We start from the raw sequence: 114,007 nt of genomic DNA, 5'->3' as shown, positions 1-114,007 counted from the left end.
TGCTCATCCGGGCATGGCGTGCATTCGCCAGCGCATCAGGACAGCGCGATCAATCGGCGTGAAATCAGTCACTTAGGCGGTGGTTTCTGACATCGTCTCCGATCTCGATTTCAAAGAACGCCGGTCGCTGCAATTCACTTGACCTTAACCAAGAACACCTAGAGAACATTCGAAAGGTTTGCGGTTTGTTCCGCGACGACTTGCGAGGCCGTCATGCTCACCCGCAAGCAGCACGAGCTGCTGATGTTCATCCACGAACGGATCAAGGAGACCGGCGTCTCCCCCTCTTTCGACGAGATGAAGGAGGCCCTGGACCTGGCGTCGAAGTCGGGCATCCACCGGCTGATCACGGCCCTGGAAGAGCGCGGCTTCATCCGTCGCCTGGCTCACCGGGCCCGGGCGCTGGAGGTGGTGAAGCTGCCGCAGCAGGCCACCACGGCCGCCCCGCCCAAGGGCCGCGGCGCGTTCCGCCCGCAGGTGCTTGAGGGCGGCGGTCCGGCCCCGTCGGCTCCTGCCCCGCTCGCGCCCCTGCCCGACACCAGCCGCGAGCTGCCGATCCTGGGCCGCATCGCCGCCGGCACGCCGATCGACGCCATCCAGCATGAACGCGACCGCCTGCCGGTGCCCGAGACCATGCTGGGCGGCGGCGAGCACTACGTCCTCGAGGTGCAGGGCGACTCGATGATCGAGGCCGGCATCCTCGACGGCGACTATGTGATCATCCGCAAGGGCGACACAGCCAACAGCGGCGAGATCGTCGTTGCTCTGGTCGGGGAGGAAGCCACCCTCAAGCGCCTGCGCAAGAAGGGCGGCTCGATCGCCCTGGAAGCGGCCAACCCCAAGTACGAGACCCGGATCTTCGGTCCCGACCAGGTCGAGGTGCAGGGCAAGCTGGTGGGCCTGATCCGCCGCTATCACTGACGGCGGCCGTCACCAGGCAAGACGCGCGAGGCGCGGGTGTCGAAAGGCGCTCGCGCCTTGCTTGCGTCTGGAGCGCCCCTTAAGGCTCGATGCATTGTTGCTCTGGGGAATAGCCATGATGCTCCTGCTGCTGGCCACGCAGGCCGCCGCCGTCGCGCCGCCGACAGGCGAACCGGTTCTGACGCTCGCCGAGGTCGGGCTGCACAGGGGCCGCTGGCCCTTCACCGGCTACTATCCCGACCGCGCCGTACGCGGCGGCGTCTCGGCGCAGACGACCGCCCTCTGCCGCGTGGCCGCCGCCGGCGCCCTGGCCGATTGTCGCATCGAGGCGGTGGAAGCCGTCGACTACGGCTTTGACCAGGCGACACTGAAGCTGCTGGCGGGCGCGAGCACCGACGCTGTCACCCGGGGCGGCGCGCCCACCGAGGGTCGCCAATTGCGCGTGTCGCTCAGCTTCAAGGTCACCCGTAGCGGCGCGACGCGGGTCACGGCCCGCTGAACGCATATTTGTCTGAGTTAATCGAAGCTGCTACTTCAGGCTCAAGGCCGTGCGGCGCGTCGTGCAAGACGCGCCGCGCCATCGGTCGATCGGAGGAGCACCCATGTCCTACGCGCCCATTGCGTCTCTCAGCGCAGCCCTCTGCCTTGCGCTCGGCCTCGGCGCCGCCGCCCAGCCGATCACCCAGCGGTTCAGCGCAGATCCCTCGCCGCACGTGTTCGGCGACACGGTCTATGTCTACGCCACGGACGACGCCTCGAACTCGGGCAAGTACTGGGACTCGACGTCCTGGCGGCTCTACAGCTCCAAGGACCTGAAGACCTGGAGCGACGACGGGGCGTTCCTGGACGTGACGGTGTTCAAGTGGGCCAGGCCCGACGCCAAGGCCTGGGCGCCGGGCGCGGTCGAGCGCGGCGGCCAGTATTACTTCTACGCACCCGTCGGCGGCGACAAGATCGGCGTGGCCGTGGCCGATCGGCCCCAGGGCCCGTTCAAGGACGCCATCGGCGCGCCGCTGGTCGACAAGGCCCGCGACGCCAATGCCGGCGACGAGCCGATCGACCCGCAGGTGCTGATCGACGACGACGGCCAGGCCTACATGCTGTTCGGCACCCGGGTTCCCAAGATCGTGCGGCTGGGCGCCGACATGGCCTCGCTGGCCGGCCCGATCGAGAACCTCGTGGTCACCGGCTATCCGGCCGACGATCCGAAGAAGAAGTACGGCGAGGCGCCGTTCCTGCATAAGCGGGACGGCCTCTACTATTTCAGCTTCTCGACCGGCTGGCCGGGCCAGATCGTCTATGCGACGGCGAAGTCGCCGATGGGTCCCTATGCCTATCGCGGCGTGATCCTCGACTACCTGCCGATCTCGACCAACCACCAGGCCATCATCGAGCGCGACGGCCGGTGGTGGTTCTTCTATCACGACAAGCTGCTGCCCGGCGGCGGCGACCATCGGCGCTCGATCACGCTGGCGCCGCTGAGCTACGGCGACGACGGCGCGATCCTGCCGATCAAGCGGCCGTAGGGCCCTTCGACAAGCTCAGGGTGAGGACCATTCACAGACCTGGCTCTTGGAAAAACCTCATCCTGAGCCCGTCGAAGGACGAGGTTTTCGTCTCAGATCCTGAACGTCGGTCGCGCCTAGACCAGAAGCTCCCTGGCCGCCGCCTCGAAGCCGGCCCAGGCGGCCGCGGCCAGCGCCGCCCCCGTGCTGGCCCGGCGCACGCCCAGGCCCGGCAGGTCGGCCACCTTCATGTCGGGTCCCCACAGCAGCACGTTGACCGGCTTTGGGGCGACGGCCGCGACGATGGCGGCGATGTCGTCGTACCGGGTCACGCCCGGGGCGTAGAGACAGTCGGCGCCGGCTTCCGAATAGGCCACGAGGCGCTCGATGGTGGGCGCCAGGTCGTCGCGGCCGATCAGGAAGCCCTCGGTGCGGCCCACAAGCATGACGTCCTGGCCCGAGGCGTCGATGGCCGCCCGGGCGGCGGCCAGGCGCTCGACGGCGATATCCAGGGCGTAGAGGTCCGCGCCCACGCGGTCCTCGATGGAAATGCCCGCCACCCCGGTCTCGACCGCGCGGGCGACATTGGCGGCCACGCCCTCGGCGGTCTCGGCGAAGCCGGCCTCGAAGTCGGCGTTGACCGGCAGGTCGGTGGCGGCGACCAGCAGGCGCAGGTGCTCGATCACCTCGTCGGCGCTGACCTCACCGTCGGCGCGTCCCCAGGACCAGGCCATGCCGGCGCTGGTCGAGGCCAGGGCCTTGAAGCCGAGCTTTTGCAGGCGATGGGCGCCGCCGGCGTCCCACGGATTGGGCAGCACGAAGAAGCCGTCCTGGTGCAGGGCGCGGAAGGCCGCGCGGCGGGCGGCGAAGGTGGCGTTCGTCATCGGTCCTGGCTCTCCAAACGAGTCGTCGCCGCCAGATAGCCGCGGCGGCGCGGCATCATCCGCCCGGTTCTTGCGCAATCGTGTCAGCAGTCGTGGTCCAGGGCCGCCGGCCGCGCCCCGGCGTGGTCCAGACGATCCACCAGCCGTCGCGCTTGCGCCAGAGTTCGGCCGCGCCGCCGGCGGCGAAATCCTCGCCCGCCAGCACGACAGCGTCATGACAGGCGGCCGGCAGGGTCGCGGGCCTCGGGCCGCGCAGGATCACGACCTCGGCGCCGACGCAGAGTTGCTCAAGGGCCTCGGCGGCCGGGGCGCGGCGGGTCCAGGACAGGCTGGCGGCGACGGGAGCCCCCTGCCCCGGCCGGCATGAGGTGCGGTCGCAGGCGAAACCGCCGCCGTCGACGGGGGTCAGGCCGCGTCGGCGGGCCCAGAGCTCGGCGCCGAAGCGGCGCGCGTCGGGGCGTAGCAGCACCGCATCCTCGCCGCGGCGGGCGACGGCCGTGGCGCCGTCGGCGGCGATCCAGAGGTCGGGCGCGGCGGGACGCGGCCACAGGGCCACGGCCAGGAACAGCGGAACACCCAGCCAGCGCAGGCGGCCCTTCCACAGGCACAGCAGCATGACGCCGAGGAACGACAGCACCAGGGTGAAGCCCGGGGCGCTGGCCACGGTCTGCTGGGCGCCGTGGGCGCTGGCGAACCAGCGGGCGACGGCGGTCATGGCCTCGATGCCCCAACCGGCCACGGCCAGGAACGGTCCGCCAAGGCCCAGGGGCTCCAGCGCCGCGCCGACCGCCAGGAACGGCATGATCACGAACGACGACAGCGGCGAGACCACCAGGTTGGCCGGCAGCCCCCAGATGGCCACGCGGTTGAAGTGCTGCATGGCGAACGGCCCCGTCGCCAGGCCCGCCACGAAGCTGGCGCCGACGCTGATCGCCAGCCAGGCCAGGGCGGATTGGCTGAAGCGGATCGGCCAGGGCACCTGGATCTCGCGCGGCTGGCGGGGCCAGGCCTCGGCCAGGGCCACCAGGGCGGCGGTGGCGGCGAATGACATCTGGAACCCCGCCGCGCCCGCCTGCTCGGGCTGGGCCACGAGGATGATCAGCGCCGCCAGGGCCAGGCCGTGCAGGCTGACGGCCTGGCGGTCGGCGAGGATGGCCAGGAACGCCACGCCCGCCGTGATCGCCGCGCGCAGGGCGGGCGGCGGCGCGCCGGAGACGATGAGATAGGCGCCGACGGCCGCGAGACCCGCCAGGGCGGCGATCTTCTTGCCCGGAAAGCGCAGGGCCGCCCACGGCCAGGCGGCGATCAACAGCCGCACGGCCGCGAACACGAAGCCGCCGACGATGGCCATGTGCAGGCCCGATATGGAGAGGATGTGGGCCAGGCCCGAGGCGCGCATGGCCTCGGTCTGCTCAGGACTGACCCAGGCCTCGTGGCCGGTGACCATGGCCGCGGCGATGCCGCCGCTCTCGGGTCCCAGCCTTTCGACGATCCGCGAGGCCAGGCTCCAGCGCATGGCGTTGATGGCCATGGAGAGGCGCAGGCGCCAGGGCGGCGCGTCGAGCGCGGCCTCCTCGATCTCGCCGACCGTGAAGCCGACGCCGCCTATGCCGTTGAACCAGGCGTCGCGGGCGAAGTCGTGGGATCCGGGCGCGGCCGGCGGCGGCGGGGCCGACAGCATGGCCCGCAGGCGCAAGCTCGATCCCGGCGGCGGCGCCTCGGCGCCTTCGGGCAGGCTCACGCGGATGCGAGTCGGGGTGGCGGCCGGCGAAAGCCGCGAGATCGAAACGGGCGCGATCAGCAGGCGCGGCCCGGCCGCCCCCGGCGAAACCACGTCGACGACGAATCCATCGACCACCCGAACGCCCCGCTCGACGGGCATGACCGGCGCGGCGACGCGGTCGCAGCGAACCTTGCCGGCCAGCGCGCCAGCGGCGGCGAAGGCCATCAGGGTCAGCGGCACGGCCAGGCCGCTCCAGCGCGTCCAGCCCCGGCTCCAGACCGCCAGGACGCCCAGCGCCAGGGACACGAGGGCCAGCAGCGACCAACTGGGCTCGGCCTTCAGCTGCAGATAGGCGGCCGCGCCGAGGGCGAAGGCCACCGGGCTCCACAACATCCATCGGGCGGCGTTGAGCCGCGTCTCGTCGATCAGTTGTGTGACAAAGGTTGCGGGACTAGGACACCTTCGAACGGCCGTGCTAAGACGCGCCGCCCAACGGCCGGCGCGTGCGTCGCGCGCCGTCGGGCCTCCCGCCGCCCCCGCGGCCTCCAGACCGTCAGCTTCGAAGCCTATGTCCAGTTCCTCCCCCGCCCCCAGCGGCGTCGTCACCCGCTTCGCCCCGTCGCCGACCGGCTTCCTGCATATCGGCGGCGCCCGTACGGCGCTGTTCAACTGGTTATATGCACGCCATACGGGAGGGAAGTTCCTTATTCGCGTCGAGGACACCGACCGCGAGCGCTCGACCGACGCCGCGGTGGCCGCGATCTTCGAGGGCCTGGACTGGCTGGGCCTGAAGTCGGACGAGGAGCCGATCTTCCAGTTCAGCCGCGCCGACCGTCACCGCGAAGTGGTGCAGGAGCTGCTGGCCAAGGGCCGCGCCTATCGCTGCTGGATGACCGTGGAAGAGCTGGAAGCCGCCCGCGAGAAGGCCCGCGCCGAAGGCCGCGCCATCCGCTCGCCGTGGCGCGACGCCCCGCCGCCGGCCGATCCGTCCGCGCCGCACGTCATCCGCTTCAAGGGCCCGCTGGACGGCGAGACCCTGGTCGACGACATGGTCAAGGGCCCGGTGACCTTCCGCAACATCGAGCTCGACGACCTTGTCCTTCTGCGCAACGACGGGGCGCCGACCTACAACCTCGCCGTGGTGGTCGACGACCACGACATGGGCGTGACCCACGTGATCCGCGGCGACGACCACCTGAACAACGCCGCCCGCCAGAGCCTGATCTACAAGGCGATGGAATGGGACGTGCCGGCCTTCGCCCACATCCCGCTGATTCACGGGCCGGACGGCGCCAAGCTCTCCAAGCGCCACGGAGCGCAGGCCGTCGGCGAGTTCGCCGACATGGGCTACATCCCCGAGGGCCTGCGCAACTACCTGGCGCGCCTGGGCTGGGGCCATGGCGACGACGAGGTGTTCAACGACGAGCAGGCGATCAGCTGGTTCGACGTCAAGGACGTCGTGAAGGCCCCTGCCCGCCTGGACTGGGCCAAGCTGAACTTCATCAACAGCCAGCACCTGCGCCAGGCCGACGACGCGCGCCTGACCGCGCTGACGCTAAAGGCCCTGACCGCCGCCGGGACCGACCTGCCGGCCGACGCCGAGGCGCGCATCGCCTCGACCGTTCCGCAAGTCAAGGAAGGCGCCAAGACCATCCTGGAGTTGGGCGAGCACGTGGCCTTCGCGCTGAAGGTGCGCCCGCTGACGCTCGAGGAAAAAACCGCCAAGCAGCTTTCCGAGGAAACGGTCGCGCGCCTCGCACGACTTCGTGAACATCTCGCCGCCGCCCCGGTGTGGGGCGTCGCGGAACTCGAGGCGCTGTTGAAATCGTTTGCTGAATCCGAGGCCGTGGGCTTTGGAAAGTTCGGTCCGCCGCTGCGTGGGATCCTCACCGGCGGGGCCCAGGCGCCTGACCTGAACAAGATCATGGCGGCCCTGGGACGGGACGAGTCTCTCGGTCGGCTTGACGATGCGCTGGCGTCGCGCGCATGAGGCGCTATAACGCACCCGCGAAATGCAAAACTGGACTGATCGTACCACTATTGAAAGGGTCTCTCGCATGACCGACAAAGCCACGCTGACGATCGGCGACAAGAGCTACGACCTGCCGATCCTCAAGGGCAGCACGGGTCCGGACGTTCTGGACATCCGAAAGGTCTACGGCGAAAGCGACCATTTCACCTTCGACCCGGGCTTCACCTCGACCGCCTCGTGCGAGAGCAAGATCACCTATATCGACGGTGACGCCGGCGTTTTGCTGCACCGCGGTTATCCGATCGACCAGCTCGCCGAGAAGTCGTCGTTCCTCGAAGTCTGCCACCTGCTGCTGAACGGCGAACTGCCGACGGCCGCCGAACTGGCCAAGTTCGAGAACAACATCACCTACCACACGATGCTGCACGCGCAGTTCGACCGGTTCTTCGAAGGCTTCCGTCGCGACGCCCACCCGATGGCCGTCATGACCGGCGCCGTGGGCGCTCTGTCGGCCTTCTACGCCGACAGCATGAACGTCGACGACGCCCGTGAACGCGAAATAAGCGCTCATCGCCTGATCGCGAAGATGCCGACGATCGCCGCCCGCGCCTACAAGTACACGATCGGCCAGCCGTTCGTGACGCCGCGCAACGATCTGTCGTACTCGGAAAACTTCCTGCGCATGTGCTTCTCGGTCCCGGCCGAGGACTGGAAGCCGAACCCGGTCCTGACCCGCGCCATGGACCGCATCTTCATCCTGCACGCCGACCACGAGCAGAACGCCTCGACCTCGACCGTCCGTCTGGCCGGTTCGTCGGGCGCTCACCCGTTCGCCTGCATCGCCGCCGGCATCGCCTGCCTGTGGGGCCCGTCGCACGGCGGCGCCAACCAGGAAGCCCTGGAGATGCTCGAGCAGATCGGTACGGTCGACAAGATCCCCGAGTTCATCGAGGGCGTGAAGGCGCGCAAGCACAAGCTGATGGGCTTCGGCCACCGCGTGTACAAGAACTTCGACCCGCGCGCGAAGGTCATGCAGAAGACCTGCCACGAGGTCCTCGGCCAGCTGGGCATCAACGACCCGCTGCTCGAAGTGGCCATGGAGCTGGAAAAGATCGCGCTGAGCGATCCGTTCTTCATCGAACGCAAGCTGTACCCGAACATCGACTTCTACTCGGGCATCACGCTGCGCGCGATGGGCTTCCCGACCAACATGTTCACCGTGCTGTTCGCCCTGGCCCGCACCGTTGGCTGGATCAGCCAGTGGAAGGAAATGTTCGAGGATCCCACCCGCAAGATCGGTCGCCCGCGTCAGCTCTACACGGGCTCGACCCAGCGCGACTACATCGACGTCGAAAAGCGCGGCTAAGCGCTTTTCCGGCTTCGGAAATGAAAAGGCCCCGGGAAACCGGGGCCTTTTTGTTTGTGGCTGTGGGGCCACCAAGCTCCTCCCTCGCGTAGCGGGGGAGGTGGCGCGCTGCGGATACGCAGCGTGACGGAGGGGGCGAGGGACGGAGCGCCGTGCGCGCCGCCGCCCCCTCCACCGCTTCGCGGTCCCCCTCCCCCGTTTCACGGGGGAGGAGATGTCTTTAGAACCTCAAGCCCACGATCAGGCCCGCATAGGTCTGGTCGTCGGCCATGCCGGTCTGCTTGAGGAACGTGCCCGAGGTGGTGTGGTTGAGGATCCCGGTCACGGTGACGAACGGCGAGACGGCGTAGCTGGCGAAGGCCGCCTGGCGCCAGCCGACATAGTGTGCCGTGCCTTCCAGCCCGCCGCGCAGCACCTGGCCGCCCAGGCCGTAGAGGCCGTCCTCGTCGCTCTGGCGCCACAGGCCCGCCACCTGCAGGCCGGCGGTCAGCTTGGGCGTGGGCTTGAAGGTCAGCTGCGGCTGGATCGCCACCATGTTGGTGATGCCAAAGTCGGTGCGGAGCGAGATCGGCTGCGGGAACATCTGGGCATAGGAATTCAGCTTGCCGTCGGTGCGGTCCTTGTCGCCCGAGGCGGCCTCCAGGCGCAGGCCCAGGCGCGGCGACCAGGGGGCCTTGAAGGTGTAGCCGCCCATGGCCGAGACGTACCAGGCCGAGACGTCGAGGTCGCGGTACGTCCCGTCCTGGTAGACGCCCTCCAGGTCGTAGTCCCACTGCCCGTAGCGGCCGGCCAGGCGGGCCGAATAGGAGCCGCGCCGGTCGCGGCCGCCGGCGACGCTGTCATAGACCGCGCCGCGCTTGTCGCTGTTGACGTAGAGCAGTTCCAGCTTGGGCGCCGTCGGCCCCTGCCCCAGCGTGCGCGAGGCGGTGACGCCGGCCAGGCGATAGTCGAAGTTGGTGGCGTCGTCCCACGAGGTCTTGGCCTCGCGCAGGGCGTAGCCGTAGAAGGCGCCGCCGCTCCAGCCGCTTTTGCGGTCGACCAGCACGCGGGCCATGTCGAACGAGGTGCGGCTGTTGGCGCCCTCGCGCATGTCGAACAGCCGGTAGGCGCCCAGACCCAGCTCCTGGCGGCCGACGCGCAGGCGGACCTTGGCGTCGCCGACCTCGGCGTTGGTCTCCAGGAAGGCCTGGTGCAGGTCCCAGCGGCTGACCTCGATCGGCGGCTCGCCGCTGTCGAGATCGATGCTGCGGGCGTCCTGCACGTCGACGAAGGCGCGAAGGCGCTGGCCCATGTGCAGGTCGGCCCACAGGCGGGTGCGGGTCTGGGCGTTGCCGTCCTCGTCCTGGGCGCCGCGCCCGAAGCGCTCGTTGCCGCGGTCTTCGAGGCGCAGGCGGAACTCGCCGCCAAGGCTGAGATAGCTGGTCTCGCCGACGGGGATGTATTTCAGCTTCGACCAGGGCGTGGCGCGCTTGGCCGGGTCGGCCAGATAGCTCCAGTCCTCGTCGTGATTGATCAGCTTGAAGGCGGGCGCCTTGGTCGCGGCCGGCGGCGGCACGTTGCCTGGCGACGGCGCGTTCTGGGCGGGGATCGGCACGACGCGGTCTTGAGCCTGGGTGGCGATCGGGGCGTCGGCAACGGGCGCAAGCAAGGCGGCCGCGGCCACAGTGGTCAGCAGCATGGGTTTCCTCCAGAGGGCGCGGTTGGCTCCGCGCTCTTTGGTTCTTGGTTTTAGGGGATGGGTTTACTCGGCGTCGGGCTGGGCCGACGGGACGGCGGACTTGAAGGCGTCAAGCTCGAGGCAGGCGGCCTCGATGTCGGTCAGGCGGCTCCAGCGCAGGGGAACGCCGAACCGGCGGGCGTTGCCCAGTTGCGGCACCAGCACCAGGTCGGCCAGGCCCGGCGCGTCGCCGAAGGCGAAGCGGCCCGACTGGCCGGCCAGCAGCTTGTCGACCGCGTCGAGGCCTTCCTCGATCACGCCGGCCGCCCAGCCCTGGACGGCGGTCTCGTCGAGGCCGAGCTCACGCAGGCGGGCCAGGACTTTCAGGTTCTGCACCGGGTGGATGTCGCAGGCGATGGCCTGGGCCACGGCCCGGACCTGGGCCTTGGCGAACGGATCGGCCGGCAGCAGCGGCGGCTGCGGATGGATTTCGTCGAGATATTCGACGATGGCCAGGGACTGGGTCAGCACCCGGCCGTCATCGAGGGCCAGGGCCGGCAGCAGGCCCTGCGGGTTGATCGCCAGAAAGGCCGGCGCCCGCTGCTCGCCCCGACGCAGGTGGTGGAACACCTGGTCGGCGGGCAGGCCCTTGAGGCCCAGGGCGATCCGCACGCGCCACGACGCGGTCGAACGAAAATAGCCGTGCAGGATCATGGCGGTGTCAGACTCCGGACTTCTTGCGCACGCCGCCGAGGATGAAGACGGCGAGCGAGGCGACGAGGGCGGGAACCACGGCGGTCAGGATGATCGAACCGGGGGCCCACTTGTTGGCGAGGAGCGCGCCGCCCACGAGCGGGCCGACGATGGCGCCGACGCGGCCGACGCCCAGGGCCCAGCCCACGCCGGTGGCGCGGATGGCGGTGGGATAGACCGATGCGGCCAGGGCGTTGCAGCCGATCTGGGCGCCGACGACGCCAAAGCCCGACAGCGCCGCGCCGACCAGCAGGGTCGTCAGGTGCGTGCCGCCCACGGCGATGACGGCGATGAAGGCGGCCGAAGCCGCATAGGCCGCGCCGAGCACGATATAGGGGCTGAAGCGGTCGATCAGGCGGCCCAGGGCGATGGCGCCGACCACGCCGCCAAGGTTCAGGGTGGCGGTCGACAGGATGGCCATCGACAGCGGCAGGCCAGCGCCCTTCAGCAGGGTCGGCAGCCAGTTGACCAGGAAGTACATGACCAGCAGGTTCATGAAGAACGCGACCCACAGCAGGCCCGTGACCGGCGCGCGGCCCTGGGTGAACAGCTGGGCGACAGAGAAGCCCTTGGGGGCCTCGGCCTGCTCGCTGCGCAGGTGGGCGACGAACTCGGCGGTCGAGGCCTGCGCGTCGATGCGGCGGACGATCGGGGCGATCTTGCTTTCCGGCGCGCCCTTGGCGACCAGGAAGCGCACCGACTCCGGCAGCATGACCATCAGCACCGGCACGAGCAGCAGCGGCAGCAAGCCGCCGAGCACGAACACCGAGTGCCAGCCGAACTGGTCGATCAGGCCGGTCGACAGCACCCCGCCCAGGGTCGAGCCCAGCGGGAAGCCGCAGAACATCACCGTCACCAGCGTGGCGCGCAGCCGCTCGGGGGCGTACTCGCTGGTCAGGGCGATGATGTTGGGCATGGCCGCGCCCAGGCCGATGCCCGTGAGAAAGCGGTAAGCCAGCAGCTCGTTCATCGTATCCGAGGTCGCCGTCAGCAGGGCGAACAGGCCGAAGATCACGGTCGAGATCAGGATGATGGTCTTGCGGCCGAACTTGTCGGCGGCGGGGCTGAGCAGGAAGGCGCCGACGGTCAGGCCCAGCAGGCCCACGGCGAAGATCGGGCCGAAGGCGGCCGGGGTCAGGCCCCAGTCCTCGGCGATGCGCGGGGCCACATAGGCGATGGCCTGGGTGTCGAACCCGTCGAGCATGGCGATGATGGCGCAGAGCGCGGTGACGCCGAACTGCAGCGAACCGAACTTCGCCCGGTCGACAACGGCGTTGCCCGCCGTCGCTTCAAGAGTAGCCATTGTCGTTTCCTCTAAGAGGGGGCGGCTCTGTTGGCCGCTCCCCTCGTCCCTAGTCTTGGTGTGTCGCGATCAAGCCGCGGGCGGTCCGACCGTGATGTTCAGCGGGGCCAGGCCCGCGATGGTGACGACCATCGCGTCGCCCTCGACCACGGCGCCGACGCCGGCCGGGGTGCCGGTGTAGATCAGGTCGCCCGGCTCGATGCGGTAGAGGCCCGAGAGGTAGGCGACGATGTCGGCCACCGGCCAGATCAGGTCGGCGAGGTCGGCCTGCTGCTTGGTCTGCCCGTTCACCGTCAGCTTGATCTCGCCCTTGGTCGGATCAAAGCCCTCGCCGGCCTTCTGGATGACGCCCAGCGGCGAGGACTGCTCGACGTTCTTTCCGGTATCCCAGGGGCGGCCCTGGGCGCGGGCTTCCAGCTGCAGGTCGCGGCGGGTCATGTCGAGGCCCGTGGCGTAGCCCCAGACGTGATCCAAGGCGTCTTCCACGGCGATGTCGCGACCGGTCTTGCCGATGGCGACGACCAGTTCGGCCTCGTAGTGGAAGTCCTTGGTCTTCTGCGGATAGGCGATCGTCGCGCCGTCCGGCACGACCGTCTCGGCCCAGGCGGTGAAGAAGAACGGCGGCTCGCGATCGGGATCGCGGCCCATCTCGCGGGCGTGGGCGGCGTAGTTGCGGCCGACGCAGAAGATGCGGCGGACCGGGAAGTCGTCGCCGGTGGAGGTGGCGGCCAGGACCGGCGCCAGGGGTTCGAAGATCAGGCTCACAGGTTTTCTTCCTTGTAGAGGTTCAGCTTTTCCTGGCAGGCCTTGTCGGAGTAGCCGAACAGGACGAGCTGGCTTTGGGCCTTGAAACGGACCGTCTTCCACGACGGGACGACGAGGATTTCGCGGGGGCTAAGAGCGATGGTCTCGCCCTCGACGACGGCCTGCCCCTCCCCTTCGACGACCACGAAGATCGTGCCGTCGGTCGAGCGGCGGTCGCGGGTCTCGAACCCCGCCGGCATCAGCCGCACATGCGCCGAGATGGTCGACATGATCGGCCCGCCGTTGACGGGGTTGAGGAATTCCAGGGCGTGGCCCAGGTGCGGATCGATCTCCGCGCCCTTGGCCATGGCGTCCAGCGCCGGTCGCCACTCCGCATAGGGATAGTGGAACAGCGGCTGGTGGGCCGGACGGCGGTCGGCCGTGTGCCCTTTCAACGGACGCATGTTGCGGCCGTAGCGGTTGAGGCTGTCGCCGGCTGGAACCTGCTCGGGGAACTGGTCCTCGCTGTAGCCCTCGGCAAAGCTGGCGTCGAAGTGGCGGACGGTGGGGATGTCCAGCCCGTCGAGCCAGATCATCGGCTTGGCTGTCGGGTTGCCGTGGTCGTGCCACTGGCCGCCCGGAGTGAGCACCAGGTCGAAGGGCCGCATCACGGCCTTCTCGCCGTCCACCGAGGTGTAGGCGTCCTCGCCTTCCAGCACGAAGCGCAGCGCGCATTGGGCGTGGCGGTGGGCGGGCGCGATCTCGCCCGGCAGGATCAGCTGCAGGCCGGCGTAGAGGCTCGGCGTGATGCTCGACAAACCGCCGAGCCCCGGGTTTTCCAGGATCAGCACACGCCTTTCGGCCTGCTTGGCGCTGATCAGGTCGCCGGCCCGCATCAGGTAGTCCCGGGCGCTGTCATAGGACCACTTGTGGACCTTGGCCGGCGAGTCCGGCTGGGGCAGCACCAGGGCGCTCAGTTTTTCCCAGAGCGGATAGAGGCCTTCGGGCTCCATCTGCTCGTACAGCGCATCGAGCTGGCTGCGCTGGTCGTTGCGAAGCACCGTCTCCATCAGGCGGCTCCCGGCAGGCCGACGTGCAGCAGGCCGCCTTCCAGCTTCACCGGGAAGGTGCGCACGGCCACCGAGCACGGCGCGCCGACGGCCGCGCCGGTCTTCACGTTGAACGTGCCCTGGTGCAGCGGGCATTCGATGAGCTCGCCGTCGAGGAAGCCGTCGGCGAGGCTGGCCTGGCCGTGGGTGCAGAGGTCGGCGGTGGCGTAGTACGCACCGTCGACGGCGTAGAGGGCCACCTTCAGGCCGCCGACCGTGGCGGCGGCGACGCCGAACTCTTCGAGGTCGGACGGGGGAACGGCGGGCGCCCAGGTCAGCGCCGCGTTGTCGATGACGTCGGTCATACGGGGTACACCAAGCTGTTGGGAAGCATTTCGGAGTCGAAGACCACCACGCGCTCGGCGAAGCGCAGGCGGCCCTCGTCGGCCACGATCAGGTCGTGGCAGACCGCCGAGAGGACGATCTCCGAAGGCTTGTCGATCAAGGTCTGGACGAGCAGCAGGTTGTGGCGCGTGCGCACCCCGCCGTTCTCTTCGCCCCCCAGCCCAGAAATGATCCGCGGGGCGGTCGGGAAGCGGCGGTAATAGCGCGGCGCGTACATCTGGGTGCGGGTCAGGCCCGTCACCCGGTCCTTCAGCATGCCGCGGCTTTCGGCCTGCATGGTGCTGAGGGTGTAGCCGGCCTCGAAGTTCTCGCGCGGGATCACCCGATAGAGGCAGTCCTGCATGAAGAACTCGGGCCAGTCGTGCAGGCGCACCTCGTCCAGGGTTCCATAGTAGTCGTCGTAGAGGTCGCGGATCGCATCGCGCGTGATCGCGGCCGGACGGTCGATCAGGGTCGTGCTCACAGGCCCATCACCTTTCGCCAGTAACGGTACATGCCGCGCACGGCCGTTTCGGTGACCTGGTGGTCGGTGCTCTCGATGGCCCGGCCGCCCATCTGCAGGATCATGTGCGCGTCGGGAGAGGGCGTGGCGCCCTGCTGGGTCATCTCCAGCACCTCGCCGTCGTCGGCCGAGACGAAGCCGGCCGGACCAAAGAGGTTGGCCTGGCGCGTGCGGCGCAGGCGCATCTCCGGCGTGTCGTCGGCGTAGCACCAGTGGGTCCAGTGGAAGTCGAACCCGTCCGGCCCCTTGGGCACGATCTGGCGGGTGGTCAGCGAGTTGACCTGCTGTTGCAGGATCACGCTGGGGAAGATGGTGATCATGCCCACCGTCTCCTCGCCCGGGAATTCCTGCACCACGTCCATGACGCGCGGATCCTCGAGCACCAGGTCGCCCTGGAAGTTGCGGATGTCGGCCATGGCCTCGGTCTTTTCCTGTTCGCCCTTGCGGGAGATCAGGATGCCGTGGCGGCCCTCGTCGTCGATATCGACGGCCGACTTCTGGTCGGCGCGGAACAGGCCGAAGGTGGCGAAGAACACATGCAGCAGGCCCGCGTGGTACGGGTCCTTGATGTTCTCCTGCATCTGCTTCCAGTTGGCCGGAATGTGCTGGCGGTTGTAGCCCAGCACTTCCAGCTTCCGGCCGTCGTAGACGCGCGTGTAGTGCTTCCAGAACTTCTCGCCGAGATAGTCCCGAAAGGCTGGGGTCTCTTCGGAGAAGGTGGCCCAGACGACGCCGTTGACTTCCTCGACGCGCAGCTTGGTCAGGCCGTTCTGCTTCAGGTCGAAGTCGGCCGGCATGCCGCCCTGGCGCTTGACGCCCCGGCGGAACGGCACGCCCTGCAAGTCGCCGTTCAGGGCGTACGACCATTGGTGATACGGGCAGATCAGCTCTTCTGAGTGGCCAAAGCGCGCCTGGCAGAACTTCACGCCCTTGTGGGCGCAGCGGTTCTCGACGACCGAGATCTCGTTCTCGGCGCTGCGCACCATGACGACCGGACGCTCGCCAAGAGTGGCGGTCTTCCAGTCGCCGACATTGGGGATCTCGCACTCCAGGCCGACGTACAGCCAGTGCGGGCCGTACCAGATCTTGCGCAGCTCCTCGGCGTAGATCTCGGGGTCGGAATAGACCCAGTACGGGACGGCGGCGTCCGCATCGGCGGGCCACAGGCGGCCTTCCGGGGGACGAACGGGGATGGTCATGGGCAGCTCCCAGACGGTGGTCGAAGCGGCGATCTCACGTCGCCATTGACCCTCACCCTGTCGTGGGTTTTGATCCATGTCAAATGCATTGCATATTATGCAACGCGAGAGGAAGCACACGCCATGGAACAACGCATCGTCGTAATCGGCGCCGGACATGCCGGCGGCGCGGCCGCCATCACCTTGAGGGAATTGGGTTTTTCGGGATCAATCACGCTGGTCGGCGAGGAAGCCGAGCACCCGTACGAACGGCCCAGCCTGTCCAAGGAGTACCTGTCGGGCAAGGACGCCGCGCCCGTCTATCTCGCCGAGGAATCCCGCTGGAGCGAGCTGGGCGTCGACCTGCGGCTAGGAGTCGCGGCCGCCTCGATCGACCGCGAAAGCCGCACCGTGACGCTCTCGGATGGAAGCGCCCTGCCCTATGACCAGCTGATCCTGGCCACCGGCGGCGCGCCCCGCCAGCTGCCCTTCCCCGCTCACCCGAAGATCTTCCCGCTGCGCACGACGGGCGACGCCAAGGCCATCGCGGCGGCGGCCAAGCCCGGCGGCCGCGCCGTGGTCATCGGCGGCGGGGTGATCGGACTGGAGACCGCCTCGACGCTTCAGGAACTTGGCTTGACCGCCATCGTCATCGAGGCCGGCCAGCGCCTCCTGGGCCGCAACGTGCCCGGCGACGCCGCGGACTGGCTGGCCGCCGCCCATGAGCGGGTCGGGGTCGAGATTCGCCTCGGCCGCTGCGTCGCCGCCATCGAGCCGGACGACGAGACCCTCAGCCTGCGACTCGACGACGGCGGGGTGCTGGAGGCCGACCTCGTGGTCGTGGGCATCGGCATCACGCCGCGCGCGGGCCTGGCCGAGGCCGCCGGCCTGCCGGTGGGCGCGGGCGTGCTGGTCGACGATCGCTATCGCTCGATCGGCGACGATCGCATCTACGCCATCGGAGATCTGGCCCTGCGCCGGTTCGGCGACGCGGCCGCGCCGCAGCGGATGGAGACCTGGGCCCACGCCCAGAGCTCGGCTCGCGCGGCGGCCCTGGCGATCCTGGGCCAGCCGGCCGAGCCCGAACCCGCCCCGTGGTTCTGGACCGCCCAGTGCGGCCACAACTTGCAGATCCTGGGCGACCCGGCCGCCGGCGACACGGTGGTGGCGCGGGGCGAGGCCGTGCGGCTGTACCTGCGCGACGGCGTGCTGGTGGGGGCTGCGTGCCTGGACCAGCCCCGCGACTTCGCCTCGGCCCGCCGCCTGATCGGCAAGACGCTGAAGGCGGAGCTGGCGGGGGATCCGGGGACGGACCTGCGCAAGGCGGCGGCTTAAGACGCCCCTCAAACCACCGGGCGGCGGCCGCCGATGGTGGTCGTCACCTGGTCGCAGACGGCGGCCAGGGCCTGGCGGACCTCGTCGTCGCGGTCGGGCACGAAGGCGTCGGTGGCCAGGACCGTGGCGGTGACCACGGCCTCGCCTTGCAGGTCGAAGATCGGCAGCGCCGTGGCCCGCAGGCCGGGGATCAGCGAGCCGCTGATGGCCGAATAGCCGGTCTGGCGCACCCTTTGACGCAAGGCCTCGACGTCGACCGGCGCCAGGCCGCGCTCGGCCTGCGTCTCGCGTTCGACCATGTGGCGGGTGTGGCTGTCGGGGCGGAAGGCCAGGAACACATGGCCCGTGGCCGAGCGCAGCAGCGGCAAGGACGAGCCGACCATCAGCGAGGTGGCCACCGGCGGCGAGCCCATGGCCCAGCGCACGACGATGGGGCCGCTGGGGCCAAGCGCCGCGATCTGCACTGTGCGGCCGGTCTCGCGCGAGAAGGCGGTGATGGCCTCGTCGGCCTCGCGGAAGGCGTCGACCCGCGCCAGGGCGCCCAGGCCCAGGCGCAGGGCGCCGGGGCCCAGGTCGTAGCGGCCTGTGGCGGCGTCCTGCCTGGCCATGCCCGAGGCCACCAGGCTGGCGAGATAGCGGTGGGCCTGCGAGGCCGAAAGGTCCGAGGCCTGGGCGATCACACCCAGGGCGGCGGGCCCATCCAGGGTCGCCAGCACGTCCAGCACCCGCAGGCCGATGCCGACCGACTGGATGCCTGAACGCTGCTTGGAATCCGACTCGGTCACTGGCTGGGTCCTGCGCTGGGAAGCGATTGAACCCGATGATGAAACGCCGGAGCCCCGACTCGCAAGGCGTCGGGGCTCCTTAGGTGTTCACAGATGCGAAACGCTCGCAGAAGCTACTTGGCCAGCGGGACGCGCATGGCCAGAACCTCGCGCGAACGACGGGTGATGCCGTAGAGCATGCCCTTGTCGCTTTCGTCCCAGTCGATGGCCTGGCCCTCGGCCTCCATGCCGATGGTGTCGAGATGGTCGAGCACCCCGCCGCCCATCGGCAGTTGCATGACATAGAGCTCGGGCAGGTCGTGGCCGCTGAGATAGAGGCGGCCGTCCGGGCCCCAGCCGCCGCCGGAGATGCTCATCGGCTTGATGCGCTCCAGCACGCTCGTGGGAAGCGCCCAGGCCTCCGTCCGCCGCCACTGGTCGTCGAACTTCACCAGCGTGGTGTGGCGGTGGTCGCGCGGTGGCTCGCCGCCCTTGGCGTCGTAGTTGGCGAACATCGCCCACCAGGCGCCGTCGTGGCGGTCGACCCAGGTGACCGAGCCCGTGCCCAGGCCCAGCGAGATGCTGCGCTTGTGGGCCAGGGTCATGGGATCGAAGACCTCGACCGTGCTGACCTGCGGCGTGGCGGGGAAGTTGGAGCTGGCGCAGACCAGCTCCCTGGCGATCACCGCGCACGAATTGATGTGCGGGAAGCGGGCCTTGTCGCCGGTCCACTCGCCGCGCTTCTCGCCGGTCTTCTTGTCGAAGCGGACGATGCGCCAGTTGCTGACGGAATAGACGTCGTTCGGGCCGGCGGCCGCGCCCTGGCTGGCCCCCGCGTCGTAGCGGCGGACGGTTTCGGCCTTGCGCGTCGACGTCGGAGAGGCCGCGGGAGCCTCCGCCTGCATGGCCAGGGCCGCGATGAGTTCCAGGATCATGATCGGTCTCCCTTGTCGCTATCCTAGAAGCTGACCGCCGCGCCGACCCAGTAGGTGCGGCCGTAATTGGCCCACTCCTGCAGGTAGCCGCGGCCCGGGCCGGTGACTTCCTGGCGACCGGTGTTGGAGAGGTTCTGGCCCTCGACGAACACGGTGTAGTGGTCGGCGAAGCGCCACGACAGGCTGGCGTCGAACACGTGGCGACCCTTCCAATACTGGTCGGAATTGGGGTTGGCGTCGTTGATCGTCTCCAGCTGGCCGCCGATGTAGTTGTGCGAGATCCGGGCCTCGAACGGGCCGCGCTGATAGTAGATCGACTCGTTGGTGGTGATCTCCGGCTGCTGGAACAGGCCGGTGACGCGCGGACCGGCCGAGGTCAGGAAGGTGAACTCGGTGTCCAGCCAGGTCACGTTGCCGTTGAAGCCGAAGCCGTCAAACGGCGCGGGCAGGAAGGTGAAGGCCTGCTGCACGGCGAACTCGACGCCGTTGATCTTGGCCGTCTCGGCGTTGCGTGGGGTCGACACCAGCACGGTCTCGGGGCCGCGGCCGACATCGAGCGTCTCGGTCGAGCTCAGCGTGAAGATCTCGTTCTTGATGTCCTTGCTGAACACGGCCAGCGAGACCATGCCGTCGGTCGGATAGAACTCGACCGACAGGTCCAGGCCCTTGCTCTCGCGGGCCTTCAGGCCCGGATTGCCGCGCGACAGGGTCGGTTGGCTGCCGTCGAAGTTCAGGGTCTCGGTGGCGGACAGCGAGCCGTAGTCGGGACGGCCGATGGTGTTGGTCCAGGCGGCGCGGACGATCCAGTTGTCGGCCGGCTTCCACTGCACGTGCAGGCTGGGCAGCCAGTTGTCGTAGGAGCCGTCGTTGCTGGTCGGGGTCAGGACGCCGCCGGTGTTGCGGATGGCGCTCGACGAGACCTTGGTGTGCTCGTAGCGCAGGCCGCCCAGCAGGGTGACGTCGCCGAACTGGTAGCTGGCCTGGGCGTAGCCGGCGTAGATGTCCTCGTCGACGCCGTAGTTGCCGGTGGGCGCGGTGACGGTGGTCGTGAAGCGGTCGCGGTTGGCCTTGAAGAAGGCCATCGCCTCGGCCGCGCCGATGCGCGGGTTCAGGCGATAGCGGCCGGCGATCAGCTGGTCGGGACCGGCGGTGTCAACCTCGGCCAGGGTGTAGGTGAAGCCCGTGCCGGCGCGATAGTTGATCTGGCTGCTGGTGAAGTCGCGCTTGGTCGAGCGCAGCACGCCGCCGGCCTTGGCCTTCCAGGCGCCGTCGTCGTCGAAGGCCAGGTTGAAGCGGGCCTGGCTGGTCTTCTCATCGGTCTTGGTCAGGGCGTCGCGGTGCTGCTGCAGCACGTAGTTGGCCGGGTTGCGCATCGCCGCCTCGTTGGTCGAGGTGAAGATCGGGAACAGCGGGTTCGAGGTATCGTAGGTGAAGCCGTAGTTGGCGCCCTGGGCGTCGACGGTGCGGAACTCCACCGAGTGGTTGGGCACCTCCAGGCCGGCCTGCGAATAGACGAGGTCGCCGTCCAGCTTCCACTGCGGGGCGAAGCTCCAGGCGAAGCCCGTGCGGGCCATGCCGATCTCGCGCTTGGTGATCGGCTGGTTCAGCTGGATGATGCCGCGGCCGCGGGCGAAGCTGCCGCTGGTCTGGGTCTGGTTGGCGACGTTGCCGAGCGGCTCGATGCGGTACTCGATGCGCTCCTCGTCGTCCTCCATGCGCGAGAACAGGGCCGAGGCCTCCCAGCGGAAGTCGTCGGTCGGGCGGTACTCGACCTTGCCGTTCACGCCGCTGCGCTGCTTGGTGTTGTTGTACCAGAACAGGCGCAGCTGGGTCGGCACCTGGATGCCGTTGCCGCCTGCGGCGCCCGACAGCACCGGCGCGCCGGCGGCGGTGTATTCGCGCACGCTGGGATCGGCGGCCTCGACCTGCGGGATGTCGTAGTCGAGCTGCTCGTGCGAGGCGCCGATGACCACGCCCCACTGGTCTTCCGAACCGAAGGTGCGGCCGGCGGCGAAGGCCAGCCGGTAGGACGGCTTGTCGTTGCGCACGTCGCCGTGGCGCTCGTAGCTGCCGTATGAAGCCATGCCGTTGAAGAACGGCCGGCCGGCGTCGAAGGCGCTGCGGGTGGTGACGTTGATGACGCCGCCGATGGCGTTGCCGTCGTTCTCGGGCGTCACGGTCTTGATGACTTCCAGGCGGCCGGCCATCACCGAGGGCACGATGTCCATCGGCACGGTGCGGCCGCTCTCGTCGACCGAGGCCACCAGGGCGCCGTCGATGGTGGTGCGGTTGTAGGTCGAGCGCAGGCCGCGGATGACCGGGAAGCGCGGCTCGCCCTGGTCTTCCATCACCGAAATGCCGGGGATGCGGCGCAGGGCGGCGGCGGTGTTGTGGTCGGGCAGCTTGCCGATGTCGTCGGCCGAGACGACGTCGGACACCACGAAGGCGTCGCGCTTGACGGCGATGGCGGCGCGCTGGGCCTCGCGCTGGCCGGTGACGATCACCTCCTCGACGGCGTTGGGCGCCTCGTCCTCGGCGGCGTGGGCGAGCAGCGGCGCCGACAGGGCGCTGGTGGCGAGCAGGCCGGCGATCAGGCGGCTGGCGGCGAACGGCTTGGACATGTGGACCCCTCTGGCAAACGCGAGGGGCGCTTAGGGCGACGCCGTGACAGGGGCGCTACATTTGGATGTCAGGCGGCAACACGAAAGACGACAGTGCGATGACGACGCACGCCCAGGTCGCTTGGAAACCGCTTTCCGTAAGGGTCACATGACGGCGAAAAGGCCGGCGCCCGCCTATCGCGGCCTCGGCCCATTTTTTGCCGTGACCAGATATCCCGCCAATCGAGGCGCAACCTATTCGCGCCTTCGAGGGAATAACGCTCAAGGGATGCGCGCGGGAATCGCGCCTCCGACGGTCAGCGAGGGCCGGCCAACGCCGGCCCTCGCGCCGCTTCACCAGCTGTAGCGCAGGGTCGCCGTCACCGTCCGGGCGGAACCGAAGTAGCAGCTGTTGTTGAACGGACAGGCCGAGACGTGGCGCTTGTCGAACAGGTTGGCCGCGTTCAGCGCCGCTTCCCAGCCCTTCAGCTCGGCCTTCGCCGCGCCCAGGTCGTAGCCGACCAGAGCGTCGACCAGGATGAAGCCGTTGGTGTGGAAGCGCTGGAAGGTGGTGACGTTGTTGATCACCGCATAGGTCGTCGTGCCGTCCGAGCCGCCGACATAGCGCAGGCCGCCGCCCAGGCGAAGGCCCGCCGCCGGCCCCGTGGCCCGGCCGGCGCGGCCCAGGTCATAGGAGACGAAGGTCGAGGCGCCCCACTCCGGCACGCCCAGCTGGCGGGTGCCCGTCGTGGTCGGCGTGCCGCTATTGGTGGCGGTGGCCGCCACGGCCGGCGCGCCCTGGGTGATGATCGCGTCGGTGTAGCTGAGCGCGGCCACCACGTTCAGGCCGCGCGAGACCTCGCCCCGCCCTTCCAGCTCGACGCCGCGCACGCGGACCTCGCCGATCTGGATCTGCGAGTTGGCGGGAATGCCGTTTGTCCCGCCCTGCGGGTCGGCGACCGGAACCTTGCGGCGCTCCAGCTGGTAGGCCGCCAGGGTGAACAGGGCCGAGGCGCCCTTGGGCTGGTACTTCAGGCCGCCCTCGAGCTGGCGACCGGTGACGGGCACGAAGGCCTCGCCCTGCCAGGTCGTGCCGGCCTGCGGCTCGAAGGATTCCGAATAGCTGACATAGGACGCCAGGCCCGCGCCCAGGTCATAGAGACCGCCCAGCCGCATGGTGAAGGCGTTCTGCTCCAGCGTGCTGGAGGTGTTGTTCTTCTTGTTGTCGGTGACCTGCTCGTACCAGTCGTAGCGGCCGCTGGCGATCAGTTGCAGCCGGCCGATGGTCATCTGGTCCTGGGCGTACAGGCCCTTCTGCTCGCGGCGGCTGTAGGTGTTCACATAGGCCGACGACAGGAGCTTCAGGTCGAAGCTGGGCAGGGTTCCGCCATAGGTCGGCGCGAACAGCGACAGGTTGGGGATGCTGGTCAGCGGATTGCTGGTCTGGCCGGTGTTGAACTGCTGGAAGTTCTCGCCGGTGATCTTCTGGTAGTCGAAGCCGGCCAGCACCTGGTGCTTGACCGCGCCGGTCTCGAAGCGGGCGCTGACCTGGTTGTCGAGGGTCAGGGTGTCGAAGTCCTCGTCGGCGCCGCCGCCGCCCCGGATGATCGTCGAATAGTCGGTGTTGCGGGCCGCGCCGACGCCCGTCGTGGCGAAGCCGCCCACATAGAGCTGGCGGTAGGACAGCTTGTTGTTCTGGAAGCGGGCGTTCGACCGGAAGGTCAGGTGCTCGTTGAAGTCGTGCCGGAAGAAGGCCGCCACCGACCCGGCCTTGTGGTCGTAGCGCTCATAGCCCGGGTCGCCGGTGTTGATCTCGCGCGACAGCTTGCCAAGCGGGTTGGGCAAGACCGAGCCATAGGCCGGAACGCCCGAATAGCCGCCGCCGCTGGGCGAGCGCTGGTAGGCGCCCACCAGGGTCAGGCTGGTGTCGGCCGTCGGCTCGAACGTCACCATCGGGCTGACGTGATAGCGCTCGCTGAAGGTGCCGTCGGTCATGCCGTCGCCCTTCTGCCAGCCGGCCAGGATGCGGCCCAGCCACTTGCCCTGGCTGTCGAGCGGAGCGTTGACGTCCACCGCCGCGCGGCGGGTGTCGAAGTTTCCGAGCTGGCCCTCGATGCGACCGAAGCTTCCCTCCTCCGGCAGCTTGCTGGCCAGGTTGACCAGGCCCCCGGGCGTGGAGTTGCCGTAGAGCACCGAGGCCGGGCCCTTGACGATGTCGATGTGGTCGATCCGGTTGAAGTCGATCTGCGGCGTCGAATAGGGCCCGGCGATCAGGCGCATGCCGTCAAGGAAGACGCCCGGCGCGAAGCCGCGAACGACCAGTTGGTCATAGCGGGTGACCATGCCGCCGCGCTGGTTGGGCGAGACGCCGGCCACGAAGCCCAGCGCCTGGTTGATGGACTGCACGTTGCGGCGCGAAAGCTCGTCGCCGTCGATCACGGTGATGCTCTGCGGCGTCTCGATCAGGGCGGTCTCGGTCTTGGTGCCGGCGGCCGCGCGACGCGCCTTCAGGCCGGTCACTTCGATCCGCTCGACGGTGTTGGAGTCGTTGTCGGCGTCCTCGGCCCAGGCGGTCGTCGCCCCGATTCCCTGCAATGCCGCTGCAGCTGCGACGGTCACGGCCAACCCTCGCCAGGCCCCTGCGTTGGCGTTCGCGCCACGCGCGGCTTTGGAACGGATGACCATGAAGACCCTCGTCAAGATTGTCGATAAGACTGATAATGAGTTGCAACTATCGAAACGAGTTGTTAGGCGCAAGCCAACTTTCGGAGGGTGCGTGAACAACGATCGATCAGCGAAACCGGCGGCCGCATGGCCCGGCGTGGCGCGGATGACCGCCCGCGCCTTCACCGCCCTGTTCGGCGGCTACGCGGCCGCCGCGGCCCTGGCTTCGCTGCTGGCCCGCCTGCTGCCGATCGCCCCTGCCGAGGCCTCGGCCTGGGGCATGATCCTGTCGTTCCTGGCCTTCGCGGGCCTTGGACTGTGGGCCTTCCACGAGCGGCGCCTAGCGATCGTGGCCGCCGCGGTTTGGGGCTCGGCGCTGGTCGCCGGCGCGGCGGTGGTGCTGCTGGGAGCCCGGGCGTGAACGTGCGCCCGACCTTCCCCGCCCCTGCCCCGCCCGTCCGGGCGCTGCGCCAGTCGATGGCCTGGATCCATGCGTGGCTGGGCCTGCTGGCTGGGTGGATCCTGTTCGCTATGTTCCTGACCGGCACGGCCAGCTACTTCCGGCCCGAGATCACCCAATGGATGCAGCCGGAGCTGCGCTCGGCCTCGGTGCCCGCCGAACAGGCCGCCCAGGCGGCCATCAACCACATGCGGGCGACCACGCCAGACGACCAGCAGTGGTTCATCTACCTGCCCGACGACCGCACGGCCGTGACCCGGGTGTTCGCCCGCGCCAAGCCCAATCCCGAAAAGCCGCCGGCCCGCCGCCCCGAACTGAAGCTGGACCCGGCCACCGGCCAGTCGCTGGAAGCCCGCGACACGCGCGGCGGCGAGCACTTCTATCGCTTCCACTTCCAGCTCCAGCTGCCGCATCCGTGGGGGCGCTGGCTGGCGGGCGTCTGCGCGATGTTCATGCTGGCGGCGATCATCTCGGGCGTAATCACCCACAAGCGCATCTTCGTGGACTTCTTCACCCTGCGCTGGCGCAAGGGCCAGCGCAGCTGGCTGGACGCGCACAACGCCTCGGCGGTGCTGGCCCTGCCCTTCCACGCCATGATCACCTACACCGGCCTGATCACGCTGGTGGCGATGTACATGCCCTGGCCGGTGAAGGCCAATTTCGACAAGCCCGACGCCTTCACGGCCGCCGCCTACGGCGCCCCGGCCGAGGCCAAGGCCAAGGGAACGCCCGCGCCGCTGCTGCCGGTCGGCCCGATGATCGAGGCGGCCGGACGGACCTGGAGCGGCGACGCCCCGCGCACGGTGGTCATCCGCAATCCGGGCGACGCGGCCTCGACCGTCACCCTGCTGCGCGCCACCGGCGGTCGACTGAACGCGCGGCCGGACTCGATCACCTTCTCCGGCGCGACGGGCCAGGAGCTGTCGCGCTCGCCCTCGCCCGGTCCGGCGATCGCCACGGCCGGCGTCATGCTGGGCCTGCACCTGGGCCATTTCGCCGGCCCCGCCCTGCGCTGGATCTATTTCTTCCTGGGCCTGACCGGCGCGGCCATGGTCGGGACGGGCCTCGTCCTGTGGGTGGTCAAGCGTCGCAAGCCGAACGCCGCGCCGTTCTTCGGGCTGAAGCTGGTGGAGCGGCTGAACATCGGCGCCATCGCCTGCCTGCCCAGCGGCATGGCCGCCTACCTGCTGGCCAATCGCCTGATCCCCGCCGGCCTGCCCGGCCGCGCGGAGCTGGAGGTCAAGGCGATGTTCTGGACCTGGTTCGGCCTGGCCGCGGTGTCGCTGCTGCGCCCGGCCAAGCGGGCCTGGACCGAGACCCTGGGCCTGGCGACGCTGGCCTTCGCCGCCCTGCCCGTGGTCAACGCGGTGACCACCGATCGCGGACTGATCGCCAGCCTGCGGACCGGCGACTGGTTGTTCGCCGGTTTCGACCTGGCCATGCTGGCCATCGCGGCCCTGTGCGGCCTGGCCGCCTTCAAGGCCTCGCGCAAGCCGCAGCCGCCCAAGCGGAAGGCGTCCGTCCGCGCGCCCGCGACGGCCAGCCCCAGGCCGGCGCCGGTCAAGGAGAGCGTCGATGCCCTATGAGAGCGGCCTGGTCAGCTTCGCGGCGTTCACCTGCCTGGCCCTGGCCATGAAGAAGCACCGGTCGGGGCTGGAACCGCTGGTCCTGCCGTCGGAACGGGTGCTGCGCGTCCTGGGATGGTGCCTGCTGGCGCTGTCGGCCGCCGTGGCCGTCTTCCGGCTGGGACCGGCGCTGGGCGTCACGGTCTGGATCGGCCAGATGTGCGTGGCCGCCGCCCTGCTGGTGCTGCTGCTGTCGTGGCGGCCGAAGGCGGCGACGGCCCTGGCGGGCGTCGGCCTGATCTGCGCGCCGTTCCTCGCCTTTCTCTGACCGGCGGATCAGAACCTTCGCCGGACGGCGACCTCGACCGTGCGGGGTTCGCCATAGATCATCGAGGTGGCTGTCACCGCCGGCGTGATCGCGCCGCCGCCGGCCGCGTAGACTTCGTCGAAGAGGTTGCGCACGGCCAGCGTCAGGATCAGGTCGTCGCGGCGGGGCGGCTGGACGGTCAGGCCCGCGCCGGCGACCCCGAACGCCTTCTGCATGCCGTTGCTGTCGTGCGCCCGCTCGACATAGCGCACCGGCCCGCTCTGGAAGAGGTCGCCCCACAAGGTCCAGCGCCCCAGGCGATCATGGTCGACCAGCCGCCAGTCGGCCGTCAGGCGCGCCGTGTAGGGCGGTGAATAGGAAAACCGCAGCGAGTCCGGATCGGTCGGCGTCAGGCCCGCCAGCAGGACCGGCACGGTCAGGGCGGTGAACCGCGCCTGCGTCAGTGTCGCCGAGGCCGACAGCGTCAGGCGCTGCGTCCACTGGCCGCGCCAGCCCAGCTCCAGGCCGCTGATCGTGGCCGAGCCGGCGTTGATGATCAGGTTGGGCGGGTCGTTGGCGGCGATCCCGTCGCCATCGAAGTTCTCAGCCGGAAACAGGGCCCGCTGGATGTCGCGCGACCAGCCCCGGAACAGGGCCGCGTCGACGCGATGGCGCCAGTCGCCCGCGCCGCCGGCCCATTTGAGGCCAAGCTCGATGTCGGTCAGGCTTTCGGGCGCATAGACCTGATAGGCCTCCAGCAACGGCCCGAAGTTCGGCGCGTTGACGCCGCCTGCGCGATAGCCCCGACGGGTGACGGCGTAGAGGGTCAGGTTTCGCTCTCCGCGCCAGGTCAGGCCCAGGGTCCAGGTCGGGGCCGAGGACTGGGCGCGGCCGGCCTCGCCGCAGGCGGCCTCGGAGATGTCGACGGCCGGCGCGGCCACCCGCACCTGGCAGGCGCTGGAGACGTCGCGGGTGTAGCGCAGGCCGGCCTCCAGCTCGAAGCCCGCCCCCAGGCGCCGCGTGGCGTCGAGGAAGCCGGCCAGGCTCTCGCCACGCCGGTACTGGAACTCGACGCGGGCCGGGTTGGAGGGCGTGACCACGCTGGCCCACAGGGTGCGCTGCACGCCGACGGGCGCGGTCGACATGTAGAACAGGCCCGCCTGCCAGGCGCCGTCCCGGCCCGTTCCACTGGCCCGCACCTCCTGGGTGAACTGGCCAAGGTCGATGTGGCGGACGATCTGGTTGAGCGGCAGCGGGGAGCCGTCGCTGTCGAGGGCGCTGTCGAGCACGCTGCGTCGGTAGGCCGTGACCGAGCGCAGGTTCAGCCCTCCCTCGCGCCAGTCCAGCCGCAGGGTCGCCCCATCGTTGCGGCGGTCCGAGCGCGGGGGCAGATCGATGTCGGTGGCGCGGGTCCCGCGCGCCCTCTGCCGGGAGAGAGCGATGTCGATGTCGCAGCCGACCACGCCGCAGTCGAAATAGGGCGCGGCCTGGGGCGTGCGGCCGTTGCCGCCGCCGGTGACGTCCGGCGGATTGGGATAGCTGCCCGACAGGATGGCGGCGCTGCCGGTCTCCCAGGCCCGAAAGCCGTCCAGCACCAGCATGGCCGACAGCGGCCCGTCCGGCTTCCAGGCCAGCGAGAGGCGCACGGCGGCCTGGTCGCGGTCGTCGAGGTCGCCGCCGGCGCCGAGGTTCTCGACCAGGCCGTCGCGCTTGAGGCCGTAGGCGGCCAGACGCACCGCCACGGGCGCGCCGGCCCCGGTCAGGTCGGCCGCCGCCTCGACTTCGCGCAGTCGGCTGGAGCCCGTCGCGGCGCGGACATAGGCGTCGCGTCCCGGCTCGTTGGTATGGATCAGCAGCGCGCCGCCGGTGGTGTTGCGGCCGAACAGCACGCCCTGCGGGCCCCGCAGGACCTGCACCTCCGACAGGTCGAACGAGGGCAGGATCGAGCCGTTGTTGGGCAACGGCGCCTCGTTGACATAGGTGATCACCGACAGAGCGGAGTCGCCGGCCGTGGCCCGACGCTGGCCGCGGATGACCAGGGTCGGGGTCTCGACCGAGACCTGGCCCGCGGCGGTCAGGCCCAGCGCCGCCTGCCTCAGCGCCAGCGCCCCGTCGCCGCCGAGGCGGTCGAGATCGGCGGCTGACACCGACGCGACCGAGGCTGGCACGTCGATCAGCCGCTCGTCCCGGCGGCGGGCCTGGACGAGCACGGCGTCCAGCGGCTCGCCGGCTTCCGGCCGGGGGGCCGGCTGACGCCTTTCGGACGGGGCGGCGGCTTTCACCGACGGCGCGGCGGGCGTCAGGGCGAAGGCGCGGGGGCCGATACGGCGCGCGGTCAGGCCGCTGCCCCGCAGAAGGCGCTTGAGGGCGTCCTCGGGCTCGGACACCGCGCGGCCGCCGGGCGAGCGCAGCCCGGCCACGGCCTGGGGCGCGAACAGCAGGTCGACCCCGGTCTGCGCGGCATAGGCCTGCAGCGCGGCTTCCAGCGGCCCGGCTGGAACGTCGAAACGAAGGGGAGCCGCCAGCGCGGCCGGGGCCTGAGCCAGCAGCGCCAAGGCCGCCAGGGCCGGCGCCGCGCGGCTAGTCGGCCGTCGCACCGGCGTCCTTGGCCGGCGAAAGCACGATCGAGCCGTCGGCGGCCTCGCCGATGGTCAGGCCGTGAATCACAGCGACGGCGCGGGCGAAGGCCAGGGGATCGTCGCCGCCGAAGGCGCCGCTGACCTTGAGGTCCTTGGCCGAGCCGCGCACGACAATGCGGCGCCCGCCCCGGCGGTTGATCTCGGCGGCGGCGTCGAAAAGCGCATCGCCCTTCAGCACCAGCCGCCCGTCGCGCCAGGCCGTGGCGGCCGCGACGTCGGAGCTAGAGACCGTCTCGCGGCCCTGCCCGTCCGCCGCCAGCACCTGGCCCGGCGCCAGTTCGACCGGCTGTCCCTCGCCGCTCACCCGCACCCGGCCGCGCAGCAGCGCGACCTGGTAGGTCTTCGCGCCCGGCGCCAGGTCGACCTCGAAGGCCGTGCCCAAGGCGCGGACGACATGGCCGCCGCCGCTGACCTCGAACGGGCGCGACGGATCGTGGGCGACATCGAAGAAGGCGCGGCCGCCGGTCAACGCGATGTCGCGCGAGCGCCGGTCGATCCGCGCGGTCAACCGCGCCCCGCCATCGAGCACCACGCGCGAGCCGTCGGCCAGGACGACGGCGCTGCGCCGCCCCGGCGCGGCGGCGAAGCTCTGTTCGGAGGCGCCCGCGTTCATCCAGGCCAAACCGCCCAGGCCCGCCAGCACGGCGACGCCCGACAGGCCGGCCGCCATCAGCGCGAAGTTGCGGCGCGCGTTGCGCGCCCTGCCCTGGACGAAAGCCGCGCGGGCCTGCGCCAGTTCGCGATCGAGCCCGCCCGCGGCGACGGCGTCGTCGAGCGCCGCCTCGACCTCGGCCAAGGCGGCATAGGCGTCGACATGCTGGGCGTCGGCTTCCAGCCAGGCGGTGAGCGCGGCCTCGTCGGCGGGGCTCCAGCCCGGGGCGCGCCGGCGCTCATGCCAGTCGGCCGCGGCGTCGTAGACGTCGGCCGGGCCGTCATTGGCGGGAACGGGGCTCATGGACGGCGAACCCGTCGGGTCAGGTGGGCCATGGCCCTTCGCACATCCTTCTCAACGGTGCTGATCGACACCCCCAGGGCGTCGGCGATGGCCTGATGCCTCAGGCCGTCGATCCGGTAAAGCAGGAACACGTGCCGGGTCCGCTCGGGCAGGTCGGCCAGGGCCTGGCGAACCTGCGTCAGGGTCTCCCGATCGATCAGCGTCTGTTCGGGCGTGGCCGGAACCTGGGCGGCGGCGTCTTCCTCGATCTCCGGCGCGGCCAGGCGGCGGACCTGTTGGCGGCGCGCGCGGTCACGGATCAGGTTGGCGGCGGTCTGGAAGAGATAGGAGTCCAGCCGCTCGACGCCCTCGTCGGGCGGACGGCGGGCGAAGCGCAGGAAGACCTCGTGCACCAGGTCGTCGACATCGGCCCCGCCGCCGATACGAAGGGCGATGAAGCGACGCAACATGCCCTCGTGCCGGCGCACGACCTCGTCGATGCCGCCAGGCCGAAGCTTCGCGATCGCCGCCTGACTGAACGCGGACTGTCCGGACACCTCGTTCTCCCGCTCTGGGGCCGGGCTATTCGAACTTCGCCGCCAGGCGATGGCCGAACCGCGCCGAGACCGGCGTTTTGGCCTAGCCGCCGCTCATTTGATCAGCATGCGCCCAAATTGCGCGCAGCTTGACCAGGCGCGCACCAGACCGCCCGGAGGCGAAAAAAGTCGTAAGGGCGACCTCCCCTCGCCCGTCTTGCGGCCCGGAACCGAGCTTCTGGCCGGTCCTCAACGAAGGGGATGAACTTGAACCGCACTGCCTTCCGCACCTTCCGCCGCGCGGCCCTGGCCACCAGCGCCCTCGCCGCCCTGGCCGCCGCCAGCGCCCACGCCCAGGACGCGCCGGACGCCGCCGTCGACGAGATCATCGTCACCGCCCTGAAGCGCTCGACCAGCCTGCAGGACACCCCGCTCAGCATCTCGGCGGTCGGCGAGGCCCAGCTCAGCCGGATCGGCGCCACGGGCATCAACGACTACTTCCGCCAGGTGCCGAACCTGTCGCTGGACGGCGGCACGCCGTCGAACCGCCGCATCACCCTGCGCGGCGTGCGCAGCGCCGGCGAGGCGACCACCGGCCTCTATTACGACGAGACCCCGCTGACCGGCCCGACGGGCACCACCCAGGACGCCGGCTCGACCACGCCGGACATCAACCTGTTCGACGTCGAGCGCGTCGAGGTGCTGCGCGGCCCGCAAGGCACGCTGTACGGCTCGGGCTCGATGGGCGGCACCCTGCGGGTGATCTTCAACAAGGCCGACACCAACGAATATGCCGGCGCGGTCGAGGCGCAGGCGACCACCACCAAGAACGGCGAAGGCGGCTATTACGGCAAGGGCATGGTCAACGTGCCGCTGATCGAGGACAAGCTGGGCGCGCGCCTGGTGCTGTATCGCGAACAGCGCGGCGGCTATGTCGACAGCGTTCCGCTGAACAAGCAGGACATCAACGGCTCGACCGCCAGCGGCGGCCGCCTGATGCTGACCTACACCCCGACCGAAAACCTGACGATCCGCACCACGGCGGCCCTGCAGAACGAGGAAGTCGACGGTCAGGCCAGCTGGTCGGCCGCCGCCGGCCGCTACAAGTCCGACCGCAGGACGATCGCCCAGAGCAACTCCAAGCTGGCCCTCTACAACGTCACCGCCGAATGGGAGCTCGACTTCGCGACGCTGACGGCGACGTCGTCGTACTACAAGTGGAAGATGCTGCGGAACAGCGACTGGACCAACAACATCGCCAACAACCGCACCAGCAGCGCCGCCTGCGGCCGCTATTTCGGCCTGTCGGGCACGACCTGCTCGAGCAGCCAGCTGTCGCAATACACCGCCTGGGCGGACTCCCGCGGCCCGGCCGTCTCGTGGCAGCCGATGAGCCTGGAGACCTGGACCCACGAACTGCGCGCGAGCGGCAGCCTGCTGGAGGACAAGCTCGATTGGACCGGCGGCGTCTATTACGAGACCCGCAAGGACCACGTCGACAGCATCCAGACCCGCGCCGACGCCACGACCGGCATGGCCATCCAGCCGTTCGACGCCCTGGGCGCGCGCTATATCGACAACGACGTCAAGCAGACCGCCTTCTTCGGCGAGCTTTCGTACCACGTCACCGACGCCCTGACGGTGACCGGCGGCGCCCGTCGCTTCGACTACGACAAGACCGTCTCGGGCGCCGTGACCATCGGCAACGTCATCTCCAACTCGCCGGTCACCGCCTTCAGCCAGGTCGACGCCAGCGCCAAGGGCTGGGTCCAGCGCGTCAACGTCAACTACGAGGTCAGCAAGTCGCTGATGGTCTACGCCCAGGCCTCGAAGGGCTTCCGCCCCGGCGGCGCCAACAACATCCCGGGCTTGACCACGGGCCTGGTGGCGTTCGCGCCCGACAGCCTGTGGAACTACGAGGCTGGCGTTAAGAGCGATTGGTTCGACCGGCGCCTGACCGTGAACCTGTCGGCCTACCAGATCGACTGGGACAACATCCAGGTCCAGGCCCAGGCGAATGTCGGCGCGAACTTCTTCATCATCACCAACGCCGGCGCGGCCCGCATCCGTGGCTTCGAGCTGGAGACCACCCTGCGGCCGATGACCGGCCTGACCCTGAGCAGCGCCATCGGCGTCTCCGACGCCAAGCTGACCGAGGACATGACCAACTCGTCGGTGACGGTGTCGGGCTCGACGGGCCTGGCCGGCGACCGCCTGCCGTTCGTGCCGAAGTTCAGCGGCTCGGTGAACGCCGACTACACCTGGCCGATCGGCGACGGCCTCAACGGCCTCGTCCACCTGGACGCCAGCTACACCGGCAAGACCGCCTCGCAGTTCCGCCCGACCTTCGTCTACTACGAGAAGGTGCCGTCCTACGCGGTCGTCGGCGCGCGCGTGGGCGTCGAGGGCGAGGGCTGGGGCGCCTATGCCTTCGCCCAGAACCTGACCAACTCGATGGGTCCGGTCTCGATCACCTCGGCCGCCGGCGCCCTGGACCAGGTGGTCAGCCTGACGCCGCGCACCCTGGGCGTCATGGTCCGCCGCACTTTCTGATCCCGCTCATTCAGTACAGAGATCATCGCATGAAAACCCGCATCGCTTCGGCGGCTCTCGCCGCCCTCCTCTGCGCCGTCGCCGCGCCCGCCCTGGCCCAGGAGGCCGCCAAGCCCGCCGCCCAGGTCGACTTCGGCAACGTGCGCCCGCCGCAACCGACTTCGCCCTACACCAAGCAGGCCAAGGCCTTGATGGCGTCCAAGGCCTTCAAGGCGGCCAAGGCCACGCTGGCGGCCGGCTACGAGCAGACGGTCGAGGACATCGTCACCCTGACCGAGATCCCGGCCCCGCCGTTCGGCGAGGCCGAGAAGGGCAAGGCCTACCTCGCCATGCTCGCCAAGGAAGGCCTGACCGACCTGGAGACCGACGCGGCCGGCAACGTCATGGGCCTGCGCAAGGGCGCGGGCGGCGGCGGCCTGCTGGTAGTGGCCGCCCACCTCGACACCGTGTTCCCGGCCAGCACCGACGTGAAGGTGCGCCGCGAGGGCGACAAGCTCTACGCCCCCGGCATCGGCGACGACACCGTGGGCCTGGGCTCCATCCTGGCCATCCTGCGGGCCATCAACGCCGCCGGCATCCAGACCAAGAGCGACATCCTGTTCGTCGGCGACGTGGGCGAGGAAGGCCCCGGCGACCTGCGCGGCATGAAGGAGCTGTTCTTCAAGGGCAAGTACAAGGACAAGATCGACGCCTTCATCTCGCTGGAGCCCAGCGGCCCCACCGTGATCGTCAACGGCGGCGTCGGCTCCAAGCGCTACAAGACCACCTTCAAGGGTCCGGGCGGCCACAGCATGGGCGACTTCGGCACGGTCAACCCGGCCTTCGCCCTGGCCGACGCCGCCCGCCAGTTCGGCGAGCTGAAGGTCCCCGGCGACCCGCGCACGGTCTACAACATAGGCCTGCTTGAGGGCGGCACCTCGGTCAACTCGATCCCGTTCGCGGTGTCGATGACCGTGGACATGCGATCGTCGGGCAAGGCCGAGCTGAAGGCCGTCGAGGACGCCTACCTCGCCATCCTGCCCAAGGCCGTCGAGGCCGAGAACGCCGCCCGCTCGACCAAGCGCGGCGTGATCAGCCTGGATAACAAGATGGTCGGCGACCGCCCGGTGGGCGAGACCCCGGCCACCTCGCCGTTCGTGCAGCAGTTGGCCGCCGTCGGCGACGCTCTGGGCAAGCCCATGGGCTACGTAGCCGGCTCGACCGACGCCAACATCCCCATGAGCCTGGGCAAGCCGGCCGTCACGCTGGGCGCCGGCTTCGTGACCTTCCGCGGCCACTCGCTGGAGGAAGGCATGGAGGTCAACAAGGACCGCGACGTCGAGAGCATCGCCACCACCATGGCGCAGATCCTGATGGTCGCCGGCGCCAAGTAGAGGCCCGGAAACAAGAAAGAGGGCGCGATGAGCGCCCTCTTTCCCATCGCTTAGCAACCCCGGCTCAAAGGCCGCCGGGCTTGCACTCGTTCTGGAAGAACTTCTCGATCTCCACCAGCTGGGTCTCCATCATGGCGGGGGTCATGGTCACGTAGCCGTGGCCCATGTCCTTGATCTCCAGCCACTTGTACGGCTTGTTCGCCGCCTTCAGCCCCGCGATGAAGCGGCGCGAGTCCTTGATGTCGACATTGGTGTCGCGGTCGCCGTGGTACAGGAAGACCGGGATCTTGGCCTCGCCGGCCTTCTGGATGGCGTCCAGGCCGCCGACGAACGGGCGCTGGTACTCGCGCATCATCCGGCTCTCCGCGGTGACCTTCTTCATGTCGGCCAGGCTGCCGCCCGCGCCCGAGACGGCGCATTGATAGAGGCCGTTCGGACGGATGGTGGCCGCCAGGGCCGAATAGCCGCCGTAGGAATAGCCGAACATCACCGTCCGGTTGGGATCGGCGACCTTCTGGTCCATCAGCCACTTGGCGCCGTCGTCCTTGTCGTCCTGCATCTTCTGGCCCCACTCGTTGTCGCCGGCGGTCCAGAGCTTGCGGCCCCATCCTTCCGAGCCGCGGAACTGGGGTTGCAGGACGGCGTAGCCGCGCGAGGCGAAGTACTGCACCCAGCCGGCGACGTCCCAGCCGAGGTGGTCGCGCGCCCAGGGCCCGCCGTGAGGCATGACGATGGTCGGGAACGGCCCCTTGCCGAACGCGGCCGGCGGGGTGGTCAGGAAGGCCGGGATCATCAGGCCGTCGCGGGCGGCGTACTGCACCAGTCGCGTGTCGCCCAGCGTCTCGGGCTTGATCCAGGGGCGGGCCTTGCCCAGCAGGCTGAGCTTGCCGTCCTTGGTGAGCAGGTAGTACTCGCCCGGATCCTTGGGCCCCGACTTCAGGACGACGGCGTAGTCGCGCTTCTGCGACCAGGCCTGAACCGATACGTCGACGCCTTCGGCGACGTTGATCCTGGCCTTCTGGCCCGAGCCCGGATCGACCCAGTCCATCGGCGCCAGCTTGATCGACAAGGCGCTCCGCAGGCCCTTGGTCATCGCCGCCAGCTGCGGATCGGTCCAGTAGACGCTGCCGGCGGCGTCGTTGTAGCGGAAGCCCAGCAGGTTGCCGTCGCTGTCCTCCAGGACCCCTTCGGCGTCGAACATCTTGTGCTCGAAGGCCGGCTCCAGGAAGGCCTTGGTGCGGATGTCGTATTCGTAGATGCCGGCCTTGTCGCCGGCCCGCACGCCCTGCACGTAGACGATGTTGGGATCAGGCGAGAAGCCGACGATCCCGAACACGTTGCGATCCTTCAGGAACGAGCGGAAGTGTTCCTCGAACTGGCCGGTGGCCGGGTTCTTGATCCACTGCGCGTAGAAGGCCTTGCCGTCCTGGAAGTCGATCTCGGACTTGGCGCGGATCTCGCCCTTGGCGTCGGTCTGCAGGTCGCCGAAGCGCTCCGAACCGCGCTCGATCCGCTCGGCCGCGCCGCTGTAGACGTCGGCCCTGTAGACGTCGCCGTTGTCGTCGATGACCAGGATCTTGCGCGGATCATGCGGCAGGGTGTCGAGGATCCGCGGGTTGTTCGTCGCCTTCTCGAAGTCCTCGGCCTCCGAGCGTGAACGGCTTTCCGGCAGCGCCGGGGCCCATTTCTCGCCCTTCAGGTCGGTGATTAACAGCTTGCCCAGGTGCCCCTTGTAGCTGCCCACGGTGTAGAGCTGCTGGACGACGACGGCCAGGCGGTCGTTCTTGATGAACTCCACGCCCTTGAAGACCATGTGCTTGGAACTGAGCAGGTTCGGCGGGCGATCGATATGCTCGGTCTCCCACACGCCGATGACCTGTTCGTCGCCATCGGCCGAGATCAGCGCGGCGATGCGCTTGCCGTCCGGCGAGATCACGACGTCGCTCAGACCCGGAAGGCGGGTCAGTTCCCTGGCCGATGGCGCGCCCGGATTGGTCGCCCTCGCCTGCGCCTGGCCGGCGATCAGGCACATGCCCAACACGGCCGCTGCGGCCGACAGGGCGAAACTGCTCTTCGACTTCACTCAGACACCCCACTCTGGCTTGCGACTCGCCCTTAGCGAGCAACACACGCGCGATGCTTTTCGTAAAGCGCCGGGCGGCAAGGCGCGCCGTGTAGGCGCGGATCACCCCCAAACGCCGTCGCCGACGCATCAACATGTCCGAAGTGTGTTCATGCTGTAACGGTTTTCGCAAGAATGCGCATCATTTCAGCAACCGCCGTTGCGCGGATGGAATCCCCGAGCCTTACTCTAGGTGGCGCCGCAGAGGGCATAGCGATGCGGGCCGTTTTCCGAGTCAGGGGCTCGAGGGGAGTAGAAATGTTGCAACGTAAGTTCCTGCTGGGAACGAGCATGATCGTCGGCCTGATGGCCGCGGCTGCGACGCCCAGCTTTGCATTCGCTCAATCCACCAACCCGCCGGCCGAGGGCACCGAAGTCGACGAACTGATCGTCACCGGTTCGCGCATCAAGCGCACCGAGTACAACAGCGTCTCTCCGGTGCAGGTGATCACCAGCGAAAGCTCGTCGCTGGCCGGCATGATCAACCCGACCGAAGTGCTGCAGAGCGCCTCGGTGGCCGCGGGCTCGACCCAGATCAACAACCAGTTCACCGGCTTCGTCGTCAACGGCGGCGGCGGCGTGAACACCATCTCGATCCGCGGCCTGGGCGACCAGCGCACCCTCGTCATGCTGAACGGCCGCCGTCTGCCGCCCGCCGGCACCCAGGGCGCCGTCGCGGCCGTTGACCTGAACATCCTGCCCGACGCCATCGTCGAGCGGTACGAAATCCTCAAGGACGGCGCCTCGTCGATCTACGGCTCGGACGCCGTGGCCGGCGTGGTCAACGTCATCACCCGCACCAACCTCGACGGCGGCCGGCTGGAAGCCTCGGGCCGCTTCGGCGGCGGCGGCGACGGCGGCAACGAGTACACCTTCAGCGGCGCCTACGGCAAAGTGCTGGACCGTGGCCGGTTCCTGATCAGCGGCCAGTACTACGAGCAGAAGGCCCTGAAATTCGGCGACCGCAAGGACCTGAACTGCCAGGAGCAGTACACGTTCAACCCGACCACGGGCGCGCGCAACGACTGGATCGACGTCGACACCGGCACCTTCAAGTGCTTCGGCGCCTCGGGCGCGCTGTTCAACTACATCCCGGTGAGCCTGTCGAACGGCGCCTTCTACGGCAGCCGCGCGCGCATCTCGACCGACGGCCCGGCCTACGCCGCCAACCAGCCCTACTGGGCCGCCGCCGCCGCCGACCCGAACCTGCCGGGCTACCGCTTCGCGCCGCTGAACGACCGTGACTCGGTCAACGCCCTCGACGCGGCGTCGGACTTCATCTCGCCGGTCAAGCGCTACACCCTCTACGCCGAAGGCCAGTACGACCTGAAGTTCGGTGAACTGTACGGCGAATTCCTGGGCCACCAGCGCAAGTCGTCGCAGACCAACGTGCAGCAGCTGTTCCCCTATATCTGGGAAACCGCCCCCTGCTCGGTGAACCCCTTCAACTGCGGCGGCGGCATTCCCGCCAACACCTTCATCCCGCAGTCGCTGGTCCTGACGCCCTATGTCTTCAAGCAGGACGTCCAGGTGTTCCGCGGCCTGGCCGGCCTACGCGGCAAGTTCGGCGAAGGCCTGGGCTTCCTGACGGGCTGGGACTGGGACGCCTATGTCAGCTACTCGAAGAACCGCGGCAAGTATTCGCTGACGGGCATCAACAGCGAGCTGTTCCTGGCCTCGATCGGCGGCGACTGGGCCAACACCTTCACCTTCGACGGCATCTGCCCGCCCGGTTCGCCGGCCGGCTGCCGTCCGGTGAACCTGTTCTCCGACCAGGTGCTGCGCACCGGCAACCTGACGCCGGAAGACTACGCCTATCTCAAGCTGACCGAGAACGGCGTCACCAACTACACCCAGACCATCGTCGAAGGTCAGATCTCGGGCGACATCCTGAGCCTGCCGGCCGGCAAGCTGGCCGGCGCGTTCGGCGTCTCCTATCGTCGTGACGAACTGGACGACAAGCCGGGCGAGAACCTGGCCAACCAGAACTTCTACAACCTGGCCACCGCCAACCGCACCAAGGGCGACGACAGCGTCGCCGAAGCCTACGGCGAGCTGGAAGCCCCGCTGCTGAAGGGCCTGCCGGCGTTCGAAGCCCTGACCCTGAACCTGTCGGGCCGCTATTCGGACTACGACTCCTACGGTTCGAACTCGACCTACAAGGCCGGCCTGAACTGGCAGCTGACCAACGAGTACCGCCTGCGCACCAGCTACGGCACCTCGTTCCGCGCCCCGGCGCTGTTCGAGCGCTTCCTGGGCAACCAGGGCGGCTATTTGAGCCAGACCTCGGTCGACCCCTGCATCCGCTGGGCTGGCGACGGCACCTCGGTGGTCAACCCGGTGATCGCGGCCAACTGTCAGGCGGCCGGCATCCCCGGCAACTACAGCGGCGCCAATCCGTCGGTCTTCATCATCACGGGCGGCGGCCAGAACCTGAAGCCCGAGAAGTCGAAGGCCTTCAGCGCCGGCTTCGTCTGGACGCCGGAATTCGCCGACCTGAGCGTGGCGATCGACTACTACGAGATCGAGGTCAACGACCAGGTCACCAGCAACGGCGCGGCCGTCGTCGGCCAGTGCTACGCCGCCGCCGACTTCCCGAACAACCCGTTCTGCGACCTGTTCACCCGCGACACCGATCCGACCTCCCCGACCTATCTCGGCATCACTGAGATCGACGGCAGCTTCCGGAACATCGTCAGCCAGACCAGCCGCGGCATCGACCTGACGACGCGCTACTCGCGTGACGTCGGCCCGGGCAAGTTCACCCTGGAAACCCAGTTCAGCTGGACCCTGGAAGACACCCAGGAGCTGTTCCCCGGCAACACCGACGACTTCAACGGCCTGATCGGCGAGCCGGCCGTGGTGGGCAACACCCAGGCCCGCTACCGCTGGAACGACCTGACCTTCACCTGGTCGACCGAGTTCGTGGGCCGTCAGTCGAACTACGAGTACCAGTTCGGCACCGACCTCTCGCCGCCGTCGAACTACACGACCCCGCAGGGTTCGGCCTATCGAGCCAAGAACCACGCCGAGGCCATGTGGTACCACCACCTGTCGGTCCGCTATCAGACCGACACCTGGGAAGGCATCGTGGGCGTCAGCAACGTCTTCAACGAAGACCCGCCCAAGGTCTCGCCGGCCCTGGCCGACAAGGGCAACTACAGCTACGGCCGCGTCGGCAGCTACGCCTTCGCGACCCAGTACGACTACATCGGTCGCCAAGTGTTCGTGAACCTGACCCGTCGCTTCTAGTACGGCGAAGGATCGAAACAGGAAGGGGCGGCGCTAGCGCCGCCCCTTTTCTATTGCGCCAGGACGCCTGCCTTCAAGGATCTAGCTCGCGCGCGCCTTCAGCGCCTGGGCCACGATCGGCGCCAGGGCCTCGCCGATCCGCTTGGCCCCGCCCGCGTTGGGATGGACGCCGTCGCGCTGCATGAGGGCGGCGTTCCTGTTCACCCCGGCCAGGATGTTGGCGTAGAGCGGCACGCCGAACTCGCGCGCCAAGCCGGGATAGACGGCGTTGAACTCGCGGGCGTAGGACGCCCCGATGGCCGGCGGCGCGCCGACGCCGACCAGGACCGCGCCGATCCTCCGCGCCTTCAGCTTCTGGAGTATGCCACGCAGGTTGGCCTTGGTCTGGGCGGGTTCGACACCTTGCAGCAGATCATTGCCGCCCAGGGCGACCACGCAGACCCGGGTGTCGGGCGCGACACTGAACCCCACCCGCGCCAGCCCGCCGCCGCTGGTGTCGCCCGAAACGCCGGCCGCGCGGACGATCGCCGACACGCCCAGCCGTCCCAGCGCGGCCTGCAACTGCGCGGGCATGGCGTCGCGCGCCGGCAGGCCCAGGCCCGCCGTGATCGAGTCGCCCAGGACGGTGACGATCGGCGGCTTCGGGGCGGCGGCGATCTGGGTCATCAGGCCCAGGCCGAGCAAAAAACGACGACGACTTGGAAAACGCTGTGCGGTCAGGCTCATGCCTTCCTATGTAGGCTGACTGCCGGCCGAACAAGGACCGGCTTCTCAGGAAACACCATGCTCGACGACGCTTCGCCCCTGGCTCCCCCCCTGGCCCTGAGCGCCGTCGCCCTGACCCTGCCCTCAGCCGCGGGTCCGGTGAACATCCTGCGGGGCGTCGACCTGACGGTGAACGCCGGCGAGCGCGTGGCCGTGGTCGGGCCCTCGGGCTCGGGCAAGTCGTCGCTGATCGCGGTCGGCGCCGGCCTGGAGGAGCCGACCGCGGGAACAGCGCGGCTGTTTGGCCAGGACCTGGCGACGCTGAGCGAGGACGGCCGGGCCCGCCTGCGGCGCGGCCGGGCGGCGCTGGTCTTCCAGTCCTTCCACCTGCTGCCCAACATGACCGCCGAGGAGAACGTCGCCACGCCCCTGGAGATCGCCGGAGCGAAAGACGCCCTGGCCAAGGCCCGTGACTGGCTGGGCCGGGTGGGCCTTTCCGGCCGCCTGACCCACTATCCCCACCAGTTGTCGGGCGGCGAGCAGCAGCGCGTCGCCCTCGCCCGCGCCCTAGCCGCTCGCCCCGCCCTGCTGTTCGCCGACGAGCCGACGGGCAACCTCGACGGCGCCACGGCCGCCTCCGTCGCCGACCTGATGTTCAACCTCGTGGCCGAGGTCGGGGCGGCGCTCGTCATGGTCACGCACGACCCTGCCCTGGCCACCCGCGCCGACCGCATCGTGCGGATGGCCGACGGGCGCGTCGCCTCGTGAGCCTTCCCCTCGCCTTCCGCCTGGCCGCCCGCGAACTGCGTTCGGGCGTACGCGGCTTCCGCATCTTCCTGGCCTGCCTGGCGCTGGGCGTGGCCGCCATCGCCGCCGCCGGCTCGACGGCCGAGGCCTTCCGCCAGGGCCTAGCCGGCCAGGCCCGAGAAATCCTCGGCGGCGACCTGTCGTTCGCGGCCGAGAACCGCGACTTCACCGCCCAGGAGCGCGCGACCTTCGACAAGCTGGGGGTCACGACCTATACCGCCTCGGCACGCGCCATGGCCCAGGCCCCCGGCGGCGAGCGCCGCCTGGTCAGCCTGCGGGGCGTGGACGCGCGCTTCCCGCTGGCCGGCGCGGTGACGCTGGAGGGCGCGCCGGACGTTTCGACCGCGCTGGCCGATCACGATGGCCTGCCCGGGGCGGCGGTCGAGCCGGCGCTGCTGGACCGCCTGCACCTGAAGATCGGCGACCGGTTCGAGGCCGGCCCCCTGACCCTGGTCGTGCGGGCCAGGCTGATAAGCGAACCCGACGGCCTGTCGCGCGGTTTCTCGATGGCGCCGCGCCTGCTGGTCCGCCGCGAGGTCCTCGAGCGCTCCGGCCTGCTGGAACCCGGCGGCCTGTCCGGACGCACCGTGCGCATCGCCCTGGCGCCGAACCAGGACCCGCGCGCCATCGGCAAGGCCGTGCAGGCGGCGCTGCCGGACTCGCACCTGCGGGTCCGGGACCGCCTGGACAGCGCGCCGGGCGCCCGACGTCTGATCGACCAGCTGGAGTACTTCCTGGGCTTCATCGGCCTGGCCTCGCTGGTGGCCGGGGGCCTGGGCGTGGCCGGCGCGGTTTCCGCCTATCTGTCGACCCGCGAGCCGGCCATCGCCGTGCTGAAGGCCCTGGGCGCCGAGAGCGGCCTGATCCGCGACCTGCACCTGATCCAGATCGCGGTCCTGGCCCTGCTGGGCGTGGCGATCGGCCTCGTGATCGGGGCGACAGCACCCCTGGTCCTGGGCCAGTTGGCCGGTTCCAGCCTGCCGATCCCCGCGCTGTTCAAGGTCTATCCGTGGCCCCTGGCCAAGGCCGGCCTGTTCGGGATCCTGGCGGCGGCCGCCTTCTCGCTGCTGCCGCTGGCGCGAGCGCGCGTCACGCCGCCCTCGGCCCTGTTCCGCCGGGCGACCAAGGCCCGCCTGCCGCTGGGCCTTGAGACCATCGGCGCGGCCGTCTCGGGCCTGGGCCTGGCCGCCCTGGCCGTCGCCACCGCGCCGACCCCGCTGGCGGCGGGGATCATGATCGCGGGCGTCGCGGTCGCCTTCGGCCTGCTGGCCGCTCTGGGCCGCTCCGCCGCCTGGCTGGCGGGAAAGGCGCGAGGCATGACGCGCGGCCCCATGAAGCTGGGCCTGGCCAATCTCGCCGGGCCACGCTCGGCGGCGCGGACCGCCAGTCCGGCCATCGGCCTGGGCGTGGCCCTGCTGGCCTGCGTGGTGCTGATCCAGTCGGCGCTGCTGGCCCAGGTCAGCGACGTGGCCCCGCGAACCGCCCCGGCGATGGTCTTCACCGAGATTCCCGGCGACCGCGCAGCGGCCTTCGACGCCGCGGTGGCGGGGGTGACGGGCCCGCTGCGCGAGGACGCCTATCTGCGCATGCCTTTCGCCACGGGCCGGGTCATCGCCCTCAAGGGCAAGGCGGTCGACACCAAGGCCATCAAGGCGTCCGAGCGCTGGGCCTTCGACAACGATCTCAGCCTGTCGCTGCTGGCCAATGAGCCTAAGAACGCCGGCGTGGTTTCCGGCCGCTGGTGGACCGCCAACGACGCCGGTCCGCCGCAAGTGGCGCTGAGCGCCGAGATCGCCCAGGCCGCGGACCTCAAGGTCGGCGACATGATAACCGTGCTGGTGCTGGGCCGTGAGATCGAGGCGCGGATCGCGGTGCTGCGCAAGATCGACTTCGGCGGCTTCGGGCCCAGCTTCAACCTGATCTTCAATCCCTCGACGCTGCAGGGCGCGGAACTGCGCAGCGTCGCGATCGCCCGGCCGAGCCGCGACCAGGAGGCGGCCCTGACCCGCAAGCTCGGCGAGGCGTTTCCGACCGTCAACGTGATCAGCGTCCGCGAGCAGCTGGACGCCGCGGCCGCCCTGTTCGACCGCCTGGCCCTGGCCGTTCGCGGCGCCGCGGCCGTCGCCGGCCTGGCCGGCCTGCTGGTGCTGGCCGGCGCGATCGCCGCCGGCGCGCGCGCCCGGGCCCGCGAGGCCGCGACGCTGAAGGTCCTGGGCGCCACCCGCGCCCAGATCCTGGTCGCCTATGTCATCGAGTACGGCGCGGTTGGCCTGATCGCCGGCGCGGCGGGCGTGCTGTTCGGCTTCGCCGCCGCCTGGCCGGTGGTGGTCAAGGTCTTCGAAGCCAGCTGGAGCGTCGACTGGAGCGGGGTGCTGGTCCTGCTTGCGGGAGCGACCGGCCTGGCGACGCTGGGCGGGCTGATCGCCGCCAGCCTGGCGCTCTCTCAACGCCCCGCGCCGGTGTTGAGGGGCGACTAGCCGCCAGGACAGGCGGCGGCCGATCAGCTCACGAAGGCAGCGGCGCTCCCGGATCGACCAGGCCGGCCTGGGACAGCTCGGCCCAGAAGTCCGGCGGGACCTGCTCTTCCAGGGCCGCGCGGTCCTCGGCGAGGCGGCTTGGCCGGCTGGCGCCCGGAATGACAGCCGCGACCGCCGGATGGGCGAGCGCGAATTGCAGGCCCGCGGCCTTCATGCTGATCCCGTGACTGTCCGCGATCGCCTTGATCCGGGCGACCTTGTCGAGGATCGCGGGCGTGGCGGGGGCGTACTCGAAGTTCGGACCGCCGACCAACGCGCCCGAACTGTAAGGTCCGCCGACCACGATGCCCAGGCCGCGCCCGGCCACCGCCGGCATCACGCGCTGAAGCGCCGCGCCGTGGTCGAGCAGCGTATAGCGCCCGGCGAGCAGGAAGCCGTCGGGGCGCGGCTCGTCGAGGGCCAGCAGCAGCTCGATCGGCTCGACCCGATTGACGCCCAGCCCCCAGGCCTTGATCACGCCCTCGTCGCGCAACCGGTCCAGGGCCCTGAAGGCGCCCTTGCGCGCGGTCTCGAAGACTCCCAGCCACTCGTCGCCGTAGAAGTCCTGGGCGACGTCGTGGACGAAGGCGATGTCGATATGGTCGGTGTCGAGACGTTTCAGGCTGTCCTCGATCGACCGCAGGGTCGCGTCCGCGGAGTAGTCGTTCACGATCCGGTTTGGGCGGCCGTACTTGAAGACCTCGCCCTTTTCGCCGAGGTCGCGGGTGCTGACGTCCTCGACCTCGTCCAGGATGACCCGGCCGACCTTGGTGCTGATGACGTAGTCGCCGCGCGGCTTGCCCGCGAGCGCCTCGCCCATGCGGATCTCGGCCAGACCCGCCCCGTAGAACGGCGCGTTGTCGTAGTAACGGATGCCGTCGTCCCAGGCGGCCTCCACCGTCGCCAGCGCCTCGCTTTCGGGGATGTCGCGAAACATGTTGCCGAGCGGCGCGGCGCCGAAGCCCAGCTTGCCGGGCAGGATGTCCTTGAGCGCCATATTATCTCTCCGCCTTGGCGGCCGACCGGCTGGCCGCTTCCTCGATCAGGGACGCCACCACGCCGGGCTGGGAAACATATACCGCATGGCTGGCGGCGACGTCGCGCACGCTCGCCCCGGCGCGCCGGGCCATCATCCGCTGGGCTGGCGGCGGGATCACGTGATCGTCCTTGGCGACCAGATACCAGCTGGGCTTGGTCCGCCAGGCGGCCGCGGTGATCTTGCCCTCCAGGGCCTGCGCGCCCCAGGGCTGCTGGGAGTCGGCCATGAAGCGCGCCACCTCGGGCGCCAAGTCCGCCGCGAACACCGCGGGGAACTTGCCGCGGTCCAGCAGCAGGAAGCCGTCGGCAGACGGCAGGATCGGCAGGGCCGGCGCCCCTGGCGGCGCCTGGGCGATGATCGAGGCGACGGACTCGCCCTGGTCGGGCGCGAAGGCCGCGACATAGACGAGGGCCGACACCTTCGGGTCGGACCCCGCCTCGGTGATGACCACGCCGCCATAGGAATGGCCGACCAGCACCACCTTGCCTTCGGCGGCCGCGATGGCGCGCCGGGTCGCCGCCACGTCTTCGCCGAGCGAGGTGGTCGGGTTCTGGACGACGACCACCTTGTAACCGTCCCGGCTGAGCATCCTGTGGACCTCGGCCCAGCCCGAGCCGTCGACGAAGGCGCCGTGGACAAGGACGATCGTTCCCGGCCTGTCGCCCTGGCCGGCCATGGCGGGGATGGCCGTCGAGCCGAGCACCGCGGCGGCCACGGCGGCGAGAACTTGGTTCATGCGTTGTCTCCTTGGTCCGTCGGACAGCCGCGCCTCAGCGGCCGCGGCCGAGGATCTCCATGCGCGTCACCTGCACGCCGCCCTCGGCCAGCTCCGGAAGCTTGGCGAACCAGGCCTGGACATGGGGCGTGGCGTTGTGGGCCTCGAAATCGGCCTGGCTGGCGAAGATTTCGTAGAAGACGAAGTGGCCCGGCTTCTCGCGGTCTTCCTGCAGAAAGTAGACGAGGTTGTTGGGCTCGGCGCGGACCTTGGCGATCAGGGGCAGGGTCGCCTCCCGCAGGGCCTGCTCCTTGCCGGCCTTGGCCTGGACGCGGGCGACGACGGCATAGGCCTCGCCGGGGATCTGGGCGTAGTGGACGCCCGTGGATTGCGGGGCCGCGGGCGGCGCGACCGCCGCCGAGGCCGTGCTCGCGCCGGCCGAAAGCAGCATGACGAGCACCAGACGATTGGCCGAAAGCAGGCGCATCACAGGTCTCCTGAGGGTTTTGCGGAAGGGATCGGATCTCAGTCCGCGCCGGCGATCCAGTTGCCGTGGAAGCCGGGCGGAACGACGTGCGGCAGGTGGATGCTGGCCACGGGGGCGGCTTCGAACCTGCGGGCGTCGAGGATCACCAGATCGGTCGTCCTTGTGGCGGCGTCGATGACGAAGCCGATCAGCCAGCCCTCATCCTCGCCGGCCTGCGCATGGGCCGGGACGAAGACGAACTCGCAGGGGTGACGATCAGGCCCGAAGTCGTGCGTCAGCCGCCCGCCCTCCACCAGGTCGTGCTTGAAGAGGCAGGTCCCCAGGAACGGGTCGACCAGCCCCATGGTGTAGGCGTAGCGATAGGCCTGCCCCAGCCGGCGCTCGTCCTGGCGCGGAAACTCCTGGGGCGTGGGATCGATGACGATCCGCTCCACCGTCCCGGCGGCGGGATCGAGGATCCACCGTTCCAAGGCGCAGCGCTCGGAGTCCGGCCCCGAGGTGCGCCGCCAGAACATCTTGTCGTGGACGACGACGTCGAGGACCACCGTGCCGTCGGCGGCGTCATAGGCGTTGGCCGCGTGGAAGATGAAGCAGGGATCGACCGGCAGCCAGGTGATGTCGCCCGCCCTGCCCTCGCGCGGCAGGAGCCCGATCCGGGCGGGATGGGTCTCGTTCCAGCGATACGGGAAGTGATGGCCGGTGATCGCCGCCGTCAGCGAGAAGGTCACCGGCAGGTCGAGGATGATCGCAAAGCGCCTGGTGAAGGCGAAGTCATGGATCATCGGGCCATGGCGGACCGGGATGCGCACCTCGCGGCGGATCATGCCCTCGGGGCTTAGCGCCACGTAGCGCAGCGAGCGCCACTTGCTGGCGTCGTAGCAGATTCCAAGCATCTCGCCCGTGAGCGGATCGACATGGGGGTGGGCCGTGAAGCCGCCCTTCAGGGTCTGGCCGAAGTCGGTGTAGCGCAGGGTCTCCAGCGTATCGCCGATCTCGACCGGCGTGCTGCCCGCCTCGACCACGCCCAGCACCTTGCCCGCATGCCCGACCACATTGGTGTTGACGGTGTCGAACAGGTGGCGCGGACCAGGCGTGCGCGGCTCGTCCAGCGCCTTGGCGACGGCGTCCGAGCGGATCCAGCGATTGCGGTACCAGAGCGCCCGGCCGCCCTCGAGGCGCAGGCCATGGATCATGCCGTCGCCCGCGAACCAGTGATGCTTGTCCGGATTGGGCGCCATCGGGTTGGGCCCCATGCGCAGATACCGGCCCGTGAGCGCGGCAGGGATCGCGCCCGTGACGGGCAGGTCCCTCAGCGTCAGTTCCTCGGTCATGGGCGCGTGGACACCCGTGATGTAGGGATTGTCCGGCAGGTTCCTGGCCTTGCCGGCCGCTTCGGTGAACAGCATCGCCGCCTCCCCTGGCGTGATCAGGTTGAACCGCCGTCACCCCACCGACGCGTGGCGCGCGGCCAGGGCGTCGTCGAAGGTCTTCTTGACCGGCCCCAGCGCCTGGACGAACTCGAGCTGCTCGCCTTCCGGGCCCCGGCAGTAGATCAGCCGCCAGCCGGCGGACTTGCCCTCGGTGATCCCGTTGGAGTTGGCGTCCAGCGGCGCGGCCTTGCGGTCGGCTTCCGACGCGACCGTCAGCACCCGGTTGGCCCGCACCTGCGTCATGCCCCGGCGCGCCGCCTCGGCCTCCAGGTCGCGGATGAAGACGTTGAAGTCGGCGTCGTCGCGGATGTGGAAGCAGATGTGCATCATCCGAGGGAAGGCCGGGCTCATGTGGTCGAGCGGCTCGGCGAAAGCGTTGGGACCGCCCATCGGCTGGTCGGCGTCGCGGTATTGCAGGAGCTCGATCACGACGTTGTCGAACTGTACGAAGCGCACGTCGAGACGCTGGGTCCCGCCGCGCAGGTCCGGCACGCCCCTGGCGCGCGGGTTCACATGCCGCTCGCGCGCCTCGATCTCCTCGGCGGTCAGCAAGGTGATGTGGATGCGCTCGCCCTGGAAGTCGCCGTCGCGCATGATTTCCGTGCCGCCCAGCACCTCGGTGTAGAAGGCGAAGGCGCGATCCATGTTCTGGACCGTCAGCCCGAAGTGCTGCACGCCCTGGAGCCGCGCGCCGAGAGAGCCGCCGGCGATCCGGCCAGCGCGGACCCGGGTCGTCTCCTGGGCGGCGGCGGGCGCGGCGACCGCGCCGAGGGCGACCGCGCCGGCGGCGGCGCGCAGCACCTCGCGGCGCTCCAGACCGGCGGAAGCCGGTTCGTTCTGCTCGCTCATCGTCGGCCTCCTCGTTCCTGATTTCGATCGTTCGAAGGGTCAGCCCCCTCTTTCAAGATCATCGGTCCGAGGCCGTCGGTTGGCGAGTTAAGCGCGGTTAAGCGGGCATCTGGAGCTCGCAAGGTCCCGCCTTAACCCCGCTTAACTTCGAGAGGTCCCGCGACGGCCCTAAGCAGGCGCAAGGACCGCTGGAGCTTGGCCGGGATCATGGGCAATCATCACGCCATGAGCGAAGAGAGGGACGACGATGCGGGATCGACGGCGGCGGGCTGGCGCGCCGTCGCCCTGCTCTGCGCCGCCCTGCTGCTGTCGCTGACCGACCGGCTGATCATCAACCTGGTGGTCGATCCGATCCGGACCGATCTAGGGCTCACGGACTTTCGCGTCAGCCTGCTCCAGGGGGCGGGGTTCGCGGTGATCTTCGCCCTCGCCGGTCTTCCGGCCGGACGTCTGGCCGACCGCGTCAACCGGCGCAACCTGATCGCCGGCGGCCTGGCGCTGTGGTCGGCCGCCACGATCGCCTGCGGCCTGGCGGGCGACTTCTGGAGCTTCCTGGCGGCGCGGGTGGCCGTAGGCCTGGGCGAAGCGGCGCTGGCGCCGGCGGCCGCCTCGCTGATCGTCGACTGCTTCTCGCCGCGACGACGGGGGCTGGCGCTGGGCGTCTTCTCGCTGGGCGCGACCTTCGGCGCCGGCTCGGCGCTGTTCATCGGCGGCGTGGTGCTCGGCTGGATCGAAGGCGGATGGTTCGCCTGGGCGCCCGGGATCGCCACGCTCGCGCCATGGCGGCAACTGCTGGTCCTGGCCGGCCTGCCCGGCTTCGTCCTGCTGCCGCTGCTCTTCCTGATCCGCGAGCCCATTCGCCGGCACAGCGCCGGACTGATCGCCATTTCCGCCGTGCTGGGCCGGCTGGTCGCCGACAACGGGATGGTGCTGCGTGTCTGCCTGGTGAAAGGCGCGCTGGGCGTGGGCGACTATGCGCTGATCGCCTGGCTGCCCACCCTGCTACAGCGCAGCCACGGCATGACGTCGCTGGAGGCGGGCGGCCTCGTCGGCCTGTCCCTCACGGCGAGCGGGGTGGTGGCGTCGGTGGCGGGCGGCGCGCTGTCGGACCGCCTCGCCCAGCGCTGGGGCGCGCCGTCCCGCATCGCGCTGCTGCTGGCCTGCTATCTGCTGGCGCTGGCCGGCGCGGTCGCGACGTTGCTGGCCCAGACCGGCGGGCAGATCGCCCTGGCCTTCGCGGTCTGGGCGCTGGGCTCGATCAGCGGCTATGTGATCGGCCACGTGGTCATGCAGGAAAGCGTGCCCAACGAGATGCGCGCGACCACGGTGGCGTTGTCGCTGACCGTCACCGCCCTGGTCGGGATCAGTCTTGGCCCCACGCTCGTTCCGCTGATCGCCGAGCGCGTCTTCGGCGGCGGGGCCGCGCTGCAATCGGCGATGGGCGCGATCAGCCTGGGCGCGGCCCTGCTGGCGCTGCTGGTGATCTGGCCGCCCGCCATGGCTCGCCTGCTGGCGCTCCGGGCTCGCTCCTAGCTCGCCTGGCGGTCAGCCCTCGGGCCCCGTCTCGACGAGCGCCCGGGCGCGGCGCAGGTCGCCCGTCCCGAAGCCTTCGCTGAAGCGCCCGAGCGCATCGGAGAGCATCGCCTCGGCCTCATGGTCGCCGCCCCGCTCGCGCCAGAACTCCACGAGGCTGGCGGCCGATCGAAGCTCCCACGACAGCGCCCCGTCGCGCCGGGCCAGCGCGATCGAGCGGAGATAGCAGTCGACCGCCTGGTCGCCGAGCCTGGCGTCGCCGCGCCGCAGGACGTTGGCCTTGATGCGCAGGATCTCGGGTATGCCCACGACCTGTCCGGTGGCTTCGGACAGCTCGATCGCCTCGTCGATGCAGGCCAGGCCGCGTCGCAGGTCGACCTGCCGCGCCAGGGCCTCGCCGTAGTTGGTCAGGTAGTTGGGATAGCGCATCCGAAAGCCGCTCTCGCGCACCGTCGCCAGCGTGTGGCGATAGGCCTCCAGGTCGATGGGCCGGTCGAGATAGAGATCCAGCCGCGCCGCCACACAGGCGGCCATGGCCCGCCAGATCTCCAGACCGTGCCGCTTGGCGTGCTCGATGCCGCGGTCCAGCACACGCTGGGCGGCCGCGTAGTCACGCACATACAGCATCACCGGCAACGAGCCGTGGACCAGGGCGTAGCAGAGCGAAACCGCATAGGTGGACGCCTCCGCCTCGGCCAGCTGGACCCGAGCGGCCTCGACCGCCTGGTCCGGACAGCCCTGCAGCCAAAGCACGGTGGCCAGCGCCCCGCGCGCGGTCAGGCGCTGGTCGAACTCGAAGCGCGCGGCGCCTGGCCGGTGATCGAGACTGGACGACCGATAGACGATCTTCTCCAGCCGTTGCTGGGACGCCGCCAGCGCGCCGAGCCAGGACAGGGCCGAACCCGCCGGCGCGTCGGAATCCGAGGGCGCGGGCGCCCCGCCTGCCCCCTCCAGGCCGGAAATCTTCTCGGCGACCTCCAGCGCCGAGCGCGAGTCCCCTGTCCAGAGCTCGTACTCCGCGAGGCCGCGCAGGCACTCCAGCTGCAATTCCGTGTCGGCCAGCCTCTCGGCGATGGCCAACGCCCGGCTCAGAGCCTCCTTCACCGCCAGCAGCGGCCCCTGCGTATGCAGCAGCGTCGCCCCGTGCGTCAGGTTCAGGATCAGGTCGTCCCGCGCGGTGCGGACAGGCTCGAACCGGCCGTCCAACGCGCGCTCGACCGCGACGCGGCTCTCTTCCAGCAGCGACAGCCGCCCCCAGAACGGGATCGCCGCTATGGTCAGGCTGACCAGCAGGCCCGCGTCGTCCGCTCCTCGGGAGGCCCAGCCGATGGCGTCGCGCACATCGTCGATCCTGACGCCGTAGCGCTGGAGCCAGATCGTCCTCGGAAGCTTGTCGGCGTCCCGCCTGGCCTGGTCGGCCAGGCCGAGGAAATACCGCGCGTGGCGCAGGCCGACCGCGTCGCCCTCCCCGGACGCGGCCAGCTTTTCCAGGGCGTAGGCGCGCGTCGTGTCGAGCAGCCGGTACTCGACGTCGAGATCGCGGGCCTCGGCGGCGACCAGCGACTTCTCGACGAGGGCCATCAGCTCCTCGACCACGATCGCCGGGCCGATCGCCTCGTCGGCGGCGATGGCGCAGGCCGAGGCCAGGGTGAAGGAGCCGGCCAGGACGGCCAGCCGTCGCAGCACAGCCTGCTCGCTTGCCGACAACAGGTCGTGGCTCCAGTCGATCGCGGCCATCAGGGTGCGGTGCCGTTCCGGCCCGGCGCGCTGGCCGATCAGCAGGTGGAACCGATCACGGATCTGGTCCAGCACGCCGGCCGCGCCGAACAGGTCGATCCGCGTGGCGGCAAGCTCGATCGCCAACGGCAGGCCGTCCAGCCTCCGGCAGATCTCGGCGACGACGCCCGCGTCGCCGTCGGCCAGTTCGAAGGTCTCGAGCCGGTCGGCCGCGCGCTCGGCGAAAAGACGCACCGCCGGAAAGCCCAGGGCCGCCTCGGCGGTAAGCGCTGTCGAGGCCGGCGGCGCATCGAGCCCCGGCAGCCGACGCAGCCGCTCCCCCGTCAGGCGCAACGGCTCGCGGCTGGTCGCCAGGATCCGCACGCCCGGGGCGTCGGCCAGGATCCGTTCGGCGCAGGCGGCGACCGCGTCGATGATGTGCTCGCACTCGCAGCTATCGAGCAGCAGAAGCATCTCCCGCTGGCGCAGATACTCGCAAAGCGCCGCGAGTATGTTGGCCGAATGGGCGCTCAGCCCGATCGCGGTGGCGATGACGCTGGGGACCAGGGTGGGATCCTTGATCGGCGACAGGTCGACCAGCCACACGCCGTTGCGGTTCGATCCGATCAGTTGCTCGGCGACCGCCAGGGCGACCGAGGTCTTGCCGATGCCGCCGGGCCCCACCACCGATACCAGCCGGGCCTCGCCCAGTTCGTCGCGGATGGCCTTGACGGCGGCGGCCCGGCCAAGCAGCCGCGTCGCGCTGGCCGGAAGGTTGTGCCTGCGGCGGTTGTCGGTGGGGCGCTCAACGGGCGCATCGGACCTGCCGACGATCCGGACCGGCGCGACGAAGGTATAGCCCCGGCCGATCACGGTCGAGATGTAGCGCGTCCCGGCCTCCTCGCGCAGGATGCGGCGCAGGGCGACCATGTGGACCTTGAGGTTGCTCTCTTCGACGAAGGTGTCTGGCCAGACCTGGGCGAACAGGTCGCGCTTGGCCACGACCGTGCCTGCGCGCTCGACCAGGGCCGTCAGCAGGCCCAGCGCCCGATTGCCGATCCGCACGGGCGTCTCGTTCTCCAGGAGAAGCTGGCGCTCGGGCAGCAGCAGGAACGGACCGAAGGCGAAGGATCGCGTCATCAGTTCGGCGTGGTCGTCAGCCACAGTCGCCTCCGCGCCGCCAGGTCGCTTCGTCGACCGGCGTTATCGGACATCTACCGCAAACCGCTTCAGAAGCGATATCGAATCCCGGCGCCGTAGGTCCTGGGATCGTTGATCACCAGGAAGGCGGAAGCCGGCGCGACCCGCGCGGCGAACGACAGGACCCGCTCGTCGGTCAGGTTGCGGCCGTAGACGAAGACCTCGGGACCGGCCTCGACCTGAAAGGCCGCCTCCCCGCCCAGCAGACCCCAGGACTTCCCGCGCAGCCGCGGCTCGTTGGCGGCGCCGACATGGAAGACGCCGCCGGAGACCCCGTAGGCGAGGCTGGCCGACACCCGGCCGCCCTCCAGGCGACGGACATAGTCCAGTCCCAGACCGCCCGACCAGCGCGGCGCCAGGTTCAACCGATTGCCGGAGCGATCAGCCCGTCCCGGCGCGCAGAGCGGGTCTTCGCCCTGCGGGTCGCCGGCGCTGATCGCCTGGCAGAAGTTGCGGTAGCCCGCATCCAGATAGGCGCCGTGCGCGCGGATCGTGAAACCGTGCGGCAGCCTGGCGGCGATGCTCGCCTCCAGTCCGGCCAGCCGCGCAGAGGCGGCGTTGTCGATCCGCGTCAGCCCCAGGCCGACCGTGCTGCGGATCTGGATGTCGCTGTAGTCATAGAGATAGGCGGCTAGACCGAGGACGACGCGGCGGTCCAGAACCTCGGCCTTCGCGCCCGCCTCGTAGGCCCATAGGGCTTCGGACCGGAAGGTGTTGGCGACCGTGGTCGTCGCGCCCGGCGCGAAGTTGAAGCCCGGCGGCTGGTAGCCGCGGCTGGCCTTGGCGTAGACCAGCAGGTCCGCGCCGGCGCGATACGACAGGCCGATACTCGGGATGAGCACCGAGTCCCGGATCTTCCCCGAGAGCAGCCGCCCGGGAACGGGGGCCCGCCGATAGTCGATGGTGAAGTCTCGCCGCTCGCGGTCGTAACGCAGTCCGGTGACCAGGGTCAGACGATCGGCCAGATCGATCTCGAACTGCCCGAAGGCCGCCCAGGCCCTCAGTTTGCTGCGGTCGAGCAGGTGGTTGAAGCTTGGCGCCGCCGTCGGCGCACCGGTGGAAAGGCCGTAGCGGGCCCGCTCGGCGAAATGGCTGGCGCCGAACGTGGCGCGGACACGGCGGCCGGTGAAGACGCCCCGCACTTCCTGGCTGAACGTGGCGCTGTGGTTGGTCGCGCCCGTCAGCAGAGACGGCGCGGCGGAGGCATCGGCGTCGTAGACGACGGTCGAGTCCAGATCACGCCAACTGGTGATCGAGACCAGTTCCAGCGCTTCCAGCGGTCGGTGGGTCAGGGTCAGGGCCAGGCCGTCGTTCCTGGTCCGGCGGACCGTGCGGGCCTGGCTGGCCGCGTCGCTGGTGAAGACATCCGGGTCGCCGATCCCGATGAAGGCCCCCGAGGGGGCGTAGGCGTTCTTGAAGACGGGCGTGGCGCGATCGCGCGTCAGATCGCCCGACAGAAGCGCCTCGAAACGACGATCCTCCGAGCGGTAGCGAAACTGGCCGCGCACCGTGTGGGCGTCACGGCCGTTCAGGCGATCGCCCGTGACCGTGTTGCGGATCGCGCCGTCGTGGCGGAGGTAGCTCGCCGACAGGCCGGCCGACAGCCTCGCCGACAAGGGACCGCTGACCGAACCTCGCGCCGAGAGCGCCTCCAGGTTCCCGAGGCGAACCTCGCCGCCGCCCTCGACCTTCCAGCCGGGCGGGCGCGTGACGATGTTGATCGCGCCGGCCGTGGCGTTGCGTCCATAGAGGGCGCCCTGCGGCCCGCGCAGCACCTCGATCCGTTGCACGTCGTCGAGCCCGAAGAAGGCCGCGTCGGGTCGCGACAGGTAGACGCCGTCGAGATAGATCGCGACCGGTTGCCCCGAGCCGATCGGCAGCACCTGGCCGGCGACGCCGCGGATCGAGACCAGGTTGCTGGCGTTGCCCCCGGTGAAGCCGGCGATCGACAGGCCCGGCACGGCGCCCGCCAGGTCGGAAAGGTCCCTGGCGCCGCGGCGCGCCAACTGGTCCTGTCCCACGACGGACAAGGCGATCGGAACGTCCTGACCGCGTTCGCGACGCCGTTGGGCGGTCACGATCACGTCTTCCGCGAGCGCGGCCGGCTGATCGGTCCGGGCGAAACCCTCCCCCACCGCCAGCGGCGCGATGATCGCTTGCAACAGCGAGAAGCTCGAGATCGCCACCCTTCCGCTCCCCCGGGGCAAGACAGCGCCGCCTCACTCGCACCCCGAGGTCGGTCCTCGCCGATCGTAGACCAACCAGGGAAGCTTCTCCATCGCCTGAAAGCCGGCGTTCGCCCCTGAGGACGGCGAGGCGCCCGACACGGCTCGTGCGCGAGGCTAACCGTCCGTCTCGGATAGACTTCCATCCTGACGGCGCGTGAGGGCCATGCCGGCCGTCATTTGCTCGCCCCGGAGGTCAACCGCAGTTCGTACTCCGGGACGATGCTCACGCCTCTCACCTCGCTCACCTGGCCGCCGGCCGGGATCGGCGCCTTGACCTCCGGCTGGATGTAGAGCGGGTTGTCGGCCCGCAGCGGCAGGACGGTCAGGGTCCAGTCGCGATCGAGCCGGTCGCTGAAACGGCTCAGTCCCACTTCCCACCTGGGTCCGTAGTAGAACTGGTCGTCCAGCATCTCGACGCCGTCGAACAACCGCGCCACGTCGCCAGCGTAGTCGATCTCGAGCCAGGCCTCGCTCAGGCCGTCGAGCGCGCCTTTCGGCAGGCTCAGCGTCCAGGCGCCCGAGCGCCCATACTGCTCGGCATAGGGCTGGAGCACCGCCTTGGCGCGGCCGCCGATCTCGGAGGGCGGCAGGGCCTTGGCCTCACGCAACGGCTTGATCTGGGCGGTCAGGGTCCTGGCCGGCGCCCGGGCCTCGAACACCTGGAACGCCCCCTGCCCCTTGGCGCGGCGCAGCGGCAGGCTGGCCTCGGGCGCGGCGTCGAGCGCGGGCAGCACCGCCAGGCGGAAGCCCACGTCGGCCTTCGAACGCACCGACCAGCCGGCCTCGTCGGCGAAGATCGGGTCCTGGCTGAGCACCAGTCGATCCTTGCCGCCGAACGGCAGCACATAGGCCTGCCTGGCCTGCTCGGCGCTGATCAGCACGATCCGCACCCGTTTGCCACCGGGCGCACGCACGGCGAGCTCGCGCACGCCCTCGGGGGTCAGCGTCGGCGTGACCACCCGACCGCCCGCGGCCTTCAGGCGCCTGCCGTTCAGCGTGACCTCGACATCGGCCGAGAACGCCATCTCCACCGGCACGCCCTTGGTGGCGGAGAAGACGTAGAGCGGCCCATCGCCGTCCTCCAGCCGGGTCAGCGGCTGGGCGCTCGCCCAGGCCAGGTTGGCGCCGTCGAGATCCAGGTTGATCGGCCAGACGAAGTAGGCGCCGGCGGGGATGTCGACCGCCCGGCTCGGGAAGGTGACCGAGCCGCCCGGCAGCTTGACCTCGAAGCGGGTCTTGGCCTGCACCGGCGTCTCGAACTGCCGCACGTGGTTGTTGAAGAACAGGAAGCCGCGGTCGCCCTGGCTGCGCACCGACCAGCGCGGGGTGGTCACGTCGTCGCGACCGCGCAGCCTGTCGGCCGGCCGCTGCACCTCCATCGGCGCCAGCCTGGCGCCGAAAGCGTGCATGAAGAGGTGATAGGGCCGGACCGCGTCGGCGACGGGATGCACCTGGCCATACTGGCCCAGCGGCGCCTGGAAGTCGTAGTTGATGATGGGCATGCCATTGTAGCCGCCCTGCCGGTCGTCCTCCTCCAGGGTGGTGTGCCCCTGCGGATTCCGCCCGCCGTGGAACATGTAGTAGCCGTAGAGATTGGCGCCCGAGCCCAGTTGCACCGGCAGCATGGCCGCCACGTCATCGGGCGAGAGATAGGGCCGGCGGCGATACATGATCGGCACGCCGCCGCCGAACTCCGCGCCCAGGAACGGCGTGTTGTCCATGTCGCCTTCGATCGTGCCGGGATTGCGCGATGTGGTCTGCGCGCCGAGATCCCCGCCGACCCGGCTGCCAAAGCGGAAGGCGTAGACTTCCTTGGGCGGCAGCCGGCCCAGCTTGCTGCTCCACGGCTCGTCGGCATAGCCGCCGAAGACGGGAACGACCTCGCCCTTGGGATAGACCGCGTTGTCCCAGCCGGTGACCGTATAGAGCGGCACGTCGAAGCCGATCTGGCGCGCAAGGGTCTTGAGCGTCGCGATGTGTCCAGCGCCCGCGCCCGGCCCGCCGGCGTTGTACTCGTTCTCCAGCTGGACCCCGATGACCGGACCGCCGTCCTTCCAGAGCTGGCCCGCGACCTGCCTGTAGATCTCGCGCCAATAGCGCTCGACATAGGTCAGGTAGACCGGGTCGTCGCGCCGCGTCGGCATGGCGTTGACCACCCAGTCGGGCATGCCGCCCCAGCGCACCTCGCCGTGCGCCCAGGGGCCGATGCGGACCACCACCATCAGGCCGTTGGCCTTGGCCAGTTCGACGAACCGCTTGAGGTCGCGATCGCCCGCCCAGTTGAACTGGCCGGCGCGTTCCTCGTGGTGGTTCCAGATGATGTAGGTGGCCACGATGTCGACGCCCTGAGCCTTCATCTTGGCCAGTTCGGCGCCCCAGTTCTCGGGCGGATAACGGGTGTAGTGGAACTCACCCATCACCGGCGTCCAGGGCTGGCCGTTGCGCGTCAGGTAGCGGTTGTTGACGCCCAGCGTCTGGCCGTCGGGCGCGACGGAAGCGCCCATGCGCAGGTGCTCCGAACGCACGGCGGCGGGCGGACGCGTCGCGTCAACCGTCAGGTCGGCGGCCTGGGCCGCGACCACCGTTGCGAACGCCGAGGCCGTGGCCAGGGCGAGGGTCCGGATGCGAAGGGTCATGGGACGTTTCCTGATGGTGTCTGTTTTCGCGCGCGCCGCCTGGCCGGCTTTCGGCATTCTTGGCCGAGGATTGGTCATACCAGTCAATCTCGGGCGTCGCCGGAACAGGGCGATCTAGCCTCATGGGGCCGCCTGTCCGTCTTCCTGCAAGCGCGCTTCCCACATTCTGAAAACAAACGAAATGACAGCGCTAGCCAACGGTTTTCTCTCATCATTTGAGACTTCGCCCAACGGTAACATTTGTCTTACGAATGACTTGCTCGCACATTTCGAGCGTGTGATAAACTGGTCATACATCCCTGACGGGCTGGGCGGCTTTCACTGCTCGGCCCGTGCGAAACGTTCGGGATGCACCATCGCGGTCAACGCCACTGGCGAACACCGGGTCCGCTCGGCGTTCACGACATAAGAACTGGGAGAGGGAACCATGGAGTGCGTGAGCGCGCGCGGCCACGCGGCCGCCGCCGTGTCGAGGACGGCGTGATGAGGATTTCGCCGCCCGGCCCTGCCGTCATCGTAAAGCGCCGTGGAGACTTCGACCCGTCGCGACGCCGGCACATGCTGGCCGCCGGCTCGCTGCTGTGCCTGGCGCCGCTGAGCCGCGCCCTGGCCCAGCCCGCCTCGCCCCACGCCATCAGGCTGCGCGGCGACGCCGGCGGCGCGCGGTTCGACGGCATCGGCGTGGTCACCGGAGGCGGGGCCACGGCCGTGCTGCTCAAGGACTATCCCGAGCCCCAGCGCAGCCAGATCCTCGACCTGCTCTACAAGCCCAAGTTCGGCGCCTCGGTCAGCGCCCTGCTGGCCGAGATCCCCGGCGACGGCAACTCGACGCAAGGCTCGATGCCCAGCCACATGCACACGCGCGAGGATCTGAACTACGAGCGCGGCTACATCTGGTGGGTCCTGCAAGAGGCCAAGAAGCGCAATCCGGCCCTGTCGCTGGACGCCACGGCCTGGAGCGCGCCGGGCTGGATCGGCGGCGGCAAGTTCTGGTCCCAGGACGCCGTCGACTACTACGTCAAATGGCTTGAAGGCCTGCGCGGCGCCTATGGACTGGAGCTGGACGCCATAGGCTGCCGCAACGAGAAGGGCCAGGACTACGCCTTCGTCAAAGCCCTGCGTCGCACGCTGAACGCCAAGGGCTTCTCCAAGGTGAAGGTCCACGCCTTCGACAACTGGCCCAAGGACAAGCTCGACTTCGTCAAGGACATGACGACCGACGCCGAGCTGCGCGACGCCATCGACATCATCAGCGCCCACGTCTTCTACGCCAACGCCCACGCCAGCGCCGAGCAGCAGACCATGGCCAGGGCCATGGGAAAGCCGATCTGGAACACCGAGGACCACGTCTATCTAAAGGGCTTCGACTGCGCGATCGGCATCGTCCGGGCCTTCAACCACAACTGGATCCTTAGCGGCGCGACCAAGGTCGTGAACTGGTACGACATCGCCGGCGTCTATCCGCTCGAGCCCTATTCGGAGGATCCGGCCACGGTGCTGGCCCACGAACCGTGGAGCGGCCACTACCGGGTGCGCGAGGCCCTCTGGGGATACGCCCACTACGGCCAGTTCACCGAAATCGGCTGGACCTATCTCGACGGCGGCAGCGGCATGCTGCCCAAGGGCGGCTCCTACGCGACCCTGAAGTCGCCGGGCGCGGACTACAGCCTGATCGTCGAGACCCAGGGCGCGACGCAGGCCCAGACCGTCCGGATCGAGATCGGCGAGGGCCTGTCGCCCGAGCCGCTCTGCGTCTGGCGCAGCACCGCCGCCGAACAGTTCGTGCGCCAGGGCGACCTCACGCCCGTCGACGGCGTGGTGAGCCTGGCCGTGGAGCCGGACGCGATCTACTCGCTGTCGACAACGCGCGGCCAGCGGAAGGGCGGCTTCCAGGCGATCCCCAAGCCCGCGCCCTTCCCGTTCCCCTATCGCGAGACTTTCGAAAGCTACGCCTCACCGGCCGCCCATGGCTGGCTGGCGCGCTACACCGCCGACATCGCCGGCGCCTTCGAGCTGGCCGAGCGTCCCGACGGCAAGGGACGCTGCCTGCGCCAGGCAGTCCCGATCCCGACCATCTCCTGGGCGCCGGACTGGCGGCCCTACACCATCCTGGGCGATGCGGCCTGGGGGGACTACGAAGTTTCGACCAAGGTCTGGCTGAACCCGGGCGACACCGCCGCGGTCATGGGCCGGATCAACCATGTCGGCACAGGCTACGGCTTCATCCCGAAGGGCTACTTCCTGGAACTGGCCCACGACGGCCGCTGCCGGCTCGTGGCCATTCGCGGCAAGAAGGATCCCAAGGCCCTGGTCGGCGACGCCGAGCAGCAGGCTCAGATCAAGGCCGGCAAGTTCGACGGCGAAGGCGGCGAACTGGTCCTTGGCGACACCCAGTTGGCCGGGGTCGCGCCCGGTCGGTGGATCAAGCTCTCGCTGCGGTTCGAAGGCGCCCGCATCACCGGCCTGGTCAACGACCAGGTGGTGCTGGCCGCGGAGAACAGGCTCTACGACAAGGGCATGGCGGGACTGCTGGTCGGCGCCGACCGCTCGCGGCTCAGCACGCCCTGGTTCGGCGAGTTCGTCGTCGGCCAGGTCGGCGGTCAGGCGCCGCGGCCGACCCGCGCCCTTTCCCGCCAGACGCCGATCTACGCCGCCCGCAAGGGCGCGCGGCGTCCCCGGTCCGCCTGATGCGCAAACCTTCCGGTCGCCACAGCGGCCAGTCGTCTCGCCGGCCCCGGCCGAGGACGGCCTGAAGCCAGCCGGCCGATAGACAGCGCCACGCATGGGCTCGGCGGCCACCCCGCCGAGGGGCTGGAATGCTTGGAACGCCTTCCGCACCGAGGTGGACGAGGCCAAGGTCATGGGCTGGCCCCAGACCCTGCGCCAGGCGGTCCTGACGCGTCGGCGGATCGCAGCATGGAGCTGGCGCCGGGCGCGGTGCTCGACGAGGTGTCGCTGAGACACCGTGGCCGCCGGCGAGATCGTCCGCGCGCACATGGACCTCTCCCGCCGTAACATGGCCGAGTTCGTCGCCCCCCAGGGCCTGGACGTCGCCCTGGCCTGAGCCCGCCACCGCGCCAAGCGGAAGCGGGCTTCAGAGCCTCTGTGCGATCCGATCGGCCTGACGGCGCCGATCAGAACCTCCAGCTGACCTGGGCGCGGGCGCCATGGTCGGTCGAGCGATCGCCGTAGCTTCCCGAGTAGGTCACACCCAGCACCGCGGCTTTGCCGAGGTCGGCTTCCAGTCCGAGATTGACGGCCAGGCTGTCCTTGTCGATCGGCGCGCCGACGATCCTGAACGACGGGGCGCCGGTGAAGGCCAGATCTATGCTCGGCGCGCGATCGCCGAACGCATGGCGCAGCGCGGCCGAGCCGGTGAGGCGCAGGCTGAGCTCCCCGGTGCTCAGGTCGCTCTTCAGGCGCACCCCGACCGAACCATAGGCCAGGTGGTCGTCGCCGCCGCCATGCAGCGCGGCGCTGCCGCCCCGCTCGCTGACGTCGGAGTCGGTGAGCGCGACATAGGCCAGGCCGGCGTACGGCTGCACCGTCGTACCGGCCAGTTCGCGCTTCACGGCGACTTCGCCGAACGCCTGATAGGTGCGGGCCGAATAGTCGCTCGACAGGGTCTCGCCGAACATTCCGAACGCGACGCGGCGCGAGGCCTTCATGTCGTGCCACGCATAGGCGCCGCCGAGCTGGAACGAGATCCCGCCGCGCTCGGCCAGGACGTAGCCGCCGAGATGATAGGTCTCGACGTCGTGCTTGGCGCGCGCGGTCTTCAGGTCGCCGGCGCTGTAGCCCACGGCGACGCCGGCGCGGACATCCCGCCCCAGCGAGCCGTCGTAGCCGGTCAACAGCCCCTGGATGTCGCGGTCGTAGCTCTGTGCGTTGCCATCGCCCTTCATCGAGCCCCAGCCGCCGAAGGTCTCGCCCCACGCCGACGGTCCCTCGACGCCGGCCAGTTCGCCGCGCGCCAGGATCGCATCGCGCACGAAGCGGCTGTCCTGGATCAGCGAGCCGCGCAGGCTGGCGTGGTCCGAACCGGCCAGTTGGTCGAAAGCGTCGCGCGCCTGATCGGCCGAGAGGTTGACCACGGCGTCGAAGACCGGGTTGTCCCAGCCCAGATGCTCGGCGCCGGCCCCCGCCGCGACCTGGTTCGGGGTCACGCCGATATCCGTGAAGCTGATGTCGTTGCGCCGCAGCCGCAGATAGACGTTGGAGCCATCATAGCGGAGCGACGGGTCGAGGAAGGCCAGGTTCGAGGTCACGCCGTCGAACCTGCCGCCAGCCGCGAGACCGCCATTGGCGTGCAGGATCACATAGCTGGTTTCCGGCCTGTAGGTTCCCGCGCCCGCCAGCACCCTGACGGTCCCGCCCTGGATGGCAGCCACGCCGGACGCGACGATCTTGTCGGACTGGCCGGCCACGTCCGCCTCGACCTCGAAGACCGAGCCGGGCTTGAAGGTGACGCCGCCGGCGACGTTCAGCGTGCCGATCGAGTTGCCAGGCGCGATCGTGCCCGACACGACGGCGCTGCCCACCGTGCCGACGCCCTGCAGGCGAGCGCCGGACCAGACGTCCAGCGTTCCGCCGAGCAGGCCGTTCACGGCCAGCGTACCCCGTTCGACCGTGGTCGCGCCGGTAAAGCCGCCGGAGGCGCCGGTCAGTTCCGTCTTGCCGGCGCCGATCTGACGAAGGGCGCCGGAGCCGCTGATTGCTCCAGCGAAGGCCAGGTTGTCGGAACGGTCGAACGCCAGCGCGCCATTGGCGACGACGTCGCCGCGGATGGAGCCGCTCGTCCCGCCGGCGCCGAGGTTCAGCTGAGCGCCCGAGGCGATCGTCGTGCCGCCGGCATAGGTGTTGTTGGCGGTGAAGGTCACGCCGCCCCCCAGGATGCGCACCGCGCCCGTACCGGAGACCAGGCCGCCGAAGGCGATGGAGTCCGACCGGTCGAAGGCCAGCACGCCGCCGTTGGCGACATCGCCGACGATCGAGCCCGAAGTCCCGCCATCGCCGATCTGCAGCGTACCCGCGCGAATGGAGGCGCCGCCGCCAAAGGTGTTGGCGCCCGTCAGGATCAGCGTGCCGGCCTCGGTCTTGACGATCCCGCCAGCGCCGGTGATCGCCACGCCGATCTTGGCGGCGTCGGCCAGCACGCGGATCTCGCTGCCCGCCGCGGCGGTGACCAGTTGTCCGGTTCCGGTCAGCTCATAGCCTTCGTCCACGAACTGCAGGCCCAGGAAGCTCTGGGCGCCGTCCACCGTCACCAAGCCGCCCGTGAAGGCGCCGGCGTCCTTGAAGATGGCGTACTTGCTCGCCCAGCTGGCCGGCGTATTGCCGCCCTGGTTCAGCCATTGGCTGCTGGCGGCGCTCCACACGCCGTCGCCGCCCTGCCAGTGCTGCAAGGTGTCGTCACCGGGAATGAGCGTGGTGCTGATGAAGAGGTCTACCCGGCCACTGCCCGCCTGCAGCGTGTAGTCCACGTTGCTCAGCGACGGCGTAGCGCCGATCGTCGCCGTGTTGGCGGTCAGGGCGCCGCCATAGGTGATCAGGCGGTAGTAGCCCAGCCCGGCGACGCCGTCGGCCGAAGCCGCGCTCTGCGAGAGATTGACCACGCCGTTCAGCGCCAGGTCGCCGCTGACGACCAGGCGGTCGCTGGCGCCGGGCGAGGCCGACAACGCACCCGGCGCGCCCAGTTCGATGTCGAGATTGGCGCCCGACGCGAGGGTCAGGTCGCCCGCGATCGACAGCGAACCAACGGAATTGCCCGGCGCCAGATGGCCGCCGCTCTGGACGATGGTGTCGCCGACCGTGCCTGTGCCGCCCAGCGTCGCGCCGGAAGCGACGGTGACCGTCGACCTGGCCAGGGAGCCGTTCACCGTCAGGTTTCCCGCATCGACCGAGGTCGCACCCGTGAACCCCGAGGAATCGCCGGTCAGGATAAGCCTGCCCGAACCGGCCTGGCGGAGAAGGCCGGAACCGTCGATGACGCCGGCGAAGGTCAGGCTGTCGGAGCGATTGAACGCCAGCGCGCCGTTGACGAGGACGTCGCCGGCGATCGATCCCGTCGTCCCGCCGGCGCCGAGCGTCAGTTGGGCGCCCGAGGCGATGAACGCGCCGTCGGCATTGGTGTTGTTCGCCGTGAAGGTCACGCCGCCGCTCAGGATGCCCACCGCGCCCGTGCCGGAGATCCGACCGTCGAAGGTGATGGCGTCCGAACGCCGGAAGAACAGCACGGCGTCATTGACCACGTCGCCGACAATCGAGCCCAAAGTCCGGCCGTCGCCGATCTGCAGTACGCCCGCCTGGATGGTCGTGCCGCCGGCATAGGTGTTGGCGCCCGTCAGGACCAGCGTGCCGGCCTCGGTCTTGACGATCCCGCCCGCGCCGGTGATCGCCGCGCCGATCTTGGCTTCGTTGGCCAGCACGCGGATCTCGCTGCCGCCCGAGGCGGTGACCAACTGGCCGGTTCCCGTCAGCTCATAGCCTTCGTCGACAAACTGCAGCCCCCGGAAGCTCTGCGCCCCCTCCACCGTGATCTCGCCGCCGGTGAAGGCGCCAGCGTCCCTGAAGATCGCGTATTTGCCGGCCCAGGCGACCGGGATGTTGCCCCCCTGGTTCAGCCATTGGCTGCTGGCGGCGTTCCAGGCGCCGTCGCCGCCCTGCCAGTGCTGCAAGGTGTCATCGCCGGGAATGAGCGTGCTGGCGATGAAAAGGTCGACCCGGCCGCCGCCCGCCTGCAGCGCGTAGTTCACGTTGCTGAGCGACGGCGTCGCGCCGATCGTCGCCGTGTTGGAGGTCAACGCGCCGCCGTAGGTGACGAGGCGATAGTATCCCAGGCCCGCCGCCATGGCGGGGCTCTGCGAGAGATTGACCACGCCGTTCAGCGCCAGGTCGCCGCTGACGACCACGCGGTCGCTGACGCCCGGCGAGGCCGACGACGCGCCCGGCGCGACCAGCTCGATGTCCAGGTTCGAGCCGGACGCCAGGGTCAGGTCACCCGCGATCGATAGGGTTGCGACCGATCCGATAGATCCCCCGGAGCCGGGAGCCAGATGGCCGCCGCTCTGGATGACGGTGTCGCCCACCGTGCCCGCGCCGCCCAGCGTCGCGCCGGAGGCGACGGTGAGCGTAGAGCCGGCCAAGGAGCCGTTGACCGTCAGCCTGCCCGCATCGACAGCCGTCGTCCCCGTGAACCCCGAGGAATTGCTGGTCAGGATCAGATTGCCCGAACCGGCCTGGCGGAAGGCGCCCGAGCCGCTGACGACGCCCGAGAAGCTCACGCTGTCAGAGCGATCGAACGTCAGGCCACCATTGACGACGGCGTCGCCGATCAAGCCGCTGGCGCCGCCGGCGCCCAGGTTCAGCTGTGCGCCCGAGGCGATGGTCGTGCCGCCGGCATAGATGTTGTCGGCCGTGAGGGTCACGCTGCCATCCAGGACACGCACCGCGCCCGAGCCGGAGATCCGGCCGTCGAAGGTGATGGCGTCGGAACGGTTGAAGACCAGCACGCCCCTGTTGCCGACATTGCCGAGGATCGAGCCCGAAGTCCCGCCGTCGCCGATCTGCAGCGTGCCCGCATCGATCAACGTCCCGCCGGTATAGGTGTTGGCGCCCGTCAGGATCAGCGTGCCGGCCTGGGTCTTGGTGACGAGACCGGCGCCGGTGATCGCCACGCCGATCTTGGCGACGTCGTCCAGCACGCGGATTTCGCTGCCGCCCGAGATTGTGGCCAGTTGGCCCGTTCCGGTCAGCTCATAACCGTCGTCGACGAATTGCAGGCCGATGAAGCTCCGCGCGCCGTCCACCGTCACCAAGCCGCCGGTAAAGCCGCCGGCATCCTTGAAGATGGCGTACTTGCTCGCCCAGGCGGCCGGAGCGTTGCCACCGTCGTTCAGCCATTGCGTGCTGGCCGCGCTCCAGACGCCGTCGCCGCCCTGCCAGTGCTGCAGGGTGTCGTCGCCGGGAATGAGGGCGTTGCTGATGAACAGGTCGACACGGCCGCCGCCCGCCTGCAGCGCGTAGTTCACGTTGCTCAGCGAAGGCTTGGTTCCGATCGTCGCCGTGCTGGAGGTCAGGGCGCCCCCATAGGTGATCAGGCGGTAGTAGCCGATGCCCGCGACGCCGTCGGCCGAGGCCGCGCTCTGCGAGAGATTGACCACGCCGTTCAGCGCCAGGTCGCCGCTGACGATCAGGCGGTCGCTGACGCCGGGCGAAGCCGACGACCCGCCTGGCGCGCCCAGCTCGATGTCGAGGTTGGAGCCCGATGCGAGAGTGAGGTCGCCCGCGATCGACAGCGAGCCCACCGAATTGCCGGGCGCCAGATGGCCGCCGCTCTGGATGGTGGTGTCGCCGATCGCGCCAGTACCGCCCAGCGTCGCGCCAGATGCGACGGTGACCGTCGAACCAGCCAGCGAGCCGTTGACCGTCAAGGTTCCGGACCCAACCGTGGTGGCTCCAGTGAAGCCGGACGAATCTTCGGTCAGGACCAGCTTCCCGGAGCCGGCCTTGCGGAAATCACCCGCGCCCGAAAGCACGAAGCCATAGGTTCCGTCCACACTCTGATCGAGGGTCAGGAAGGCGCCGGCGCCGATCGACGCGTCGCTGCCGAACAGGCCGGCCTTGGCGATCACGCCGCCGCCCGAAATCGTCCAGTTCGAGGCCGACTCGCCGGTCAGGATCAGGGTTCCCGCACCCGTCTTGGTCACCGCGCCGCCGGTGGAGATCTGGCCGCGATAGACCCCGTCGAACGTCTGGTCGAAAACGACGCCCCGGCTGCCGGCGCCGCTGCCGAAGACCACGCTGCCGGCCAGGCTGTTGCTGTCGCCCTTCAGCACGCCTTCCAGCACCGACCAGGTCTGGTTACCCGTGCCGGTCAGGGTCCAGGTGCTGGCGCCCAGCTTCTCGAAGGTGTCGAAGCCCATGTAGCCGTAGCCGTCCACGGACCCGTCCGACCCGATATGCATGGCGTCGAACGTGTCGTCGTCCGCGCCGCCCAGGGCCAGCACGTTGTTGGAGCCGCCGCCGGTCACCGCAGCGACGTCACGGATCCACGAGCCCGCGTGAAGCTCCAGGCGGTTGTTGCTACCAAAGAACTCGATCGCGTAGGCGCGCTGGAAGCTCACGCTGACGCCGCCGATGATCGTGCCCGAATTGATGATGGTGGTGGAGCCGGTGCTGGCGCCGACCACGCCCCTGCCGCCTGCGCCCCGCCGGATCGCGTTGGAGGCCAGGCCGCCCGCTCCGCCCTGGATCGTTCCGGCGTTGACCAGCAGCCCCGGCTGCCCGCCCGTGAAGACGATGCCCGCCCCGCCGGCGCCGGAATACATCCCGCTGAAATTGCCGTTTCCCTGGCCGCCGACGCCGCCGGCGATGACGCCGGTCGCGCTGTTCTCGATCGTGCCGCCCCAGGCGATCACGCCGATGCCGGCCGCGCCGCCGTTCGAATAGCCGTAGCCGCCCTCGCCGCCGGTGATCGTACCCGCGTTGGCAATGGTTCCCAGATTGCTGAGCACGCCGGCCGCGCCGGCCCCGCCCCAGCTGGCGAAGGTTCCTCCGGCCCCGCCGGTGATCGTGCCGCTTTGGACGTTCAGCGAGCCGCCGTTGTAGAGGAAGAGGCCCGCGCCGCCGTTGCCGAGCGAGCTGCCCGTGCCGCCCGTGATGGCGCTGGTCGCCCCGCCCGCGCCGCCCACCACGGTCACCGAGCCGCCGTTCAGCAGCACCAGCCCGGCGCCGCCCCCGCCGCCGCCACCGCCGCCGCCTGCACGGCCCTCGCCGCCGTTCCCCCCTGTGACGTCATAGCCTGCTGTCGTGAGCTGGACGTTCGCCCCAGTCAGCACGAGCCCGCCTCCGCCGCCGCCCCCGGCAGCGTTCGCGCCGCCGTTGGCGCCGTCCGTCGCGGCGAAGTCGACGGCCAACGAGATGGATCCTGTCGAAGCGCTCTGCCAGCCCAGGCCGCCATTGCCGCCAAGGCCGCCGCTCCCGCCGCCGCCGCCGCCGCCGGCCGAGAGGTCGTTCAGCGCCCCGGGCTGCCCTCCCGCCTGGCTGCCGTTGGCGCCGGCCTCGGCCGAGCCGGTGGGCGTGCCGGCCGCCGCTCCGCCATAGCTTCCCGCGCCGGAAGCGCCGCCGCCGCCGCCCGCGACGCCGCCCGCGGGCGTGAAGGAGCCAAAGCCGGCGCCGTCGCCGCCGCCATGGGTGATCTGCCGGGCCTGGGCCATCGGGGCGCCGAGGCCGACCGCCAGCGCGAGCACCGTAAGCGAGACCGAGTTGCGGATGGCCCGCGCTTTGTTGATCGACTGCCGCACTTTGACACCTGCCAGGCCCGTCTTGGCGGGCCGCTCCTGAACCGCAGGGGCGTCAGATCGCGCCACGCGGCGCGCTCGGCTGGGCCGGGCCCGATCCCCTGAAAGGCACGCGCAGACAGCGATCGACGACGGCGTCCTCAGACGCGCGGCATCGATGATCCGTAAAACGCATGTTTTCCCGTCCCTGCCAGCGAGGCGCGCGCGGAACTATGCCATCCCGGCATGAACGGCAGAGTTTGGAACGGGGGTCAGTGCGCGCTGCGGCGCAGGGTGTCGGAAGGGCGCTCGCCGAAGCGAAGGCGATAGGCCTGGGCGAAACGGCCCAGCTCCCAGAAGCCGTGGTCCATGGCGACCTTGGTCACCAGGGTGGTGGCGGGATCGCAGGCCCGCAGCCGTGCATGGACGAGGTCCAGGCGGCGATTGCGAGCGTAGCGCACCGCGCTCTCCCCGAGGAATTCCTGGCAGGCCAGGTTGAGCGTCCGCTCGGCCGCGCCCACGACCCGGCAGATGTCGCCCAACGACAGCATCTCCTCCGGGCGCTCCTCCAGGGCGCGCTCGAAACGGGCGACGATCTGGCGATGGCGTCCCAGGGCCGCCCTGTCCGGCTTGACCAGCCCCTGCGAGAGGCAGGCCAGCAGCTTGTCGACGACCGCGCCCGCCAGGGCCTTGGCCGGTTGCGCCTCGCCGAGGATCTCGGGCGTGTTCTGGATCACGCCTGAGATGTCGCCCATCAACCCGATGAGTTCGTCCATCGCCGCCGACGGCGCGACGAACATGCGATCGTCGTCCAGCGGCGCCTTATGGCCGGCGCCCATCAGGTTGGGGGCATGCGCCGTCAATCGCTCGAACGGCATGGTCACGATGCCGAAGGCCCACGGCATGTCGGGCGGAGAGCCCGTGACGGTCCGCTCGTTGGGTCGGAAGTGAAAGATATGCCGGCCGAAAAGCTTGCGTCCCGAAACCCGGCGCATGATCCCGGGCTCGGTGGCGAACATGAAGGTGTGGACGCCCGGAATGGCCGCGGTCTGGGCGATGCCCTGGGCGAAGCGGCCCATGCCCAGGTTCAGCCCGCCGAAGCTGGCCCGCGCCAGCATGCCGTCGAAACACCCGCTCGTCCGTTCGAGAGGAAGAGGCTTCGCGCCCGAATTGATGTCGCCGATCGCCAGCGCCATCGTCTCGGGGTCCGTGAACCTGGCGAAGGCGCTCGAGGCGGAGGGTTTGCTGGACGGGTCGGGCGTCATCTTGCTGCGGAGAGGTCGAACTGTGTCGACTTGGCGACAATCGTCAACCGGTATGCCAAGACTCGCCGGAGGACAATCGAAGCTCGCACCCGCGTACCCGCCTGGCGCACGATCCACGGGCAAAAAAGAAGGCGCCCGAAGGCGCCTTCCTTGATCACTCCCACTCAATCGTGCCGGGCGGCTTGCTGGTCACGTCGTAGACGACGCGGTTGACGCCGCGGACCTCGTTGATGATCCGGGTGGCGGTCTTGCCTAGGATTTCCCAGGGGAACTCGAAGAAGTCGGCGGTCATGCCGTCGGTGGAGGTCACCGCGCGCAGGGCCAGGACGTTCTCGTAGGTGCGCGCGTCGCCCATGACGCCCACCGTCTTGACAGGCAGCAGCACGGCGAAGGCCTGCCAGATCTTGTCATAGAGGCCAGCGTTGCGGATCTCTTCGAGATAGATGGCGTCGGCGTCCTGCAGCACCTTGACCTTCTCGGGGGTGATCTCGCCCGGGATGCGGATGGCCAGGCCCGGGCCGGGGAACGGGTGGCGGCCGACGAAGGCCGGAGCCAGGCCCAGCTCGACGCCCAGGGCGCGGACCTCGTCCTTGAAGAGTTCGCGCAGCGGCTCGACCAGCTTCAGCTTCATGTAGTCCGGCAGGCCGCCCACGTTGTGGTGGCTCTTGATCACGGCCGACGGGCCGCCGCGGGCCGAGACGCTCTCGACGACGTCGGGATAGAGCGTGCCCTGGGCCAGGAACTGGGCGCCGTCGATCTTGGCGGCTTCCTTGTCGAAGACGTCGATGAACAGGCGGCCGATGGTCTTGCGCTTGGTCTCGGGATCCGAAACGCCGGCCAGTTCGCCGAGGAACAGGTCGCCGGCGTCCACGTGGACCAGCGGGATGTTGTAGTGGTCGCGGAACAGGGTGACGACCTGGTCGGCCTCGTTCTTGCGCAGCAGGCCGGTGTCGACGAAGACGCAGGTCAGCTGGTCGCCGATGGCCTCGTGGATCAGGACGGCGGCCACCGAGCTGTCGACGCCGCCCGACAGGCCGCAGATCACCTTGCCGTCGCCCACCTGGTCGCGGATCTTCTGGACCATCTCCTGGCGGAAGGCCGCCATGGTCCAGTCGCCCTTCAGGCCGGCCAGGGCCAGGAAGTTCTTGTAGATCTGGGGGCCGTTGACGGTGTGGTAGACCTCGGGGTGGAACTGCAGCGCATAGATCTTCTTGGCGTCATTGGCGATGGCCGCAAACGGCGCGCCGTTCGAGGTGCCCACCACCTCGAAACCTTCGGGGATGGCGGTGACGCGGTCGCCGTGGCTCATCCAGACGGTTTCCAGCTCGCCCACGCCCGCCAGGCCTTCGAACAGCGGGCTCTGCTTGCCGATCGTCAGCTCGGCGCGGCCGAACTCGCCGGCGTGGCCGCCCTCGACCTTGCCGCCCAGTACGTCGCACAGCAGCTGCTGGCCGTAGCAGATGGCCAGCATCGGCAGGCCAAGGTCGAACAGCTTGCGGCCGATGCGGGGGCTGTCGGCCTCCAGCACGCTGGCCGGGCCGCCCGACAGGATGATCGCCGAGGGCTGGTAGTCATCGACCAGGGCTTCGGCCTTGTCGAAGGGATGGATCTCGCAATAGACGCCAGCCTCGCGCACCCGGCGCGCGATCAGCTGGGTCACCTGGCTGCCGAAGTCGACGATCAGGACGCGCTGGTGGTGGGGTTCGGTGGTCATCGGGCGGGTCTCCAGCGGTCGGGCGTCTAAATCAGGGGGCGTAGGTCGAGCGCTGGAGCACGGCGGCGAAGAAGCCGTCCGTACCGGCGCGGTGCGGGGTCAGGCGCAGATAGCCTTCCGGGGTCACGTGGGTGACGCCGTCCAGGGCGATCGGCTTGACGGTGAATTCGGGGTGGCGCTCGAGGAAGGCCGCGACGCGATCCTCGTTCTCCTCGGTCAGCAGCGAGCAGGTGACGTAGACCATCCGGCCGCCGGCCTTCACGAAGGTCGAGGCGTCCTCCATGACGCTGTCCTGCTCGATCTGACGCTTGGCCAGCTGGTCGGACGACAGGCGCCATTTCGCATCGGGGTGACGGCGCCAGGTTCCGGCGCCGGTGCAGGGGGCGTCGACGAAGACCACGTCGATCTTGCCTTCCAGGCCCTTCAGCGGCTGGGCCTCGATCGGCGAGCGGATCTGCAGGTTGCGGACCCCTGCCCTCTGGCCGCGACGGATGGTGTCGGCCAGGCGGCGAGCGTCACTGTCGTGGGCGAAGATCTGGCCGCTGTTGCCCATGGCGGCCGCGAGCGCGAGCGTCTTGCCCCCGCCCCCGGCGCAGAAGTCGAGCACCTGCTTGCCCTTGACCTCGCCGGCCACGGCGGCGGCGATCTGCGAGCCCAAGTCCTGAACCTCGAACCAGCCCTTGGAGAAGGCCGGGACGGCTTCCACGGAGGGCGTACGGTCGGCGGCGGCGGGCGCGGGGATGCGGAAGGCGGTCGGCAGAATGCCGGCCGGCGCCGCGTTGATCGGCGCCAGGGCCTTGGCGCCGCGCTCGACGTCGGCCTTCAGGGTGTTGACGCGCAGGTCGACCGGCGCGCGTTCGGACAGCGCCGCCATCTCGGCGACCTGGTCGGCGCCAAGCGCCCGGGCCAGGTGCGGCTCCAACCAGTCGGGATAGTCGCCGGCCACCGGCGCAGGCGCGCCGTCCAGCGAGACGGGTTCCTTCAGGCGGGCCTGTTCGGTCTCGGAGAGCGCACCGAAGCCGTGCTCTTCCGAGGCGGCTTCGGCGATGCGCTCAGCCGGCCACTTCCAGACGAAGGCCAGGACGCCGAGCACGACGCCGCGCGCCGAAGTCTCGCCCATCATCCAGCCCAGCGAGCGCTTGCGGCGCAGCGCGTCGAGCACCAGGCCCGAGACGAACGCGCGGTCCTTGGAGCCGGCGTAGCGCGCGGCCTCGCCCCAGCGCTTGAGCGCCATCTTCACAGGGAAATGCCGCGTCTCGATCTCGGTCAGAACCTCGATCGCCGCGGAAACCCGTCCTCCGTCACGCATGGAGCTATATCACCAACGCCAGAAGGACCATGGCCAGACCCGCCATCGAGGCGACCCAGACCAGGCTGCGAACGACCGGCACGCCGAACGCATAGAGAAAGACATAGACCGCCCGGGCGCCGACATAGAGCGCGGTTCCAGCGACGGTCAGCGCACCGAGCCGGCCGCCCAGATAGGCGACCAGCACGGCGGCGACGAAGAACGCGAAGGTCTCGCGGAAGTTGGCGAAGGCCCTTTCGAGCCGTCCTGCCATGCCGGTCAGCACGACCGGCGTCTCCCGCGAGCCGACATTCCACTTCAAGCCGCGCTGGGGCTGGGCCGCCGCGCTGGCCCACAGAAGGTGGACCAGCCCGATGACGACCGCGACCGCCAGCATCCGCAGCTCGAAGGCCATCTGCATGGCCTAGACCGCGCTCGGATAGTTCGGAGCCTCGCGCGTGATCATCACGTCATGGACGTGGCTTTCACGCAGGCCGGCGCCCGTGATCCGCACGAAGCGCGCGCGCTCCTGCAGTTCCGGGATCGTGGGCGCGCCGACATAGCCCATGGCCGCGCGCAGGCCGCCGACCAGCTGGTGCAGCACCGGAGCGATCGGACCCTTGAACGGGGTCTGGCCCTCGATGCCTTCCGGCACGAGCTTGAAGCTGTCGGTCACTTCCTTCTGGAAGTAGCGGTCGGCCGAGCCACGGGCCATGGCGCCCACCGAGCCCATGCCGCGATAGCTCTTGTACGAGCGGCCCTGGTAGAGGAACACCTCGCCCGGCGCCTCTTCGGTGCCGGCGAACATCGAGCCCATCATGGCGGTCGAGGCGCCCGCGGCGATGGCCTTGGCCAGGTCGCCCGAGAACTTGATGCCGCCGTCGGCGATCACCGGCACGCCGCTCTCGCGACCGGCGCGGACGGCTTCCATGATCGCGGTCAGCTGCGGCACGCCCACGCCCGCGACGATGCGGGTGGTGCAGATCGAGCCCGGGCCGATACCCACCTTCACCGCGTCGGCGCCGGCGTCGATCAAGGCCCGCGCGGCGTCGTAGGTGGCGATGTTGCCGGCCACGATCTGGACGCGGTTGGCTTCACGCTTGAGGCGCGAAACGGCGGCGGCGACCTGGCTGGAGTGGCCGTGGGCGGTGTCGATGACGACAACGTCGACGCCGGCGTCCACCAGGCCCATGGAGCGCTCGAAACCGGCGTCGCCGACGGTCGAGGCGGCGCCGACCAGCAGGCGGCCCTTGTCGTCCTTGGCGGCCAGGGGGTGAGCCTGGGCCTTCTCGATGTCCTTCACCGTGATCAGGCCGACGGCGCGGTAGGCGTCGTCGACGACGATCAGGCGTTCGATCTTGTGCTTGCGGAGAAGCTCGCGCGCCTCGCGGCTGTCGACGCCCTCGCCCACCGTGATCAGGTTCTCGCGGGTCATCAGCGCCGAGGCCGGCACGTTGGCGTCGCCCTCGAAGCGCATGTCGCGGTTCGTGAGGATGCCGACCAGCTTGCCCGTCTCGCGCTCGACCACCGGGAAGCCCGAGATCTTGCGGCGGGCCGTGATCTCGCGGACCTCGGCCAGGGTGGTGTCCGGGTGGATGGTCAGCGGGTTGATGACCATGCCGCTTTCGTAGCGCTTGACCTCGCGGACGTGGTCGGCCTGCTCCTCGTTGGAGAGGTTGCGGTGCAGGATGCCCAGGCCGCCGGCCTGCGCCATGGCGATGGCGAGACGGCTTTCGGTGACCGTGTCCATGGCGGCGGACACGAGCGGGATGTTCAGACTGATTTCACGCGTGAACTTGGTCTCGGTCGTCACTTGCGTCGGCATGACGTCGGACGGACCAGGTTCGAGCAAAACGTCGTCGAAGGTGAGCCCTTCGCGAATCTCCATCGGATTCTCCATTTTGCGGCGCTCGTATAGTCGCGAGGCGGGCGTTTGTCGAGGCGTGGAGAGCGGCCTGCGGCACGAAATCTGCGTTCTCAGGCTAGAGGCGAAATTCCAGCCCCAGATCCCGCGCCACACCTTCCAGGCGCTGATCCTGCGTCCAAAGGCGAGCACCGGCGGTCAAGCGTACGGCCGCCAGTAGGTGCGCATCGACATGACCAATTTCGCGCCCGTAGAGCCGATGACCTTCGACAAAGTCGAGCACCTCCGCATCGGTCGCCGAGGTCGCCATCGGCATCTGCCGAAGCGCTTCCAGAAAAGCCGTTCGGTTCTTGAGATTGCCGAGCGCCAGTTCGCCCACGACGAAAGGATGGACGAGCACCCTGCTCTCCTCCAGCAACCGCACAAGCACCGCATCGGCGGCGCGAAGATGAGCAACCCAGACCGAACTATCGACCAGAATCACGCCGCCTAAGACCTTCGGCGAGCAGCAAGCTGGAGCTCGGGCTCGCTGCCGCCCAGCAGCGCCAGTCGACGTGCGCTTTCGCGCTCGACAAGAGCCTTCAAGGCTTCCCGCACCAGCGCCGCCTTTTCCTGGATGCCCGTAAGAGCGGCGGCCCGCTCCAGCAGTTCGTCGTCCAAGGCCAATGTCGTACGCATGGCGTGAGCTCCTTGCAGCACGAAATGTAGCATCGAACGATGCCCATATCCATGCCAGGCAGCACGGCTCAAGCGGTCGTCAGGGCGCCTCGAACGGCTCGCAAACCTTTTCCCGCGGAACGAAGCTCAGCAGTCGGAAGCCGTCACCGGTCCAGAGATAGCGATAGACCCCCGCGCGGGCCTGGTCCTCTCGCGGCGCGCCGGCCAGCACGATCACGCGGCTGCCGCGCTCGAAGTTCACGCCGTGGAGCATTCCACCTACGCGGTTGGTATCCATGTAGTCCGCGCCGGGCAGTTTCGTGACCCGGCCCGTCCGGGCGTCCACCGCCACCCAGGCCACGCAGGAGGTCCCGCAGCCCCACTGGACGACCGTCATGTGGCCCGCGAAGTTCGGCCCCTGGGCCGCGCCCTCGCGCAGCGCGGTTCGAAACAATCGCTTGTCGGGCGTATCCAGCACGGGCTTGGCGGGAACGCCGGTCCAGGCCTTCGCCGGATGACCGTCGAACCGCAGGCTGTCGCGAGCGGCGCTATCGGTAATGATGCAGGCCGGCGACGCCGCCGCGATCATCATGGAGACAAGCGCAGCGACCATCGGAGACCTACCTTCCCTTGAACCCCGTCGCCACGAGGAAGACCTCGGAGCTGTCCTGGCGGCTGGCCTTGGGCTTGAAGTGCTGGACCTTCTCGAAGTTCTTCTTCAGCCGGGCGATGACCTCGGAGGTTTCGCCGCCCTGGAAGGCCTTGGCGACGAAGGCGCCGCCGGGTTTCAGGGTCTCGATGGCGAATTCGGCGCCGATCTCGATCAGGCCGACGATGCGCAGGTGGTCGGTCTCGCGGTGGCCAACGGTGTTGGGGGCCATGTCCGACATCACGAGGTCAGGGGCGCCGCCTAGCAGTTCGAGCAGCTTGGGCGGACAGGCCGGATCAGTGAAATCCATCTCGACGATGTGGGCCGGCTCGACCGGGTCGACGTGCAGCAGGTCGACGCCCACCAGCTGGGTCACGCCGCGCTCGACGGCCACCTGCAGCCAGCCGCCGGGCGCGCAGCCCAGATCGATGACCTTCGCGCCCTTCTTGAAGAAGCGGAACTTCTCGTCGATCTCGCTGATCTTGAAGGCCGCGCGGCTACGATAGCCCAGCGCCCGGGCCTTGGCCGAGAACGGGTCGTTGATCTGGCGCTCCAGCCAGGCCTGCTGGCTGGGCGTGCGGCCATAGGCGGTCTTCAGGCGCGCGGGCTTGGCGCGACCGTCCGCGTTGCCGCCCGTGGGCGGCTTGACCATGCGGCGCTTGGGGGGCTCGTCGTTCATGCGTTCACCGTTGGGGCCGAACCGGCCCCGCCGCGCCGCCGACGGCGGGGGCGCTTCTGCCGATCCGACATCAGAGACATCAGGAGGCCCTCTCTAAGCCCTCGGTCGGCGACTCGCACGCGAGAACACGGCCAAAGCTCCTGAACGGCTTGAAGAATGGCCGCGCCGGCCAGCACCAGGTCGGCGCGATCGGCCCCGATGCAGGGCTCCAGCGCCCGTTCCTTGGCGGTCAGCTTCAGCAGACGGCCGGCCGCCGCCTCGCAATCGGCGCGCTCCATCCAAAGACCATCGACGACGTTGCGGTCATAGCGCGGCAGGCCAAGGTGAAGACCGGCCAGGCTGGTGATGGCGCCCGAGGTGCCGACCATGTGGGCCCGGCCGGCGTCGAAGGTCTTGCGCATGGGCGCCGCGTGCGGAAAGGCCGAAATCTTGGACTTCACCTCCTCGACCATGGCCCTGAACCAGCCGTCGTCGGCCCGCTCGCCCTCGGGGAAGCGCTCGGCCAGGGTGACGACCCCGATCGGGATGGACAGCCAGGCGCGGATCGGCAGTTTCCAGGCCTCGAACTGGCGCGGCTTGGCGTCGAGCCCGCCGCCCTTGAGGTCGACCCACGACAGCTCGGTCGAACCGCCGCCGACATCGACGACCAACGCCGCGTCGGCCTCGCGATCGAACAGGCTCATGCAGCCGGCGACCGAAAGCTGGGCTTCCTCACGGGGCGTGATGATCTGCAGGCGAAGGCCCGTCTCCTCGGCCACGCGACGAACGAACTCCGTGCCGTTGCTGGCGCCGCGACAGGCCTGGGTGGCCACGGCCTTGACCCGGATGGCCCGTCGACGACGGATCTTCTCGGCGCAGACCTTGAGCGCGGCCATCGACCGCTCCATCGCGGCGTCTGAGAGCTGACCGGTCTGGGACAGCCCCTCCCCCAACCTGACAATACGGGAATAGGCCTCGATGACGCGGAAACCGCGCGGCGAAGGCGTCGCCACCAGGAGGCGGCAATTATTGGTTCCGAGATCGAGCGCCGCGTAGCACGGCTGCTCGCCCGGAGACCGACGTGAGCCCTGGCCGCCCTGGCCACGGGATCCGCCGGGCGCTCTCGGCGCCTCCGACATGGTCGTTCCACCTGTCTCGCAGGCGATTCGTCACGAACCGCCTCACTTCGTCGAAGACCATAGCAACCGTGTCGATGCACCGGAAGGCGGCGTGACGCTGCAATGAACGCGGTTTACGTTCAGGATTCAGTCAGGAGACTCGTCGTAATATCTTCATCATGAACGAGAGACTCGCCAAATTCGCGATCGGCCAGGTCGTCAGACACCGCATCTTCCCTTTCCGGGGTGTGGTGTTCGACGTCGACCCGGTGTTCGCCAATACGGAAGAGTGGTGGGAGTCGATCCCCGAGGACATCCGACCGTCCAAGGACCAGCCGTTCTATCACCTCCTGGCCGAGAACGACGACAACACCTACGTGGCCTACGTCTCCGAGCAGAACCTGCTGGCCGACGACACGGGCGAACCCGTGCACCACCCGCAGGCTGCGCTGATCTTCGAATCCTTCGATCACGGCGCCTACAAGCTTCGGCCCCGGATCTCGCACTGACGGCAAGGCCTGACCGCCGACCTGGCGGTTGCGCGCAAAAATCGAACGAAACTTGCCGCCATCCGGGCGTAACGTCGTTTCATGAGCGCAGACGGTTTCAGCGGCGGGCCGCCCCCAGGGGCTCGCCCCGATTGGACGATCGATCAAGGCTGGGAGGCCTACAGCCAGGCCGAGCACGATGTCTGGATCACGCTCTATGAGCGCCAGGCCAACGTGCTCCAGAACCGCGCCTGCGATGAGTTCCTGCGCGGCCTGGACGCGCTGGACCTGCACCGCGCCGGCATTCCCGACTTCAACCGGATCAACGAGGAGCTCCAGCGGCTGACCGGCTGGAGCGTCGTGGCCGTGCCGGGCCTGGTGCCCGACGACGTGTTCTTCGACCACCTTGCCAATCGCCGCTTCCCGGCCGGCCAGTTCATCCGCAAGCCGCACGAACTGGACTATCTGCAGGAGCCGGACGTCTTCCACGACGTGTTCGGCCACGTGCCGATGCTGACCGACCCCGTCTTCGCCGACTACATGCAGGCCTATGGCAAGGGCGGCCAGCGAGCGCTGGGCCTTGGCCGACTGGCCAACCTCGCCAGGCTCTACTGGTACACCGTCGAGTTCGGCCTGATGGCCACGCCGGCCGGCCTGCGGATCTACGGCGCGGGCATCGTCTCGTCGCGGACGGAGTCGATCTTCGCCCTGGAAGACCCCTCCCCCAACCGCATCGGCTTCGACCTGGAGCGGGTGATGCGCACGCCCTACCGTATCGACGACTTCCAGCAGGTCTATTTCGTCATCCCCTCGATCCAGACCCTGCAGGAAGTGACCCTGCGCGACTTCTCGGCGCTGTACGAACGGCTGGCCGGCGCTGGCGACGTCGGGATCGCCGAGATCGTGGGCGCCGACCAGGTGCTGACCCGGGGAACCCAGGCCTATGCGAAGGCCGGCGGGCGGCTGGCCTCTGCGGCCGGCTGAGCCCGCAGACCGAACAGCGCCCGCACGCCCGGAATCCGCCGAACGATCTCGTAGGTCGCGAAACAGGCGCCGAAGGTCCCCGCGACCAGGATCAGGGCTTCCAGCCCCTGCGGCAGCCCCAGCCTGGCCAGGTGGTGGGCCAGGACGACCGTCACGGTCTGATGGACGATGTAGAACGGAAAGACGCCCAGGGTCAGGTAGCGCAGCACCGGCCCTCCGCGGTTCAGATGCTTCGCGCCAAATCCCAGGATGGCGGCGATCGCGCACCACTGGTCGACCGCATAGACCCCGCGCATGGTCAGCCGCAACGCCTGCGCCGGGTCGCCTTGCCGGTAGATCCAGGCGTAGGTCGCGAAGGCGATGTAGGCGGCCAGGGCCAGGATCAGGGCGGGCCAGCGCATGGCCATCAGTCGCTCGCGCAGCACCGAGGACTTGGCCAGACCAAAGCCCAGCATGAACGCGCTGAACGAGATGGCGTGGTTGTACCAGTCGTCGACCAGGGCATGGGTGACGTCGAAGATCGGCAGCAGCACCGCGCGAGCCAGCGCCAGGAACACGATCGGCAGGATGAGCAGCCAAGGACCGGCCAGCACGCGCTCGCAGGCCGCCTGAAGCCTGTCGCCCAGCCTGGGGACGATCGCCAGCAGCAGGGCGAGCACGAGCGTGTAGACCAGCAGATAGGCGACGAACCACATGTGGTTCCAGGTCGGGGTGATCAGGCAGTCCCCGTCCTCGCCGCACCATCCGCCCGAGGCGGTCAGGTATTTGGCCCAGAAGGTCGGCCACGGATCGACGCCGAACGGCGCCTGCGGATGGGCGGCCACATACTCGGCGACCTGGTAGTAGGATTGCGGCGGCACGATCACGACCATGGCCAGCAGCAGCGGCGGCAGGAGCCGCGCAACGCGCTTCCTAGCCAACTTTCCGACGCCGACCTTGTCGGCCATGAAGCGCGTGGCCGCGCCCGATACGAGAAACAGCAGGGTCAACCGCCAGGGACTGGTCAGCATCATCACCGGCTCCAGCGCCGGGACGGGATGGGGCGACTTCACGTGCCACTCCCAAGGCACGTAGAACATGCCCACGTGATACAGAATCAGCAGGAAGAACGCTCCCACCCTGATCCAGTCGAGGTCGTGGCGGCGAACGAGGTCCTGTGGAGGCGAAAGGGACATTGGGGTTGGTTCCGAACGATGGCGTCGCCGGGGAGAAATCCGTCCCGGCCGCCGCATGCCAAGCGTCAGGGGACGAACAGCGCCCTGCCGGTGACGCCGCTGCGCCCTCGGGGACGAACGGCGCGCGCTGGGGGATGAGCGGCGCCGAGCGCCGCCTGCTGCTGCGCGGCTGGCTGTGCGGCCTGGCCATCGTCGCGGCCATCACCGTCATCAACATCCTGACCATCATCCACGACGCGCCCCGCCTTGGTCCCTGGCGGCCGGCGATCTGGGAGGTGTCCAGCGGCCTGGTCACGGCGCTGATCATGCTGCTGCCGGCCGCCGTCGCCCTCTGGACGCACCGAACCCGGCCAAGCCTGGCTCGCGCCCTGCCCGTCCACGCCATCGCCCTGCTCGCCTACTCGACCTTGCACGTGAGCGGCTTTGTCGTGCTGCGAAAGCTCGCCCATCGCCTGATCCTCGACGAAGGCTACGACTTCGGTCCCATCGGGCCGGAGTTCCTGTACGAACTGCGCAAGGACGTCATCGCCTATGGGCTGGCGTTCGTCGTCTTCTGGCTGCTGGCGCGGATGGCGCGCGACGTCGCCGCCGAGGCGCCGCCTCAGACGGCGGCTGCCGCGACGTCGCCGGCGATGTTCGACATCCGCGACGGCGCGCGGCTGGTGCGTACGCCCATCCCAGACATCCTGGCCGTGCGCTCGGCCGGCAACTACGCCGAGTTCCTGCTGGCCGACGGCCGGCGGCCGCTTACCCGCTCATCACTGACGGCGCTGGAAGGCGAGCTCGCGATGCATGCCTTCGTGCGCACCCATCGCTCGTGGCTGGTCAACTCGGCGCGCGTGACGGGGCTGCGGCCGGAAGGCTCGGGCGACTACGCCGTAGAGCTGGGCGCGGTCGAGGCGCCGTTGTCGAGACGCTATCCCGAGGCGCTGGCGCTATTGCGAGGGTAGCCCCCGCAAAATCCCCGTAAAAGCGGGGACCTAGGCCTTTTCTGACCCCTTCACCGCCCAGAGCAGTTTTTCGACCTGCCCCTCGCCGCCCGCGATGGGACTGTCGGCGCTGTCGCGAACCGTCCAGCCGGACGCCTCCAGAAAGGCCGACACCCGCGCGACGCAAGCAGCGATGACGTCCGGATCCTTCACGAGGCCGCCCTTGCCGACGTTCTCGCGACCGGCCTCGAACTGCGGCTTGACCAGGGCGACCAGATCCGCCCCCGAGCGCGCCAGGCCCAGCGCCGCCGGCAGGGCCTTCTCCAGCGAGATGAAGCTGACGTCGGTGACCACCAGATCGAGGCCGTCCGGCGCGTGCTCGGCGGTCAGGGCGCGGGCGTCCAGCGGCGACAGGTCCTCGACGCGTGGGTCGCTCTTCAAGCTCTGATGCAGCTGGTCGCGGCCCACGTCGACGGCCAGGACGCGCGCCGCGCCTTTCGACAGCAGGACCTCGGTGAAGCCGCCGGTCGAGGCGCCGACATCGATGGCGACCCGGCCGTCGACCGTCACGGGCCACAGCTCCAGCGCCCGCACCAGCTTCAGCGCGCCGCGCCCGACCCAGGGATGGGCGGCCTCGGCGACGATCTCCGCGCTTTCGTCGATGACCTCGGCGGCCTTGGCCACGACCTTGCCGTCGGCGGTGACGCAGCCGGCCTCGATGGCGGCGCGCGCCTTGGCGCGGCTGTCGAACAGGCCCTTCTCGACCAGCAGGATGTCGGCGCGTTTGCGGCTCATCGGGGCCTGATAGCAGACTCGCGCCTACGCCGCCTCGGCGTCGTTGGCGGCCAGGCCCAGACGGGCGACGGCGGCGTCCATGGACGCGCCGCGCGGCACGACGACCCATTCGCGAGGCCGGGAGGCGTTGACCGCCACCACGGCGTCCTTGGGGCAGACGTCGAAGCAGTCGACCTCGATCACCGCGAGCGGCGCCTTGCGGTCCTTGCCCTTGCCGCCGCCGGAGGCCTTGCGCAGGGCCTTGGCGAAGCTCTGCTCGCCCCCCTGGCCGAAGCCGCCGTCCAGCTTGCGCGAACACTTGCGACAGACGAGGACCACCTCGTTCCAGTCGGCGCGCACGCGCTTGATCGGCCTTTCCTTGCTCACCTGGAGCCTTTCCGTTTCAGGCGCCCTGCCCGCGCCTTCGACATGGGAAGTCGCCGCCCGAAGTGCTAGAGAGCCGCGCTTTCAACGCTTCGGAGGCCGCCATGGTCCGCAATCTCAAGGGCAAGATCGTTTCGCCCGCCGCCGACCCAACCGCCGCCGACGACCTGGCCTGGTTCACCGCCAAGGCCGACCGCGCCTTCCGCCTGCGCGATCCGGCGCCGCTGGAGTTCGGCCCGCTGGGCGATCCCGGCGACGGCTTCAGCTGGCGGGTGCTCGTGGCCCGCCTGCCCGACGGCGGCCGCCTGCGCCTGCCGATCTCGCTGGCCTGGGACCTGCACAACGACCACGCCAAGGACCAGCACCTGTCGATGCTGTTCGACCAGGTCGCCCCGGCCGACGCCAAGGCGGCGCTGAAGAAGAAGGCGAACTAGCCTTTGCGCATCCACGCCGCGACGGCCCAGGAATGGGCGTCGTGGCGCAGGGCGACGACGGCGTCGCGCGGGTCGAGCCAGACCAGCTTGTGATCGTCCTCGACCTTCAGCTCCGGGCGCTCGGCAGCCAGGGTCACGGCGTAGACGCCACCGTAGTTGCGCACCGGCTGGCCGTCGGATTTCAGGAACGGCTGGGAAACATCGACGACCAACGCGCCGACCTCGACCACCAGCCCGGTCTCCTCGCCGAACTCGCGGATCAGGGCCTCGCCTTCGGTCTCATCGCCGTCGACGGCGCCGCCCGGCAGGTCGAAATAGGGCGCCTTGCCGGGCTTGGTGACCTCCACCAGCGCGATCCGCCCCCGCGCATCCTCGGCGATGCCAAAGGCGGCGTGACGGTCCTGATAGGCCAGGGCCGCGTCGGGGGCGTCGAACGCGATCAAGCGGTCAGTCCTTGCCGAACAGGTCGTTCCACGGATCGGCCTTGCCGCTCTCGACGTCGGCGACGCTGATCTCCGGGCGATAACCGATCTTGCCGTCGGCGCTGGCCTTCCAGGCCATGGTGACCATGTCGCGCAGTTCGGCGGCGCCGGCGGCCAGGCGCTCGTCGACAAAGGCCTTGGCGCGCGGGTCGGCAGCGACCATGCCGCCCGACTTTTCCAGTTGGTACAGCGGCTCGGTCAGCTTCCAGGTGGTGGTCAGGTAGCCGACCATGCGGGTCTCGTAGCTGCAGGCGCAGTCGCGCAGCGCGGGCATCTTGGCCTTGACCTCGTCGTCCTTGGCCACGGCCTTGACCAGCGGCCCCTCGAAGGCGCCGTGGGTGCCGCGGCTCTGGGTGTAGCCGTTGGGGTTCGGATAGTCGCCCCAGCCGTTGTAGTGCACGCTCATGTGCAGCGGCTGGCTGCCGTCGCCGATGTAGTGGGCCCAGACGCCCAGGTCACGCAGCAGCAGTTCCTCGCGGCGCTTCAGGTCGGCGGCGTACCAGGCCTTCTTCTGGGCGTCGGTGGTCTGTTTCTCGGCGGCCACCAGGATCCGCCAGTAGGTGAAGTCCTTCACCAGCTGCTGGTAGCCGTCAATCATGGCGTAGGGCAGATAGCCGGCCTTCCATTCGTCCTGGCCGACGGCGCGCAGGGCCGTGGCGTAGTCGGCGCGGGTGGCCGGCAGGGTCTCGACCGTGAACTTCGGGCCGCCGAACATGCGCCCCTCGTCGTCCAGGTCGAGGAAGTGGGCAGCGTCGCGGTCGTGGTCGTGGACCTTGCCCGAGCCCTTCCAGCGATCGGGCTCGCGGGCGTACTCGCCGATGGCCGCCACCCCATAGGGGCTGCGGACGAAGGCCGGCACGTCGTCCGGCAGGGTCGAGGCGCCGAGCACGCCGATCATCCGGTGGCCAGAAGCGCCCCAGGCCAGGGCCGACTGGGCCGGCGCCGCCACGACGGCGGCCAGGACGAGAACCTTCAAAGTAGAAGACGGCGACTTCATGCGCGCTCCGAAGACTTAATCGATGGCGAGGGCCGCCTCGACGCGACCGACCCAGGCCTTCACGGCCGGATAGCGCGACAGATCGAAACCGCCCTCGTGGGCGACACGGGTGTAGGCCACCAGCGCGATGTCCGCCAGGGTCAGGCGATCGCCGACGAGGAAGCCGCTCTCGGAGAGCCCGTTTTCCAGGCGCGCAAGGGCCGCGTGGCCGCGCTCGACCAGCTTGCCATCGAGGCTTTCCACCGGCTTGCCCATGTAGGCGACCTGGAATCGGGCGACGGCCACATAGGGCTCGTGGCTGTACTGCTCCCAGAACAGCCACTCGTACATCTTGGCCTTGAGGTAGGGATCGGCCGGGATCAGCACCGAACCCTCGGCCAGGTGCAGCATGATGGCGTTCGACTGCGCCAGCGACTGGCCATCCTCGAGGATCACCGCCGGCACCTGTCCCGCAGGGTTCATGGCGAGGAACTCGGCCGTGCGAGACTCGCCCTTGAGGATGTCGACCTCGATCCATTCGAAGGGCAGGCGCAGGCGCTGGGCCGTCCATTTCACCTTCAGGCAGTTGCCCGACTTGCCGTCCCCGAAGATCCTGAGCGTCATTCCGTCGCCCTCCCCCACTTTTCAAATGGCGCGCTAAACGATTGAATTTTCACCCGAGTTCCGAGCTTCACCAGAAGTTTTCGTCCGATTCCGCCCTAATCGGGCGACTTTAAGCGGGTTGTCACGGAGCCGTGATCGGCTTAAGGAGACCGCCGAACCGACAGATACGCCGATAAGAGGACCCCCTCGATGCGACGCACGCTCGCCGGAATTTTGGCCTTCATGGCCATGTTCGCCGCACTCCCCGCCGCCGCGGGTCCCGATTCAGAACGCGCCTCCGATCCGTTGGGCGAACTGATCGCCGGGGCCCTGACCGGCTCGATCCCCGGCTCCATCGAATACAAGATGAAGGCCACCCTGTACCACGCGGGCGCCAAGGGCATTCGCGCCCTCGACAGCCTGGGCTGCAAGGTGGTGGCGATGCGGACCCTGGCCGTGGACACCAAGGTGATCCCCCGCCGCACCGTCGTCTTCATCAAGGAAACTGTCGGCCTGCCGATGCCCAACGGCGAGACCCACGACGGCTACTGGTACGCCTCCGACATCGGCGGCGCGATCAAGGGCAACAAGATCGACATGTTCAGCGGCCAGGGCGCCAGCTCGATGAAGCCGCTGGCGGGCCTGAACCTGACGCACCTTTCGGTGACCAAGGTCGGCGAGTTCAAGGGCTGCCCGCCGGAATAGGCGGCCTGAGCCCCTTTCAACGACAGATCGAGCATTGGACACGGCCGCGAAAGCGGCCGTTTCGCCGTCTGCGTGCAATGTCGGGAAGTTAACCAAGCGCGCGATGTTCGCGCTGGCCTCCCCGACCGTTCTGCACCACTCTGAATTGGTGTCGCGACTCCCTTGAAGCTTAGCTTGCAGGCGAGGAATGGTGTCCAGGCGATCTGAAAGTAGCCTTGCGTCGTCGCCTTCGGTGCTCATCGCCGACGATGACGCCCTGCTTCGCGAAATCCTCGAGCACAAGCTCAGCATGGCCGGCTACGAGGTCACGGTGTTCGAGGACGGACGCGCCGTGCTCGAGGCCGCCCGCGCCGCGCGGCCACAGGTCGTCGTGCTGGACGGCATGATGCCGATCATCGACGGTTTCGAGGTCCTGCGCAGGATGAAGGGCGACGACGCCCTGCGCGACATCCCCGTGGTCATGCTGACCGCCCTGAAGGGTCGCAACGACATCGTCACCGCCCTGAACCTTGGCGCGGCCGACTACCTGCCCAAACCCTTCGACCCCGACGAACTGCTGGCCCGCCTCTTCCGCATCGCGCCGGTGGCCGCATGATCGAGGCCGTCGCGGTCCAGGCGCCGGAGACGGCCGATCCAGCCTATGCCGCGGCCGTACAAGCCCGCCAGGCGGGTCGAACCACCGAGGCGATCGCCGCCTTCGACCTGTTGGCCAAGCAGCGCCCCAAGGATCCGGACGTCTGGCTGAACCTGGGCCTCTCGCGCATGGCCGCCCAGCGCTACGCCGAAGCCGACCGCGCCTTCGAGACCACCCTGGCGCTGGCCCCGGATTACCGCGACGCCCGCATCGCCTATGCCCGCTCGGCCCTGTTCGCCGGTCGCCCCGAACTGGCGCGCAGGCGCCTGGCGCCCCTGCTGGCGACCGTCCCGGACGACGCCGAGGCCAAGGGCCTGTCCCAGCAGATCGCCGCCACCCTGGCCATGCCGGGCGAACCGACCTGGCGGCTGGACCTGGCCTATGCGCGCAGCGAACTGACCAAGGACCTGGGCCACTGGAGCTCGGCGACGGCCGCCCTGTCGAAACGGATCGATCCGGACACCACGCTCGGCGGCTCGATCGAGCACACCGAACGCTTCGGTATTTCGGACACCTATGTCGAGGCGCTGGCCGCCCGCAGGTTCAGCCCCAGACTGGACGGCTTCGTCGCCGTGGGCGGCGCGCCGAACGCCGACTATCGCCCCGAGCTGTCGATCCGCGCCGGCGGCTCGGTCGGCCTGCTCACCGAGGGCGAACGGCGGGTCCGCCTGGGCCTGGACGCGGTCTGGTCGCGCTACGCCGTGGGCGAGGTCAAGAGCCTGCAGCCTTACCTGACCTTGGCGGTCGGCCCCGTGTCGTTGACGGCGCGCTCCATCAATACCGAGGACGAACGCGGCAAGCATCAGTCCGGCTACACGCTCAACGGCGAATGGTCGGCGACAGAGCGCCTGCGCCTGCGCCTGGGCTATGCCGACGCCCCGGAAAGCGCCGACGGCGCCACCGTGCCCGTGGAGGCCGTCTCCGGCGGGATCGCCTACGACCTGACGCCCCGCTGGACGCTGCAGGTGGTCGGAGCGCACGAGAAGCGAACGGCGTATGACCGCGACGAGTTCGGGGTCGCCGTCACCCGACGGTTCTAGATGTCTTCGCTGACGCTGATCTGGGTGGTCGCCCTTGTCCTGATCGGCGCGGCGATGGCCTGGATGACCGGCCTGATCGTCGCGCGCTTCATCAAGGAAAGCCGTTCGAACACCCGCTCGGCCGAACGGAAGCTGATCATCCAGGCGCTCTCGGGCCTGCTCCGCGGCCAGGCGGAGGCCGTCGGCGCGCTTTCCCCCTTCGTGCGACGGCCGCAAGTGCTGGCCGAAGCGATCCTGGACTTCCAGGGCCTCATCCGCGGCGCTGACCAGGAGCGGGCCATGGTGGCCCTGAGAAACCTTGGCCTGATCGAAGCCCTGGAGGAGCGCATCCTGCACGGCTCGCGTGACGAGCGCCTGACCAGCGTCGAGGCGCTGGCCGCACTGGGCGGCGAGGAGGTCAAGGCCGCGCTGCGGCGGGCCATTCGCTCCAAGGATCCGAACGTGCGCATGGCCGCGGTCAAGGGGCTGGCAGACGCCGGCGCGCCGCCGACGCCCTCGCGCCTGCTCGACTATGCGGGCAGCGGAGAGCTGGCTCCGTCGAGGATCTACGCCGAGGTGATGCGTCAGGCCGTGGCCAGCGCGCCCGCGGAGGGCCTTCAGGCTCTTGGCCGACAAGACCTGACGCCGCTGATGCGGGCCATGCTGCTGGACGCCCTCGGACGTTCCGGCGCCTACGAGGCCGTGCCCGCGCTCGCCGCGGCCGCGAGCGACCCGGATCCGGATGTCCGCACGGCCGCCGTTCGCGGCCTTGGCCGCCTGCAGCATCCGGCCGCCGCGGAAACCTTGGCGAAGGCCCTCGTCGACCAGGCCTGGCCCGTCCGTTCGGCCGCCGCCGAGGCGGTCGGCGCAGCGGGCCTGGGCCGCCTTGCGTCGATGCTCGCCCCGCTGCTCGACGATCCCGAATGGTGGGTCCGCTTTCGGGCGGGCGACGCTCTGGGCCGCCTGGGCAAGGCCGGTCGCGGACTGCTGGAAGCCGCAGCGGCCGACGACGCCCGCCCCATCGCGCAACGGGCCGCCGAACGCGCCCTGGCCGAAGGCGCCTGAGCCATGCCCGAACTGGAAACCCTCGCCCTCGCCGTCGTCCGTTTCGCCGAGACCATCGCCTGGGCCGTGATCGCCACCGGCCTGGCGCAGAACGCGCTCTATCTCTACCAGCTGCTGCTGGCCGCGCGGGCCCTCTCGCAGGCGCCGCCCGTCAACCAGGCCGCCCTGCTGTGGCGCCGCTATGCCGAGGCCGCCCCCCCGATCACCCTGATGGCGCCCGCCTACAACGAGGCCCTGACCATCGTGGAGAGCGTCAGGTCCCTGCTGGCCCTGCAATACCCGCACTTCGAGGTCGTCGTGGTCAACGACGGCTCCAAGGACGAGACGCTGCAGGTGCTGATCGACGCCTTCGAACTGCATACGGTCGAGCGCCACTACGATCTCGCCGCTCCCTGCCAGCGAATCCGCGGCCTCTATGCCGCCGCCAACCAGCCGCGCCTGCTGGTCGTCGACAAGGAGAACGGCGGCAAGGCCGACGCCCTGAACGCGGCCATAAACCTGTCGCGCTCGCCCATCGTCTGCTCCATGGACGCCGACAGCCTGCTTGAGGTCGACGCCCTGCTTCGCGCCGTCGCGCCCTTCGTCGAGGATCCCGAGCGCACGGTGGCCGTGGGCGGCACGATCCGCATCGCCAACGGCTGCAAGATCTCGTTCGGCCGAGTGGTCGAGGTCGGCGTGCCCCGCAACATGCTCGCGCGCCTGCAGACCATCGAGTACCTGCGCGCCTTCCTGATGGCCCGCCTGGCCTGGAGCCGCATCTCGACCCTGACCATCATCTCCGGCGCCTTCGGCCTCTTCCGGCGCCAGGCCGTGCTGGACGTCGGCGGCTACAGCCACGGCACCGTGGGCGAGGACATGGAGCTGGTGGTCAAGCTGCACAAGCACTACCGCCGCCTGCGCAAGCCGTATCGCGTGGCCTTCACGCCCGAGCCGGTATGCTGGACCGAGGCGCCGGAGACGATGGCCGTGCTGTCACGACAGCGCGCCCGCTGGCACCGCGGGGCGCTGGAGACCTTCTTCCGTCATCGCGACATGATCCTGAACCCGCGCTACGGTCGCATCGGCGTGGTGGGCTTCGGGCACATCCTCGTGGTCGACGTGCTGGGGCCGATCATCGAGATCTTCGGCTACGTGCTGATCCCGGCCTTCTGGCTGCTAGGCGTGCTCGACATCGAGTACCTGTGGGCCTTGCTGGCCGTGACCTTCGGCTTTGGCATCGTCATCAGCGTCGGCGCTCTGGCCCTGGAAGAGACGGAGCTGCGCCGCTTTCCCAACGCCCGCAGCCTGGCCGTGCTCATGGGCGCGGCGATCCTGGAAAACTTCGGCTATCGCCAGATCAACAACTTCTGGCGGCTGCGCGGAACGTGGCAGTTCCTGACCGGCGCGCAAGGCTGGGGCAAGATGACCCGCAAGGGGTTCTCGTCCCAGCCCTGATCCTAGATGTCGCCGCCGACGTTCGGCGCGACGCCCGGAGCGCGGGCGACGTGGATGCCGCACTCGGTCTTGTCCTGGCCCTGCCAACGACCGGCGCGCACGTCGGCGTTGGGATCGTCGACCGGCTTGGTGCACGGCCAGCAGCCCAGCGACGGGAAGCCCTGGGCCACCAGCGGGTGGGCCGGCAGGCTGTGCTCGGCGGTGTAGGCGTCGAGCTCGGCCTTGCTCCAGTTGGCCAGCGGGTTGAACTTGATCTGGCCTTCGGACTCCTCGACCACGGCCAGGCGCAGGCGATCGCCGCCATGGAAGCGCTTGCGACCGGTGCACCAAGCCGAGAAGCCTTCCAGGGCCCGGTCCAGCGGCAGCACCTTGCGGATGTGGCAGCAGGCGTCGGTGTCGGTGCGCCAGAGGTCCGAACGGGGATCGGTGACCGCCAGGTCCGCGAAGGCGGGCCGCAGGTCGCGCACGTCGGTCAGGCCCAGGGTCGCGGCCAGGCTCTTGCGATAGTCCAGCGTCTGGCCGAACAGCATGCCGGTGTCGAGGAACAGCACCGGGATGTTGGGCGACACCTGCGAGGCCAGGTGCAGCAGCACCGCCGACTCCGCGCCGAACGAACTGACCAGGGCCAGCTTGTCGCCGAAGGTCTCGTAGGCCTTGCGCAGGATGGTCAGCGGATGGGCGTCGCGCAGTTCGGCGTCCAGCCGCGCCGCCAGGGTCGGCGCGGCGTCGGTCTGGTCGTAGGCCATCAGAGCGCGCCTTCCTTGGCTTGGGCCTGCGCCCGCTCGTCGGCGGCGATCGGACGGGCGTCGACCGCGCGCTGATAGACGTGACGGAAGCGGTTGGCGGCCTTGGTCCAGGCCTCGGGCGTGGCGCCGTCATTGGGCTCGAAGGCGTCGAAACCGCAGCGGACCATGAAACCGGCCTGCTCCTGCAGCACGTCGCCCACGGCGCGGACCTCGCCCTCGTACTTGAATCGCTCGCGCAGCAGGCGGGCCGAGGTGTAGGCGCGGCCGTCGCGGTACTTCGGGAAGGCCAGGGCCACCACCGAGATGCGCGGCAGGTCGTAGGCCAGGGCTTCGACCTCCTCGGCCGGCTCGATGCGCACGCCGACGCGGCGGCTGTTGGACGACAGCAGCGCGTCGCCCTCGGCCTGGAAGCGGTTCAGCGACAGGATGACGTCGCCGGCGTCCGGGATGGCGTCCTCGTCGAGGACATTGACGAAGGTGTTTTCAGCCCATTGGGCCGCTTGCTCGCCAGTTGGGCCTGCGAGCTTAATCAGCTTGGGCATAGACCGCTTCCTTGAAGGGCTCGAGGCCGACGCGACGATAGGTGTCGAGGAAGCGTTCCTCGCCCTGGCGCGCGGCCAGATAGGTGTCGACCAGGGTGTCGATGGCGGGAGCGACCCGATCGGCCGCCAGGGCCGGGCCGAGGATCTTGCCGATCGAGGCGTCTTCCGCGCCCGAGCCGCCGAGCGAGAGCTGGTAGAATTCCTCGCCCTTCTTATCGACGCCCAGGATGCCGATGTGAGCCACATGGTGGTGACCGCAGGCGTTGATGCAGCCGCTGATCTTGATCTTCAGCTCACCGATCGTCTCGGCCCGATCCGGGTCGGCGAAGGTCTTGGCGATGTCCTGGGCGATCGGGATGGCGCGCGCATTTGCAAGAGCGCAGTAGTCCAGCCCCGGGCAGGCGATGATGTCGCTGATCAGGTCGATATTGGCCGTGGCCAGACCCGCGGCCTCCAGCGCCGCGTGCACGACGGGCAGGTCATCGAGCTTGACGTGCGGCAGCACGAGGTTCTGGGCGTGGGTCACGCGCAGGTCGTCCAGGCTGTAGCGTTCGGCCAGGTCCGCCACGACGTCCAGCTGGTCCGCGGTCGCGTCGCCCGGCGTCTGGCCGACGGCCTTCAGCGATACCTCGACGATGGCGTAGCCCGGCTTCTTGTGGGCTTTGACATTGTTTCGCGCGAAGCGGGCCAGCGAGGGGCTGGCGGCCTTGGCGGCCTCGAAGGCTTCAGAGCGGGCCGGCAAGGTCTCGAACGGGGTCTGGGCGAAGGCGCCGCGGATGCGGGCCAGCTCCTGGTCGCCCAGGTCGGCGCGCGACTGGTCGATCTTGGCCCATTCTTCCTCGACCTGGCGGCCGAATTCCTCGGCGCCCAGCGCGGCGACCAGGATCTTGATCCGGGCCTTGTAGATGTTGTCGCGGCGGCCGTGGCGGTTGTAGACGCGCAGGACGGCTTCCAGGTAGCTCAGCAGGCTGGAGGCCGGCAGGTGGTGCTTGATGGTCGGGCCGACATAGGGCGTGCGCCCCTGCCCGCCGCCGACGATGACCTCGAAGCCCAGCGAGCCGTCGCGAGCCCGGCGCAGGATCAGGCCGATGTCATGCACCTTCACCGCGGCGCGATCGGTCAGGGCGCCGGTGATGGCGATCTTGAACTTGCGCGGCAGGTACGAGAATTCCGGGTGCAGGGTCGACCACTGGCGGATCACCTCCGACCACACGCGCGGATCGTCGATCTCCTCGGCGGTGGCGCCGGCATAGGGGTCGGCCGTGGTGTTGCGGATGCAGTTGCCGCTGGTCTGGATGGCGTGCAGGTCGACCTCGGCCAGGGCGTCCAGAATGTCCGGCGCGTCCTTCAGCTTGATCCAGTTGAACTGGATGTTCTGACGCGTGGTCATGTGCCCGTAGCCCTTGTCGTAGGTACGGGCTATCCAGGCCAGGCGACGGGCCTGGCGGGAATTGAGCGAGCCGTAGGGGATGGCGACCCGCAGCATATAGGCATGGAGCTGCAGGTAGAGGCCGTTCATCAGCCGCAGCGGCTTGAACTGGTCCTCGGTCAGGTCGCCGGCCAGGCGGCGGGTGACCTGATGGCGGAACTCGTTGGAACGGTCCGTCAGGAATTCGCGGTCGATGACGTCGTATTGGTACATGCGGTCGGCCTACTTGCGGCGGATCAGGTCGACGCGGCCCGTCGAGCGGGCGGCGCCGGAAGCGTGGCGGATGGCTTCGACGACGGAGCCGCCTTGCGCCTGCTTGCCGTGGAGGAGCTCGTTGGTGGGCCCAAGCGCGCGGATGCGCTCGCGGTAGCTGACCGGGGCCAGGCCCAGGCCTTCGACGGTGACGAGATCGATCGGATAGGGATCGACGATCGCGGTCGGGGCTGCCTTGCCGGCGGCGACGGCGGCCTCGACCTGCTCGCCTTGCTCATCGTCGAACAGCTGGGCGTCGCCGAAGCCGTCCACCCACGCGCCTTCCTTCCAGAAGACGACCTCCCCGTCGATCAGGCGATTGGCGGTCACGGCTTTCATTGGCCCGAACTCACGTTTTGAACTTCAACGGCGGCGACGGTTGCGGCGTCGCCGGGAACTTTGATGTCGGCCATGGCCATGGCCTCGCCGACCATCAGCAGCGCCGGGCCCTTCAGGCCCTCGGCGGCGGTCGCGAGACCGGCCAGGGTGGTGAGGATGCGGCGCTCGTCGGAACGGCTGGCGTTTTCAACCACCAGCGCCGGCGTCGAACCGGCCCGGCCGGCGGCGGTCAAGCGCTGGGCGATGAAGCCGGCGGTCGAGACGCCCATGTAGACGACGACGGTCTGGTTCGGACGCGCCAGGGCCGTCCAGTCCAGGTCCGGTTCGCCGTGCGCCGCGTGGCCGGTGACGAAGGTGACGGCCTGGGCGCTGCCACGATGGGTCAGGGGCGCGCCGGCGCCGGCGCTGGCGGCCAGGGCCGCGGTGACGCCGGGAACCACGGCGCAGTCGATCCCCGCCTCGCGGCAGGCCGAAAGCTCCTCGCCGCCGCGACCGAACAGGAAGGGATCGCCGCCCTTCAGGCGCACGACCTCCAGCCCCTCCCGGGCCAGGGCCACCAGCAGCTGGTTGATGTCGTCCTGCGGCAGGGTGTGGCGCGACTTGCGCTTAGCCACGTCGATGCGGCGGGCCTGGGGCGCCAGATCGAGTATCTCCGCCGAGACCAGGCCGTCGTGCACCAGCACGTCAGCGGCCTGCAGGGCCTTCAGCGCCTTGATCGTCAGAAGGTCGGGGTCGCCGGGACCAGCGCCCACCAGCGTCACGCGCCCCGCCAAGGGCCGCACGCCCTCGCCGCCGCGCAGCGCGACCAGACGGGGTTCAGCCTTGCGATCCGAGGGCGACGCCATGCGCGATCCCAGGTCCTCTAAAAGCGTCCAACGGACGTGCGAAAGCGGCGCGAGCCGCCATGGCCCCGCCGCTGGATCCAAAAGAAATGCGGGACGAACCCTAGGGTCCGCCCCGCCTCTCGCTCACCGATGAAAAGGGCCAATCCATCAGCGAACGCTTGCAAACTGGTCGCGGGCAGGCCAATTCGCAAACAAGGACTTCTGCCGGGGCGTTCAGTAAAACTCATGGAACGACAGACCGAACGGCGCCGCCTTCCGCCTCTCAACGCCCTTCGGGCTTTCGAGGCCGCGGCCCGCCACCTGAACTTCAGCCGCGCCGCCGACGAACTGTCGGTGACGCCCGGCGCGGTGAGCCAGCAGATCCAGAATCTGGAGGACTATGTCGGCGCGGCCCTGTTCAAGCGCACGCCCAAGGGCCTGCTGCTGACCGACGCGGCCCAGACCGCCCTGCCCGCCCTGCGCGAGGCCTTCGATCGCCTGGCCGAAGCCGCCAGCCTGCTCACCGCCGCCGTCGACGGCCGCCGCCTGACGCTGACGGCCGCGCCGTCGTTCGCGGCCAAATGGCTGGTGCCCAGGCTTGGCAAGTTCGAGCAGGCCCAGCCCCAGGTCGACGTCTGGCTGTCGGCCGGCATGGAGGTCGTCGACTTCGCCGCCGGCGAGGTGGATCTCGCCATCCGCTACGGCTCTGGCCGGTATCCGGGACTGGAAGTCACGCGCCTGATGAACGAGACCGTCGTGCCGGTCGCAAGCCCTGAACTTCTTACCGATAACCCGCTGGAATCGCCCGAGGATCTGGCGCGCCACATCCTGCTGCACGACGGATCGCCGGACGCCGACGATTCGTGCCCGGACTGGGCCATGTGGCTGGCGGCGCGCGGCATCAAGGGCGTCGACGGCGCCCGCGGCCCGCGCTTCAACCAATCGAGCCTGGTGATCGAGGCCGCCGTCAACGGCCGGGGCATCGCCCTGGCCAAGCGCACCCTGGCCCAGGCCGACCTCGACGCCGGACGTCTGGTGATCCCGTTCGACATCGCCACCTCGGTGGACTTCGCCTACTACGTCGTCCACCCCAAGGCCAAGGGCCGCCTGCCGCAGGTCAAGGCCTTCGTGAGCTGGCTGAAGGACGAGGCCGTCGCCCACGAGGCCGCGCTGCTCACCATCGACAATGGCGCCGGCATTTAGAGACGGCATCTAGGCTGGAACGGCGCAGCCAAACCGGCTTAAAGGGGCGCATGATCAAGACGACTCTTACCGTCGACGAGCGCCTCGCCCCCGCCGACTGCCAGACGATGCTCGACGTCCGCCAGGGCGTCGACGCCCTGGACCGGGCCCTGGTGGCCCTGCTGACCGAGCGCCAGGGCTACATGGACGCCGCAGCCCGCATCAAGGCCGACCGCTCCAAGGTGTTCGACCGCGCCCGCATTGAGGACGTGGTCGACAAGGTCAAGGCCGCGGCCCGCCAGGCCGGCCTGTCCGAAGCCATCGCCGAGCCGGTCTGGCGCACCCTGATCGACCGCTGCATCGCCTACGAATACGACAGCTGGGACCGGACCAAAGGCGACGCGTGACCAAGCAAGAGATCGACAAGCTCCTGGACGACATGGCCGCCGAGGCCGCCGCCAAGGGCGACGACGACCTGCGACCAGGCCTGCTCTATCTGAACGCTCGCCTCTACGGCACGGAGATTCGCACCGAGACCGTCTCGGCCGTTCGCGGCCAGCGCTATCGCGGGATCCGGGTGTTCGTCGGCCGCGAATACGAGACCCGAATCCTCACCCGGAAGGAAACCGTCGGGCTTGAGGTCGGGGCGTTCGAGGATCTGTCGGAATCGATCCCGAACCCGGTGTAGGCCCAGGCGTAGTCGCTCCGTCCTGCCGGCCGCCCGACGGCGCCTCGACGTCGGTGCGGAACAGGCCAACGCTTCGCCAGGTGATGGACATCAGTCCAGCCCCGTCTTGCCAGGGGCCCAGTAGGCCTTGGCCAGGAGCCGCCTCGGCGCGACGCCGCGCGCCTTGAGGCCATGGCGGACCCGCTGGATGGCCGTCGCCCTTCCCGTCAACACGAAGGACGCGCCGACGCCGGCCAGCGAGGCGAGCGCATCGGTCATCGTCTCCAGGTGCGCGTCGTCGCCCCGCCTGCGAAACAGCGCCGCCCTGGAAAGCCCGAGCCGATCGGCGACCTGGGCTGCTGCGTCGAGATCGAAGACCTCGAAGGCGCAGGCGACGCTACGAGCGGGGTCCTGCATCGCCAGCGCATAGGCCAGGCCCATCGAGGTCTCGTCGCCGAAGACGGCCAAGGGGCCGAAGCCACTCTCGACATCGAGCGAGGCCCGGGGACCGAAGATATCGCATTCGACGCCAGGTACGAGCGATCGAAGCCAGTCGGCGCCGGGGCCGTCACCGTGCGCGTATCCCAGAAAGCTGGCCCGCCCCGCGGGCTCCCACGCCATCGGCGTGTAGGTGCGGGCCACGAAGGCCGAGCCCATGGCGACCTGGATCTTCTGGCCCGGCGTCCACGCGGCGCCGGCCAGTTCCTGCCCTTCCAGCGTGACCAGCGAGAAGCGGTCGGCCAGCGCCTCGCTGGAGACCACCCTGGCGCGCCGCATCAACAGTCGGACCAGGACCTGGCCCAACCGCCCCGGCGCCCTGCTCGTTTTCGTGCTGGCCAATGCGGTCACGACAATCCCTTTCCAGATGCGCGAAGCCGAAGCGATCTCGACTTCCTCCGACCGATCGATTAGCCACAGCCGGCAATGGCGTCATTCCGAAGTATCGCCAGAATACTATTCGATCCCGCCAGCCGCCTGGAGCCTGCGCCATGCCGATCCTGAGCGAGCTGCTTTCGAAAACCGACTGGATCGAGCCCGACGAGGTGCCCCGCCCGATCGTGGTGTTCGGAACGATGATGGACGAGGCCGGCGCCATCGAGCTCGACCTCCACCGACACCAGAAGGGCCAGATCATCCTGGTGCAGCGCGGAGCGCTAAGCTGCGAAGTCGAGGGCGGGCTCTGGATCGTGCCGCCCCGCAGCGCGATCTGGATCCCCGGCGACGCGCTGCACGCAATCAAGGCCAGCGGCGCGCTGGAGGGCTACAACGCCTTCATCGACCCGCGGGTCGCCGCGGGCCTGCCCGCGACCTGCTGCGCGGTATCGGTGACGCCGTTGTTGAGGGAGCTGCTCGCCCGGGCCGCGCACCTGCCCTACCTCTACGAGGAAGGCGGAGCCAATTCACGGCTGGTCTCGGTGCTGCTCGACGAGGTCGCCGCCGCGCAGGTCGAGGACCTGCACCTGCCGATGCCCGCCGACCCGCGACTACGCCGGATCGCCGACGAGATGGTGGCCGCTCCCGCCGAGCGGCGAAGCCTCGCCGCCTGGGCCAGGCGCGCCGGCATGAGCGAGCGGACGCTGATGCGGCTGATCGACCGCGAGACAGGCATGAGCTTCGGGCGCTGGCGCCAACAGTTGGGCGTCGTGCTGGCCGTCAAATGGCTGGCCGGCGGCGCGTCGATCCAGAAGGTCGCCGCGGACCTCGGCTACGAAAGCGCGCCCAGCTTCGTGACGATGTTCCGCAAGGCGCTGGGCGCCTCGCCCGGCCGCTACATGGCCGAACGCCATCCTGGGCGGGTCCTGGGCTAGCCCTTCAATGACCTCAGCGCCTGCTCGTGGACATAGGCGGCGATATCCAGCAGCACCTGGTCGAGCGCCGTCTTCACCTCGTCGAGACTGGCCGCGCCATCCTCGGCGCGCTGGCAGACCTCGCCGAGCGCGACGGCTCCGATTCCTCGCGCGGCGCCCTTCACCGTATGGACCGCGTCGCGCCAGCCGGGATGCTCGGGCGTGAGCAGCGGGGTCCACAGCGCGGCCTGCTCGCGAAACAGCGCCAACACCTCTTCGATCACCGCCTGGTCGCCCATCGCGAACCCTTCCAGGTAGGCGAAATCCACGGCTCCGCTGATATCTCGCCTGGCCATCGAAAAAGTCCTTGCGCTCTCAAATTCATTGCGTATGTTCCGCGCCTCGCCGCCGGGACGCTTCAGCGCTTCGGAATCGCGAATGGGTGTATAGCTCAGTTGGTAGAGCAGCTGACTCTTAATCAGCGGGTCCAAGGTTCGAATCCTTGTACACCCACCATTCTCCTCAATACTTGATCCGCTAAGAACTTCCCCTCGCGGGGAGGCGCTTTGGCGTATCTGCGTTTCGTCCGGGTGCGACGAATATATCCACACCTTCTTGTCTAAATTGGATTGCGCTCCCCGCGTCTTGGGGTATGTATCGCGCCTCGCCGTCGGGGACGCGAAAGCGACTTCGAAACGCGAACGGGTGTATAGCTCAGTTGGTAGAGCAGCTGACTCTTAATCAGCGGGTCCAAGGTTCGAATCCTTGTACACCCACCATTCTCTCTTCAAGTTGTTGATCTGAAGTCGGATGGCCGCGAAAGCGGCCGGCGCCAAGGCTTCGCGCAATCGCGCCAGATCTCAATCGACGATTGTCCGACTGTCGGGCGCCGTCATGCGCGGCCGCTTGCGGTGGAGTTTCACGCCTAGCGTCGCTGATCCTTCGCAATGGATCCGCGCCATGACCGCCGCCAAACCGCCCTCGCCTCACCGCCTGCCCCTGCTCGTCCACGCCGGCTATGGCGCGGGCCAGATCGCCGGCCAGGTGTTCCGCGACGCCCCCTCGCTGCTGCTGCTGTTCTTCATGACCAATGCACTGGGCGTGGAGCCGGCGCTTGCCGGGGCGGCGATCTTCTTTCCCAAGCTGTTCTGGGGCCTGATCTCGGACCTGACGGTCGGCCTGGTCTCCGACCGCTGGAAGGCGAAGATCCCGCGCCGCCTGTGGCTGCTGGCCGGGGCCATCCTTGCGCCCCTGGCGCTGATTCTGCTGTTCCATGTGCCGGAAGGCTCGCCGACAGCCAGCGCCGCCTATGTGGCCGGGGCCTTCAGCCTCTACATGATCGTGTTCGGGGCGTTCTCGGTGCCCTATCTGGCGATCGGCACGGAACTGTCGGACGATCCCAAGGAGCGGACGGTGGTCATGGCCTGGCGGATGGGCTTCTCGGCCATCGGCCTGCTGGTCGGCAACGCGCTGGCGCCGGTGCTGGTGCAGACCTGGGGCGGTGGACGTCCGGCCTATTCGCAGATGTCGCTGGTGCTGGCCGGCGTCTGCGCGGTCAGCCTGCTGATCGCCTTCCTGGCCTCGCCGCGCCCCGTGGTGCAGGCAGTGACCCAACCGGCGCTGCGGCTGAAGGCGATTCTCAGCGCCCTGACCGACAAGGCCTTCCGCCCCCTGCTGGGCGCCTACCTGCTGCAGCTGGTCGGCTCGGGCCTCGGCTACGCGGCGATGATCTACTTCCTCAGCTACAACATGGGCCGCAAGGACGCCCTGACCCAGATCGGCCTGATCGTGCTGGCGATGAGCGCCGTGGTGATCGCCGCCCAGCCGCTCTGGATCAAGCTGTCGGCCGCCTTCGGCCGCAAGCGGATCTACATCGCCGCCGCCCTGGGTCATGCGCTCGTCCAGGCCCTGTGGGGCGTGATGGCCGGCGCGCCGCTCGGCGCGATCTACGGTGTCGTGGTGCTGTTCGCCCTGTTCAACTCGGGTTGGAGCCTGATGGGCTACAGCCTGCTGTCGGACGTCATCGCCCAGGACGAGGCCGAGCATGGCGAAAGCCGGGCCGGCGTGTTCTCGGCGCTGTGGACCGGGGCCGACAAGATCGGCTTCGCCCTGGGCGGTACGCTGCTGACGGGCCTCGTGCTTTCGGCCTTCGGCTTCTCCAGCGCCCTGGCGGTGACCGGCGCCGCCCAGCCGGGCTCGGCGCTCGTCGGCGTGGCCGTGGCCTTCGCCTACGCCCCGGCGGCGTTCAACCTGGCGGCGGCGGCGCTGTATGCGAAGTTCGGGAAGGCTTGAGGGCTCGCGCAAAGCAAAGGGGCCGACGCGTTGCGCCGGCCCCCAGGTCCCGGATAACCGCTGCGCGGCTTCCGGGATGACGAAACGGGTGACTACCCGCCCACCTTCACCAGCGTCTTGCCGGTGTTGGCGCCCTTCATCAGGCGCTCGAACTGGGCCGGCGCCGACTCGAGACCCTCGCCCAGGTCCTCGACCTGCACGAGGCGGCCTTCCTTCAGCCACGGCTCGGCGGTCTTCACCCACTCGTTCCAGCGCGGATAGAAGTCGTAGACCACCAGGCCCATGACGGCGGCGCGCTTGCCGACGATGGGGCCAAGGCCGAACTGCGGCGGCGGGCCGTCGGCGTGGTAGTGAGCCGACAGGCCGCAGATCACCACGCGGCCATAGGTCTTCAGCAGGCCGAACACCGGGTTGAGGATCGGCAGGCCGACGTTCTCGAAGTGGACGGTCGGGCCGCCGTCGGTCAGGCCCTTCAGTTCATCGACCCAGCCCTCGTTGCGGTAGTCGACGGCGGCGTCGAAGCCATAGCGCTCGACCACCTGGGCCACCTTATCGGCGCCGCCGGCGATGCCGACCGCCTTGGCGCCGAGGATCCTGGCGATCTGGCCCGCCGTGCCGCCGACGCTGCCGGCGGCCGCGTCGACCGTGAAGACGTCGCCCGCGCCGACCTTGGCCAGCTGGGTCACGCCCGCCCAGGCGGTCAGGCCCGGCATGCCCAGAACGCCGAGATGGTTGGAGACGCCCAGCGACGGATCGACCTTGCGGGCGAACTTGGCGTCCATCAGGCCCACCTGCGCCCAGCCGGCCTCGCCGATCACGTGATCGCCGGGCGCGAAATCCGGATGACCCGAGGCGATGACTTCGGCGACGGCCGAGCCCGGCAGGGTCTCGCCAGGGGCCGGGCGTGGCTCGCCCATGTGCCGGCCGCGCAGCCGCGAGCCGAGATAGGGATCGAGGGACAGATAGAGGACCCGCACCAGCAGCTGGCCGGCGGGAGCCGTTGTCGGCGCGGCGCGCTCGACCACCTCGAAATCGGCGGCGACGGGCACGTCCTCGATCACACGCTTGAGGACGACTTCCAGGGTTTTGGTCATGATCGATACGCTCCGGCGCCCCGGATTCGGGGCTCTTGGCCGACCCTAGCGACGCGGATGGGGGCCAAGCCCCCGCTACGTCGCGGACATCCGCCTGCCGGAGGAATGGCGCGCCTAGTGCGGCTCCTCGCCGCCGGAGACGTTGAGGCTCTCGGCGGTGATGTACCTGGCCTCGTCCGAGCACAGGAAGGCCACGGCGTCGGCGGTGTCTTCTGGCTTGCCGGGCCGGCCCAGCGGGATGCGGGCGGCCATGGCGGCCAGATAGGCCTCGACCGAGGCCGCGCCGGTGACCTTGGCGAAGTACTCGTTCTGCCAGGCGCCCAGGCCCGTGGTCACGTGGTTGGGGCAAACGTTGTTGACGGTGATCTGGTGCGCGCCCAGCTCGATGGCGGCCGAGCGGGTCAGGCCGACCAGGCCGTGCTTGGAGGCGGTGTAGGCCTGGGCGTGCGGAAAGCCCGACTTGGCCGCCTGGCTGGCGATGTTGACGATGCGGCCGCCCTTGCCCTGCGGGATCATCACCTCGGCCGCGGCCTTCAAACCGTAGAAGCAGCCTGTCAGGTTGACGTCGATGACCGCCGACCAGTCCTCGGGGCGGACCTCCATCAGCGGCTTCATGATGTAGCCGATGCCGGCGTTGTTGACCCAGATGTCGAGCGAGCCGTGGGCTTCCACGGCATGGTCGGCCAGCGCCCGGACCTCGTCCCAGCGACGCACGTCGCAGGGTCGGATGCTGGCCGACCCGCCGTACTGGCGCAGATCGGCGGCGATCGCCTCCATCTCCTCGGTCCCGCCGATCATGCCGGCAGGCGTAGAAGGATCGACGGAACGACCGATGTCGGAGACGACTACCGCCGCTCCCTCCTGCGCCAGGCGTCGAGCGATGGCCTCCCCCAGGCCTCCGCGCCGACCGGACCCGGTGACGACCGCCGTCTTGCCTTCAAACCGTCCCGCCATGCTCAACCCACCTTCTCGGTGACGATGAAGGTGGTGTCGGCCAGGGCCTGGAACTCGGCGGCGATCGCCTGCATCGTTTCCGTCGCGACGTCGGCCCCGAAGGCGTCCATGTCGGCGACGTCGATGATCTCCACGTACTGATAGGGCGGCGCGGCGTCGGTCCCGAGCAGGGCGGCCGAGCGGAAGACCTCGAACTTGTCGATCGACTTCAGGCCGTTGACCGTCGGCAGGTCGCGTTCCTTGGCCCAGGCTTCGTAGTCGGCGACCGAGACGCCGGGCTTCAGGTTGAACAGGGCGACAATCCGCGTGACGGCCATCGGGCGCTCCCTCCGTTGCGGCTCCCATGCCGCCGTGAAGATTTGGAGGCCGCACGCTGGAGCGCCGCACCGAAAGGCGCGAGCGCCGCGAGCGAAGTGACCGCCCAACGGAGAAAGCCCCATGCCCGCCGCCCCCAAAAATCCCAGGGCTGACTTCCGCTGGCCGGACGGCTCGCGCCTGGCGCTGTCGATCGTCGTCAATGTCGAGGAAGGCGCCGAGCACAACATCCGCGACGGCGACAAGGGTCCCGAGCCGGTAGACGAACTGGGCGCGGTTCCCAAGAAGCCGATGCGGATGCACGGCAGCGAGAGCAACTATCTGTACGGCATCAAGGCCGGCGCGCCGCGCATCCTGCGGATCCTCGACCAGCACGGGATCGAGGCCACCTGGACGGCGGCTGCGCTCGCCCTGGAGCGCGCCCCTGAACTCGCCGCCGCCATCCGCGCCCGCGGCGACGAGGTGGCCGCCCACGGCTATCGCTGGACCCACCAGTTCTGGATGGACGAGGCCAAGGAGCGCGAGTTCATCACCAAGGCCGCCGAATCGATCGAGCGGACGATCGGAACCCGTCCCTCAGGCTGGCTGTCGCGCTACCTGCACACCGACAACACCCGCCGCCTGATCGCCGAGGCGGGGTTCAGCTATCACATGGACGACTATTCCGACGACTTCCCCTTTTGGGACCGCGTCGAGACTGCCGATGGCGCCAGCAAGCCGATGGTCATCCTGCCCTACGCCATGGACTCCAACGACATGAAGTTCTGGCTGGCCCCGTCGCTGACCGCCAAGGACTGGCTGGACTACGCCGTGGCCACCTTCGACGAACTGCACGCCGAGAGCCAGGAGGTCGGCGCGCGGATGATGAGCCTGGGCCTGCACCTGCGGATCATCGGCCGCCCGGGCCGCATCGGCGCCTTCCGCAAGTTCCTCGACCACGTGACCGCCCAGGACGGCGTTTGGATCGCCTGTCGGAGAAAAATCGCCCAGGCGTTCGCTGAGGCCGTGCCGATAGGCGATTGACGCCTATGACCTTTCGCTCGCTGCTCTTCGTGCCCGGGACGCGCCCGGATCGCTTCGGCAAGGCGCTGGACGCCGGCGCAGACGCCGTCTGCATCGACCTGGAGGACGCCGTGCAGCCGGCCGGCAAGGGCGAAGCACGCGCTTCCGCCCTCGCCTTCCTGGCGCAGCCTCGCAGCGCCGTCGTCGGCCTGCGGATCAACGGCGTGCGCACGCTGGAAGGCTTGAAGGACCTGGTCGCCCTGGCCGAAAGCCAGGCGCGCCCCGACTTCCTGATGATCCCCAAGGTCGCCGCGCCGGAAGACCTGCTGACCGCCGGCGAAGTGCTGCCAGACCTGCCGCTCTGGCCCGTCGTCGAGTCGGCCGAGGGCCTGCGCCGGGCCTTCGAGATCTGCGCCGCAAGCGGCGTGGCCGGCGCCCTGTTCGGCGGGGCCGACCTGTCTGCCGATCTGGGCTCGACCATGGACTGGGACGCCTTGTTGCTGGGCCGGAGCACCCTGGTCGCCGCCTGTGGCCGTTCTAGCGTGGCCTCTCTGGACGTGCCGCACCTGAACATTGCCGACCCGGACGACCTGACCGCCTCGACCCTGCGGGCCAAGGCCCTGGGCTTCACCGGCCGGTCCTGCATCCATCCGGCCCAGGTGGCCGCGGTGAACGCCGCCTACACCCCCTCGCCCGCCGAGATCGAGCGCGCCTGGCGCGTGGTCGAGGCCTTCGACGCCGCCGGCGGGGCCGCCGCCCTGCTGGACGGCAAGCTGATCGAACTGCCGGTCATCCGCGCGGCCCGCCGCATTCTCGACCGCGCCTGAATTCCTAGGAGATTACCCGTGTCCCAGAACTGGAAAGAGGTCGGTCCTCAGCGTTACCGCGAGACCTTTGGCCGCTACTTCGAGGACTTCATCGTCGGCGACGTCTACGAGCATCGCCCCGGCAAGACGGTGACCGAGTACGACAACCACCTCTTCACCCTGCTGACGCTGAACACCCACCCGATGCACTTCGACGCCGAGTTCGCCAAGGCCTCGGAGTTCAAGAAGAACCTGGTGGTCAGCCCCTATACCCTGGCCCTGCTGATCGGCATGAGCGTGACCGACGTCTCGCAGAAGGCCATCGCCAACCTCGGCATGGACGAGGTGAAGCTCAGCGCCCCGGTGTTCGCCGGCGACACGATCTATGGCGAGAGCGAAGTGCTGGCCAAGCGCGAGAGCAAGTCGCGGCCCGGCCAGGGCATCGTCACGATCCTGACCACGGGCAAGAACCAGGACGGCACGGTCGTCTGCACCTTCAAGCGCAACATGCTGATCCCGGCGCGCGGCCACGCCGTCGAGGACAAGGTCGGGAACTACTAGGATGAGCGATATCTCGGAAGCCGACGAACGCGCCATCCTCGACGCCATCGACAAGTGGCTGGAGAAGAAGGTCGCCCCCGTGGCGATGCAGCTCGAGCACGACGACGAATATCCCCATGCCCTGGTCGAGGACATGAAGGAACTGGGCCTGTTCGGCGCCCTGATCGACCCGGAGTACGGCGGCCTGGGCCTTTCGGCCCTGACCTATTCGCGGATCGTCACCAGGATCAGCGCCGAGTGGATGAGCCTGACGGGTGTCTTCAACTCGCACCTGATGATGGCCATGGTCGTCCAGAAGTTCGGCACGCAGAAGCAGAAGGACTTCTGGCTGCCCCGCTTCGCCAGCGGCGAGATGCGCGGGTGCCTCGGCCTCACCGAGCCTGACGCCGGCACCGACCTGCAAGGCATCCGCACGGTCGCCCGGCGTGACGGCGCCGACTATGTGGTCAACGGGACCAAGACCTGGATCACCAACGCCATCGAGGGCCACGTCTCGGCCCTGCTGGTCAAGACCGACCCCGAAGCCCAGCCGCGCCACAAGGGGATGAGCATGCTCATCACCCCGAAGATCGATCCAGAGACCCGCGCGCCCATCGCCGGCATCACGAACGGTCGCAAGCTGGAGAAGCTGGGCTACAAGGGCATCGACAGCGGCGAGTTCGTGTTCGAGGACTATCGCTGCGACGCCGAGCTGTGCCTGGTCGGCGGCGAGGAGGGCCAGGGCTTCCTGATGGCCACCGGCGGCCTGGAGATCGGCCGCATCAACGTCGCCGCCCGCTCGGTCGGCATCGCCAAGCGCGCGCTGATGGAGAGCGTCAAGTACGCCCAGGTCCGCAAGACCATGGGCAAGCCGATCGCCCAGCACCAGGCCGTCCAGCTGAAGCTAGGCGAGATGGGCGCCAAGACCCGCGCCTCGGAGCTGCTCGTCGAAGACGCCGCCAAGGCCTACGACCGCGGCGAGCGCGTCGACATGGAAGCTGGCATGGCCAAATACTTCGCGTCGGAGACGGCGCTGGAAGTGGCCACTGAGGCCATGCGCATCCACGGCGCCTATGGCTATTCGAAGGAATATCCGATCGAGCGGCTGTTCCGTGACGCCCCGCTGATGTGCATCGGCGAAGGCACCAACGAGATGCAGCGGATCATCATCGCCCGCCAGCTCGTGGCCCGGAACCCGGTCTGATGACTGCCAATCTGAAGACGGGGGGGCGTCGCCCCCTGGCAGGGATCAAGGTGCTGGCCGTCGAACAATACGGCGCCGGCCCCTACGCCACCCAGCTGATGGCCGAGCTGGGCGCCGAGGTCGTCAAGATCGAGGCCCCGGCCATGGGCGGCGACGTCAGCCGCGCCACCGGCCCGTTCTTTCTCGGACCGGCCGACAGCCAGTTCTTTCAGACCTTCTCGCGGTCGAAGAAGTCCATCGCCGTGGACATCAAGACGCCCGAGGGCCGCGCCGCCTTCGAGGGCTTGGTGGCCCAGGCCGACATGGTGGTCGACAACCTGCGCGGCGACCAGCCCGGCAAGATGCGGCTGACCTATGACGACCTGAAGGGCGCAAACCCCGCCATCGTCTGCGGCCACCTTTCCGCTTACGGGCGCGGCAACAGCCGGGCCGGCTGGCCGGGCTACGACTACCTGATGCAGGCCGAGGCCGGGCTGATGAGCCTGACCGGCGAGCCGGATGCGCCGCCGGCGCGGCTGGGCGTGTCGATGGTCGACTTCATGACCGGCACCATGCTGGCCTTCGGCGTGGTCAGCGCCCTGCTGTCGGCGCGGACGACGGGGCAAGGCTGCGACGTCGACGTCTCGCTGTTCGACGTGGCCCTGCACCAGCTGTCCTATCCCGCCGTCTGGGCGATGAACGAGGGCTACAAGGTCCAGCGCCTGCCGCGCGGCGCCCACCCGTCGATCGCGCCGTCGCAGGCGGTGAAGACCGCCAACGGATGGGGCCTGGTCATGTGCCAGACGCCGAAGTTCTGGGAGGCGCTGTGCGATCTTTCCGGCGCCGCCGAGCTGAAGGCCGACCCGCGCTTTACCGACATCCCCAGCCGCCACGCCAACCGCCCCGCCCTGAGCGAGGCGATGGACGTGCTGTTTGGGACCCGCACGACCGCGGACTGGACCGCCCTGCTCGGCGGCAAGGTCCCGTTCGCGCCGATCCTGGAAATGATGGACGCGCTGGACAATCCGTTCGTGGCCGAGGTCGGCATGCGCGACGTCGTCGCCCATCCTGACCGAGCGGAAGGCTTGGCCATGCTGGCCTGCCCCGTGAAGATCGACGGCGAACGGATGCCGGGAGCACGGGCGCCCAAGCTCGGCGAGCATACCGACGAAGTCTTGAAGTCCATTGGGGGAGCTGCCTCGTGAAGCTGGAAGGCGTCCGCGTTCTCGACCTGTCGTTCTTCCTGCCGGGGCCGATGCTGACCCTGATGATGGCCGACCACGGCGCGGACGTGCTGAAGGTGGAACCGCCCGGCGAGGGCGATCCCGCGCGCGAGATCGGCTATCGCAAAAACGGGACGAGCGTCTGGTTCCGCAACACCAGCCGCGGCAAGCGCAGCATCCAGGTCGACCTCAAGTCCGCCGAGGGCCGCGCCCTGCTGCTCGACCTGGCCGCCGAGGCCGACGTGGTGGTCGAGGCCTTCCGGCCGGGCGTGATCCAGCGGCTGGGCTTCGACTACGAGGCCGTGAAGGCCCGCAATCCCGGGATCGTCTACGTGGCGATCTCGGCCTTCGGCCAGACCGGTCCCTATCGCGATCGACCCGCGCACGACATCGCGGTGCAGGCCCTGGCCGGCATGGTGAGCTTGAGCGAAGGCTTCGACGGCAAGCCGACCCCGCCCAACATGCCGGTCGCCGACGCCCTGGCCAGCCTGACGGCGCTCTCGGGCGTGCTGATGGCCCTGCTGCGGCGCGGGAAGACGGGCTTGGGCGACTACCTGGACGTGGCCATGTACGACAGCCTGCTGGCCTGGACGCCGAACGTCACCGGCAAGATCTTCGCCACCGGCGAGGCTCATATTCCCAAGGACGAGCGCTCGTGGGGCGGCAACGCCATGTACGGCCTCTATGAGTGCGCCGACGGCCAATGGATCTGCCTGGGCGGGTCTGAGGTGAAGTTCGCCCGCAACCTGCTGGCGGGTCTCGATCGCCTGGACCTGCTGCCCTATGCCGAGCTTCAGCCGGGGCCTAGCCAGGAACCGCTGCGGGCTTTCCTACGCGAGGCGTTCGCCACCAGGACACGGGCCGAATGGGAAGCCTGGTTCGAAGGCCGCGACGTCTGTTTCGCGCCGGTGCGAACCTTGAAGGAAGCCTTCGATGATCCGGCCCTGGAAGCGCGGGGCATGCTGTCGCGCGACGCCGAGGGCGCAGAGATCGTCGGCACGCCGATCCTGTTCTCAGCCGAGCCGGCGGTCATCGACCCGGTTCCGCCTGTCCTGGGCGCGGGTCCGGCGGGATGGCGGGACCGGTAGCCTCCCCCTTCCAAAAGCTCGTCACCCTAGCCAGAGCGCCGGGGCGACGAGCAAGTTGGAAGAGGAAGACGTCAGGATCCCGTCCGCTCGCGCTCCATCTGGGCCAGAAGCATCGGTCCGGCCTCCATCAGCAAGAACGCGCTGGTCAGCAACAACAGAACACGCATCAGCATGGCGGCTCTCCTGCATCGCGGACCATCCCCCCGGAAGATCCGCGAACGGAAGGCTGAACGCGTCTCGTCACATCGTGACGGGGATTTCGCGTTTGCTCGACTGGCGGACAGCGGCGCGGTTGTCCGCTGTGCGCGCAAACCCGAACGCCGCGCCTGAGAGCGACCGGCGCCGCTGCTAGCGTCGCCGCATGATCGCCGCGCAAGCCCTTGTCGACCACGCCCTTTCCCTGCGCTGGGACGCCCTGCCCGACTCCGTACAGGCCGACGCCCGCCGGCTGCTGCACGATGCGGTGGCGGTCGGGGCGGCCGGCGCCGGGGCGGCCTATTCCGACGCCATCCTGACCGCCGCGCGCGGCTGGGGCGGCGAGGGCGACGGCTTGGTGCTGGGCCGCCCAGGCCTGCGCCTGCCCCCCGCCCAGGCCGCCTTCGTCAACGCCTTCCAACTGCACGGGCAGGAGTATGACTCGGTCCACGAGAAGGCCGTGCTGCACCCGCTGCCGACCATCGTGCCGGCCCTGATCGCCGAGTTGGACCGTTCCGGTCCCCATTCCGGCGAAGAGGTGCTGGCGGCCATGGTCGCCGGGGTGGATGTCGCCATCGCGCTGGGGGTCGCTGCAACGACGCCCCTGCGCTTCTTCCGGCCGGCCACGGCGGGGGTGTTCGGCGCCACCGCCGCCCTGGCCCGCCTGAAGCGCCTGCCGCGCGAGACGGCGATGGACGCCATGGGCTACGCCCTCGCCTTCAGCAGCGGCACCATGCAGGCTCACACCGAAGGCAAGCCCGCCCTGCCCGTCCAGGTCGCCGCCGCCGCCCGCTCGGCCCTGCAGGCGATCGACGTCGCGCAGGCCGGCCTGCCTGGTCCGCGCGACTGGCTTGAGGGTCCCTTCGGCTACCTGCCGCTGTTCGAGGCCGGCTTCGACCTCGAACCGGTGCTGGCCGACCTCAAGGACCGGCGCCGCATCGCCGAGGTCGCCTGCAAGCCCTTCCCTACGGGCCGCGCCTGCCACGGGGGCCTGGTGGCGATGCGCAAGCTCAAGACCGAGCACGGCGTGTGTCCTGGCGACCTGGAGAGCCTGACCTATTCGGCCCCGCCACTGATCCGCCACTTGGTGGGCCGTGTCGCCACGCCGGAGATGGACACGGCCTATGCCCGCCTCTGCCTGCCCTACCTGGCCGCCGTCATGCTTACCCGGGGCCGCGTGGGCCTGGACGACTACACGCCGCAGCGCCTGAACGAGCCCGACGTGCTGGCCCTGGCCGCCCGCATCGTCGTGGAAAGCGACGGCAATCCCGACCCCGCCGCCTTCGTGCCGGCCCGCGCCGTCGCGCGGCTGAAGGACGGCCGCGAGATCGTGCTCGACGTCACCGCGCAGCTCGGTTCGCCCGACTTCCCGATGAGCCGCGACGAGCACCTGGAAAAGGCCCGCTCGTGCCTGGCCTTCGTCGGCATGGAGGCCGTCCACGCCTCTCTGACCGACCTCTTCGACCGCTTCGACACCCTGGCCGACGCCCGCGAGGCCTTCCTCCTCGCCAGCGGCGGCTGAGCTCCCCAAGGTTTCCCATGCCTCACCAGACCTACTGGCAGTCGCTCGACTATCCGGCCATCGTCGCCGACCACCCGATCGGCGAGGCCTTCACCCGGTTCGCCACAACCACCAGCCGCGACGAACTGCGGGCGTTGCAGAACCGCCTGTTCCTGCGCTGCGTGGCCCGGGCCTGGAAGACGACCTTCTATCAGCGCCTCTGGGGCGCGGCCGGGATCCAGCCCGGCGACATCCGCTCGCTGGACGACCTGCCCGGGCTGCCCAGCTTCGACAAGTCCGACATCATGGCCTCGCTGGAGCGCCAGCCGCCGTTCGGTGACTTCGCCGGCTTCGAGGGCTATCCGGACGGCGGGCGGCCGCCGGTGATGCTGCACACGACCTCGGGCACCACCGGTTCACCCCAGGTGCTGCTGTTCGGCCCCAAGAGCCGCGAGGTGCAGAACCTGCTGCTGGCCCGCAACTACCAGTTCCAGGGATTGGCGCCCGACGACGTGGTCCATTCGGTCTACGGCCATGGCATGATCAACGGCGGCCACTACGTGCGCGAGGCCGTGACCCGCTGGACCAGCGCCGTCTTCCTGTCGGCCGGCACCGGGGTCGAGACCCGCTCGGCCCAGCAGGTCGAAGTGATGAAGCGCTTCGGCGCCACCGTGCTGGTGGGCTTTGGCGACTACCTCAAGAAACTGGCCGACACGGCCGTCGAGATGGGCATCGAGCCGGGCCGTGACATTCCAGTGCGGCTGATCTCGGCGCACCTGGGCCGCGAGGACCGGGCGGCGATGGAGAAGGCCTGGGGCGGGGCCAAGTGCTTCGACTGGTACGGCGTGGGCGACACCGGCCTGATCGCCGGCGAAGGCCCCGACCGCGACGGCCTCTACGTGCACGAGGACGCCCATTACCTGGAGATCTGCGACATCGACACCGGCGCGGCCGTCGCCCCCGGCGAGTTGGGCGACATGGTGGTCACCTGCCTCTTCAAGGACGATCTCTATCCGCTGATCCGCTTCAACACCCACGACGTGACGCGGGCGATCCCCAAGCCGTCTTCGATCGACGTGGTGTTCCAGCGGATCGAGGGGTTCCTGGGTCGTTCGGACAACATGGTCAAGATCCGCGGCATAAACATCTTCCCGCAGGGCGTCGGCGCGATGCTCGAGCATGCGCCGGCCTTCGCGGGCGAATTCATCTGCCACGCCCGTCGTGACGCCACCGGCCGCGACAGCTTCTCGGTGACCGCCGAAACCACGGCGCCGACGGCGGAATGGCGCGATATCGCCAGCTTCTATGGCGAGGTCCTCAAGCGCAAGATCGGCATCGAGGTCGAGGTCGAGCTGGCCCCGAAGGGCGCCACGGCGGGCCTGACCCAGATCGACGTGCGCCAGAAGCCGATCCGCCTGATCGACGAGCGCTACTGAGGTGACGGGTTTTTCCGACCCCATCGTCGCGGCCGGCGTCGCCGGCTTGCCCGCGCTCTACGCCGCCGGCGTCAGCCCCGTGGACGTCACCGAGGCCTACCTCGCCCGGATCGAGCGCTTGAACCCCGCGATCAACGCCGTGGTCGAACTGGACCCCGCCGGTGCGCGGATCGAGGCGCGGGCCAGCGCCCGGCGTTGGGCGGAGGGCAAGCCGCTGTCGCCGATCGACGGCGCGCCGATCGCCGTGAAAGCCAACATCGCCGTCGAGGGCATGGCGCATACCGCAGGGATCAAGGCCTACGCCGGCAACGTCGCGCCGGCCGACGCCGCCTGCGTGGCGCAATTGCGCGCGGCGGGCGCGGTGATCCTCGGCACGCTGAACATGCACGAGGCCGCGCTGGGCGCGACCAACGACAACACCTTCCTGGGGCGCTGCGAGAACCCGCATCGCGCCGGCTTCACCCCCGGCGGCTCCTCGGGCGGCTCGGCGGCGGCCGTGGCGGCAGGGCTGTGCGCTGCGGCCCTGGGCACCGACACCATGGGCAGCGTGCGCCTGCCGTCGTCCTATTGCGGCGTCGTGGGCTATAAGCCGGCGCTGGGCGCGATCCCGACCGACGGCGTCACGGCGCTGTCCTGGACCCTCGATCACGTCGGCGTCCACGCCCGCTCGGTCGAGGACGCGGCGCTGGTCGCGCGCGCTTGCGGCGTCGAGGAAGGCTCCGAGACCGACGAACGACCGCTGGCGGTGCTGGATCTCGACGACCTGGTGATGCTGGAGCCGGTGGTGGCGGCCAGCTTCACCCGCACCCTGGACATCCTGACGGCCGCAGGCTGGCGGCTGAAGCGGCTGCGGATCGACGACCTGGACCTCGGCGCGCTGCGCCGCGCCGGCCTGCTGATCAGCGAGGTCGAGGGTGGTATCGAGCATCGCCGCGCCCTGGCCCTGGACCCGGAAGGCTTCACGCCGGAACTGCGGTCGCTGCTGGCCTGGGGGGGGCGACAGACGCCGGCCCGCCTGGCCGAAGCCTATCGCCTTCTGGCTGAAAGCAAGCGGAAAATCCTAGATACAACAAGGCTATATTCCGGAATTCTGACCCCGACGACACCACAACAGGCCTTCGCCTTCGGCGCCCCGGTCCCCGCCAGCCAGGCCGACCTGACGGCCCTGGGCAACGTGCTGGGAGCCCCGGCGTTCGCCCTGCCCGCCGGCGAGGCCGACGGCCTGCCGCTGTCGCTGCAGGTGATCGGTATGACCGACGGCCCTACCCAGACCCTGGCCGTGCGACTGGCTCGCGCCCTCGCTCCAGCCGCCGTTCCGGAGACCTTCCGATGACCGCCTTCGCCGAGGGGGCCTTGACCCTCGCCATCAACGGCGATGTCGCGACCCTGGCCTTCGACCGGCCCGCCAAGCGTAACGCCATCACGCTGGCCATGTGGCGCGCCCTGCCCGAAGCCTGCGCCGCCTTCGCCTCCTCGGACGCCAAGGTGCTGGTCGTCACCGGACGCGCCGGCCATTTCGCGGCCGGGGCCGACATCGGCGAGTTCGAGGCGGTGTATGCGACGCCGCAGAGCGCCGCCGACTACAACGCCGCCATCGCCGCCGGGATCGGGGCGATCGCGGAACTGCAAAAGCCCGTGCTGGCCGCGATCGAAGGCGCCTGCGTCGGCGGCGGCCTGGCCGTCGCCCTGGCCTGCGACCTGCGGATCGCCGCGTCGGAGGCGCGCCTGGCCATCACGCCCGCCAAGCTCGGCCTGACCTACAGCCTGGAAGACACCAAGCGCCTGGTCGACGCCGTCGGCGCGTCGGCGGCGCGGGACATCCTGTTCACGGGGCGGCTGCTGGGCGCCGAGGAAGCGCTCCGGCTTGGGCTGGTCGACGCGGTGGAAGTCGATGTTCCGGCGGCCGCGACCGCCAAGGCGGCCGAAATCGCGGCGGCCTCTCAAGTGACGGTCCGGGCGATCAAGGCGACGATCCGAGCCATCCTGGCCGGCGCCGTCGAGGACGACGCGGCGACGCGGGCGGCCTTCGTGGCCTCGGTGTCCGGGCCGGACTTCATCGAGGGGCGCTCGGCGTTCCTGGAGAAGCGGAAGCCGGTGTTTCCGGAGCGGTGAGAGCCGCTTGGCTCCGTAAGTTCAAACTAGATCGTCTTCCTGGGCCTTGCGCCCAGGACCCAGGGTTCAACCGCTCAGACCTCGGCAGGAAGGCCAAGGTCTGAGCGGTCGCCAGCATGGGCCCTCGCCACAAGGGCGAGGGAGGCAAGCTTTGTTGGCTCGGGCGGGCGCGCGAACGCCCTACCGCTCCAACTCCACCAGTTCGTACCAGGTCTGCATGTAGCCGCCGACGCCGCCCTTCACGAACAGCGAGTGATCGTCGGCAGTCACCCACATGTCATAGGTCGGGTGCTCGCCGTCCTTGCTGACCATGCCGCCGTCCTCGCCGAGGAAGCGGAAACGGCGGCAGGCGAAGGTCCCGGCCGGCGTCGTGGTTTCCTCCTCGCCGACATATTCCAGCGTGATGCTGCTCTCGACGATCTGCGGCGGGGTGGCGCCCCGGTGGTCGACCGAGGGCAGGAAGATGCGCAGCTTGCGCTTGTGCGGCCCCTTGGCGACGTCCATCACCTTGCAGATGTAGGCGTCGCCGATGATCGGGTGGGTGCCGAAGCCGTCGAAGAAGCCATTGGTCGGCATCTTCTGCGACAGACGACCGATCGACGGACCGTAGCTCTCGCACTCGATGAAGTCCTCCGTGAACCGGAACCAGCCCGAGCCCATGAACCTGTCACCGACCGTCAGGCGCAGGTGCAGGTCCATCGGCCGGCCGTGCTCGTCGAGCGAATAGATCGCGTCGCGCAGGACGGTGGGATCGGGCTCGTCGATCTCGCACTGGGCGCGGATCGTCACCTTGCCGTCGGTGTGGCGGGTCATGGTGAAATGCTCGCGACCCCGCTCCTGGCCTTCCCGGCCGGGCTTGCGCGAGGTGTAGAGGATCTTTCCGCGGATGGTCTGGTGCTTCATCGCTCGCCTCCCCTCAAAACGCCGCCAGGCCGGTGATCGCCCGGCCCAGGATCAGGGCGTGGACGTCGGCCGCGCCTTCGTAGGTGTTGACCGTCTCGAGGTTGGCGGCGTGGCGCATCACGTGGCTGGCGCCGGAGATGCCGGCCCCGCCGTG

95 protein-coding genes, 2 tRNA genes and 1 pseudogene (1 of these 98 only partly in view) are annotated in these 114,007 nt (G+C 69.4%); 42 read left to right on the top strand and 56 right to left on the bottom strand.

Annotated elements, in window-relative coordinates; genetic code table 11:
* Window positions 1-213: 213 nt before the first annotated feature.
* The 3 genes from lexA to V6S85_RS03290 all read left to right on the top strand — a co-directional run bounded on the left by lexA (window position 214) and on the right by V6S85_RS03290 (window position 2,447).
* On the top strand, window positions 214-921 hold the full coding sequence (lexA, locus tag V6S85_RS03300; RefSeq protein ID WP_116491375.1) for a transcriptional repressor LexA: 708 nt from the start codon (window positions 214-216) through the stop codon (window positions 919-921).
* 115 nt (window positions 922-1,036) lie between these two features.
* A complete protein-coding gene (locus V6S85_RS03295; protein WP_334348040.1) occupies window positions 1,037-1,420 on the top strand; it encodes a hypothetical protein in 384 nt (127 codons plus the stop codon).
* A 103-nt stretch (window positions 1,421-1,523) separates the two neighbouring features.
* A complete protein-coding gene (locus V6S85_RS03290) occupies window positions 1,524-2,447 on the top strand; it encodes a family 43 glycosylhydrolase (protein ID WP_334348039.1) in 924 nt (307 codons plus the stop codon).
* 116 nt (window positions 2,448-2,563) lie between these two features.
* Here the strand turns inward: V6S85_RS03290 and V6S85_RS03285 are convergent, their stop codons facing one another.
* Window positions 2,564-3,310 carry an isocitrate lyase/PEP mutase family protein gene (locus tag V6S85_RS03285; protein ID WP_334348038.1) on the bottom strand — a complete coding sequence of 249 codons (747 nt, stop codon included), beginning with the start codon at window positions 3,308-3,310 and terminating at the stop codon, window positions 2,564-2,566.
* Between the two features lie 55 nt (window positions 3,311-3,365).
* The gene (locus tag V6S85_RS03280) at window positions 3,366-5,426 is read right to left on the bottom strand and encodes a ComEC/Rec2 family competence protein (RefSeq protein ID WP_334348037.1); all 2,061 of its coding nucleotides are present in this window, start codon (window positions 5,424-5,426) and stop codon (window positions 3,366-3,368) included.
* A gap of 175 nt (window positions 5,427-5,601) precedes the next feature.
* Between V6S85_RS03280 and gltX the strand changes: the two genes are divergently transcribed.
* Both gltX and gltA read left to right on the top strand, forming a co-directional pair.
* Window positions 5,602-7,023 (top strand): glutamate--tRNA ligase, encoded by a 1,422-nt coding sequence (gltX, locus tag V6S85_RS03275; RefSeq protein WP_116565933.1) that lies wholly within the window; start codon window positions 5,602-5,604, stop codon window positions 7,021-7,023.
* A gap of 67 nt (window positions 7,024-7,090) precedes the next feature.
* Window positions 7,091-8,371, top strand: a complete 1,281-nt coding sequence (gene gltA / locus V6S85_RS03270) for a citrate synthase (protein WP_116565931.1) — start codon at window positions 7,091-7,093, stop codon at window positions 8,369-8,371.
* A gap of 220 nt (window positions 8,372-8,591) precedes the next feature.
* On the opposite strand, the gene V6S85_RS03265 is transcribed toward gltA, so the two are convergent.
* The 8 genes from V6S85_RS03265 to V6S85_RS03230 form a co-directional block, all read right to left on the bottom strand.
* Complete coding sequence (locus V6S85_RS03265) at window positions 8,592-10,049, bottom strand: alginate export family protein (RefSeq protein WP_334348036.1); 1,458 nt, start codon at window positions 10,047-10,049, stop codon at window positions 8,592-8,594.
* A 63-nt stretch (window positions 10,050-10,112) separates the two neighbouring features.
* Window positions 10,113-10,742 (bottom strand): maleylacetoacetate isomerase, encoded by a 630-nt coding sequence (gene maiA, locus V6S85_RS03260; RefSeq protein WP_116565927.1) that lies wholly within the window; start codon window positions 10,740-10,742, stop codon window positions 10,113-10,115.
* Between the two features lie 7 nt (window positions 10,743-10,749).
* Window positions 10,750-12,084: an MFS transporter gene (locus V6S85_RS03255; RefSeq protein ID WP_334348035.1), complete on the bottom strand. Its 1,335-nt coding sequence runs from the start codon at window positions 12,082-12,084 to the stop codon at window positions 10,750-10,752.
* A 69-nt stretch (window positions 12,085-12,153) separates the two neighbouring features.
* Window positions 12,154-12,849: a fumarylacetoacetate hydrolase family protein gene (locus V6S85_RS03250; protein ID WP_334348034.1), complete on the bottom strand. Its 696-nt coding sequence runs from the start codon at window positions 12,847-12,849 to the stop codon at window positions 12,154-12,156.
* Window positions 12,846-13,898, bottom strand: a complete 1,053-nt coding sequence (gtdA, locus tag V6S85_RS03245) for a gentisate 1,2-dioxygenase (RefSeq protein ID WP_334348033.1) — start codon at window positions 13,896-13,898, stop codon at window positions 12,846-12,848. The genes V6S85_RS03250 and gtdA overlap by 4 nt, the downstream gene beginning before the upstream one ends.
* Window positions 13,898-14,242: a non-heme iron oxygenase ferredoxin subunit gene (locus tag V6S85_RS03240; RefSeq protein WP_116491388.1), complete on the bottom strand. Its 345-nt coding sequence runs from the start codon at window positions 14,240-14,242 to the stop codon at window positions 13,898-13,900. The genes gtdA and V6S85_RS03240 overlap by 1 nt, the downstream gene beginning before the upstream one ends.
* Window positions 14,239-14,745 carry an aromatic-ring-hydroxylating dioxygenase subunit beta gene (locus V6S85_RS03235; protein WP_334348032.1) on the bottom strand — a complete coding sequence of 169 codons (507 nt, stop codon included), beginning with the start codon at window positions 14,743-14,745 and terminating at the stop codon, window positions 14,239-14,241. The genes V6S85_RS03240 and V6S85_RS03235 overlap by 4 nt, the downstream gene beginning before the upstream one ends.
* Window positions 14,742-15,983: an aromatic ring-hydroxylating dioxygenase subunit alpha gene (locus tag V6S85_RS03230; protein WP_116565917.1), complete on the bottom strand. Its 1,242-nt coding sequence runs from the start codon at window positions 15,981-15,983 to the stop codon at window positions 14,742-14,744. The genes V6S85_RS03235 and V6S85_RS03230 overlap by 4 nt, the downstream gene beginning before the upstream one ends.
* 123 nt (window positions 15,984-16,106) lie before the next feature.
* On the opposite strand from V6S85_RS03230, the gene V6S85_RS03225 reads away from it, so the two are divergent.
* On the top strand, window positions 16,107-17,297 hold the full coding sequence (locus V6S85_RS03225; protein ID WP_334348031.1) for an NAD(P)/FAD-dependent oxidoreductase: 1,191 nt from the start codon (window positions 16,107-16,109) through the stop codon (window positions 17,295-17,297).
* Window positions 17,298-17,305: 8 nt separating this feature from the next.
* Here V6S85_RS03225 and V6S85_RS03220 read toward each other — a convergent pair whose 3' ends face one another.
* The 4 genes and pseudogenes from V6S85_RS03220 to V6S85_RS03205 form a co-directional block, all read right to left on the bottom strand.
* Entirely contained in the window at window positions 17,306-18,082 is a 777-nt protein-coding gene (locus tag V6S85_RS03220; RefSeq protein WP_334348030.1) for an IclR family transcriptional regulator, read from the bottom strand.
* 113 nt (window positions 18,083-18,195) lie between these two features.
* Window positions 18,196-18,966, bottom strand: coding sequence for a hypothetical protein (locus V6S85_RS03215; protein WP_442885639.1), 771 nt, complete (start codon window positions 18,964-18,966; stop codon window positions 18,196-18,198).
* A 53-nt stretch (window positions 18,967-19,019) separates the two neighbouring features.
* Window positions 19,020-21,590 (bottom strand): annotated as a pseudogene (locus tag V6S85_RS03210) (TonB-dependent receptor); the annotation flags it as partial.
* Between the two features lie 360 nt (window positions 21,591-21,950).
* Entirely contained in the window at window positions 21,951-24,215 is a 2,265-nt protein-coding gene (locus V6S85_RS03205) for a TonB-dependent siderophore receptor (RefSeq protein WP_334348028.1), read from the bottom strand.
* A gap of 211 nt (window positions 24,216-24,426) precedes the next feature.
* Between V6S85_RS03205 and V6S85_RS03200 the strand changes: the two genes are divergently transcribed.
* The 3 genes from V6S85_RS03200 to V6S85_RS03190 are packed head-to-tail and all read left to right on the top strand — an operon-like array spanning window position 24,427 to window position 26,613.
* Window positions 24,427-24,681: a hypothetical protein gene (locus V6S85_RS03200; RefSeq protein WP_334348027.1), complete on the top strand. Its 255-nt coding sequence runs from the start codon at window positions 24,427-24,429 to the stop codon at window positions 24,679-24,681.
* Window positions 24,678-26,306 (top strand): PepSY-associated TM helix domain-containing protein, encoded by a 1,629-nt coding sequence (locus V6S85_RS03195; RefSeq protein ID WP_334348026.1) that lies wholly within the window; start codon window positions 24,678-24,680, stop codon window positions 26,304-26,306. The genes V6S85_RS03200 and V6S85_RS03195 overlap by 4 nt, the downstream gene beginning before the upstream one ends.
* Window positions 26,296-26,613: a DUF3325 domain-containing protein gene (locus V6S85_RS03190; RefSeq protein ID WP_334348025.1), complete on the top strand. Its 318-nt coding sequence runs from the start codon at window positions 26,296-26,298 to the stop codon at window positions 26,611-26,613. Before V6S85_RS03195 ends, V6S85_RS03190 begins: the two co-directional genes overlap by 11 nt.
* A gap of 8 nt (window positions 26,614-26,621) precedes the next feature.
* Here the strand turns inward: V6S85_RS03190 and V6S85_RS03185 are convergent, their stop codons facing one another.
* Genes V6S85_RS03185 through V6S85_RS03175 form a run of 3 tightly spaced genes read right to left on the bottom strand, consistent with a single transcriptional unit; the run spans window position 26,622 to window position 30,722 of the window.
* Window positions 26,622-29,189 (bottom strand): TonB-dependent receptor, encoded by a 2,568-nt coding sequence (locus V6S85_RS03185; RefSeq protein WP_334348024.1) that lies wholly within the window; start codon window positions 29,187-29,189, stop codon window positions 26,622-26,624.
* On the bottom strand, window positions 29,173-30,186 hold the full coding sequence (locus V6S85_RS03180; protein ID WP_334348023.1) for a FecR family protein: 1,014 nt from the start codon (window positions 30,184-30,186) through the stop codon (window positions 29,173-29,175). Before V6S85_RS03180 ends, V6S85_RS03185 begins: the two co-directional genes overlap by 17 nt.
* Window positions 30,183-30,722 carry an RNA polymerase sigma factor gene (locus tag V6S85_RS03175; protein WP_116565886.1) on the bottom strand — a complete coding sequence of 180 codons (540 nt, stop codon included), beginning with the start codon at window positions 30,720-30,722 and terminating at the stop codon, window positions 30,183-30,185. Before V6S85_RS03175 ends, V6S85_RS03180 begins: the two co-directional genes overlap by 4 nt.
* Before the next feature lie 246 nt (window positions 30,723-30,968).
* Between V6S85_RS03175 and V6S85_RS03170 the strand changes: the two genes are divergently transcribed.
* Window positions 30,969-33,254, top strand: a complete 2,286-nt coding sequence (locus tag V6S85_RS03170; RefSeq protein WP_334348022.1) for a TonB-dependent receptor — start codon at window positions 30,969-30,971, stop codon at window positions 33,252-33,254.
* A 29-nt stretch (window positions 33,255-33,283) separates the two neighbouring features.
* Window positions 33,284-34,627 (top strand): M20/M25/M40 family metallo-hydrolase, encoded by a 1,344-nt coding sequence (locus tag V6S85_RS03165; protein WP_116565884.1) that lies wholly within the window; start codon window positions 33,284-33,286, stop codon window positions 34,625-34,627.
* Window positions 34,628-34,691: 64 nt separating this feature from the next.
* Here the strand turns inward: V6S85_RS03165 and V6S85_RS03160 are convergent, their stop codons facing one another.
* Window positions 34,692-36,710 carry an alpha/beta hydrolase family protein gene (locus V6S85_RS03160; RefSeq protein WP_334348021.1) on the bottom strand — a complete coding sequence of 673 codons (2,019 nt, stop codon included), beginning with the start codon at window positions 36,708-36,710 and terminating at the stop codon, window positions 34,692-34,694.
* A gap of 297 nt (window positions 36,711-37,007) precedes the next feature.
* Between V6S85_RS03160 and V6S85_RS03155 the strand changes: the two genes are divergently transcribed.
* Window positions 37,008-40,001: a TonB-dependent receptor plug domain-containing protein gene (locus V6S85_RS03155; protein ID WP_165828748.1), complete on the top strand. Its 2,994-nt coding sequence runs from the start codon at window positions 37,008-37,010 to the stop codon at window positions 39,999-40,001.
* An 81-nt stretch (window positions 40,002-40,082) separates the two neighbouring features.
* Here the strand turns inward: V6S85_RS03155 and V6S85_RS03150 are convergent, their stop codons facing one another.
* On the bottom strand, window positions 40,083-40,727 hold the full coding sequence (locus V6S85_RS03150; RefSeq protein WP_116565879.1) for an arylesterase: 645 nt from the start codon (window positions 40,725-40,727) through the stop codon (window positions 40,083-40,085).
* Between the two features lie 57 nt (window positions 40,728-40,784).
* On the opposite strand from V6S85_RS03150, the gene V6S85_RS03145 reads away from it, so the two are divergent.
* A complete protein-coding gene (locus V6S85_RS03145; RefSeq protein ID WP_116565877.1) occupies window positions 40,785-41,474 on the top strand; it encodes an ABC transporter ATP-binding protein in 690 nt (229 codons plus the stop codon).
* Window positions 41,471-43,990, top strand: coding sequence for an ABC transporter permease (locus tag V6S85_RS03140; protein ID WP_334348019.1), 2,520 nt, complete (start codon window positions 41,471-41,473; stop codon window positions 43,988-43,990). The genes V6S85_RS03145 and V6S85_RS03140 overlap by 4 nt, the downstream gene beginning before the upstream one ends.
* A gap of 28 nt (window positions 43,991-44,018) precedes the next feature.
* On the opposite strand, the gene V6S85_RS03135 is transcribed toward V6S85_RS03140, so the two are convergent.
* Genes V6S85_RS03135 through V6S85_RS03115 form a run of 5 tightly spaced genes read right to left on the bottom strand, consistent with a single transcriptional unit; the run spans window position 44,019 to window position 48,549 of the window.
* Window positions 44,019-45,026, bottom strand: coding sequence for an aldo/keto reductase (locus tag V6S85_RS03135; protein WP_334348018.1), 1,008 nt, complete (start codon window positions 45,024-45,026; stop codon window positions 44,019-44,021).
* A gap of 1 nt (window position 45,027) precedes the next feature.
* Window positions 45,028-45,804 (bottom strand): alpha/beta hydrolase, encoded by a 777-nt coding sequence (locus tag V6S85_RS03130; RefSeq protein WP_334348017.1) that lies wholly within the window; start codon window positions 45,802-45,804, stop codon window positions 45,028-45,030.
* Between the two features lie 34 nt (window positions 45,805-45,838).
* Complete coding sequence (locus tag V6S85_RS03125) at window positions 45,839-46,270, bottom strand: putative quinol monooxygenase (protein ID WP_243410530.1); 432 nt, start codon at window positions 46,268-46,270, stop codon at window positions 45,839-45,841.
* Between the two features lie 38 nt (window positions 46,271-46,308).
* Window positions 46,309-47,676, bottom strand: coding sequence for an 8'-apo-carotenoid 13,14-cleaving dioxygenase (locus V6S85_RS03120; RefSeq protein ID WP_334348016.1), 1,368 nt, complete (start codon window positions 47,674-47,676; stop codon window positions 46,309-46,311).
* Between the two features lie 36 nt (window positions 47,677-47,712).
* Entirely contained in the window at window positions 47,713-48,549 is an 837-nt protein-coding gene (locus V6S85_RS03115) for a VOC family protein (RefSeq protein WP_334348015.1), read from the bottom strand.
* 225 nt (window positions 48,550-48,774) lie between these two features.
* On the opposite strand from V6S85_RS03115, the gene V6S85_RS03110 reads away from it, so the two are divergent.
* The gene (locus V6S85_RS03110; RefSeq protein ID WP_334348014.1) at window positions 48,775-50,082 is read left to right on the top strand and encodes an MFS transporter; all 1,308 of its coding nucleotides are present in this window, start codon (window positions 48,775-48,777) and stop codon (window positions 50,080-50,082) included.
* Between the two features lie 12 nt (window positions 50,083-50,094).
* Here V6S85_RS03110 and V6S85_RS03105 read toward each other — a convergent pair whose 3' ends face one another.
* From V6S85_RS03105 to V6S85_RS03095, 3 genes are all read right to left on the bottom strand, one after another.
* Window positions 50,095-52,962: an ATP-binding protein gene (locus V6S85_RS03105; RefSeq protein ID WP_334348013.1), complete on the bottom strand. Its 2,868-nt coding sequence runs from the start codon at window positions 52,960-52,962 to the stop codon at window positions 50,095-50,097.
* Between the two features lie 65 nt (window positions 52,963-53,027).
* Window positions 53,028-55,184 carry a TonB-dependent receptor gene (locus tag V6S85_RS03100; protein WP_334348012.1) on the bottom strand — a complete coding sequence of 719 codons (2,157 nt, stop codon included), beginning with the start codon at window positions 55,182-55,184 and terminating at the stop codon, window positions 53,028-53,030.
* A gap of 215 nt (window positions 55,185-55,399) precedes the next feature.
* Entirely contained in the window at window positions 55,400-57,862 is a 2,463-nt protein-coding gene (locus V6S85_RS03095) for a beta-galactosidase (protein ID WP_334348011.1), read from the bottom strand.
* Window positions 57,863-58,345: 483 nt separating this feature from the next.
* Here V6S85_RS03095 and V6S85_RS03090 point away from each other — a divergent pair, with 483 nt between their 5' ends.
* Entirely contained in the window at window positions 58,346-60,550 is a 2,205-nt protein-coding gene (locus tag V6S85_RS03090; protein WP_334348010.1) for a hypothetical protein, read from the top strand.
* Window positions 60,551-60,996: 446 nt separating this feature from the next.
* On the opposite strand, the gene V6S85_RS03085 is transcribed toward V6S85_RS03090, so the two are convergent.
* The 11 genes from V6S85_RS03085 to V6S85_RS03035 all read right to left on the bottom strand — a co-directional run bounded on the left by V6S85_RS03085 (window position 60,997) and on the right by V6S85_RS03035 (window position 77,376).
* On the bottom strand, window positions 60,997-68,166 hold the full coding sequence (locus V6S85_RS03085) for an autotransporter-associated beta strand repeat-containing protein (RefSeq protein WP_334348009.1): 7,170 nt from the start codon (window positions 68,164-68,166) through the stop codon (window positions 60,997-60,999).
* Between the two features lie 248 nt (window positions 68,167-68,414).
* Window positions 68,415-69,338 (bottom strand): AraC family transcriptional regulator, encoded by a 924-nt coding sequence (locus tag V6S85_RS03080; protein WP_334348008.1) that lies wholly within the window; start codon window positions 69,336-69,338, stop codon window positions 68,415-68,417.
* Between the two features lie 223 nt (window positions 69,339-69,561).
* Window positions 69,562-71,121 (bottom strand): glutamine-hydrolyzing GMP synthase, encoded by a 1,560-nt coding sequence (gene guaA / locus V6S85_RS03075; RefSeq protein ID WP_101717816.1) that lies wholly within the window; start codon window positions 71,119-71,121, stop codon window positions 69,562-69,564.
* Window positions 71,122-71,152: 31 nt separating this feature from the next.
* Complete coding sequence (locus V6S85_RS03070) at window positions 71,153-72,430, bottom strand: RsmB/NOP family class I SAM-dependent RNA methyltransferase (protein ID WP_334348007.1); 1,278 nt, start codon at window positions 72,428-72,430, stop codon at window positions 71,153-71,155.
* A gap of 4 nt (window positions 72,431-72,434) precedes the next feature.
* Entirely contained in the window at window positions 72,435-72,830 is a 396-nt protein-coding gene (locus V6S85_RS03065; RefSeq protein ID WP_334348006.1) for an MAPEG family protein, read from the bottom strand.
* A gap of 3 nt (window positions 72,831-72,833) precedes the next feature.
* On the bottom strand, window positions 72,834-74,297 hold the full coding sequence (gene guaB, locus V6S85_RS03060) for an IMP dehydrogenase (RefSeq protein WP_058348815.1): 1,464 nt from the start codon (window positions 74,295-74,297) through the stop codon (window positions 72,834-72,836).
* 94 nt (window positions 74,298-74,391) lie between these two features.
* Window positions 74,392-74,757, bottom strand: a complete 366-nt coding sequence (locus tag V6S85_RS03055; protein ID WP_116566921.1) for a type II toxin-antitoxin system VapC family toxin — start codon at window positions 74,755-74,757, stop codon at window positions 74,392-74,394.
* A 5-nt stretch (window positions 74,758-74,762) separates the two neighbouring features.
* Complete coding sequence (locus tag V6S85_RS03050; RefSeq protein ID WP_116566919.1) at window positions 74,763-74,951, bottom strand: type II toxin-antitoxin system VapB family antitoxin; 189 nt, start codon at window positions 74,949-74,951, stop codon at window positions 74,763-74,765.
* A 79-nt stretch (window positions 74,952-75,030) separates the two neighbouring features.
* Window positions 75,031-75,543 carry a hypothetical protein gene (locus V6S85_RS03045; RefSeq protein WP_334348005.1) on the bottom strand — a complete coding sequence of 171 codons (513 nt, stop codon included), beginning with the start codon at window positions 75,541-75,543 and terminating at the stop codon, window positions 75,031-75,033.
* A 7-nt stretch (window positions 75,544-75,550) separates the two neighbouring features.
* The gene (locus V6S85_RS03040) at window positions 75,551-76,258 is read right to left on the bottom strand and encodes an RlmE family RNA methyltransferase (RefSeq protein WP_165799288.1); all 708 of its coding nucleotides are present in this window, start codon (window positions 76,256-76,258) and stop codon (window positions 75,551-75,553) included.
* Window positions 76,255-77,376, bottom strand: a complete 1,122-nt coding sequence (locus tag V6S85_RS03035) for a Ppx/GppA phosphatase family protein (RefSeq protein WP_116566914.1) — start codon at window positions 77,374-77,376, stop codon at window positions 76,255-76,257. Before V6S85_RS03035 ends, V6S85_RS03040 begins: the two co-directional genes overlap by 4 nt.
* Before the next feature lie 158 nt (window positions 77,377-77,534).
* Here V6S85_RS03035 and hspQ point away from each other — a divergent pair, with 158 nt between their 5' ends.
* Both hspQ and phhA read left to right on the top strand, forming a co-directional pair.
* Window positions 77,535-77,864: a heat shock protein HspQ gene (hspQ, locus tag V6S85_RS03030; protein ID WP_116566912.1), complete on the top strand. Its 330-nt coding sequence runs from the start codon at window positions 77,535-77,537 to the stop codon at window positions 77,862-77,864.
* A gap of 81 nt (window positions 77,865-77,945) precedes the next feature.
* Window positions 77,946-78,827 (top strand): phenylalanine 4-monooxygenase, encoded by an 882-nt coding sequence (gene phhA, locus V6S85_RS03025; protein WP_334348004.1) that lies wholly within the window; start codon window positions 77,946-77,948, stop codon window positions 78,825-78,827.
* Here the strand turns inward: phhA and V6S85_RS03020 are convergent.
* On the bottom strand, window positions 78,785-80,002 hold the full coding sequence (locus V6S85_RS03020) for an acyltransferase family protein (protein ID WP_334348003.1): 1,218 nt from the start codon (window positions 80,000-80,002) through the stop codon (window positions 78,785-78,787). The two genes, phhA and V6S85_RS03020, sit on opposite strands and share 43 nt — an antisense overlap.
* Before the next feature lie 134 nt (window positions 80,003-80,136).
* Here V6S85_RS03020 and V6S85_RS03015 point away from each other — a divergent pair, with 134 nt between their 5' ends.
* Window positions 80,137-80,952: a LytTR family DNA-binding domain-containing protein gene (locus V6S85_RS03015; RefSeq protein ID WP_334348002.1), complete on the top strand. Its 816-nt coding sequence runs from the start codon at window positions 80,137-80,139 to the stop codon at window positions 80,950-80,952.
* A gap of 30 nt (window positions 80,953-80,982) precedes the next feature.
* On the opposite strand, the gene V6S85_RS03010 is transcribed toward V6S85_RS03015, so the two are convergent.
* Both V6S85_RS03010 and V6S85_RS03005 read right to left on the bottom strand, forming a co-directional pair.
* Window positions 80,983-81,726 carry a TlyA family RNA methyltransferase gene (locus V6S85_RS03010; protein ID WP_334348001.1) on the bottom strand — a complete coding sequence of 248 codons (744 nt, stop codon included), beginning with the start codon at window positions 81,724-81,726 and terminating at the stop codon, window positions 80,983-80,985.
* A 24-nt stretch (window positions 81,727-81,750) separates the two neighbouring features.
* Window positions 81,751-82,092, bottom strand: coding sequence for a (2Fe-2S) ferredoxin domain-containing protein (locus V6S85_RS03005; protein WP_334348000.1), 342 nt, complete (start codon window positions 82,090-82,092; stop codon window positions 81,751-81,753).
* Between the two features lie 101 nt (window positions 82,093-82,193).
* On the opposite strand from V6S85_RS03005, the gene V6S85_RS03000 reads away from it, so the two are divergent.
* The gene (locus tag V6S85_RS03000) at window positions 82,194-82,523 is read left to right on the top strand and encodes a hypothetical protein (protein WP_116566902.1); all 330 of its coding nucleotides are present in this window, start codon (window positions 82,194-82,196) and stop codon (window positions 82,521-82,523) included.
* Here V6S85_RS03000 and V6S85_RS02995 read toward each other — a convergent pair.
* From V6S85_RS02995 to V6S85_RS02985, 3 genes are read right to left on the bottom strand one after another with little or no spacing between them, the layout of a single operon-like run.
* Window positions 82,520-82,966: an NUDIX domain-containing protein gene (locus tag V6S85_RS02995; RefSeq protein WP_334347999.1), complete on the bottom strand. Its 447-nt coding sequence runs from the start codon at window positions 82,964-82,966 to the stop codon at window positions 82,520-82,522. The genes V6S85_RS03000 and V6S85_RS02995 overlap by 4 nt on opposite strands.
* Window positions 82,967-82,970: 4 nt before the next feature.
* Window positions 82,971-84,002, bottom strand: coding sequence for a S1/P1 Nuclease (locus V6S85_RS02990; protein ID WP_116566898.1), 1,032 nt, complete (start codon window positions 84,000-84,002; stop codon window positions 82,971-82,973).
* Between the two features lie 15 nt (window positions 84,003-84,017).
* A complete protein-coding gene (locus tag V6S85_RS02985) occupies window positions 84,018-84,605 on the bottom strand; it encodes a glutathione S-transferase family protein (protein ID WP_334347998.1) in 588 nt (195 codons plus the stop codon).
* Between the two features lie 189 nt (window positions 84,606-84,794).
* Here V6S85_RS02985 and V6S85_RS02980 point away from each other — a divergent pair, with 189 nt between their 5' ends.
* The 5 genes from V6S85_RS02980 to V6S85_RS02960 all read left to right on the top strand — a co-directional run bounded on the left by V6S85_RS02980 (window position 84,795) and on the right by V6S85_RS02960 (window position 89,441).
* Entirely contained in the window at window positions 84,795-85,289 is a 495-nt protein-coding gene (locus V6S85_RS02980; RefSeq protein WP_101717798.1) for a 3D domain-containing protein, read from the top strand.
* A gap of 232 nt (window positions 85,290-85,521) precedes the next feature.
* Window positions 85,522-85,884 carry a response regulator transcription factor gene (locus V6S85_RS02975; protein ID WP_207780734.1) on the top strand — a complete coding sequence of 121 codons (363 nt, stop codon included), beginning with the start codon at window positions 85,522-85,524 and terminating at the stop codon, window positions 85,882-85,884.
* The gene (locus V6S85_RS02970; RefSeq protein ID WP_334347997.1) at window positions 85,881-86,963 is read left to right on the top strand and encodes a YaiO family outer membrane beta-barrel protein; all 1,083 of its coding nucleotides are present in this window, start codon (window positions 85,881-85,883) and stop codon (window positions 86,961-86,963) included. Before V6S85_RS02975 ends, V6S85_RS02970 begins: the two co-directional genes overlap by 4 nt.
* Window positions 86,964-88,007, top strand: a complete 1,044-nt coding sequence (locus tag V6S85_RS02965; protein ID WP_334347996.1) for a HEAT repeat domain-containing protein — start codon at window positions 86,964-86,966, stop codon at window positions 88,005-88,007. It abuts the gene before it with no gap.
* Between the two features lie 3 nt (window positions 88,008-88,010).
* Window positions 88,011-89,441, top strand: coding sequence for a glycosyltransferase family 2 protein (locus V6S85_RS02960; protein ID WP_334347995.1), 1,431 nt, complete (start codon window positions 88,011-88,013; stop codon window positions 89,439-89,441).
* 2 nt (window positions 89,442-89,443) lie between these two features.
* Here V6S85_RS02960 and V6S85_RS02955 read toward each other — a convergent pair whose 3' ends face one another.
* The 5 genes from V6S85_RS02955 to cobA are packed head-to-tail and all read right to left on the bottom strand — an operon-like array spanning window position 89,444 to window position 93,594.
* On the bottom strand, window positions 89,444-90,187 hold the full coding sequence (locus tag V6S85_RS02955; RefSeq protein ID WP_116566885.1) for a phosphoadenylyl-sulfate reductase: 744 nt from the start codon (window positions 90,185-90,187) through the stop codon (window positions 89,444-89,446).
* The gene (locus V6S85_RS02950; RefSeq protein ID WP_116566883.1) at window positions 90,187-90,729 is read right to left on the bottom strand and encodes a DUF934 domain-containing protein; all 543 of its coding nucleotides are present in this window, start codon (window positions 90,727-90,729) and stop codon (window positions 90,187-90,189) included. The genes V6S85_RS02955 and V6S85_RS02950 overlap by 1 nt, the downstream gene beginning before the upstream one ends.
* On the bottom strand, window positions 90,713-92,371 hold the full coding sequence (locus V6S85_RS02945; protein WP_116566881.1) for a nitrite/sulfite reductase: 1,659 nt from the start codon (window positions 92,369-92,371) through the stop codon (window positions 90,713-90,715). The genes V6S85_RS02950 and V6S85_RS02945 overlap by 17 nt, the downstream gene beginning before the upstream one ends.
* Window positions 92,372-92,380: 9 nt before the next feature.
* Complete coding sequence (locus tag V6S85_RS02940; protein WP_334347994.1) at window positions 92,381-92,749, bottom strand: DUF2849 domain-containing protein; 369 nt, start codon at window positions 92,747-92,749, stop codon at window positions 92,381-92,383.
* On the bottom strand, window positions 92,746-93,594 hold the full coding sequence (gene cobA / locus V6S85_RS02935; protein WP_334347993.1) for a uroporphyrinogen-III C-methyltransferase: 849 nt from the start codon (window positions 93,592-93,594) through the stop codon (window positions 92,746-92,748). The genes V6S85_RS02940 and cobA overlap by 4 nt, the downstream gene beginning before the upstream one ends.
* A 225-nt stretch (window positions 93,595-93,819) precedes the next feature.
* Between cobA and gcvA the strand changes: the two genes are divergently transcribed.
* The 3 genes from gcvA to V6S85_RS02920 are packed head-to-tail and all read left to right on the top strand — an operon-like array spanning window position 93,820 to window position 95,443.
* Window positions 93,820-94,776, top strand: a complete 957-nt coding sequence (gene gcvA / locus V6S85_RS02930) for a transcriptional regulator GcvA (protein WP_101717786.1) — start codon at window positions 93,820-93,822, stop codon at window positions 94,774-94,776.
* A 50-nt stretch (window positions 94,777-94,826) separates the two neighbouring features.
* Window positions 94,827-95,162, top strand: coding sequence for a chorismate mutase (locus V6S85_RS02925; RefSeq protein WP_116566875.1), 336 nt, complete (start codon window positions 94,827-94,829; stop codon window positions 95,160-95,162).
* Entirely contained in the window at window positions 95,159-95,443 is a 285-nt protein-coding gene (locus tag V6S85_RS02920) for a hypothetical protein (protein WP_116491456.1), read from the top strand. Before V6S85_RS02925 ends, V6S85_RS02920 begins: the two co-directional genes overlap by 4 nt.
* Window positions 95,444-95,533: 90 nt before the next feature.
* On the opposite strand, the gene V6S85_RS02915 is transcribed toward V6S85_RS02920, so the two are convergent.
* Window positions 95,534-96,271 (bottom strand): siderophore-interacting protein, encoded by a 738-nt coding sequence (locus tag V6S85_RS02915; protein ID WP_334347992.1) that lies wholly within the window; start codon window positions 96,269-96,271, stop codon window positions 95,534-95,536.
* Between the two features lie 140 nt (window positions 96,272-96,411).
* Between V6S85_RS02915 and V6S85_RS02910 the strand changes: the two genes are divergently transcribed.
* Entirely contained in the window at window positions 96,412-97,230 is an 819-nt protein-coding gene (locus tag V6S85_RS02910) for an AraC family transcriptional regulator (RefSeq protein ID WP_334347991.1), read from the top strand.
* Here the strand turns inward: V6S85_RS02910 and V6S85_RS02905 are convergent.
* Window positions 97,227-97,565: an Hpt domain-containing protein gene (locus tag V6S85_RS02905; RefSeq protein ID WP_116566868.1), complete on the bottom strand. Its 339-nt coding sequence runs from the start codon at window positions 97,563-97,565 to the stop codon at window positions 97,227-97,229. The two genes, V6S85_RS02910 and V6S85_RS02905, sit on opposite strands and share 4 nt — an antisense overlap.
* 84 nt (window positions 97,566-97,649) lie before the next feature.
* On the opposite strand from V6S85_RS02905, the gene V6S85_RS02900 reads away from it, so the two are divergent.
* The 3 genes from V6S85_RS02900 to V6S85_RS02890 all read left to right on the top strand — a co-directional run bounded on the left by V6S85_RS02900 (window position 97,650) and on the right by V6S85_RS02890 (window position 99,501).
* A tRNA-Lys gene (locus tag V6S85_RS02900) sits at window positions 97,650-97,725 on the top strand.
* 187 nt (window positions 97,726-97,912) lie between these two features.
* Window positions 97,913-97,988: transfer RNA gene (locus V6S85_RS02895), tRNA-Lys, on the top strand.
* 181 nt (window positions 97,989-98,169) lie between these two features.
* Entirely contained in the window at window positions 98,170-99,501 is a 1,332-nt protein-coding gene (locus V6S85_RS02890; RefSeq protein ID WP_334347990.1) for an MFS transporter, read from the top strand.
* A gap of 92 nt (window positions 99,502-99,593) precedes the next feature.
* On the opposite strand, the gene V6S85_RS02885 is transcribed toward V6S85_RS02890, so the two are convergent.
* From V6S85_RS02885 to V6S85_RS02875, 3 genes are all read right to left on the bottom strand, one after another.
* Complete coding sequence (locus V6S85_RS02885; RefSeq protein WP_116566864.1) at window positions 99,594-100,595, bottom strand: MDR family NADP-dependent oxidoreductase; 1,002 nt, start codon at window positions 100,593-100,595, stop codon at window positions 99,594-99,596.
* Window positions 100,596-100,709: 114 nt separating this feature from the next.
* Window positions 100,710-101,549: an SDR family NAD(P)-dependent oxidoreductase gene (locus V6S85_RS02880; RefSeq protein WP_334347989.1), complete on the bottom strand. Its 840-nt coding sequence runs from the start codon at window positions 101,547-101,549 to the stop codon at window positions 100,710-100,712.
* Between the two features lie 2 nt (window positions 101,550-101,551).
* Window positions 101,552-101,866 carry an REDY-like protein HapK gene (locus tag V6S85_RS02875; RefSeq protein WP_101717773.1) on the bottom strand — a complete coding sequence of 105 codons (315 nt, stop codon included), beginning with the start codon at window positions 101,864-101,866 and terminating at the stop codon, window positions 101,552-101,554.
* Window positions 101,867-101,987: 121 nt separating this feature from the next.
* Between V6S85_RS02875 and V6S85_RS02870 the strand changes: the two genes are divergently transcribed.
* The 10 genes from V6S85_RS02870 (at window position 101,988) to V6S85_RS02825 (ending at window position 112,950) form a co-directional block, all read left to right on the top strand.
* Window positions 101,988-102,887 (top strand): polysaccharide deacetylase family protein, encoded by a 900-nt coding sequence (locus V6S85_RS02870; protein WP_116566858.1) that lies wholly within the window; start codon window positions 101,988-101,990, stop codon window positions 102,885-102,887.
* Window positions 102,888-102,892: 5 nt separating this feature from the next.
* Complete coding sequence (locus tag V6S85_RS02865) at window positions 102,893-103,693, top strand: HpcH/HpaI aldolase/citrate lyase family protein (RefSeq protein ID WP_334347988.1); 801 nt, start codon at window positions 102,893-102,895, stop codon at window positions 103,691-103,693.
* An 18-nt stretch (window positions 103,694-103,711) separates the two neighbouring features.
* On the top strand, window positions 103,712-104,233 hold the full coding sequence (locus V6S85_RS02860) for a MaoC family dehydratase (protein ID WP_334347987.1): 522 nt from the start codon (window positions 103,712-103,714) through the stop codon (window positions 104,231-104,233).
* A gap of 1 nt (window position 104,234) precedes the next feature.
* Complete coding sequence (locus tag V6S85_RS02855; protein WP_334347986.1) at window positions 104,235-105,416, top strand: acyl-CoA dehydrogenase family protein; 1,182 nt, start codon at window positions 104,235-104,237, stop codon at window positions 105,414-105,416.
* The gene (locus V6S85_RS02850; RefSeq protein WP_334347985.1) at window positions 105,416-106,600 is read left to right on the top strand and encodes a CaiB/BaiF CoA transferase family protein; all 1,185 of its coding nucleotides are present in this window, start codon (window positions 105,416-105,418) and stop codon (window positions 106,598-106,600) included. Before V6S85_RS02855 ends, V6S85_RS02850 begins: the two co-directional genes overlap by 1 nt.
* Window positions 106,597-107,706 (top strand): CaiB/BaiF CoA transferase family protein, encoded by a 1,110-nt coding sequence (locus V6S85_RS02845; RefSeq protein ID WP_334347984.1) that lies wholly within the window; start codon window positions 106,597-106,599, stop codon window positions 107,704-107,706. Before V6S85_RS02850 ends, V6S85_RS02845 begins: the two co-directional genes overlap by 4 nt.
* Before the next feature lie 361 nt (window positions 107,707-108,067).
* Window positions 108,068-109,423 carry an MmgE/PrpD family protein gene (locus V6S85_RS02840; RefSeq protein WP_334347983.1) on the top strand — a complete coding sequence of 452 codons (1,356 nt, stop codon included), beginning with the start codon at window positions 108,068-108,070 and terminating at the stop codon, window positions 109,421-109,423.
* A 17-nt stretch (window positions 109,424-109,440) separates the two neighbouring features.
* Window positions 109,441-110,838 (top strand): phenylacetate--CoA ligase family protein, encoded by a 1,398-nt coding sequence (locus tag V6S85_RS02835; RefSeq protein WP_334347981.1) that lies wholly within the window; start codon window positions 109,441-109,443, stop codon window positions 110,836-110,838.
* Between the two features lies 1 nt (window position 110,839).
* Entirely contained in the window at window positions 110,840-112,171 is a 1,332-nt protein-coding gene (locus tag V6S85_RS02830; protein WP_334347980.1) for an amidase, read from the top strand.
* On the top strand, window positions 112,168-112,950 hold the full coding sequence (locus V6S85_RS02825) for an enoyl-CoA hydratase-related protein (RefSeq protein ID WP_334347978.1): 783 nt from the start codon (window positions 112,168-112,170) through the stop codon (window positions 112,948-112,950). Before V6S85_RS02830 ends, V6S85_RS02825 begins: the two co-directional genes overlap by 4 nt.
* A 180-nt stretch (window positions 112,951-113,130) precedes the next feature.
* On the opposite strand, the gene V6S85_RS02820 is transcribed toward V6S85_RS02825, so the two are convergent.
* Together V6S85_RS02820 and V6S85_RS02815 are read right to left on the bottom strand one after the other, a co-directional pair.
* Entirely contained in the window at window positions 113,131-113,853 is a 723-nt protein-coding gene (locus tag V6S85_RS02820) for a hypothetical protein (protein ID WP_116566838.1), read from the bottom strand.
* Window positions 113,854-113,866: 13 nt separating this feature from the next.
* A protein-coding gene (locus V6S85_RS02815; protein WP_116566836.1) for an acyl-CoA dehydrogenase crosses the window boundary here: on the bottom strand, window positions 113,867-114,007 show its final stretch. It continues 1,050 nt past the right edge of the window; 141 of the gene's 1,191 nt are visible here — the last part of the coding sequence; the start codon falls outside the window, past its right edge; the stop codon is at window positions 113,867-113,869.

Origin of the sequence: Caulobacter sp. CCNWLW153 (assembly GCF_036889365.1) — a bacterium.
In the GTDB taxonomy this organism is placed as follows: domain Bacteria; phylum Pseudomonadota; class Alphaproteobacteria; order Caulobacterales; family Caulobacteraceae; genus Caulobacter; species Caulobacter radicis.
The sequence above is the reverse complement of the archived record's forward strand: the minus strand, read 5'-3'. Positions and strand labels throughout refer to the sequence as shown.

Bases quoted from the DNA above. Each gene is read 5' to 3' on its own strand.
- lexA (WP_116491375.1), top strand. From the start codon at position 214: ATGCTCACCCGCAAGCAGCACGAGCTGCTGATGTTCATCCACGAACGG.
- V6S85_RS03295 (WP_334348040.1), top strand. From the start codon at position 1,037: ATGATGCTCCTGCTGCTGGCCACGCAGGCCGCCGCCGTCGCGCCGCCG.
- V6S85_RS03290 (WP_334348039.1), top strand. From the start codon at position 1,524: ATGTCCTACGCGCCCATTGCGTCTCTCAGCGCAGCCCTCTGCCTTGCG.
- V6S85_RS03285 (WP_334348038.1), bottom strand. From the start codon at position 3,310: ATGACGAACGCCACCTTCGCCGCCCGCCGCGCGGCCTTCCGCGCCCTG.
- V6S85_RS03280 (WP_334348037.1), bottom strand. From the start codon at position 5,426: ATGTTGTGGAGCCCGGTGGCCTTCGCCCTCGGCGCGGCCGCCTATCTG.
- gltX (WP_116565933.1), top strand. From the start codon at position 5,602: ATGTCCAGTTCCTCCCCCGCCCCCAGCGGCGTCGTCACCCGCTTCGCC.
- gltA (WP_116565931.1), top strand. From the start codon at position 7,091: ATGACCGACAAAGCCACGCTGACGATCGGCGACAAGAGCTACGACCTG.
- V6S85_RS03265 (WP_334348036.1), bottom strand. From the start codon at position 10,049: ATGCTGCTGACCACTGTGGCCGCGGCCGCCTTGCTTGCGCCCGTTGCC.
- maiA (WP_116565927.1), bottom strand. From the start codon at position 10,742: ATGATCCTGCACGGCTATTTTCGTTCGACCGCGTCGTGGCGCGTGCGG.
- V6S85_RS03255 (WP_334348035.1), bottom strand. From the start codon at position 12,084: ATGGCTACTCTTGAAGCGACGGCGGGCAACGCCGTTGTCGACCGGGCG.
- gtdA (WP_334348033.1), bottom strand. From the start codon at position 13,898: ATGGAGACGGTGCTTCGCAACGACCAGCGCAGCCAGCTCGATGCGCTG.
- V6S85_RS03240 (WP_116491388.1), bottom strand. From the start codon at position 14,242: ATGACCGACGTCATCGACAACGCGGCGCTGACCTGGGCGCCCGCCGTT.
- V6S85_RS03230 (WP_116565917.1), bottom strand. From the start codon at position 15,983: ATGACCATCCCCGTTCGTCCCCCGGAAGGCCGCCTGTGGCCCGCCGAT.
- V6S85_RS03225 (WP_334348031.1), top strand. From the start codon at position 16,107: ATGGAACAACGCATCGTCGTAATCGGCGCCGGACATGCCGGCGGCGCG.
- V6S85_RS03215 (WP_442885639.1), bottom strand. From the start codon at position 18,966: ATGCAGGCGGAGGCTCCCGCGGCCTCTCCGACGTCGACGCGCAAGGCC.
- V6S85_RS03200 (WP_334348027.1), top strand. From the start codon at position 24,427: ATGACCGCCCGCGCCTTCACCGCCCTGTTCGGCGGCTACGCGGCCGCC.
- V6S85_RS03190 (WP_334348025.1), top strand. From the start codon at position 26,296: ATGCCCTATGAGAGCGGCCTGGTCAGCTTCGCGGCGTTCACCTGCCTG.
- V6S85_RS03180 (WP_334348023.1), bottom strand. From the start codon at position 30,186: ATGAGCCCCGTTCCCGCCAATGACGGCCCGGCCGACGTCTACGACGCC.
- V6S85_RS03165 (WP_116565884.1), top strand. From the start codon at position 33,284: ATGAAAACCCGCATCGCTTCGGCGGCTCTCGCCGCCCTCCTCTGCGCC.
- V6S85_RS03155 (WP_165828748.1), top strand. From the start codon at position 37,008: ATGTTGCAACGTAAGTTCCTGCTGGGAACGAGCATGATCGTCGGCCTG.
- V6S85_RS03150 (WP_116565879.1), bottom strand. From the start codon at position 40,727: ATGAGCCTGACCGCACAGCGTTTTCCAAGTCGTCGTCGTTTTTTGCTC.
- V6S85_RS03145 (WP_116565877.1), top strand. From the start codon at position 40,785: ATGCTCGACGACGCTTCGCCCCTGGCTCCCCCCCTGGCCCTGAGCGCC.
- V6S85_RS03135 (WP_334348018.1), bottom strand. From the start codon at position 45,026: ATGGCGCTCAAGGACATCCTGCCCGGCAAGCTGGGCTTCGGCGCCGCG.
- V6S85_RS03130 (WP_334348017.1), bottom strand. From the start codon at position 45,804: ATGAACCAAGTTCTCGCCGCCGTGGCCGCCGCGGTGCTCGGCTCGACG.
- V6S85_RS03125 (WP_243410530.1), bottom strand. From the start codon at position 46,270: ATGCGCCTGCTTTCGGCCAATCGTCTGGTGCTCGTCATGCTGCTTTCG.
- V6S85_RS03120 (WP_334348016.1), bottom strand. From the start codon at position 47,676: ATGCTGTTCACCGAAGCGGCCGGCAAGGCCAGGAACCTGCCGGACAAT.
- V6S85_RS03115 (WP_334348015.1), bottom strand. From the start codon at position 48,549: ATGAGCGAGCAGAACGAACCGGCTTCCGCCGGTCTGGAGCGCCGCGAG.
- V6S85_RS03110 (WP_334348014.1), top strand. From the start codon at position 48,775: ATGAGCGAAGAGAGGGACGACGATGCGGGATCGACGGCGGCGGGCTGG.
- V6S85_RS03095 (WP_334348011.1), bottom strand. From the start codon at position 57,862: ATGACCCTTCGCATCCGGACCCTCGCCCTGGCCACGGCCTCGGCGTTC.
- V6S85_RS03090 (WP_334348010.1), top strand. From the start codon at position 58,346: ATGAGGATTTCGCCGCCCGGCCCTGCCGTCATCGTAAAGCGCCGTGGA.
- V6S85_RS03080 (WP_334348008.1), bottom strand. From the start codon at position 69,338: ATGGCGCTGGCGATCGGCGACATCAATTCGGGCGCGAAGCCTCTTCCT.
- guaA (WP_101717816.1), bottom strand. From the start codon at position 71,121: ATGACCACCGAACCCCACCACCAGCGCGTCCTGATCGTCGACTTCGGC.
- V6S85_RS03070 (WP_334348007.1), bottom strand. From the start codon at position 72,430: ATGCGTGACGGAGGACGGGTTTCCGCGGCGATCGAGGTTCTGACCGAG.
- V6S85_RS03065 (WP_334348006.1), bottom strand. From the start codon at position 72,830: ATGCAGATGGCCTTCGAGCTGCGGATGCTGGCGGTCGCGGTCGTCATC.
- guaB (WP_058348815.1), bottom strand. From the start codon at position 74,297: ATGGAGATTCGCGAAGGGCTCACCTTCGACGACGTTTTGCTCGAACCT.
- V6S85_RS03050 (WP_116566919.1), bottom strand. From the start codon at position 74,951: ATGCGTACGACATTGGCCTTGGACGACGAACTGCTGGAGCGGGCCGCC.
- V6S85_RS03045 (WP_334348005.1), bottom strand. From the start codon at position 75,543: ATGGTCGCTGCGCTTGTCTCCATGATGATCGCGGCGGCGTCGCCGGCC.
- V6S85_RS03040 (WP_165799288.1), bottom strand. From the start codon at position 76,258: ATGAACGACGAGCCCCCCAAGCGCCGCATGGTCAAGCCGCCCACGGGC.
- V6S85_RS03035 (WP_116566914.1), bottom strand. From the start codon at position 77,376: ATGTCGGAGGCGCCGAGAGCGCCCGGCGGATCCCGTGGCCAGGGCGGC.
- hspQ (WP_116566912.1), top strand. From the start codon at position 77,535: ATGAACGAGAGACTCGCCAAATTCGCGATCGGCCAGGTCGTCAGACAC.
- phhA (WP_334348004.1), top strand. From the start codon at position 77,946: ATGAGCGCAGACGGTTTCAGCGGCGGGCCGCCCCCAGGGGCTCGCCCC.
- V6S85_RS03020 (WP_334348003.1), bottom strand. From the start codon at position 80,002: ATGTCCCTTTCGCCTCCACAGGACCTCGTTCGCCGCCACGACCTCGAC.
- V6S85_RS03015 (WP_334348002.1), top strand. From the start codon at position 80,137: ATGAGCGGCGCCGAGCGCCGCCTGCTGCTGCGCGGCTGGCTGTGCGGC.
- V6S85_RS03010 (WP_334348001.1), bottom strand. From the start codon at position 81,726: ATGAGCCGCAAACGCGCCGACATCCTGCTGGTCGAGAAGGGCCTGTTC.
- V6S85_RS03000 (WP_116566902.1), top strand. From the start codon at position 82,194: ATGGTCCGCAATCTCAAGGGCAAGATCGTTTCGCCCGCCGCCGACCCA.
- V6S85_RS02990 (WP_116566898.1), bottom strand. From the start codon at position 84,002: ATGAAGTCGCCGTCTTCTACTTTGAAGGTTCTCGTCCTGGCCGCCGTC.
- V6S85_RS02985 (WP_334347998.1), bottom strand. From the start codon at position 84,605: ATGACGCTCAGGATCTTCGGGGACGGCAAGTCGGGCAACTGCCTGAAG.
- V6S85_RS02980 (WP_101717798.1), top strand. From the start codon at position 84,795: ATGCGACGCACGCTCGCCGGAATTTTGGCCTTCATGGCCATGTTCGCC.
- V6S85_RS02970 (WP_334347997.1), top strand. From the start codon at position 85,881: ATGATCGAGGCCGTCGCGGTCCAGGCGCCGGAGACGGCCGATCCAGCC.
- V6S85_RS02965 (WP_334347996.1), top strand. From the start codon at position 86,964: ATGTCTTCGCTGACGCTGATCTGGGTGGTCGCCCTTGTCCTGATCGGC.
- V6S85_RS02960 (WP_334347995.1), top strand. From the start codon at position 88,011: ATGCCCGAACTGGAAACCCTCGCCCTCGCCGTCGTCCGTTTCGCCGAG.
- V6S85_RS02955 (WP_116566885.1), bottom strand. From the start codon at position 90,187: ATGGCCTACGACCAGACCGACGCCGCGCCGACCCTGGCGGCGCGGCTG.
- V6S85_RS02950 (WP_116566883.1), bottom strand. From the start codon at position 90,729: ATGCCCAAGCTGATTAAGCTCGCAGGCCCAACTGGCGAGCAAGCGGCC.
- V6S85_RS02945 (WP_116566881.1), bottom strand. From the start codon at position 92,371: ATGTACCAATACGACGTCATCGACCGCGAATTCCTGACGGACCGTTCC.
- V6S85_RS02940 (WP_334347994.1), bottom strand. From the start codon at position 92,749: ATGAAAGCCGTGACCGCCAATCGCCTGATCGACGGGGAGGTCGTCTTC.
- cobA (WP_334347993.1), bottom strand. From the start codon at position 93,594: ATGGCGTCGCCCTCGGATCGCAAGGCTGAACCCCGTCTGGTCGCGCTG.
- gcvA (WP_101717786.1), top strand. From the start codon at position 93,820: ATGGAACGACAGACCGAACGGCGCCGCCTTCCGCCTCTCAACGCCCTT.
- V6S85_RS02925 (WP_116566875.1), top strand. From the start codon at position 94,827: ATGATCAAGACGACTCTTACCGTCGACGAGCGCCTCGCCCCCGCCGAC.
- V6S85_RS02910 (WP_334347991.1), top strand. From the start codon at position 96,412: ATGCCGATCCTGAGCGAGCTGCTTTCGAAAACCGACTGGATCGAGCCC.
- V6S85_RS02905 (WP_116566868.1), bottom strand. From the start codon at position 97,565: ATGGCCAGGCGAGATATCAGCGGAGCCGTGGATTTCGCCTACCTGGAA.
- V6S85_RS02890 (WP_334347990.1), top strand. From the start codon at position 98,170: ATGACCGCCGCCAAACCGCCCTCGCCTCACCGCCTGCCCCTGCTCGTC.
- V6S85_RS02885 (WP_116566864.1), bottom strand. From the start codon at position 100,595: ATGACCAAAACCCTGGAAGTCGTCCTCAAGCGTGTGATCGAGGACGTG.
- V6S85_RS02880 (WP_334347989.1), bottom strand. From the start codon at position 101,549: ATGGCGGGACGGTTTGAAGGCAAGACGGCGGTCGTCACCGGGTCCGGT.
- V6S85_RS02875 (WP_101717773.1), bottom strand. From the start codon at position 101,866: ATGGCCGTCACGCGGATTGTCGCCCTGTTCAACCTGAAGCCCGGCGTC.
- V6S85_RS02870 (WP_116566858.1), top strand. From the start codon at position 101,988: ATGCCCGCCGCCCCCAAAAATCCCAGGGCTGACTTCCGCTGGCCGGAC.
- V6S85_RS02865 (WP_334347988.1), top strand. From the start codon at position 102,893: ATGACCTTTCGCTCGCTGCTCTTCGTGCCCGGGACGCGCCCGGATCGC.
- V6S85_RS02855 (WP_334347986.1), top strand. From the start codon at position 104,235: ATGAGCGATATCTCGGAAGCCGACGAACGCGCCATCCTCGACGCCATC.
- V6S85_RS02850 (WP_334347985.1), top strand. From the start codon at position 105,416: ATGACTGCCAATCTGAAGACGGGGGGGCGTCGCCCCCTGGCAGGGATC.
- V6S85_RS02840 (WP_334347983.1), top strand. From the start codon at position 108,068: ATGATCGCCGCGCAAGCCCTTGTCGACCACGCCCTTTCCCTGCGCTGG.
- V6S85_RS02835 (WP_334347981.1), top strand. From the start codon at position 109,441: ATGCCTCACCAGACCTACTGGCAGTCGCTCGACTATCCGGCCATCGTC.
- V6S85_RS02825 (WP_334347978.1), top strand. From the start codon at position 112,168: ATGACCGCCTTCGCCGAGGGGGCCTTGACCCTCGCCATCAACGGCGAT.
- V6S85_RS02820 (WP_116566838.1), bottom strand. From the start codon at position 113,853: ATGAAGCACCAGACCATCCGCGGAAAGATCCTCTACACCTCGCGCAAG.